The organism is Brucella daejeonensis (assembly GCF_014199265.1).
GTDB classification, from domain to species: domain Bacteria; phylum Pseudomonadota; class Alphaproteobacteria; order Rhizobiales; family Rhizobiaceae; genus Brucella; species Brucella daejeonensis.
Genome location: NZ_JACIJG010000007.1, coordinates 56,379 through 170,948 on the forward strand (window position 1 = coordinate 56,379; position 114,570 = coordinate 170,948).

Consider the following 114,570-nt stretch of genomic DNA (forward strand, 5'->3'; position numbering starts at 1 on the left):
CGAAAAAGACTGGGATCACATTTCGTTTTGCCAGATTACCGAGCCGGTGACACGCGAGGGCGATGTGCTGACCGGCGTGAACACGGTTGCGATCCGCCCCGCCAAGCTGGACCGTTCACCGACCGGCACCGGCTGTTCGGCGCGCATGGCCGTGCTGCACGCCAAGGGCCAGATGCAGGCGGGCGAGCGCTATATCGGCAAGTCCGTGCTTGGCACCGAGTTTCACTGCAAACTCGATCATGTGCTGGAACTTGGCGGCAGGCCCGCGATCAGCCCGATCATTTCCGGTCGCGCATGGGTGACCGGCACCGCGCAACTCATGCTCGATCCGGGCGATCCGTTTCCACATGGTTACCGCCTCTCCGACACCTGGCCCCGGGGCAATTGATATTCAGACGCTGACGGCCTGCAAATGGCGCTTTTCTACGCTTCCGGTGCTCATGTACCCAAAAGTACATTCCGCTCCGGTTCTCAAAAAACACCATTTTCGGCTCGTCATCACCAGAATCTCAATCACCCCGCACAGCCTGTCTTACTACCGCTCTTCTGACCTCTTTATCGAGCACCACACCCCTCACCCTGAGGTGCGTAGCGAAGCGGAGCCTCGAAGGGCGAGGTCCAGATGGAACTGGAAATACAACGCCGGTCGTCACACCCGCGATCCTTCGATCCTTCGAGACGGCCCTACGGGCCTCCTCAGGATGAGGATCGAAAAGCAATACGCGCATTAAAAAACCCGCCGAAGCGGGTTTTTTTCATGTCTCTTTTGCCGCGTTTACGCGAAATCGAGCGGACGGTCGCCGTCCTCATCCTTGATGCGTGACGGCAGGCCGATATGGTTGAGGATGTGGAGGAAAGGCTTCGGATTGAGCTCTTCCACATTGACCATCTTCTTCACGTCCCACTCGCCCGAAGCGATCAGGATCGCGGCCGCAACCGGCGGCACGCCAGCCGTATAGGAAATGCCCTGCGAACCGACCTCGTTATAGGCTTCCTTGTGGTCGGCAACGTTATAGATGAAGACTTCCTTTTCCTTGCCGTCCCTGGTGCCCTTGACGAAATCGCCAATGCAGGTCTTGCCGGTATAGTCAGGCGCAAGCGACGACGGATCGGGCAGCACGGCCTTGACCACCTTCAGCGGCACGACTTCCAGACCTTCCGCGGTCTTGACCGGCTGTTCGGACAGGAGGCCGAGATTGTTCAGGACGGTGAAGACGTTGATATAGTGATCGCCAAAGCCCATCCAGAAACGCACGTCGGCATTGGGGTAGTTCTTGGACAGCGAATGCACTTCGTCATGGCCCGTCATATAGGCCTTGCTCGGACCAACGACCGGCAGGTCAAATGTCTGGCCGACCTCGAACATCCTGTTCGACTGCCATGCGCCCTGCTGCCACGAATAGACCGTGCCGGTAAATTCGCGGAAATTGATTTCCGGGTCGAAATTGGTCGAGAACCAGCGGCCATGCGAGCCAGCATTGATGTCAACGATGTCGATGGATTTGACGTCATCGAGATAATCGTCGGCGGCCAGACGCGCATAGGCATTGACCACGCCCGGATCGAAGCCAATGCCGAGAATGGCGGTGATGCCCTTCTCTTCGCATTCCTTCAGGTGCTTCCATTCGTAATTGCCATACCATGGCGGCGTCTCGCAGATCTTCTTCGGATCTTCGTGGATAGCGGTGTCCATATAGGCCACGCCCGTATCGATTGAGGCGCGGAGGACCGACATATTGAGGAAGGCCGAGCCGACATTGATGACGATCTGAACACCCGTTTTCTGGATAAGGGCCTTGGTGGCCTCCACATCCATTGCATCCAGCGCATGCGCTTCCAGCTTCACCTCGGTCTTGAGGCTCTTCTTCTCGCGCACGCTATCGATAATCCTGCGGCATTTCTCAACCGTGCGGGACGCAATGTGGATATCCCCCAATACGTCAGAGTTCTGGGCACATTTATGCGCCACAACCTGTGCTACGCCCCCGGCGCCGATAATGAGAACGTTCTTCTTCATTTTCTGTCGATGCTTCCTCTTCCAGCGGTTTCCCGCCATCTGTTGTGCGTCCCTGGCGCTCTCAGCCAATCGGAACGGGTTCAGTTTCGCGTCGCGGATCAATTGCGACGCAGGGTTCAGGAGAGCGAACCCTCGAAATCCGCGTAATCGAATTCGCGGACAAGTTTGACCGTGCCGTCGAGTTCGCGTACGGCAATGGCAGGCATTTTCACGCCATTAAACCAGTTTTTCTTGACCATCGTATAACCGGCGGCATCCTCGAAGGAGAGGCGGTCGCCAACCTTCAATTCCTGTTCGAATTTGAACTCGCCGAAAATATCGCCCGCAAGGCAGGACTTGCCGCAAACCATATAGCTGTGCTGGCCATTGTTCGGCGCCATTTTCGCCTTTTCGCGATAGATCAGCAGATCGAGCATATGCGCCTCGATGGAACTATCGACAATGGCGAGATTCTTGCCGTTATAGAGCGTATCGAGAACGGTCACTTCGAGCGTGGTCGTTTTGGTGATCGAGGCCTCACCCGGCTCCAGATAGACCTGAACGCCGAATTTTTCCGAGAATGCCTTCAGGCGCGCGCAGAAATCATCGACCGGATAGTCGTCACCGGTGAAATGGATGCCGCCGCCAAGGCTCACCCATTCGACGCGATGCAACAACGAACCGAACTTTTCCTCAATATCGGTCAGCATCTTGTCGAAAAGACCGAAATCGGAATTTTCGCAATTGTTATGGATCATGAAGCCGGTGACGCGATCCATGATCTTCTCGACCTTGGCCACATCCCATTCGCCAAGGCGGCTGAACGGGCGCGCCGGATCGGCCAGATCGAAGCTTGATGACGACACACCCGGATTAAGCCGCAGACCACGCTTGATATGCGCCGCCTTATCGGCAAAGCGCTCCAACTGGCCTATCGAATTGAAGATGATCTTGTCGGCATGGGAAACGACGTCATCGATCTCGTGATCGGCATAGGCCACGCTATAGGCATGGGTTTCACCGCCGAATTTTTCGCGGCCCAGACGCACCTCATTGAGCGAGGACGAGGTGGTGCCGTCCATATATTCGCTCATGAAATCGAACACCGACCATGTGGCGAAGCATTTCAGCGCCAAAAGCGCCTTGGCGCCGGATTTCTCGCGCACATAGGCGATCTTTTCCATGTTGCGCTTCAGCTTGGTCTTGTCGATCAGGTAATAGGGCGTCTGGATCATGAGAGTTCCGAGTTGTTTGGCCGGGCCGTCCGATGGGGAAATCTGGCCTCGCCAGCAAGGCTGGTTTGCCAAGTGGAGGAAACAGGCAAGTAGTTTCCCAAATTATTCGAAGGCTTATAGGAAGCTTGTGACAGAAACACAAATCCGCCACAGCATTATCGGGAAAAAATTTCCCCACAAGCTGTCGCGGATCGCTTCCCATCTCCGGCCACCTCCGGTGGTTCGGGCTTCATATAAGGCTTTTCCCCGGAATTTGAACCCCTTCCATACGTCTCCACTGTTTTCGGTGAAGCTCCTTGTTTCGAAGCGCCGCTATCCTGCCCTTATAGTGGCCAGTCGGACCATCAAAATAATTAAACAAGCATTTGCTTGACAAATTATAAGGCCGGGCGTAGCCATTGGCATTATCTGGAAAGGCGAAGCCGTCGCGGCTTCCGCTCATGCAAATGCATCAAGGGAAAATCCAATGCAGGATCAGAAGTCGACCGCAGGATGGGGAGACCTGTTCGCAGGCAAGAATGCCATAGTCTCGCTGACGCTGGTGGGCGGCGTAGCGCTTCATGCAATAAATGTGTTCATCGCCACGACCATTCTGCCGACCGTTGTCGCCGATATTGGCGGCATCGATTATTATGCATGGAATACCGCGCTGTTCGTGACCGCATCCATCCTCGGCTCCGCGCTCGTTCCCCGGCTTCTTTCGCAGGCAGGACCGCGAAGCGCCTATCTGGTCGCCGCAATCGTCTTTGCAGCGGGAACACTTGCCTGCGGCCTTGCGCCGTCCATGCCCGTTATGCTGGCGGGGCGCGCGATACAGGGGCTCGGCGGCGGCATGATGCTCGCCCTTTCCTATTCCATGATCCGTATCGTCTTCGACGAAACCCTTTGGCCCCGTGCCATCGGACTGGTTTCGGGCATGTGGGGCGTGGCGACGCTTGTCGGCCCGGCTATCGGCGGCGTCTTTGCAGAACTGGGCATGTGGCGCGCCGCCTTCTGGTCGCTCGCCCCCGTTATTGCCGTCTTCACCGTCATGGCCATAACCGTATTGCCGCGCGAGTCCGGTTCGGCGGCCAGCGAGGACCGCCTGGCCTGGCCGCAACTCGTCCTTCTCACCGCTGCGGTTCTTTCGGTTTCGGCCGGGAGCATATCGTCCGATCTGGCGTGGAATGCTTCCGGCGTGTTGCTCGCCATCATTCTGCTGCTTCTGCTTGCGGCGATCGAGAACAAGGCCAGCAGGCGCATTCTTCCGAAAGGCTCGTTCAGCATCCAGCGGCTCGGCGCGCTCTATCTCACCCTCGCCTTTCTGAGCGCATCCGTCACCAGTTCGGAAGTCTTCGTGCCGCTGTTCTTCCAGGTGCTGCACAACCAGTCGCCGCTGGTGGCCGGATATCTCGCCGCCATCATGGGCGGCAGCTGGACGCTCGGCTCCATCGGCTCGTCAGGCGTTCCCGACGGGCGCACCGACAGGGTCATCCTCGCCGCTCCCGTCATGGGCGTCGCGGGCATGGTGACCCTGGCCATTCTCATTCCGACCGGAAGCGAAGGACATTGGTACGATCTTCTGCCGATCTGTCTCGCGCTGGCGGTCATCGGCTTCGGCGTCGGCCTGACATGGCCGCATCTGCTGACCCGTATCTTCAAGCGGGCCGACACGGAAGACCAGAATCTGGCGTCCGCTTCCGTGACCATGGTCCAGCTTTTCACGACTGCGCTTGGCGCTGCGCTGGCCGGCATGGTTGCCAATATGGCGGGCCTCAGCAATCCCGGTGGTTTTGCGGGCACGGCCCATGCCGCGCTCTGGCTCTTCTCCGGCTTCGCAATATTGTCCGGACTGGCTTTCCTGTCGGCGCTGGCGCTGGTTCGCAGCGCAAGACAGCCGCAGCCCGCATCATGCTGAGTTCAATCAGGATGCCGTTCACCGGTCGCTGCGATGATATAAGCGCAGCGCCGTGCGCCGGCCAGAATATGCTCGGTGCGCCTTACCGAAACACCGGGACCGAGAACGGCGATGAATATCTCAAGCTCCGCCCGGCAAAAACCCTGACACGCATCGGCGGCGGCGCAGATCGGGCAGTGGTTTTCGATAAACAGCCACGACCCATCTTCCTGCTGCTCGACATCGGCCATATATCCTTCCGCCGAGCGGATGGCCGCCAGTTCCTTCACCCGTTCGCCAAGCGGCAAGTCCTTCAGGCGGGCCTGATACTGTCGGCGTGTCTCCGTCTCACGATGGGTGATCAGCACATCGAGCGCATCCTGACCGAGAATGGCGCGCACGGAATGCAGAAGCTGAACTGTCAGGTCGGCGTGGGTGTCGGGAAAGCGCTTGTTGCCGGTCTCGGTCAGGTCCCAGAACTGAGAGGGACGCCCGACGCCCTGCGATACCGAATGCGGAGCGACGAGACCTTCCTCGGCAAGACGCACCAATTGCTGGCGCACGGCCTCGCCGGTCGTTCCCAGATGTTCGCCGATCACGGCAGCGGTCTGCGCACCCCGCATCTTGAGCGAGAGCATGATCCGCTCGGCGGGAGAACGTGCTACCGAAACGTCTGCATTTAGAAAGTCATTTCTTGACATATTGCCGATTTTCTATTTAAAGAAGGATTATCTTGTTAAATAAGCCATTGGCACAATTTTAGCAAGATCGTTATCAAACGACGGCACTCAACCGGCGACCAGTAAAGACAGATGAATGGGCCTGACGGGTCCGGGCCGCGACGGCGTACGTAATACCAAGGCGCTAAGATGCTTATGCATCACGCCTTGAAAAGTTCAATCGCCACTCAGGCCTAACCGGGTCTCGATGAGACTTGGTATAACAAGGAGTTTTAAAATGAGCTTCACCCTGCCTCCGCTTCCCTATGCAACCAACGCCCTCGAAGGCGCAGGCATGGGAACGGAAACGCTTGAGTTGCACCATGGCAAGCATCATCAGGCCTATGTAACCGCGCTGAACGGCTTCGTCGAAAAGAACGACGCGCTCAAGGGCAAATCCCTTGAAGAAATCGTGCTGTTTGCGAAAGACAAGGCTGACCTGGCCCCCGTTTTCAACAATGCCGGCCAGCACTGGAACCACAATCTTTTCTGGCAGAACCTCTCGCCGAACGGCGGTCGCCTGCCCGGCGCGCTGGAAAAGAAGATCGTTGAGGATTTCGGCGGCGTGGACCAGTTCAAGGAAGCCTTCAAGGCTGCGGCTGTCGGCCAGTTCGGCTCAGGCTGGGCATGGCTGGTTCTGGCCGATGACGGCAAGCTGAAAGTTGCCAAGACGCCAAACGGCTCCAATCCGCTCGCAACGGGCGAAGGCAAGGCGCTGTTGGGGCTTGATGTCTGGGAGCATAGCTATTATCTCGATTTCCGTAATCGTCGGCCTGACTATGTGACGAACTTCCTCGACAAGCTGGCCAATTACGAATTCGCGGAAGCCACCCTGAAGGCAGCATGACGCGTTGAATTGATTGCAATCAAAGCATTTTGCCTGCGGAAGATGCAAGCTCCATGGAGCTGCGTGGCTGCGGGCGAAATGCAGCAATGACCGATAAAGACCGAACCAACCGATCCATTCCGCAGGCGCCGTCCTCCCAAGCGGTGCAGGAGCAAGACAGAGACAGTTCCGAAGATGAGCAGTAATTTTAATCAGGAAACCGTCACCGACATCCATCACTGGACCGATACGCTGTTTTCCTTCCGCACGACACGTGACCCCGGCTTCCGCTTCCAGAGCGGCCAGTTCATCATGATGGGTCTGGAAGTGAACGGAAAGCCGCTGACCCGCGCCTATTCCATTGCGTCGAGCCTTTATGAAGACGGTCTGGAATTCTTCTCGATCAAGGTGCCGAACGGTCCGCTGACCTCGAAGCTTCAGCATCTGAAGAAGGGCGACCAGATCATCCTCTCCAAGAAGCCCGTCGGCACGCTGCTCTACGACAATCTGAAGCCGGGCAAGAATCTCTGGTTGCTTTCGACCGGCACCGGCCTTGCGCCATTCCTGTCGATCATCCGCGACCTCGAAGCCTATGAGCGCTTCGAGAAGATCATTCTCGTGCATGGCGTGCGTCAGGTCGCCGAGCTTGCCTATACGGATTTCATCTCCAAGGAACTGCCGCAGGACGAATTCCTCGGCGAAATGGTACAAAAGCAGCTCATCTATTATCCGACCGTCACCCGTGAGCCTTACAAGAACCGCGGACGCCTGACCGATCTCATCCGTTCGGGACAGATTTTCAAGGATATCGGCCTGCCGGAATTCAACCATGAAGACGACCGCATGATGCTGTGCGGCAGCCCGGAAATGCTGGCGGAAACGAAGCAGATTCTGGAAGAGCGCGGTTTTAAGGAAGGTAGCCAGAGCGAAGCTGGCGAATACGTCATCGAAAAGGCCTTCGTTGAAAAATAAGCTCCGCCGCGATGCGGATAAGGAAAAGGGAGGCTTCGGCCTCCCTTTTTTCGTCAAGCCTCGAAGTCGAGCCCGATATCGAGATTGGGCGCGCTGTGCGTGGTCCAGCCAACCGAAATCAGATCGACGCCGCTGGCCGCGACTGCCGCCACCGTTTCCGGTGTGATGCCGCCGGACGCTTCCGAAATGGCGCGGCCTCCGATGATGGCCACCGCCTCGCGCAACCGTTCCGGCGACATATTGTCGAGAAGCACGGCATCGACGCCGGTCGCCATGGCTTCATCAAGCTGTTGCAGCGTATCCACTTCCACCTCGATCTTGACCATATGGCCCGCACCGGCCCTGGCGCGTTCAATGGCCTCGCGCACACCGCCCGCAACGGCAATATGATTGTCCTTGATCAGCACGGCATCATAAAGCGCGAAACGGTGATTCATGCCGCCACCGGCCCTGACCGCGTATTTCTGCACGGCGCGCAGGCCGGGGGTGGTCTTGCGGGTGCAGACGATGGATGCCTTCGTCCCTTGAGCGGCCTTCACCAGACCGGCTGTCGCGGTGGCGATGCCGGAAAGGTGGCCGAGAAAATTGAGCGCGGTGCGCTCGCCCGCCAGAATGGAGCGCGATGGGCCGGAAACGCGGGCGATATTCGCACCCTTTTCCAGCGCATCGCCGTCACGCGCCATGCGTTCGAACTTCACTTCCGGGTCGACCAGGCGGAATGCCATTTCGGCCACATCGAGACCGGCCGCGACGCCAGGCTGGCGCAGGCTGAACAGCATGGCCGAGCGGTGATCTTCCGGCACCACGGCGTTGCTGGTGATATCGCCTGCAAGCCCCAGATCTTCCAGAAGGGTTGCCCGCACCAGAGGTTCGATGACAAGTGGAGAAAGACGCGGGAGGTTCATCAGGCGGTCCTTGTAACGGGTTGGGTAACAGGCCGGGCAACGGGTTCGGTAACGGGTTGGGGCGTGGCAATTTCGCGAGCGAACGCGAAAGCTGCCTGAAAAGTGTAAAAGCTGCGGGCCGAAGCCGCGTTCTTGGCGGGAAAATCGGTGCGGGCATGGCTGCCGCGCGTTTCGCGTCGTTCGAAGGCGGCAACCGCAACCACGAGCGCCACAGCCGCAGCATCGCCGTCCTGCGCCAGCGGAAGAAGCGCGGCAATGGCAGAGCGCAGACCTTCCTCATCCCGCAACAGGCCGAGATACCGGGAAACCGTCGACCGCACGGCGGCCGGGTCTGTCATGTGCGGCAGGCTGACCGGTGAAAGATGCGTCACGGGCACGAAGGGTTCGTCCGCGATGGAGCGACCGGCGCGAAGCCCCATGACAGCCGCTTCCAGCAGCGAATTGCTGGCAAGGCGGTTTGCGCCATGCAGGCCGGTGCAGGCGGCTTCGCCCACGGCCCAAAGGCCGGACAGGCTCGTGCGCCCGTCCCCATCCGTCGCCACACCGCCCATGTGGTAATGCGTGGCGGGCCGCACCGGAATGAGATCGTGCGACGGATCGATACCGTGCTGCCTGCAAAGCCCGTCGATGCCGGGGAAGCGGCTGGCAAAACGCGGTCCCAGCGCGGCGCGCGCATCGAGAAAGACCTGCCTCCCGCGCGCTATTTCCGCGCCTATGGCGCGCGCTACCACATCGCGTGACGCAAGTTCCCGCCCCGGAATGTCGGCCATGAAACGCTCGCCGCAATCGTTCACCAGAATGGCGCCTTCGCCGCGGACCGCCTCGCTGACCAGCGGCAGACGCGGCGCGGACACGGCAAGCGCGGTCGGATGGAACTGTACGAATTCCATGTCGGCCAGCACCGCGCCCGCCCGTCCGGCGAGCGCAGCACCCTGTCCCAGATTGCCGAGCGGCGTGGTCGTTGCCGTATAAAGCCCGCCGATCCCGCCGGTCGCAAGCACAACGGCGCGGGCGGCAACCGGGCCATAATTTTCGAGAACCGCCCCAACGACGCGGCCATCCCTGTTCATCAGCCGAAGGGCGCGAGTATTTTCCATAACGGTTATGGAAGGCGTCGCCCGGACCTTCGCCGTCAGCGCCCGCATGATGCCGGCGCCCGTCGCGTCGCCATCGACATGCGCGATACGGTGGCGGCTGTGTGCGGCTTCCAGGCCAAGCGCATAGGAGCCATCCGCCTTGCGATCGAAACGGACGCCATGCGCCTCAAGAGCGGCAATGATTTCAGGCCCCGCCTCGATAATTCCCGCCGCAACGCCTGCGTCACACAGACCGTCACCGGCGGCGAGCGTGTCGGCAAGATGCAGGACTGCATTATCGTCGGCCGCGATGCTTGCGGCGATGCCGCCCTGCGCCAGTTCGCTGGAACCGGACAGGCCGAGCCCGCCCGCCGTCACGAGCAGAACCGGCAGAGGCGCCAGCGTCAGCGCCGTCATCAGCCCGGCAAGGCCGCTGCCCACCACCATGACGGGATTGTCGCTCATACTGCCAGCATCCGCTCGACGGCGCGCCGGGCCGGTTCCATCAATGCGGCATCGACCGTCACTTCGTGGCGGTTCTGTTCCAGTGCCTCACGGATATTGGCGAGCGTGATCCGCTTCATATGCGGGCAGAGATTACAGGGACGAATGAATTCGACGTCCGGGTGATCAACGGCAACATTGTCGCTCATCGAGCATTCGGTCAGGAGCACGACGCGCTGCGGCTTCTTTTCTCCGACATAGTCGGACATGACGGCGGTGGACCCGGCGAAATCGGCAGCCGCCACCACTTCCGGCGGGCATTCGGGATGCGCCAGCACCATGACGCCCGGATGGCTGTCGCGCAATTCGCGAATATCGTCCGGCGTGAAGCGCTCATGCACCTCGCAATGGCCGTGCCAGCTCAGAATTTCCACATCGGTTTCGCGGGCGACGTTTTGAGCCAGATACTCATCCGGGATCATCAGCACGCGCGGCACGCCAAGCGATTCCACAACCTTTTTCGCATTGCCGGAGGTGCAGCAGATATCCGAGGCGGCCTTCACCGCGGCGGACGTATTGACATAGGTGACGATCGGCACACCCGGATGCGCCTCACGCAAGAGCGCCACGTCCTGCGGCGTGATGGAATCCGCCAGCGAGCAGCCAGCCCCCAGATCGGGGATCAGCACCGTCTTGGACGGGTTGAGCAATTTTGCCGTCTCGGCCATGAAATGCACACCGGCCAGCACGATCACATCGGCATCGACTTCCGCAGCCTTGCGCGCCAAGGCAAGGCTGTCGCCGACGATATCGGCCACGCAATGGAAGATTTCCGGGGTCTGGTAATTATGCGCCAGAATGACGGCATTGCGCTTTTTCTTCAATTCGAGGATCGCCGCCACATCGCTCTCGAAACCCAGCCACTCCGCCTTCGGCATTATCTTCGCTACCCGGTCATAGAGTTGCGAGACGGAAACATGGTCGTTCATGGCGAACCTCCCCGGTGCATGAATGTTGGCGCACGGATTTTCAGCGCATCGATTATACTCATTATGAGTATTTCATGTTTATGCACTTATACTCGATTCGAGCATATTGTCAATCGCGGGAGAGAGGCAGCTTTGCTCCGGCCAGATAGCGTTCGGAAAGGGCGCGTTCCTCGACAATCGAGTAGCGGAAGCGGAACAGTTTTGCCGGGCGCCCGCCGGTTTCGCTGTCGGTTTCTCCGGTTTCCTCAACGAGGTCCTGCTGCTCGATCAGGCGGCGGAAATTCTGCTTGTGCAGGCGCAGTCCGGCCAGCGCCTCGACGGTACGCTGCAATTGCAGCAGCGTGAAGCTTTCCGGCATTAGCTCGAAGACCACCGGACGATACTTGATCTTGGCGCGCAGCCGCGCAATCGCCGTGGCAAGGATACGACGGTGATCGGCGAACATGGCGCGCCCGTTTTCGTCTTCCTTCATCCCGGCCTCGGCCACGAGACCGGCTTCGTAAAGCAGTTCGTAGCGCTGGAGCACCAGATCCTCGTTCCAGCGCCCGCTCCATTCACCATTGGCAAAACCGAAAGTGAAGGAAATGCGCCGCATCCGCTGCGCGACCAGTTCGGGCGTCTCGGCGCGATAGGCCCAGACCAGAAGGGCGTTATGCAGATGCTCCATGATGGGAGGCTCGCCCTGACGATGGTCCTCCCATGGCAGATATTCGTACCAGCCGCGCCAGCCCGCCTGCCCCGCCGCGGCATCGCTTTCGCGTACCAGGCCAAGATAGCTGATCGAAATGATGCGCTCCCCTTCGGGGTGCCGGTCACGGTCCGCGAATGTGTAGAGCTGTTCGAGATAGCCGACCGGGTGCGCGGTTTCCGCCTGCACCCAGGCACGCAGTCCCGACTGAAGCGAACGGTGCCCGGTTTCAAACGGGCCGGAGGGCAGAGCCTGCACCTGGGTCTGGCCCGGCCGCACGGTCATGACACGCGGCTGTTCGCCGGTCACGGCCACAAGTACGGCGATCAGTTCGGTATGGGCAATATCGTCGGTCAAAACAGCTCCATTCAGATCGGAACCATTGAACGCGATCGTCAAACGATTACAAGGCGCTGTACGGCATCAGCCACAGTTTTCGCCGTTACGCCTTCGGCTTTGCCCCGAAAACATGCTCAGGGCCGGGAAAGCTGCGCGCCCGCACCTCCTCGGCATAGGCTTTGGCCGCATCGGAGACCTGCGGCGCGAGATTGGCGAAACGCTTCACGAAGCGCGGCGTGAAATCCTGAAACAGGCCCAGCATGTCGTCCGAAACCAGAATCTGTCCGTCACAGGCAGCCGAAGCGCCGATGCCGACGGTCGGAATGGCAAGCGACGCGGTGATCTCGCGCGCCAGCGGTTCCACCGTGCCTTCGATGACGAGCGCAAAGGCGCCCGCATCGGCAATGGCCTGAGCGTCGCAGCGTATCCGGTCGGCTTCCTCGTCGCCGCGTCCAAGCGAACGGAAGCCGCCGACCGTATTGACCTGCTGCGGCATCAGTCCGACATGGCCGAACACCGGAATGCCGCGTTTCACCAGAAAGGCCACCGTTTCGGCCATTTCCTCGCCGCCTTCGAGCTTCACCCCGTCGCAGCCGGTTTCCTGCATGATCCGGGCTGCGTTTCGAAACGCCTGTTCCCTCGATTCCTGATAGGAGCCGAAAGGCATATCGACGATGACGCAGGCTGTCTCGACACCGCGCATGACCGCCTGCCCATGCGCAATCATCATGTCGAGCGTGACGGCAAGCGTGGAATCCATGCCATAGAGCACCATGCCGAGCGAGTCGCCCACGAGCAGCAATTCACAATGCGGATCGAGCAGGCGCGCAACCGGCGTCGTATAGGCAGTGAGGCTGACGATCGGACGTTCACCCTTCATGGCCTGGATCGATTTCGGCGTCAGCCGCTTCTGCTTGACGGGAGCACTCATTTCAGGCCGCCTTTTCCTGCGCGACGTGCGCGATGACACGATTGTCGAGAAGCCGCGTCGCGCCAAGACGCACGAAAAGCGCGACAAGGATCGGCCTTCCCTGCACGGCGCTCAGCCGTTCCAGCGTTTCCGGGTCGCGGATCGCCACCACCTCGGGCGTCGCCAGAGATTCCGCCGCTATGAACGCACGGATCGCTGCTTCGAGCGCGTCGGGATCGTCCATGCCGGAGCGATAGAGTCGCTCCGCCTCATCCAGCGCTTTCGGGACGATGATCGCGGCGGCACGCTGCTCGGGCGACAGGTAGACATTGCGCGACGAGCAGGCGAGACCGTCGTCTTCCCGAACGGTTTCGACGCCGACAACGCGCACCGGAATGGCCATGTCCTCGACCATGCGGCGAATGATGACCAGTTGCTGAAAATCCTTCTCGCCGAAATAGGCGGCATCCGGTAGCACGATATTGAAAAGCTTGCTCACCACGGTCGCGACACCGGCAAAATGGCCGGGGCGCGCCTCACCTTCCATCTGATTGCCGAGCGTGGGCACGTCCACCACCGTCTGCATCGGGCAGGGATACATATCGCCGACAGTCGGCGCAAAGAGATAATCGACCCCCGCATCACGCAGCAGGGCGGCGTCGCGTTCCAGATCGCGCGGATATTTGTCGAGGTCTTCGTTCGCGCCGAACTGCAACGGATTGACGAAGATCGACACGACGATGACGTCGTTTTCGTCGCGCGCCCTGCGCACCAGTTCAAGATGGCCTTTGTGAAGATAGCCCATCGTCGGCACGAAACCGATCTTCCGGCCCGTTTTTCGCTTCGGCGCCAGAGCCTGACGCAATTCCTCGATGGTGCGGATAATCTGCATGGGCTTCTCCTCGCAGCCAAGCATTCATAACAGCATTTATGCCAAGCCAAATGTTTCCATCTGGCTGCAAAATGCCGGTGGCCGCGAGTTCTACAGCCTCAGCTGAAATATGACAACAACCAAGACGGAGGGCTCGATGCGTTCCGCTCATCGAGCCTTGGTATTATTTATTGGGAATGGTTACCACGCCGACCGTATTGCCGACAGCGCGACCGAAGCGGTCGATCTGCTCGTCATAGGTCTTGCGCGTGTTCGGATCGAACACGGCAATCGGCGCCGTCACCACCAGCGATGCAGCCGTGCCGACGCCTTGCGCCGTTCCCATGGCCACGGCACCCAGACGATCTCCGAGCCCCACCTGCGAATCCGTGATGGTCTGGCCTGCGACAAGGCGCTGGCCTATGAGCTGTACGACTTCGGGACTCGACGCAAACTTGCCGTGATTGAGACGGTCCCCGGCCTTCAGCTGCGTCAGGTCGATAACGGTGATGCCCGCCTTTTCAAGCTCGGAGCGGTAAGGTTCAATGGACGGATCGATCTGGCCCAGACGATCGATATTGCCGGAAATGCGCCGCGACAGCGCGAGCGCCCTGTCATCGCGGGACGTGAACAGCGTGAAACGCGGGTGCTCCTTGCCCATCGCCAGGAATTGCTTGGAGAACACATCGACGTCGAGGTCGGGCGACGCAAGAATGACGTCGGTGACCTTGGCGTTCACACGGCCATCCCGGATCGCCATCTGGCGCAGCGCCTCCACCGTCAGCCAGCTGCCCATCGAGTGAGCCATGACGGTAATGTCCTTGACCGCAGGCTCGCGAGCGATGGCGCGCAGGATCTGCTCCAGCGCGTCACGGGAATAATTGGTGCTTTCCTTGTCGTAATTATAGTCGAACACGCTGGCGCGCGACGGCCAGGTGAAGATCACCGGCGCAACATCCGCGCCTGAATCGTGCACGATCTGGGCAAAGCGGTAGACGGAATCCTCGAACGTGTTGTTAAAGCCGTGCACGAAAACCATCACCCGGCGGCTCCCGGTGAGATGTGGGCGCACCCAGCCCGCCATTTCGACATCGGTCTTGAGCGGCGTCACGCTGACGGTGGCGAAATCCGTCTGCGGATTGGGCGGAAGCTTTTTCGGCCACTGCACCTCGCCCACCTTGCGGTTCTTTTCGGGCGGAATGGACACGACGATATCGTTGAGCGACACGAGTTTGTCGCGCTCGCCGGAGAAAAGAATACCGGGATTGTCAGATGGCCGACGCGTGGTCGCGACCACGAGATTGACCTTGGTCGTACCGGGAGACGTTACCTCTCCGACCGGGAGAAGCACACCCTCGGGTCGGCCGGCGCAACCCGCCACGAGGGTAAACAGGACGAGCAACACAGGTGTTGTCCAAGAAAAAATGCGCCGCAAAACCAGACTCTCCCAACACCACGCCAACAAGGCCTGTTACACCGGAACTTTGAAGGTTAGTATATTCTTGACGCAAAACGTTCTGCCAAGTCCCAATTATCCACCGGCTGTCGAACGCGATGCTATTGCGGCTTATCGGTTACACACTGTTCAGCAAGCTGATCTTCCCGTCCCTGCCCCCATAGCCAATATAAGCCCCAACACAAACTCAACGCGGAATTTGCGAAGGAGGCACAATCATGGCTTTGGAACTGACCGGGCTGCACCATCTGACAGCCATCACCGCCGACGCGCCCGGCAACCGGCGCTTTTATACCGATACGCTTGGACTGAGGCTCGTCAAGAAGACCGTCAACCAGGACGATACGAGCGCATATCACCTCTTCTATGCCGACGGGCTTGCATCGCCCGGTACCGACATCACCTTTTTCGACTGGCCGGTGCAGCGGGAACAGCGCGGCACGAACAGCGTCGCCCGTACGGGCCTGCGCGTCAACGGCGTGGAGAGCCTGGAATGGTGGCGGAACCATCTGAAGGAAAAGGGCGTCGAGACGAGCGATATTTTCGAGGTCGCCGGTCGCGCCGTCATCGATCTGGAAGACCCTGAAGGGCAGCGGCTCCGGCTGACCGACGATGGCGGCGCGGGCGAAGCCCATGACTGGGACAAAAGTCCCGTCCCGGCGGAACGGCAGATTCGCGGCCTCGGCCCGATCACGCTCAGCGTTCCCGAACTGGCGCCGACCCAGATCGTGCTGGAAAAGGTCATGAACATGCGCCAGACCGGCGATTATGCGTCACCGGATGGTGAAGGTCATGTCCATGTCTTTTCCATGGGCGCAGGCGGCGCCGCAGCGGAATTGCATGTCGCCGTCCAGCCGAAACTGCCCACCGCCTGGCAGGGAGCAGGTGCTGTGCACCACGTCGCTTTCCGCACGCCGGACCAGGAAACCATGCAGGAATGGGTGGACCGCCTGCGGTCGCTCCGTATGCCGTCGAGCGGTGAAGTCGAGCGCTACTATTTCCGCTCGCTTTATTTCCGCGAGCCGAACGGCATCCTGTTCGAAATCGCGACGGACGGTCCAGGCTTTGCCGTGGACGAGCCGCTTGAAAGTCTCGGTGAGCGCCTGTCGCTTCCGCCTTTCCTCGAAGGCAGGCGCGAGGCCATCGAAAACGGCCTGAAGCCGCTCGACTGACGGCTTCGACAAACGAAAGGCTGTCGGGCATATCCGACAGCCTTTCTTTTATTCAAACTTGCCTTCCAGCCACTCACGCACCAGACGAATATCTTCACCGATCAGCGCATGTCCGGCATTGACGGCATGGGCATCGACTTGCGCGCCGCCCTCGCGCAGGGCCTTTTCAAGAATGCCGGTCTCGTCTCCGAACGGGTCGGCCGCGCCTCTCAGCAACAATATCGAAACGTCCGAAAGATCGGCCGCTGGCGCGTCTTCCAGCACCTCGGTCGCCCGCAGCAGAACCGCCCTGCGCACAATATGCGGGTGCAGCCGCATGAAGGCGGCAAGCATGTTGGCGCCGTTCGAATTGCCGATGAACGCCGTCCGGGCCGGGTCTATGTCATAGGAGGCGAGCGCCCCTTCGACGAAAGCCTCGAAGGCATCCGACTCGAACCGGATATCCGCCTGATCGAAGCGCTTCAGATCGTAGCGACGGAACCAGCGCTGGATGCCCTCCTCCGTGCTGCGCCCCCTGATGCCGAGAAGCGTCGCGCGCGGCGCGGCCTTGCGGGCAAGCGGCATGAGGTCGTTTTCGTTGCCGCCCGTTCCGTGCAGCAATATCAGCGTGCTGCCGTCCGGGTTCTCCGGCAGGGCGATGCGATGCACGAACGGCAGGTCGCGATAGATCACCCGCTCCTCACCCGGCAATGCGAATTGCGGCATACGGGCGCGAACGGCATCCGCCTTTTCTTCATTGCCGGGCGGCACGAAGAGCTGCCGGCCCAGCGTCTCTACCGACTCGTCAACCGCAAAGCCCGGCGCATCGGTGGCGAACTCGAACAAAGTCCCGCCCGGTTCGCGGACATAAAGCGACGTGAAATATTTGCGGTCATGCACGTTGACCTCGCTGGAATTGAGCCTGGAAAGCTCCTTTTCCGCTGCTGTCACGGCATCCACGTCGGCAGCGCGAAAGGCTACATGATCGGCAATGCCCGTTCCGGGAACACCCGGCCAGAAACCACCCGCATCGCGAACGTCGATAGCATCGCCGGAATCGGAAACGAGCCTATCTATGACGCCTACCCTTGCGCGGGGCCTGAAGCCGAAATGGCGCTCGATGAAGCTGGCCGTCTGCTCCGGCGTTTCCGACAGGACCGTCGTCGCACGCAGGCGGCGAACCGCGAACTGCGCCGGAATGCCTTCGCCGACCCATAGGTCATTGGCGCGAAGATCGCTTCCGACAAGCTTGACAATCACCCCGTCGGGGTCTTTCAGCCGTAGAACGGGTTCGCCAAACTCCTGAACCGGACCTTCGGACGGCACATGGTAGCGCAAGGCGCGTTCCAGCCAGAAACCGATGGCGGTGCGATCGATGGCCAGCGCGATTTCACTGACCTGACCATGGCCGACGCGCCCTTTCGAGCCGTCTTCCCAGACCAGAAACGTGATCAGCGATCCCGGTGTCCCCGACCGGTCGCCATAAAACAGGTGGAGCTGTTCGGCATCCTCGAACCCTCCCGTCTGCTTGACGATGCGCATCCCGAGAAAACCGGCATAGAAATCGACATTGGCCTGAACCTTGCGCGTGATGAGGGTGACGTGATGGATGCCGCTTGTCATTGACGCTGTTTCCCCGGTTTGCACAGGATAAGACAGATAGAGCAATTGGCGGACCTTGCCTATGGGCAAGCGCGGCGACGCATTGTCAAGGCAGGGCGGCGGATCGGGAAAATGAAACCGGAGACAAAAAAGAAAAAGGCCGCGCGGGAGGAGGATGCGCGGCCTGATCTTGAATACGGCTTGGGAGGAGGAGTGCCGTATTCCGTATCGAGTTCTGGGAGGAGGAGTGAACTCGATGACCAAATATCTACAGGGCCTCGCCCCGTGCAGCAACGGCCATTAATGCATATCAGTTATGCAAAGACGACAGCGCTCGAAAAAAAGGCAGCAGCCCGTAAAAAGAAAGCGCCCCAAAAGGCGCTTTCATAACAAACTCAACATTTTAAAGGATATGCGCAATTAATGGCGCCGCCAGCACGTTCACCAGCCCGACCAGCACCATGACAAGGCCGGCAATCGAACCTTCCTCACGCCCGATCTGATGCGCCTTGGCGACGCCCGCGCCATGCGCGCCCATGCCGAACAGGGCTCCTCTGGCCAGAGCCGAGCGAAGGGGCAGCCAGTTCAGCATCACTTCACCGAGCGCTGCGCCGAAAACACCGGTCAGCACCACGAAGATCGCGGTCAGGTCGGGCGTTCCGCCGATATCGCCCGAAACGGTCATGGCGAAGGGCGTGCTCATCGAACGCGGCAGGAGGCTCAGGCTGATCGCTTCGTTGAGACCGAGCAGATGGGCAAGCCCCCATGCCGACAACATGGCCGACGAACTGCCGACGACCACGCCTGCAAGCAGCACCGGCCAGTAACGGCGGATGGTTGCGCGTTGCTGATAGATCGGAATGGCGAAGGCAACGGTTGCCGGACCGAGCAGCGCAACCAGCCAGTGGGTCGCGCTGAAATAGCCGCGATAGTCTTCGTTGAGCCCAATGACCAACGCCATCAGAAGAAGCGGCGTAATGGCCAGGGGCGTGAGCCACCACATGGGAAAACGGCGATAGACGCGCTTTGCGGCAAGATAGAACAGGATCGTGGCCGCAGACCAGAAAAGCGTCGCGACAAGAGGATTACTTGACAACATGGCGGAGGCTCCACCGGTAGCAAAGATCGACCGTAAGCGCGGTAATGCTCATCACCGTCAGCGTGCCAAGCAGGATGACGGCCATGATCTTCAGGCCCAGCATACCGACCAGTTCGCGGTGTTCGAGAATTGCCAGAACCGCCGGAACGAAGAAGAGCAGCATTTCGGCCAGGAACCATTCCGCGCCGCGCTTCATGCTGAACAGGCTGACACGGCCGCTCAGAAGCAGGGCCAGCACCAGAACCATGCCGACAATGCCGCCGGGCAGAGGCAGACCGACCAGACGGACAAAGAGTTCGCCTGCCAGCCAGAAACCGACAAGCGTCGCAATCTGCATCACACGACTATGATGCAGCGCGTAGCGAAACCGGATCAAAAGGCCATGAGCGTTCATTTCAGTGTTCCGTTGCGGAATGAGTGCGTTTTCAAGAGTGAATATAGGCGCTGACAGACTATTCTAGAAATGAATTGATTTCATTGCAGCTATTCCGATATAGAATAGCTCATGAACTTGCGCAGCTTTCAGGCATTCATCGAGGTGGTGCGTCAGGGCGGATTTTCCGCCGCTGCGAAAACCATCAATGCAACCCAGTCGACCGTCAGCAAGGCGGTGAAACAGCTTGAGGACGAACTGGGGATCACCCTGCTCGACCGCGAGGCTTCGCCCTCCCGCCTGACGGCGGCGGGGGAGATCGTCTATCGCCGCGCCCTCGCCATGCTGACCGAGAGGGACGACATGCTGGCCGAGATCGAGGAATTGCGCGGCCTGAAGCGCGGTCTTCTGAGGCTCGGCCTGCCGCCCATCGGGTCCAGCGTGCTGTTCGCGCCGGTTTTCGCGGCCTATACCAAGCTTTATCCCGAGATCGACATACAGCTCGTGGAGCATGGCAGCAAAAGGCTGGAGGAGCTTCTCCTCGCGGGCGAAGTGGAGCTTGCCGCTTCGCTGCTGCCGGTAGCGGACAGTTTCGAATGGCAGGACGTCCTTTGCGAACCCGTGGTCGCCCTCATGCCCGCCAGTCACCCGGTCAACGGTGATAACGGCGTCAGCCTGCGGGAAATATCGGGCCTGCCCTTCATTCTTTTCGAGAGCGGCTTTGCGCTCAATCACATCATCCTCGATGCGTGTCGGCTGCACGGATATTCCCCTAATGTCGCGGTGCGCTCAAGCCAGATCGATTTCATCGTCGAGCTTGTGGCCGCCGGAATGGGCATTGGCTTCCTGCCAGGAATGATCGCCGAACAGCGCCAGCATCCAGGCGTGCGGATACACAGGATAAAGGACGCAGACGTCAGCTGGCATATGGCGCTGATCTGGCGGAAAGGTGCGTTCCTTTCTCACGCCGCGCGCGCCTGGCTCGCGCTCAGCGCCCGTCAGGCACACCACCGGACATCTTGAAACACGGACCGCTTCGCCTATCTCCAGAGAATAAACCGACTGAAGAAGCATCTGTTCGACGCCATTTCAGCCACAGGCCCGTCCATATAAAAGGAGGCTATGATGGAAGGTCAGGTTATTTTCTATAAAGGCGAAAGAATCCTCTACCGGCATCATATCGATGTGCAGGAGGACGACTATTCAAAGGGCGTAAACGATGCCCTCATCGCCTTCCAGCGCAACTATGCCGGTTTCGACCTGGCAAGCGACGACATCCATATACGCTTCAGGAAGCCCGGCGAGGTATAAACCGGGCTGCGAAAGCGATATCGGGCGGTTGTCAGGCTGATGTCCAATATGTCAGCGCCTGTCTCAGGCGAAAGCCGCTTCGCGCGCCACGCGCGGGATGTCCGCGCGGGAAAGACCGAGATCACCAAGTTCGCGATCGGTGCAACCGTTCAGCTCGCGCAGGTTTTCACGATACTGCATCCAACGGTGGAAGTGGGTACGAAGTGTCATGGCGGTATCCCCTTTTTTATCTTCCTCCCGACGTGAAGCTTCCGCCTTTTCTCTCCCCGTGAGAAGTGCATATCCCGCATGGCTGCGTTGCCTTCACGGAAATCCTACTGAACAAGTTGCAATATAGCTTCTCTGGGACAGCCAATACTTTCCAATAAGAGAAATTCCGGTTAGACCCGATTGAGACAATCCTCAGTCGAGACGAACCGGTAGCAATGAAGAAAACCCTCATCATCGTTGGCAATGCTCCCCTGCCCCGAGACCTTTCGAAGGAAGTCGATGCGGCTGATTTCGTCGTTCGCTTCAACGAACCGAAGCAATCGATCGGCATGAGCGGCACCCGAACCGATCTTCTGATGCTGGCGACGTCCAGCAAGCCGATGCAGCGCCGTCTCCGCGATCCCGGTTTCATCCGGACCCCGACCTTCAGGGCGGCGAAAGAGGTCATGCTCGCCTATCATCCGAGCATTATCCGCATGTATCACCCCAAGCCCAACATTCTTTCCCGCCTCAAGGGGCGACGCAGCGACTGGACAATGGAAACCGTCGAGGTCGTCGGCGCGGCCGGCAAGGAAATACGAATCATGCCGCCGCAATTTTACGTTGCCGGCTGCAGGGAGCTGGGCGTGACCGAGGATAATATGAGCAAAGCCTTTCCAAGCACTGGCTTTTTTGGCATCTGGTACATGCTTGGAAAATGCCCAGTTGAAAGCTGGGATGTAAAAATCTGCGGTTTCACCTGGGAAGGATGGAAGCGCCACACGTGGGGCGACGAACGTTCCTGGATTGAGAAACAGGTAGAGGCAGGCCGCATCAGCCTGCTCCAGTAATTGCCAGCCGCCACATTATTTCCGGCGGCGAAGTGGAACGATCACGGCGAAATCTCTCTAAAGGAGTATCTGAATGAGTGAACCGTTACGCATTTTCATCGGCTGGGATTCCCGCGAACCCATCGCATATGAAGTCGCGAAGGCATCCGCCCTGAAACATTCGTCCATCCCCCTGGAGATCGTGCCGATCAAATTGCAGGATCTGGTCGGTCAGGGTGCCTATACCCGCGACATCGACCCGCTCGCATCGACGGAGTTCACTTATTCGCGGTTCTTCACGCCATGGCTGGCGGGCTATAAGGGCTGGGCTCTTTTTTGCGATTGCGATTTTCTTTTCCTCGGCGATATTGCTGGCCTTCAATCCTATAACGATCCATCGAAGGCGGTTTATTGCGTGCAGCACGACTATCAGCCCAAGGACAGCGTGAAGATGGACGGCAAGGTCCAGACGAGCTATCCGCGCAAGAACTGGTCATCGTGCATGTTGTTCAACTGCGGTCACCCTTCGACCCGCCAGCTTACGCCGGAGCTGGTCAATCGCGAGACGGGTGCTTATCTGCACCGTATGCAATGGGCGGCGGACGATGAAATCGGTGCGCTCCCGACGGAATATAACTGGCTGGAAGGCTGGAACGAAAAGCCGGCAAGCGGTCTGCCGAAAGTCGTCCACTATACGCGCGGCGGCCCCTGGTTCAAGGATTGGCAGAATGTCGACTATGCCGATTTGTGGCGCGCGGAAGCGGATGCGATCGAGCCGGGCTGGAAACCTGCCTGACCTCGAAAAAGCTGAAGCTTTTTCCCGCGCTTGAAGGTAAATGGGGATCATGATCGAAAAGCGACCCGACATAATCCCCGCTGACGGCCCGGCCAGGGCCGTCAAGGCGTTCATCATCCATCTGGAGCGCGCCGGAGACCGGCGGCCCCAGGTCGAGAAACTTATCGAAAAGCTGCCTGTCGAAGCCGAGGTCGTGGATGCCGTTGACGGGCGCAGCCTCGATGCTGCAACGATTGCACGGGTTTATCGGCGGTCGGTGCACAAGCCCCGGTATCCGTTCCAGCTCAGCACAAACGAAATCGCCTGCTTTCTTTCACACCGCAAGGCATGGCAGGCGATTGTCGATCAGGAGCTGGAAGCCGGTTTCGTTATCGAAGACGACATCGAACTGACCTCACAATTCCAAACGGCATATGCGGCTGCATGTGAGGTGCTGAGCGTAGACAGTTTCATCCGCTTTCCGTTTCGCGAGCGCGAAACCGGCCGCGAGGTGCTGAGCGAGCGGGATGTGCGGATCATAGAACCCGCGCCCGTCGGCCTCGGCATGGTTGCCCAACTTGTCGGCCGTGAGGCGGCGCGAAACCTGCTTGCGGCCACCGAAATCTTCGACCGGCCTGTCGATACGACCGCGCAGATGAACTGGATCACCGGACTGAGGCCGCTTTCCGTATTGCCGGGCGGCGTTACCGAGGTTTCAGCCCGCCTTGGCGGCAGCACCATCCAGAAATCGCGCTCGCTGCCCGACAAGCTGAAGCGGGAGATATTGCGCCCGCTCTACCGCTGGAAGATCAAATCGCGCTCACGCGCCGCGCAATGAGGTTCCACGTGCTAATACCGGTCCTTCTCTATCATCAGATCGACATCCCGCCGAAGCGTCGCGCGCCCTTTCGCAGCATGACCGTGCATCCGGATCGCTTCCGCAATCAGATGGCGTGGCTGAAACGGCTGGGCTATCGCGGATTGTCGCTCAGGGACGCCATTCCCTATATTTACGGGGGCAAGCAGGGCAAGGTCGCGGTCATTACCTTCGATGACGGGTTCGAGAATGTACTGCGAAACGCCGCGCCCGTTCTGGAGGAGTACGGCTTCACCGCCACGAATTATTTCGTGGCCAACCAGATCGGCGGCTTCAACCTCTGGGACCAGCCGGTCGGCGTCGCCCGTGCGAACTGCATGAGCCAGACGGAAATGCGAGAATGGGCAGGTCTGGGCCATGAAGTCGGATCGCATACGCTGGACCACGTCTTTCTGCCGGATACCAATGCGCAGGAGGCCACGGCCCAGATCAGCCAATCTCGCGCCAGAATCGAGGATATGCTGGGCGAGGAAGTCGTGTCCTTTGCTTATCCCTATGGCGGAGAGAATGGCGCGACGCGCGAGATTGTCGAAGCTGCGGGCTATAAATATGCCGTGACGACAGAAAGGCGCCGGGCCCGGCCCACCGACGATCCGTTCGGCATCCCGCGCCTGACCATCAGGCGCAACGATATCTGGCTGCAGTTCCTGGCGAAAACGCTTATGCGGTAATGTGCGCCTTCAGCGGGACCGGCCGTCAATTTCCGCGATATCCGCCATGAAGCCGCGCTTAACAAGACATTCCGGTCCGGTATAGTGTACGGACCCCTCATAGAGGAGTGACAGTTCACTGGAAAATCGTTCGTTCTCGACGATCGCCCGGTAATGTTCGGACCCGCCGGCGTGTCCCTTTTCGAGCGCGATCCGCCTGAACTCCTCGAGCGATAGCGAGGAAAAGCGGTAATGCAGCAGCGCACCGGTCGCAGGCAGGAAATTGCGGACGCAAGGTCCGGGCCCGTGGATGCTGCCGCGACGATAATCCGTGTCCCTGTCGACCCAGATGAGAGGGAACTTCGACAGACGCATACTGCGGCCGAACAGCCGCTGGCGCGGCCCGCCACGGAAAGCCACGCCGAAACGCTCTGCCTTCGCCGTATAGCCGTCTCCGTCAAAATGCGACGAAATCTCGAAGGGGTATTTCGTCCCGTCATCGGTGAAGACGCCGTCGCGCAGAAGGCCTGCCGGATACATATCGATCATCGGCGCAAGGCAGCGGTAAATGCCTTTCTCTTCCAGTTCGTCGATGAAACCGAAAATGTTGCGCTGTTCCATGCGCGGAAAGACGAAAAACTCATCGGCATCCACCGAGAGATACCAGCGCCCGCGTCCGTAGAGCGTGAACAATGCATCCCGCCATACGCGACCGCGATCGGCTTCGGAATATCGCAGCCCTGAAGCGAAAAGATCGACATCGCCGGCTTCCGTCAGAATATCGAGCGTGCCGTCATCGGACCTGTCATCGACGACGATGAAACGGGTTACACCCAATCCACGATAATATCGAAGAAACGACCTTAGATAAGGGGCAGCGTTACGAACCACGCAGACCAGAGGCAGATCGTTCGGCCGCAAGGCTTCCGGCTCTCCTTTCACGGAGGCGAGCACGGCCTCATGTTTCCTGTTCAAGGCTGACAGGCGCAAATGGCGTAGTTTCAACCTAAGGTATCGCGTCGGCGAAGCGTGCCAGTATGCGGTCCAGTCTTCCGGCCTGGAAACTGGATAATTCATCACCGTATGCCTTGATTTCATGTAAGCGCCAAGCTGTCAGAGGATTGCCTGAAATAGCTGGCGTTTTCTATGCTTTCGTTCAAGCGCCTCCATGACGAAACCGATCACTTCGCGCAATATCCCGATATGCTTCGTGAACGCCCACAAGGAGAGCTCCCGAAGCCGGAATGACCCCATCTAGAGCGGTTCCTGTTTAAATGGAATCGTTGGAACCGCTCAATCTATTTGTTTTTACGCATTTCCGGACGCAAAACCGGTTCCCACTTTTGCTGGAAATGCTCTAGTTGATTTCAATCAAGGCTGCTTCATCAAAACGTGGCAAATTGCCCACCATTGCGCCATGGACGGCTGGAGCCAAAAGCGCTAGTAAGACACAGATTAAGGAGCGCATTATGGACTATCGCCGTTTTTTCGAAGAAGCGATCGACCAGCTGCACGCCGAGAAACGTTACCGCGTTTTTGCCGATCTTGAGCGTATCGTCGGACGTTTCCCCCGCGCTATCTGGCGTAACAATGGCACCGCACGCGAGATCACCGTGTGGTGTTCCAACGATTATCTCGGCATGGGCCACCATTCCGATGTGATCGACGCCATGTGCGGCACGGCCAGCGTGGCAGGTTCCGGTTCCGGTGGCACACGCAATATTTCGGGCAACAATCACCCGCTGGTCGAACTGGAAACGGAACTCGCCGATCTGCACGGCAAGGAAGCCGGTCTCGTTTTCACCTCGGGTTTCGTATCCAACGAAGCTTCGATCTCGACGATTGCCCGCCTGTTGCCAAACTGCCTGATTCTGTCCGACGAGCTGAACCACGCTTCCATGATTGAAGGCGTACGCCGCTCCGGTGCGGAAAAGAAGATTTTCCGTCATAACGATGTCGAACATCTCGAACAGCTTCTGAAGACGGCTGACCGTTCCCGCGCCAAGCTGATCGTGTTCGAATCGGTCTACTCCATGGATGGCGACATCGCGCCCATCGAGAAGATTGCCGATCTGGCCGACAAATATAACGCCATGACCTATATCGACGAGGTCCATGCGGTCGGCATGTATGGCGCACGCGGCGGCGGTATCACCGAACGCGACGGCCTCGCACATCGCATCGATATCATCGAGGGCACCCTGGCCAAGGCATTCGGCGCTCTTGGCGGCTACATTACCGGCTCACGCGCGATTATCGACGCCGTGCGCTCCTATGCGCCGGGTTTCATCTTCACGACGTCCCTGCCGCCGGCGGTTGCCGCAGCCGCAACCGCGGCCATCCGGCATCTGAAGACGTCGCAGGTGGAACGCGACGGCCAGCAGCGTCAGGCGCAGCGCGCCAAGGATGTGCTGTCCGCGGCAGGTTTCCCGGTCATGCCGTCGGAAACGCATATCGTACCCATTCTGGTCGGTGACCCCGAGCTTTGCAAGAAGGCAAGCGACCGCCTGCTCGACGTTCACGGCATCTATATCCAGCCGATCAACTATCCCACCGTCCCGCGCGGAACCGAGCGCCTTCGCATCACGCCGTCGCCGCTGCACGACGATGCGCTGATCGACGGTCTCAAGGATGCACTGGTGGAAGTGTGGGACACGCTTGGCATCCCCTATGCGGAACCTGCCATTTCCCAGCCCGCAAGCTCCGAGCGGATTATTCCGCTGATGGTGTCGAAGGCGGGTGGTTAGAGCACCGATCTGATTGGGTAAAAGGCCGGCTTGACCGGCCTTTTTCATGACCTCAGAAGATTAATCCGGCCACGAGAGCCGCGAGGTACAGACCCGCGCCAAACCAGAGATGCGTCACGACGCTCCATCCCCTGCTGACCCAGGGCTTCGGCGTCTTTCGCGCCGCGATCCCCGCGCCCATTCCCGGCTGCATGATGAAAAATGGAGCAGCAACGGTTGTCAGTCCGAAGACGAGCGCTGGCAGAAGCCGTGGCGACTGCATCCACTCCAATCCGCAAGTCGCGACCAGAATGGCCGCGAACAGCACGCCGATAGCGTAATGAACGCTCCAGCCCAGAATTTTCTCGCCCTGAACCGGCGGGCTGGCTCCAATGCGCTCATGCATGAAGCGCCCGCGCAGCATATGCCCGAACCAGCGCCCCACCAGCCCATAATCCATGTTTGCAACGCCAAACAGCCACCCTCTGGCCACCGTCCAGATATCCGTGACGAGTGTTGCTCCCGCACCGATGAAAACGACCTGAAAAACAAGCATTTACCTTCCCTTTCCACTTGCGCGGATATTCGAAAGGGCTAATCCTACAAGTTAAAGCCGACTTGAGGTCAATATGAAAGATATGGACATTGCGGAGGTTGCCAGGATGACGGGTTTTCCCGCGTCGACCCTGCGCTATTATGAAGAAAGGGGGCTTATCGCCTCACACAGCCGCCGGGGCCTGCGCCGCGTTTTCGATCCCGGCGTTGTGACTAAACTGTCCCTGATCGCCCTCGGTCAGGCTGCGGGTTTTTCGCTCGACGATATTGCGGGCATGTTCGGGCCTGACGGCCGTGTATCGATCAGCCGGGAAACCCTTTCAGCGAAGGCCGACGATCTTGACCGCACAATCGCACATCTGGCAGCGCTCCGGGACGGGCTGCGCCACGCAGCCACGTGTCCGGCTGAAAGTCATATGGAATGTCCGACATTCCAGCGTCTTATGAAGGTCGCCGCAAACCGTTCGCCTCGCGCCAGTTCAACGCGAACGCGGTGAAGTCAGAGCTTTTCGATCCAGCGTACGAGCCGTTCGGCGGCTTCGTCTACCTGTTCCGGGTCGCGGCAGAAGCACAGGCGGAAGAAACCTTCTCCGCCAAGTCCGAAGGCGCTGCCCGGAGCGAGACCGACATTGGCTTTGTCCACCATGTCGATGGCCGCTTCGACCGAATTCGTGACCCCATCGACACCGAAAAAGAGATAAAAAGCACCCTGCGGCGGCGCCAGGCGCACCTTACCCGTCGATTGCAGGGCCGCGAACAGGCTGTCGCGCGTGGACCTGGCCCGCTCGACCTGCATGGAGATGAAGCCGTCCCCCTCATCGAGCGCGGCAACGGCTCCGCGCTGCATGAACTGCGCCACCCCGGAATTCGAATACTGGATCAGGTTTTCGATAACCGGGCCGAGCGATGGATGCACCGTCATCCAGCCCAGCCGCCAGCCGGTCATTGCCCAGTTCTTGGAGAAGGAGTTGACGAAGATGATACGGTCGTCCGGCTCCATGATATCCATGAAGGACGGCGCGCGACCGCCGCCATAATGAAAATGGGTATAAATCTCGTCGGCAATGATCCAGAGGCCGTGTTTGCGGGCAAGATCGAGGATGAATTGCAGCGTCTCGCGATCCGCCGTCCAGCCGGTGGGATTGGACGGCGTATTGATGAAGAGTGCCCGCGTGCGCGGCGTAACGGCGGCGGCGATCTTTTCAGGATCGAGCACCCAGCCATTGGCGCCAAATTCCAGTTCGACCGGCACGGGCACGGCCCCCGCAAGTCCTGCCGCGCCGACGAAGTTGGGCCAGGCGGGCGACAGGTAGATCGTTTCCTCGCCCGCGCCCATGGTGGCCGTGATCGCCATGTCGATCGCGTGCATCCCCGACCCGGTGACGTAAAAATTCTCAGGCTTCAACGGCAGTGGGAAATGGCGCGAATGATAATGGGCCAGAGCCTGACGCAGTTCAGGAATACCGGCCTGCCAGGTGTAGAATGTCTCGCCGTCGACAATGCCCTTCTGGGCCGCGTCGCGGATGAAATCCGGCGTAGACAGGTCGCCCTCGCCCACCCAGAGCGGAATGAGACCTTCGCGTCCGCGTCCGTGATTGGCAACCGCCACGATACCACTTTCCGGCGATCGGGCAGCTTCCCGACGAAGATTGGCGATGAGCGTCATGATTTCCCCGTTAAGGATTATGATTTAGAGCCTGAATCAAAAAGCGGCATGTGTGTGCGAAAATGGTGATTTTCGAGTAGCGGAGCTTGAATAGTACTGGACGTACATGAGCACCGGAACGCAGAAAATTGCCATTTGCAGCCGCTCATGACGCCTTTTCGAACGGACTCCTGGACCTCGTGCTTACCAAGGCAGACAGCCGAAATCACGCGGCATTTTGTGATGATCCGATCAAGCGAATTTATGGATCAAAAGAAAACGGAGCCAAAAGGCTCCGTTCCATTCGATTATACGAAACGATCAGGCTTTCTTTGCAAGAAGATCGCGGATCTCCGCCAGCAGCACTTCTTCACGCGGCGCTTCCGGCTCCGGCTGCGGCTTTTCTTCTTCCTTCTTCTTCAGACGGTTCATGGCCTTGACGACAAGGAACAGAACCCAGGCGATGATCAGGAAGTTGATGAGAAGCGTGACGAAATTGCCATATGCGAGCGTTGCGCCAGCTTCACGGGCTGCGGCCAGCGTGGACTTCGGTTCGCCCGCCAGCTGAATGAACATATTCGAGAAATCCATACCGCCGGTAATCAGACCGATGATCGGCATGATAATATCGTTGACGACGGAATTGACGAGGCCACCGAATGCCCCGCCGATGATGACACCGATGGCCAGATCGACCATATTGCCCTTCAGAGCGAATTCCCTGAATTCCTTTAGCATTAGCCTGTCTCCCTCACGAACGCGAACCGCTATAATGGGCCGTCTATGCGACCGGCGTTCGCCAAATCAACTGGGCACCAGATGAACTGGCGGCGGACAGCAGAACGTTTTCCCGAACGAAAGCCGGTCTGCCTGTTTTCGTGCGAACCTGACGGAAAAACGACGTTCTTTTCCCAGGCTGCATTTCCAGTGTGTAGGCGAAAATTATCAAAGAAAAGATAAAGCAGCGGGAATGCACTGTTTTTTCGCCAATAATCTTGCGTGAAACCTTCGAAAGTGCTTGCGTCATTTCGTGCCTGAGTGAGCGAGGGAAGGAACGAACCGGCTATGCAGGGCTGGGGAATTATCGGTGTCGCCTTTTTCTATCTGCTGCTGCTGTTCGCCGTTGCCAGTATCGGTGACCGGCGCACTTCGCACTGGAACATCGCCCCGCGTCCTTACATCTACGCGCTCAGCCTCGCCGTCTATTGCACGTCCTGGACGTTTTTCGGTTCCGTGGGGCTTTCCGCGCAACGCGGCCTCGAATTCCTCGGAATCTATATAGGCCCGATCCTCGTCTTCACGCTCGGCAACAGGTTGCTGCGGCATATCGTGCGGCTGGCCAAATCGGAACACATCACGTCGATTGCCGATTTTCTCGCGGCTCGCTACGGGAAAAGCTTCGGCGTGGCCTCACTTGCGACCTGCATCGCCGCCGTCGGTTCGATTCCCTATATCGCGCTCCAGCTCAAGGCCGTTTCCGGAAGCGTCGGCCTTGTCATGGAACATTACGGCGCGGCGGTCGGACCATCGGTGTTTCTCTTCGGCGACATCTCGCTGCCGGTCGCGGCCGTCCTGGCCGTGTTCGCCATTCTTTTCGGCACGCGCCACACCGACGCGACGGAACACCAGAACGGTCTCATTCTCGCCGTGGCGCTGGAATCCGTCATAAAGCTCTGCGCCTTCCTGACCGTTGGTTTTGCCTGCACCTTCTTTTTGTTCGGCGCCCCCTCGCAGCTCATCGACCAGATATCGCAATCGTCCGCCGCACTGGAAGCGTTTCACTACGAAACCTCCATCGGAACATGGATCGTCCAGACGGCGCTGAGCGCCGCAGCCATCATCATGCTGCCGCGACAGTTCCATGTGGCGGTCGTAGAGAGCCGCAGCGAAAAGGAGTTGCGCACAGCTTCCTGGCTTTTCCCGCTCTATCTGGTCCTCATCAACATCTTTGTGTTTCCGATTGCGCTGATCGGTGCGATGACGCTCGGCAACAGTGTCAGCGGCGACCTTTACGTTCTGGCATTGCCGTTGTCAGCCGGTGCGCACTGGCTCGCACTCGTCGCGTTTCTCGGCGGGCTTTCGGCAGCGACCGCCATGGTGATCGTCGCGTGCGTCGCGCTTTCGATCATGATTTCCAACCATCTTGTGCTGCCGCTTTTCATCCGCAGGCTGGCCAAACGCCACGCCGCCGAACAACGCGACCTGACCAAGATCATCCTGAATACGCGCCGCCTCACCATCATCGGCATTCTGGCGCTGGCATTCGCCTATTATCGCTTCACGTCGAACAATATCCATCTCGCATCCATCGGCTTCGTTTCCTTTGCCGCCATCGCGCAATTCGTGCCTGCCTTCATCGGCGGACTGTTCTGGCGCAACGCCAATGGGCGCGGCGCGATGCTGGGGCTCTCGGCAGGTTTTCTCATCTGGGCCTATACGCTCCTGCTTCCGACCATCGCGCCGGAAGGGGCGGCCATATTGCGTGACGGCTTTCTTGGTTTCACGGCGCTTCGTCCCGAAGCGCTCTTCGGGACGAACGCACTGCCGCTGACCAATGGCGTGGCGTGGAGCCTGGCGGCAAATACACTGTTCTACGTGCTCGGCTCCCTGTCGCGCGCCTCCACACCGCTCGAACGCATTCAGGCGAGCATCTTTTTGCCGCGCTATTTCATCGCCACGCCGACGCTCAAGCGCTTTCGGACGACCGTGACCGTTTCGGAACTCAAAACGACCATGGGGCGATACCTTGGCGCCGAACGCGTCGAACGCGCATTTCTGCGCTTCGAAGGGCGGGAGCAACGCCGGCTCGATCCGGGCATGACCGTCGACACCCCCCTGATTCGTTATGCCGAACAGCTTCTCGGCACGGCGGTCGGCTCCGCATCGGCACGGCTCGTTCTGTCGCTGCTTTTGCAGAAGAGCGACGCCTCCGGGCGCGATGCGCGACAGCTTCTCGACGACGCATCCACCGCATTGCAGCAAAACCGCGACCTTTTGCAGACCGCTCTCGACCAGATGGAACAGGGGATCACCGTTTTCGACAAAGACCTGCGGCTGACCTGCTGGAACCGGCAATTTCGCAAGCTTTTCGACCTGCCGGACGAAGTGATGCAAGTCGGGATTCCCGTGTCGGAAATCGTGGAATATCTGCGCCGCCGCGGAGACATCGCCTTCAATGCCCAGAACGGCGTCATTCGCTCCCTGGCCGCAGTGCGCCAGCCTTTGCGCATGACCATGAAGTCCACCGGAAAAGTACTGGAAGCTCAGTCGAACCCGATGCCGGATGGTGGCATCGTGGCGACCTACACGGATATAACGGCGGCTGTCGAAGCGGATGTGGCGCGCCAGAAAGCCGCCGAACTTCTGGAACAGCGTGTGGCTGACCGCACGGCGGAACTGACCAGCGTCAACCAGAAGCTTGCCAAGGCGCAAACCGCAGCGGAAGAAGCCAATCAGGGCAAGACCCGCTTCCTCGCAGCAGCAGGCCACGACATCCTCCAGCCGCTCAACGCCGCGCGACTTTACAGCACCGCCCTTGCCGAAAAACTCGGGCGCTCCGAAATGAGCGAATTCGCCCGCAATATCGACTCGTCGCTGGAGGCCGTCGAGGCCATTCTGGGCATGGTGCTGGATATTTCCCGTCTCGATACCGGCTCGCTGAAACCGGAGCTGTCCACATTTCGCCTCGACAAGCTGATGAGCCAGATCGCCACGGACTTCACGCCTCTTGCCGCCAGGAAAGGGCTGAAACTGCGCGTCGTACCGTCCAGCGTGATCGTCAGGACCGACCGCAACATGCTGCGGCGCCTGATCCAGAATCTCGTCTCGAACTCGATCAAATACAGCCGCAATGGCGGCATATTGCTGGGTGTCCGGCGGCGGGGAACCTTTGTGGAACTACAGGTTCTCGATACGGGGATCGGCATACCGCCGCAGAAGTTGAAACTCGTTTTCCGCGAATTCACACGGCTGGACGAAGGGATGCAGGAAGCCGAGGGGCTTGGCCTCGGTCTTTCCATCGTCGACCGTATCGCCCGCCTGCTTTCGCTGCCGCTTTCGCTGTCATCCTCGCCCGGCAAGGGCACGACGTTCACATTGCGCATTCCGGTCTCAAACGAAAAAGTACCGGCTGACGATGTGAAGAGCCGACGCGGGCTTCAACGCGCCTCGGAACTGACGGGGCTGAACGTGCTTTGCATCGACAACGATGCCAGCATCCTTTCGGGAATGGAGACCCTGCTTCACGGATGGGGCTGCCGGGTCACGACCCTGCGCAACGGCGCCGCCCTGAAAGATTACTGTTCCGGGCAATCCGTTCCGCCCGACGCGATTGTCGCGGATTATCATCTGACGCATGAAAACGGGCTGGATATGATCGGCTTCACGCGCGAGACCTTCAGGATAGAGATTCCGGCCGTGCTGCTGACTGCCGACCGGTCGAAGGAGGTGCGCCAGCGCGCCGAAGACGAAAACGTCACCGTCCTGCACAAGCCGCTGCGACCGGCGGCGCTCCGTTCGCTGCTGTCGCTTTTTCACCATGCGAGACAGGACATCGCCTCGGCACAGAGCGCCGCACAATAGCGCGTCGATCTGATCCAGTCAGTCTGCGTTCAGCATGTCGTTGCCGATCCGCGACAGCAGGATGACGGCCTGGGTACGGCTATCGACACCGAGTTTTTGCAGCACCGCCGAGACATGCGCCTTGACCGTTGCTTCCGAAACGCCGAGTTCATAGGCGATCTGCTTGTTCAGCAAGCCTTCCGCAAGCATGGTCAACACGCGCGTCTGCTGCGGCGTCAATGTGCGCAACCGGACAATGAGCGCTTCGATTTCCGGGTCCTGCGGATGATCCAGTTCGATATCGTCGGGCGTCCACACCTCGCCTGCCAGCACGGCCCGGACCGCCTCGCCAATGGTTTCCATGCTCGCGGACTTGGAAATAAAGCCGGAAGCGCCAAGCTCGACCGCATGGCGAATGGTCGTAGCATCGTCGGTTGCCGAAACGATGATGATGGGGAGAGCCGGCTGGAGGGCCTTCAGCGTCACCAGACCGGAAAGGCCGCTTCCTCCCGGCATCGTCAGGTCCAGTAGAAGAAGATCGATATCTTCCTTCTCGCCGACCAGTTTCTTGACAGCGTTGAAATCACCGGCCTCGATAATTTCCACATCTTGCGACTGCCCCGACAGGACCTGCCGGAGTGCGCCCCGGAAAAGCGGGTGATCGTCAGCGATAATGAAATGCATGTGCCTCGCGCGCCATTGTTACAGGTCTCCTCCCCTCGCGGTGCAGGCTGTTCAGCCAATTATTTCGTTTTATGCCGATTTTCGGGCCGGGCAACCAAAAATAACGTTGCTAACCTTTTTCGCGAATTCCATTGCCGCCATCTGGCCGCATTCTATGCTAGGGTCAAAAACAACATAAGAGCACCTCCACCATCGAGTTGGAAGGGAGACAAAGGCATTTCATGACGCGCAACACGCTTTACCCAGAAATCGAACCGTTCAAGGAAGAGATGCTGCAGGTTTCTCCGCTGCATCGCATCCATGTCGAACAGTGCGGCAATCCCGACGGCAAGCCGGTCATCATGATTCACGGCGGACCGGGCGGCGGCATCACGCCGACGATGCGCCGCCTGCACGACCCGGAACGCTACCGCATCATCCTGTTCGATCAGCGCGGTTGCGGACGCTCGACCCCTCACGCGGAACTGCGCGAAAATACCACGTGGGACCTTGTTGCCGATATGGAGCATATCCGCACGCATCTCGGTATCGAGAAGTGGCAGGTGTTCGGCGGCTCCTGGGGTTCGACGCTGGGCCTCGCCTATGCCGAAACACACCCCGACCACGTGGCCGAACTCATCCTGCGCGGCATTTTCATGGTGCGTCGCTTCGAAGTCGACTGGATGTATTCCAACGGGGCGAGCATTATTTTCCCCGATCATTTCGAGGCTTATCAGGAACACATTCCGGAAGCCGAACGCAGCGACATGATTGCAGCCTATTACAAGCGGTTGACCGATCGCGATCCGCAAATCCAGCTCGAAGCCGCCCGCCGCTGGGCGCGCTGGGAAGGCTCCGTGATTTCGCTTCTTCCCGATCCCTCCCGTGTCGATGCGTTTGGCGAAGACCAATATGCCATCGCCTTCGCGCGTATCGAATGCCACTATTTCCAGAATCGCGGCTTCCTCGAAAGCGACGACCAGCTTTTGCGCAATGTCGAGCGCATCCGGCATATTCCCGGCGTGATCGTCCATGGCCGCTACGATATCTGCACACCGTTCATCAATGCGTGGCAGTTGAAGAAAATGTGGCCGGAAGCCGATCTGAAAATCGTTGAAGACAGCGGACATGCCGTTACCGAACCGGGCATTACCCATGAGCTGATCGAAGCCACGAAACGTTTCGCCCATTAGAAAAAGGCGCCCAAGGGCGCCTTTTTCTAATCCAGACTACATCTTCCCGCCCGGCTCGGCCCCGTCAGCCGGGCTTTCGGGTTCGCTGTCGAAGCTTTTGGCTATATCCATGAAACGCCGCATGAAGCGTTCCATATAACTCATGGATTGTTCGAATTCCTGTTCGGTCGGCAAGCCGGACGCGGTGCTTCCGCCCTTGCCTTCCAGCACGGCGACCTGGTCTTCGAGCTTCTTCACCCTGTCCTGCAAATCCGCGAGGTCGTTCTCGTAGGCCTCGCGATCCTCGGTAGCCATCTTGCAGACAAACTGTCCCTGCTGTTCGGTGCAAGTCGAGATCGCGCCCGTCCGCGTATCCAGACGCACATAGCCGGTCTCGGTTCCTTCGAGACGATAGCGGCCATTCTCCTGCGCCAACGCGCCGGTTGCGGCAAAGGCCGCGCCGAAGAAAACAATTGCTGCCAGACTGCGGACCGCAAGTGTGTTTGTGCTCAACATGACTTCGTTTCCTTCGGCTTCCATTTTCATCCTCCCCATCATATGGGAGCTTTGCGACGAAAATCGAACGCCGGATGTTTATATTGATGCACGTCTTTATCCCGAAACCGGTTCCTGCTTTCGGAGACATGCTTCAGGGACTTTGATTTCCCAAGGAATTCAGTCTAGAGGTCAACCATGACCAACACGATCATCTACAAGATCGCTCCACGCGAACTGTGGACGCAAGCGGAAGAAGCTGGAACCTTTACTGGCGCGCCCGTGGATATTGCCGATGGCTTCATCCACTTCTCGACGGCGGAACAGGTACGGGAAACGGCGGCGAAGCATTTTGCAGGTCAGTCAGACCTGTTCCTTGTCAGTGTCGATGCAGCCGTTCTCGGCGCAGCGCTGAAATTTGAGGTCTCGCGTGGCGGGGCGCTCTTTCCTCATCTCTATGGCGAATTGCCGCTTGCCGCGGTTCTCAAAGTCGAGCCATTACCGCTCGGCAACGATGGTCTCCATGTTTTTCCGGAGCTGAAAGATAAATGAGCGGGCTTTTTGAAACTCTCGGCCGGCGCGCGCTTTTCGCATTCGATGCGGAACAGGCCCATGGTTTTTCCATCACCGCGCTGAAGACGGGCATGGTGACCTGCAATCGTCCCGACGATCCCGCGCTTTCCGTCAAGGTTGCCGGTTTGCAGTTCCCCAATCCGGTCGGCATGGCCGCCGGCTACGACAAGAATGCCGAAGTGCCGGACGCCCTGCTGAAAATCGGCTTCGGCTTCACGGAAGTCGGTACGATCACACCGCGACCGCAGAGCGGAAATCCGCGCCCGCGTATCTTTCGCCTCATCGAAGACAACGCGGTGATCAACCGCCTGGGCTTCAACAATGAAGGTCACGACGCGGCGTTCAAGCGCCTGTCGCAGCGCGCGGGCAAGAGCGGCATCGTCGGTGTCAATATCGGCGCCAACAAGGATGCAGAAGACCGCATCGCGGACTATGTAGCGGGTATTCGGCGCTTTTATCAGCTTGCGCGTTATTTCACGGTCAACATCTCGTCGCCCAATACGCCGGGCCTACGCAACCTTCAGGCTCGCGACAGCCTGCACGAATTGCTCAGCCGTGTATTGGAAGCCCGCGACGAAGAAGGCCGGATGTGCACGCTCAAGCGGCCCGTTTTCCTCAAGATCGCCCCCGATCTGTCCGATGAGGAGCTGGACGATATTGCGGCAGAGGCCACCGAGCAGAAGCTCGACGGCATCATCGTGTCCAATACGACGCTGTCGCGTACCGGTTTGAAAAACGCAGACAACCGGGACGAAGCGGGCGGACTGTCCGGGGCACCGCTTTTCGAACGCTCGACCATCGTTCTGGCGCGAATGCGCGAACGCGTCGGCCCGGACACGCCGCTGATCGGCGTGGGCGGGATCGATAGTGCCGAAACCGCTTTGACCAAGATCAGGGCCGGTGCCGATCTGGTGCAACTCTATACCGGCATGATCTATCGCGGACCGGGACTGGCTACGGAAATCCTGCGCGGACTGTCCGCTACCGTCAAACGCGAAGGCGTTTCCAGCATTGCAGAACTGCGCGACCGTGACACACGGGATTGGGCGACACGCACACTTCCAGCCTGACGCGCCGTAGCCTGTCAGGCAAATTCCATGCGATAACGCCGCGGCAGGATTGCCAGAAGCGTGATGCCGCGGATCGACAGGAACAGGTTGATCGCAAGCCAAAGCCCGTGGTTGCCCATCGCGGGCTTTGCCGCATAAAGTACGGTCAGAAAGAAGGCCAGCGACAGGAACATCATGTTGCGCATGTCGCGGGACCAGGTCGCGCCGATATAGACGCCATCCATATGGAAGGCCAGCAGCCCGGTAATACCCGTCAGCGCGGCCCAGGGCAGATATTTCAAAGCCTCGGCGTGGACATCTTCGGCCTTCGACAGAAGACCGATAATCGCGTCACCGAAAACCAGCAGGCAGAAGGCGACGATGCCCGCCATCACCAGCCCCCACATGAAAGTAAGTTTCGTTCCCCGCAGGAAGGCGGGGCTGTAGCGCGCGCCGATCGACCGCCCGACGATCTGTTCGGCCGCCGCCGCCATGCCGTCGAGGAAAAAGCCGGCGACAAGGAAGAAATTCATCAGAACGGCATTGGCGGCGAGCGTTACCGCCCCAAGATCCGAGCCTGCGCGCGTGAAGAACGCGAAAGCCGTCAGAAGCAAAAACGAGCGGATCATGATATCGCGGTTGACCGCGAACATCCGCAAAATTCCTTCCTTCTGGAATATGCGCGCGCGGTCGGGACGGATGGTCGCATCCTTGCGGAAATGTCGCAGCACCACGAACATGCCGACAAGGGCCGCGACCGTCTCGCCGGTCACGGTCGCCCAGGCGACACCGGTGACACCCCAGCCAAGCTCCAGCCCCAGAATGATGCAAAGAACGATATTGATACCGTTCAACAGCACTTGCAGGCCAAGACCGACAATGCCCTGCCCGCGCCCGAGAACCAGCCCGAGGATGGAATAGTTGACGAGTGCAACCGGAGCCGACAGCATTCGGATCGAAACATAGGTCGCCAGCGCTTCCTGCGTGGCCGATGTCGGATGCATGAAACCCGACGAAACAGCAATGATGAGCGGCAGCCCCAGGATCATCAGGCCGCCTGCGATCACGGCGATGGTGATCGCTCGCCAGAAAATGGCCTGTTCTTCGACGGCATCTTCCGCGCCCACCGCCTGCGCGACGAGACCGGTCGTTCCCGAACGCAGGAAATTGAACATCGACAGCAGGAAGTCAAAGACCAACGCTCCGATGGCCAGACCGCCGATCAGCTCGGCCTGTCCCATCTGGCCGACGACGCCCATATCGACAAGCCCCAGAAGCGGAGTGGTAATCGCTGCAAGCGTCATCGGTATGGCGATCAGCATCACCATGCGATGCGTCACATCGAACGGCCTTACTGCGCCCCCGGCACGATGCAGCGACTGATCCATTTGCAATTTTCCTGAACGATCATCTTATCAAACCAAAATGATCTACTCTGGAATCAATCGAAACGACAGAGAATTCGGCCACCGCATTGCCGCAATTCCTGACAGCCAACCGTCAGGAGAAGCCGCTACCGAGTTCACAGGCCCAGCATCATCGCCCAATAGATATAGGTTGGCTTGCTCTCCGGTGTCGCCCAGGCAAGACCATAGTGTTCGAAGGTCGGGTCGAGCATGTTCCCGCGGTGACCGGGGGATTTCATCCAGGCGTCGAAAACCGCCTGCGTATCTTTTTGACCCGAGGCCACATTTTCTGCCGCAGGTCCCCGGATGCCCGCCTTGCGCAAGCGCGCCACGAAACCGTTGCCCCAGCCGACGCTGTGCCCGATCTTTCCATGACTGGCCATGCGCTTCGCCTGATAGAGCGCGGCCTGTTCCAGCCTTGTATCGGTCGCCATCATCGGCAGGCCGTGGGCCTTGCGAATGGCGTTGAATATATCGGTGGGGTCGTTACTTCCCGCGGCAAAAGCCATATCCGGCCCCATCGCCGATATTGCCACGGCTCCCCCGGCGAAAATCAGGAAACCCCGCCGGGAAAGCGTAAACCCATGTTTGTGCTGCATTGCCTGCCTGAGCTGTCTGACTGTCTGCTTCGATTATCGCGTTACGGTCATTTCCGGTAGCTGAGAATACGGAGCAAAATAAAGGCGGGAATGACGACAGCCGCACCGAGAATGAGGTAATCGACAAAGCCGGCAATCGCCGAGAAACCCATGTTCCACAGGCGCAGAACGAAATCGCGGATGCCGTAAACAATGTCATAAGGCGTCCAGTGAAAGGCGCTCATCACAACGCCCACGACCAGCGAGATCAGCACCAGCTTGATCAGGACACGAGCGGGCGTATCGCCAAGAAAACGGTTCACACCATCCGACATGCAAATCTCCTGCATCTAAAGCGTGTCGCGTCCAATCATACTCAGGCGACACGCTTTAAGTTTTTGTTTTGACGCATGTCTTTATCCCGAAACCGGTTCCCACTTTCGGGAGACATGCTTTAGAGCGGTTCCAGTTAGAACGGGGACATTGAAACCGCTTCATAACTTTGCCGAGAAAGCTCTCGATCCCGTCAAAGCGGCAGATTCATCGCGCAAGAAATAGGCTGTCTCCGTGGTCTTCGCAAGTTCCGCTACCGCTGCTTGCGATATTCCCTCGGGGGCTTCTGCTTTTGGCGCGAGAACGACCGGTTCATGCTGCGCGTGTCCGTGAAGCCGCTTGCGACAGCGACTTCCAGCAATGACAGGCCGGTTTCGGAGAGAAGTTCCTTTGCCTTTTTAACGCGCAGTTCCTCACGAACCTCGAACGCAGTGCGTTCCAGCGCAAGTTTGAAGCCCCGCTCCATCTGCCGGACGGAAATCCCCAGCCTGCGCGCAACGTCGATCATCGGCAGCGGGTCTTCCAGCGTTTCCTCGAAAATGCGGATTGCCTTGCGGATCATGGGCGAACGGACGCCGTTGAAGCTCAGGGCCGGCTGCTCTGACCGCACGAGTTCATAAGGGATCATGAGGATGGATGCGCTCTTGCGCGCCAGTTCCTCTGAAATCTCGTTCTGGATGATGGAAAGCGCCAGCGACGCCGCGCCAAGCCCCCCTGCACAGGTATAATGACGCCCGCTGCGGTGAAAGAGACTGGTCGTATCCGCCCTGTAACCATCGAACAGGTCGATAAAATCGTCGCGATGGAACCAGCTTACGCAGCAATTGCGGTCTTCGAGTATCCTGGCTTCAGCCAGCAGAAAAGCGGCGGTGCACAGCCCCACCACTGTCTTGCCGCGCTTGTCCGCGCGCTTGATGAGATCGACCAGGGCCTGCTGGCGGGGGCGATACTGCGCAAGCAGACCGCCGACCACCGCCACATAATCGCAGTCGTCAAGCTCGCCCATAGGGGCTGTCGGCTCGATGACCATGCCTGAGCTGGATGTTACGGGGTCACCGGAAAGCGTGCAGATTTTCCACGCACAGCGTATCTGGCGGCTCTTGTCACGGTCGTCGGCTGCGAGACGAAACGGGTCGAGGAACAGGCTAAGCGCCGTCAGGGTAAAGCCTGGCAGCGCAACGATGCCCACCGAAAGACGGCGCGGCGGCACGTCGGATTCCGCATCCGTTTTTTTAATCAGGTCCTGTCGCTGTCCATTCGTCACCGATACCGCCTCCTCCGTTGGCATTATATGTTTGGGGGAGCGGTTATTACAATCAGCGGAAATGCTTGGAAAGCTTGAGTTGCTGCGCCTGATAATTGGAGCCGAGATCGAGCCCGTAAAGCGCCTTCGGACGGTGCAGCATATGCTCATATACGAGGCGTCCAACGATCTGGCCGTGCTCCAGAATGAACGGAACTTCGTGGCTGCGCACTTCCAGAACGGCGCGGCTACCGGTACCGCCAGCCGCGCTGTGGCCGAAACCCGGATCGAAGAAACCGGCATAATGAACGCGGAATTCACCGACCAGCGGATCGAATGGCGTCATTTCGGCGGCATAGAGCGGCGGCACGTGCACCGCCTCGCGCGAGACGAGGATATAAAATTCATCCGGATCGAGCACCAGTTCGCGCGCGCCGCGATCATAAATCGGCTCCCAGAAGTCGAGGACGTCATGCGCGGCCCGCTTGTCCACATCGACGACAGCCGTATGATGCTTGCCGCGATAACCCACCAGCCGGTCGGGCCCGCCGGTCAAATCCACGGAAAGCGCAATGCCGCCGCCCGAAATATTCGGCATTTCGGCAGCGACCAGCGTTTCGTCCTTGTGCAGCGCGGCAAGCTCGGCTTCGTCAAGCTGGGCACGGCCCTTGCGGAAACGTATCTGCGACAGGCGCGAGCCAGTGCGCACCACAATCGGGAACGTCCTCGGGCTTACCTCCAGATAGAGCGGACCGTTATAGCCGGCAGGCACCTTGTCGAATTCCTGCGCCCCATCGGCAATCACCCGCGTGAAGATGTCGAGACGGCCCGTCGAGCTTTTCGGATTGGCCGAGGCGGACAGATCGGGCGAAAGTGCCAGGCTTTCGAGCAACGGCACGATATAGACGCAGCCTGTCTCCAGAACCGCACCGGCCGTCAGGTCGATTTCATGCAGTTTCAGCCGCTCCAGCTTGTCGATGACCGGCGTTCCGGGGCCGGGCATGAACGAAGCGCGGACACGATAGGCTTTTGCGCCCAGCCGAAGGTCGAGGCTCGCAGGCTGAATCTGATCGGGGTCCAGCGATCTGGGCGAGGCAAGCAAACCGCTTTCGAACAGCGCGGCAATATCCGCATCTGCCAGAATTCCCGCATCTCTTTTCACCATCAACCCGATACTCCATAGCCTAGGCGTTACTTGACAAAGACCATTGACCACTCCCGGCCCCAATGCCAAGCCTTGCAGGTGTCGAAAGCCATGTTTTCCGCAAGAATCGCAGTTCCGAGCGCCCTGCTGGAACGCGCTTTTCCCAAAAACTGGTTATTCCGGCATTGACGGCCCTGCTTAACAGGCATAATGGAAAAAGTGTCCCGTGGTGATTTGGCCGGCCGGCTTGCAGCCACGTTAAAGAATTCGCTAAAAAAGGCCGCGGTTCGTTACCGGCCTTTTGCGTCTTCGCAAGGCCGGTTTTTTATTGGCCGCCGAGGCTTTGCTTCCGCCCCGGCCGACCAGCTTTCGACAGGTTGGAAAAATGACGACTGAGAATAATCGCAAGTTTCGCCCCGCAACCGAACTCGTGCACGCCGGATCGCTCCGGTCGGGTTTTGCCGAAATGTCGGAAGCGATGTTTTTGACGCAAGGCTTCCTCTACCCCAGCGCGGAAGCCGCCGAAGCACGCTTCAAGGGCGAAGATCCGGGTTTCATCTATTCGCGTTACGCCAACCCGACGACCGATATGTTTGAAAAGCGCATGTGTGCGCTGGAAGGCGCGGAAGAAGCGCGCGCCACGGCTTCCGGCATGGCTGCGGTTGCCGCTGCCATCCTGTGCCAGGTACAGGCGGGCGATCATGTGATTTCCGCTCGCGCGGTCTTCGGCTCGTGCCGTTACATCGTCGAGACCATCCTGCCGAAATACGGCGTCGAAATCTCGATCATCGACGGCTCCGATATCGCCAACTGGAAGGCTGCGGTTCGTCCGAACACCAAGGTCTTGTTCCTTGAAAGCCCGTCGAACCCGACGCTGGAAATCATCGACATTGCCGCCGTGGCCGAGGTCGCCAATGAAGCGGGCGCCAAGCTGATCGTGGATAATGTCTTCGCCACGCCGCTTTTCCAGAAGCCGCTGGAACTGGGCGCGCATATCGTCGTCTATTCCGCGACCAAGCATATTGACGGCCAGGGGCGCTGCCTCGGTGGCGTGGTGCTTTCGGACCGCGAGTGGATCGAAAACACGCTGCAGGATTATTTCCGCCACACAGGCCCCGGTCTCAGCCCCTTCAATGCATGGATCATGCTGAAGGGGCTCGAAACGCTTGCCGTGCGCGTGCGCCAGCAGACCTTGTCCGCAACTGCGGTAGCCGATTTCCTCGCTGGCAGGGCGGGCGTAAAACGCGTGATCTATCCGGGCCGGGCCGATCACCCGCAGGCGGACATCATAGCCAGACAGATGACAGGCGGCTCAACGCTCATCGCCCTTGAACTGGAGGGCGGCAAGGACGCTGCGTTCAGGTTCCAGAATGCGCTGCGTGTCTTCAGCATTTCCAACAATCTGGGTGACGCAAAAAGCCTCATTACGCATCCGGCCACGACCACACACAAGAACCTTTCCGATGAAGCAAAGGCCGAACTTGGCATATCGGACGGCCTGCTGCGCATCTCGCTCGGTCTCGAAGACACGGACGATCTTGTAGAGGACATGGAAGAGGCCTTGAAGGCCGCGCGTTAGGATCGGATTATACTCTGAAGCAATTCCGTCGATCCCGCAGGATAGACGGATTAGCGATGCTCAAAGGCCGCAATTGCCGGAACATTTCGGCAATTGCCTTATATTTGCTGCCCCAATTATTGACCTGCCTCGCAACTTTCGCGATAGGTGAGTGACGGAGGTTTCGGTAATGCAAGCGCCGAAGCCGCCTGACTACAAGAGAAACAGGCGCTGTGGCGGGCGACTTCGCCTGATTGCGCAGCGTGTCAGGGCCGATGCGATTTTCGAAAGCGGGTATGCATGTATAGAGCGGTAACGCGAGGGATCGAAATCACGGTTGAGCCCTTTTACCTGGAAGACCAGTCCGAGCCCGAAGAAAACCGTTATGTCTGGGGCTATCGTATAACCATTGCGAATAATTCTGCGGAGATCGTGCAGCTTCGTTCGCGCTACTGGCAGATCACCGATGGAAACGGCTATGTCGAGGAAGTGCGCGGCACCGGAGTGGTGGGCGAACAGCCGACGCTGGAACCGGGCGATTCATTCCAGTATTCCTCCGGCTGCCCGCTCACGACAACGTCGGGCGTCATGGTGGGACGCTATGAGATGCAAGGCGCGGGCGGAAACCTGTTCGAAGTGGACATTCCCGCCTTTTCGCTCGATATTCCCGAGCAGAGACGGACGCTGAATTAACTCTACAGTTACATTCTTCTCGCCGCAGCCTGACGAATCTGCAACTGTAGTGTTAGGGTCGAAACCTGATCAGGTTTCGACACCGGAGCATTGCGCATCAAAGCAGCTCTCACGGAGCCTTAACGATCAGGACTTGCGGCCAAATTCGGCGGGATCGAACTCATAGGTCTTTGAGCAGAACTCGCAGGTTACGGCAATCTTGCCGTTCTCGATGCTGTCCTCGATCTCTTCGGCCGTGAAGCCTGACAGAACGCCGGAAATCTTCTCGCGGGAACACGAACATTCGTCCAGTACAGGTACCGGATCATAGACGCGCACGCCGCGTTCATGGAAAAGGCGATAGAGCAGTCGTTCCGACCCGACCTGCGGGTCGGTCAGTTCCGAGCTTTCAATGGTTCCGACCAGCGAACGGGCCTCGTCCCAGGCGTCATCCTCGGGGTGGAAGACCACCTCGCTGTCACCGTCGCCGCCCGGCAGATCGGGCAGACGTGCGCGCAGCTCGGATTCAGGCAGGAACTGGATGATCAACCCGCCGGCACGCCATTGTTCGACAGGCTTGCCGTCCTCGCCGCGCTCGATCAGCTTGGCGACGCTGAGTTTAAGGTCGGTCGGAATCTGTTCAGACTGACGGAAATAGGTCGCGGCAATTTCTTCCAGCGTCGATCCGTCGAGCGCAACGATACCCTGATAGCGCTGGGTGTAGGCACCCTGATCCACGGTCAGGGCAAGCGTTCCCCGTCCAAGCAGTTCCTCCGGCCTGGTCTTGTGCGCTGCAATTGCGTCCTTCAAACGCTCCCCGTCAAAGCGGGCATAGGCGCGCACCGACCGGGGCGTACGGAAATCCACGACCAGCATGTCGACCGGGCCATCAGACTGGGTCTGAAGAATGAACTTGCCGTCGAACTTGAGCGAAGTACCGAGCAGGACAGTCAGAACCGCCGCCTCGCCGAGAAGGCGGGCGACTTCATCCGGATAGTCATGCCGTTTTAGAATGGCGTCGATGCTCGCGCCAAGCTGAACGGCACGGCCGCGCACGTCCAGCCCCTCCACCTGGAAGGGCAGGACGGCATCGTCGCCTGCGAAATCGAAGTCACCCAGATTGACCGGTATGTTTCCGACTTCGGTATGCTCATTGCTGGTCTTGTCAGCCAATTTATGCTCCAGAATTGCGGCCTTGCAGACACCACGCCAGAATGGCTTTCTGGGCATGGAGCCTGTTTTCCGCTTCATCGAATACGACCGACTGCGGTCCATCGATCACTTCGTCCGTCACTTCCTCGCCGCGATGCGCGGGCAGGCAGTGCATGAAAAGCGCCCTGGGATCAGCTTTCGCCATCAGCCGCGCATTGACCTGATAAGGCATGAAAACGTTGTGGCCGCGGGCATGGTCTTCCTGCCCCATGGAAACCCAGGTGTCGGTCACGATGCAATCCGCACCCTGCGCCGCCTTTTCCGGGTCCACGGTGGACATGATGCCAGCGCCGTTCGCTTTCGCCCAATCGATATATTGCGACTTGGGTTCGCTGCCTTCCGGCGTTGCGATATTGACGTTGAAGTCAAAACGCGCCGCAGCCTCGACCAGCGAATGGAGAACGTTGTTGCCGTCCCCCATCCAGGCGAAAGTCTTGCCCTGGATCGAGCCGCGATGTTCCTCATATGTAAGAACGTCGGCCATGATCTGACAAGGGTGCGTGTCGTCCGTCAGCGCATTGATGACCGGAACGGTCGCATATTCGGCCAGTTCCAGCATACGGTCATGCGATGTGGTGCGGATCATGATCGCATCGACATAGCGCGAGAGGACCTTGGCCGTATCGGCAATGGTCTCGCTGCGCCCAAGCTGCATTTCCGAACCCGTCAGCATGATGGTCTCGCCGCCGAGCTGACGCATCCCGACATCGAAGGAAACCCGCGTACGCGTGGACGGTTTCTCGAAGATCATTGCCAGCACCTTGCCGGCGTATGGCTTCTCGATCTCCCCGGCCTTCAGGCGCGCCTTGCGCGCTTTCGCATCGTCCAGAATGGAGCGAAGCTCGGAAGCCGGGACGGTGGACAGGTCGATGAAGTGTTTGATGCCGTTATCGTTCGCCATGATATTATGCCGTCTTGCTGATCGGATTTGCTACGGAAAGCCGCTCAACGGCCGTTTCGATACGCTTCAGCGCCTCACGCGCCTCATCGGGCGTCGTAACCAATGGCGGCAGAAGGCGCACGACATTGTCGCCCGCTCCCACGCTGAGCAAATGCTCATCGCGCAGGGCCTGGATCAGGCTCGTATTTGGCACAACGCATTTGATCCCCATCAAAAGGCCGCGTCCGCGAATTTCGGAAACCACATCCGGGAAACGATCTATGATGGATGCGAGGCCCTGCTTCAGGACGAGCGCGGTCGCCTGAACGTTTTCGATGAAACCGTCAGCGAGAACGACGTCCAGGACTGCGTTGCCCACGGCCATGCCGAGCGGGTTGCCGCCGTAGGTCGTACCGTGCACGCCCGCCGTCATGCCCTTGGCCGCTTCCGCCGTGGCAAGACACGCGCCGATGGGGAAACCACCGCCGATACCCTTGGCGACAGCCATGATGTCCGGCTCGATAGCGGCCCATTCATGGGCGAACAGCTTGCCTGTGCGACCGACACCGGTCTGAACTTCATCAAGAATGAGCAGCAGGCCTTTTTCATCGCAGATCTGGCGGAGAAGACGAAGGAACTCTTCGGGGAAGGCACGCAAACCGCCTTCGCCCTGAATGGGCTCCAGAAGGAAACCTGCCGTTTCATCGGTAATAGCGGCGCGCAGCGCGGCCTCATCGCCAAACGGCACCTGATCGAAACCCTCGACCTTGGGGCCGAAACCTTCCAGATATTTGGCCTGGCCACCGGCGGCAATCGTCGCCAGCGTACGGCCATGGAAGGCGCCTTCGAAGGTGACGATACGGAAACGTTCGGGATGACCGTTCACATAATGATAGCGGCGCGCGGTCTTGATCGCGCATTCCAGAGCCTCGGCGCCGGAATTGGTGAAGAACACCTTGTCGGCAAAGGTATTCTCGACCAGACGGCGCCCCAGCTTTTCCTGGACCGGAATTTCATAGACGTTGGAAAGATGCCAGAGCTTTTCCGCTTGGCTTTTCAGCGTTTCCACCAGATGCGGATGCGAATGGCCAAGCGAATTCACGGCAATGCCGGCAGCGAAGTCAAGGTAGCGTTCACCGGTTTCGGTAATAAGCCAGATCCCCTCACCTCGCTCGAAGCGCAGAGCCGCACGATTGTAGGTGTCGTAAAGCGGTTGCACGGTCGTCGCGTCGGTCATTGCAGTCAGGCCTCCAAAGCCCCTTAAATCCAGCCGCCCGGCCAAGCCGGTCATGCTGCGTTTCCCATATTGTTTGCCGGAGCGTCCGAAATGGTTCCCACGTTTCGGAATGCGCTTCGGTTCCAGGCTTCCCTTTGCCGCCAGGTAAAGCAGCCCGGTAGAAATAAAAAACCGCCCTCGGGGCGGCACATTTATCACCGGCGTATATTGGCGTTCACAGAAAAAATGTCAATCAAAGCAGATGCGGTTTGTCGCCCCTGTTTCCGCATGGGTTCATGCATTTTGGCACCGGATCGGAACCTGTCGTCCAGAGATGGCTTTACCTCGACGCCAATACTATATAGAGAAAGCCCGTTCCCCGACAGGGAGCGCCTATGGTTCCCCTTATCGGTTTGCCGGCAATTATATCCTGACTGAAAACAATCCGGTTTTATCGACCGGGATATTATTGCGACCAAAACCGGGTCCCAGACCAAAGAAAAACCGTCTTTGGTGCCCAAGTTGGGGAAAACCATAAAAATGGAATCCGCCTGACAAAGCTATCCCTTGTCATGGAGTCGCTGGTTATTGTAGTTTCCCTTTAAAGAAAAAAGCTACATTTCGTACGACGGACCTAGTCACCCGGATAGATATGGTGTTCGTGCTTGGAGTAATCCGAGAGCGCCGATGGATTCCGGATAACGAAAATGATTGGAGCCCAGGGCGATGAACTGGACAGACGAACGCGTTGAACTACTGAAGAAACTGTGGAGCGAAGGCTTGAGCGCAAGCCAGATCGCCGCGCAGCTTGGTGGTGTCAGCCGCAATGCAGTTATCGGCAAAGTGCACCGTTTGAAGCTTTCTGGCCGTGGCAAGACCACGACGGCTGCGCCTCGCAGCAAGAAGGTCAACACGGTAGCCGCAGCGCCGCGTCCCGCGGCACAGCATTCGACTGGCGCACATACGACGACCATACGCACGGCCAACGTCACGAAGACCGTGGGCGCAACCGCGCTCCAGGTGGATTACGCCGTGGATGTCGTGGCGGAAACGGTGGTCAAGCCCGCTTCCGACGTGGTGGTGCCGATTTCCCGCAGGCTATCGCTGCTGCAACTGAGCGAGCGCACCTGCAAATGGCCGATCGGCGATCCGCTGAACGAAGACTTCCATTTCTGCGGCAATGAATCGGGTGAATCGAGCCCATATTGCAGCTACCATTCGCGTCTGGCTTTCCAGCCCACGGCAGAACGTCGTCGCGCGCGCTGATACGCGGATAAGAATTTTACAGAGGCCCTGGAACGTCCACGTTCCGGGGTCTTTTGTTTGGCAGCATCTATTTCAGCACAGATTGATATACAGCAAGCGTACGGTCAGCGATCCCGCTCCAGCTATAATCCCGTGCAATCCGGTCGATCAGGTCCTGCGACTGGTCAGGAGACAGCGGCCTGTCAATCTTCCCGCGCATGGCATCCTTGAGAGCCTCAATATCGCCGAGGGGAAAATAACTGTCCTTCGAAAGACCGACCTCGATATTGGCCGTGATGTCGCTCGCAAGCACGTTCAACCCGTACCCCATCGCCTCCAGAAGCGCGATGGGCATACCTTCGTGGCTGGAAGGCAGGACAAACAGCGCCGCCTGACTGAACACGGCAGAAAGTTCCTCGCCCCGGAGCGCGCCGGTCAACACCACACCCGGCACGGCTTCCGCCCGTGCCCTGACCGTGGCGGCGTATTCGGCCGTATATTCCGCCGACCCGATCAAGGCGAGTTTCAGGGATGGATCGGAGAGTTTTGCAAAAGCCTCGATCAGATCGAGCTGGCGCTTTTCAGGAACGATCCGCGCCACAAGGGCAATATAGCGTCCGGGGGAGAGATCGTATTTTTCAAGCCACACCCGGTCATGCGATGCGGGGCGCAATGTGACCCCGTTCGGAATGAATGTGACCGGCACATCGTAGCGTTGCTGCATGGTCTGCGCGATGTCGTTGGAAACGGCGATACGCGCATTTGCAAAACGCATCCCGCACCATTCTCCCAGTTTGAGCATCGTCCGCGCCAGACGGCCCCATTTCTGGCGGTTATAATCGAAACCATGGTGGGTCACGACCGTCGGCAATCCGAAAAGACGGGCCAATGGGGTTGCCAGTGCCGGTCCGATCGCGTGGATATGCAGAACATCCGGTCTTTTTATTCCCGCGCGCAGGATGCCGATGACCGTATGGATGATCGCCTCGAATTTCATCGATGTAGGGGCCCAGACCGGCGTTACCTGAATGCCTTCCCAGACATAGGGCTGCTTCCTGTCCAGATAGGGACTACGTCCGACAACCTCGACGTCCCAGCCCTTCGCGATATAGAGCCGGGCCAGTTCCTCGACGTGTTTTTCCACTCCGCCCTGAACGTTGGGCACACCGCGCAGGCCGAGCATCATGACGCGGGGTCGCTTGCCTTTGTCGGCCATCATAGCGCTCCCAGTTCGGCGTAGAGTTCCAGCGTCCGGTTTCTATAGGCCTGAGGCGAAAATTCGCTCGCGGCCCACAGGCGTCCGGCGCTTCCCAATTTGCGCCGCGCCTGCGGCGTCAATCCGGCCAGTTCACTGAGGACACGTGCAAGATCGGCCGCATCCGCGCTGCGCGCCACCGCCCCGGTTTCACCTTCGATGATCATTTCAGGAATACCGCCTATATCCGCTCCGATTACTGGCACTCCAAGCGCATAGGCTTCCAATATGCTGATCGGTGCGTTTTCGTACCATTCGGATGGCAGAACGAGCGCCCTGGCCTCCCCGATGAGCCGGTGCAGCCGCTCCCCGGAAACATAGCCCGCAAAGGTAACATCGCCACCGGTTTCGGCGGCAATGGCCCTCAGCGTCTCTTCTTCCGGTCCGGTGCCGGCGATAACCAGTTTCTGGCCCGCGATAGCCGCCGCGCGAATGAGCGTGCCGATACCCTTTTCAGGCGCTAGCCTTCCGACATAGGCGAAATAATCGCCTTCATCGTCATAGGGTTTCAGATCGTCGGTATGGGCGAAGTTCGGAATATAAACCAGCTTTTCCTCGGGCCAGCCCCATTCGACAAGCTTGGCAATATAAAAGCGGCTCGGCACGACAACACGGTCCAGCGTATTGCGGTAAAGACCCAGAGTGCGGTGAATGGCCGTCTCGACGAAGACCAGACCGCTCAAGGCAGCAGAATCCTTGATGCATTTGCGGACAGCCACATTGTAAATGCGGCCGCCTTTGCAGCGCTCGCATATCTGGTCGTGCGACAGCATCTTGTAAGCCGGACAGGCGAGTTTCAGGTCATGGGCCGTCATCACCGTCGGGACACCCGCTTCCTTCAGGACCGGGAAAATCGACGGCGACAGGTGATGGTAGATATTATGCGCGTGGGCGATGTTGGGCCGGAAGCGTTCGATCAGCGCCTTGATCCGGTTCCGTGCTTCCCATGAATAGATGATCTTTCCCGCCTGCACGACCTTCGTCAGCGGGCTGCTCTCGCGACCATATTCGATTTCCGACACGAAATAGGAAGACCAGTCGGAGGCGAAATTATCCGGGTGCTGCATGGCGAACGGCGCCGTCTGCCAGCCGATTTCAGAAAAAAGCCTGATATGATCGAGAAAGACCGCCTCGGCGCCGCCTCGGCGATAAAAGTAATTGTTGATCGCCAGAAGGCGATGCTCCCTGTTGTCTGCGGATGTCAAGCGGCACCTCGCTGCGCGCCAAGATGGGCCAGCGCCTCGCGAATGGAAAGGACCATCGCGCCACTTTCCACCGCGCGCGATACGAGATGCTCGAATGTCTCGGGCTTGCAGCCGAACTCAGTCGGCGTGTTGCTGACATCATGCGTGTAGAAAACAAGCCAACCGGGATTGGCTTGCAGGTCCTCGATCCACCGTGTCTGACCTGCCGCCAGCTCATCAGGCTGCCTGATTTCGACCGCCTGCAAAAAAGCAAGGTCGATCATGCCGCGATTGACGCGGTTGCCACCGCCGCGGCAGGTCGCGAAGCGATCCGCGAAGAGCCGCCGCGTCGCGACCGACGAAGCGCAATAGGGATAGGCAAAGTTGCGCTGTGCGACGCGATCTGTCTCCAGTGTGTCGAGGTAACCTGTGTTGCGATCGAGATCGGAAACGATCCGCTGCGCGCCTGTGTAAGGCACTTTCAGATGGTCGTAGGTATGGCATCCCAGCTCGTGGCCTTGTTCGACCAGCCTCCGGCAGCCGTCCTCCGTGATCAGATTGCGATTATCTTCTTTCGTGCCGACGAGACTGCCGGAAATATAGAAGGTTCCGTGCAGGCCATGTTTATCGAGAATTGCCGCTCCGGCGCTTTCTGCCGTATCCGGCACGTCATCGAATGTAAAACTGATGATGCGGTCGCTCTTCGGCAGGCTGAAAGGACGCAGCGGAAATCTCCGGCTGATACTGTCGTTCAGTCGGGTCGCATACCATTCCAGACGCCGGCGCGCCCTGTCTAGACTACCTGTTTCCACCAATGCCCCAGCCCCCCAAAAGCTGTTTCAGACAAGCTTTGCCTTTGCCTGCAATCGCAGCCCAAAGACGGCGACCATTATACAGAACCACAATGGACTACCGTTCTGGAAGAAACTGCTTTCCATACAAGACGTATATAATCCGTAAAGCCAAAGCCGAATATAAAGTAGCGTCAATATAGGATCGTTATCTGTGTTTTCTGCTTCCCTGATATACCGAAGCGGCAAGATCATTATCCAGACGAGTGTCAGAATTAATCCCGGAACGCCAGCATTGATCATCATATCCAGAAACGAATTATGCGCGTTAAACGCCGCAACCGCCCAGCTTGCTCCGCCCCCTCCGGCATAAACCATCTCCGGCGTCTTCCAGAACGAGTCGAGCCCGTATCCAAAGAACGGTTTCGCCCCGATGGCAGAGAATGCCAGTTTCCAGATATCGGACCGATTCGTGAAACTCGCGTCGATGCCGAAGCTCTCGACAAGCTCTCGCAATGGATCGACCACCGCGGAACCGACGGTGATGATATTGAAAGCCGCGATACCGGCAATCGCAATAAATGGCCGAGTCCATCGCAACCGCACGAAAACGAGCGATACTATCGCAATGAAGGGCAACATGGCCGTTGACGTCTTGCCGCCCGTATGGAGAACGAAGAACACGCACAGCCCCACGATGAGCAGCCCGGTTTTGGGTAATCCAGCCTTCCGTATGTAAAGACCGACGAAGGCGAGCAGCACGAGTGAAGCGGCAGCGGCGTTCTTATGCGGATAATGCCCGCGCCAGGCACCTGCAAGCATCGGCTCGATGACTTCGGTGGCCTGATGAATGCCGCGCTGCGGCATGAAAATCACGCCGAAATAGGCGAAGCCCAGCGTCAATAGCGATCCGATCGCCAACAGCCGCGCCATTTGACGTTCTGACTGCGGGAGCATCAGAAAAACGCTCGCATTGAAGGCGGTCAGGATGGACAGAACAACCTTTTTCTCCGCGATCATGGGATGAGCGGACAGAAGCGCGGTCGCGAAGAGCCAGAAGAAGATCAGGCAGATCAGAACGCGCGGCTGCATGATCCCACTGCGCAACGAACCGTTGAACGCACAGACCAGAAAGCCACCTGTCAGGAAAAGCGTGACCAGTTGGTTCAAGGCGTTGGAAACGCCCGCTTGCGGCGCCACGCCGGTCACGGCACCGACATTCGGATAAGGATTGGTCCCTATCCAGACAAACAGGAACATGCCCAGAAAAAGAAGCGCGCCTACAGCGGACGATACCTGCTGCTGCGTCTGTTCACGGTAATATGCCGATATTTCAGCCACAGTCTGACCAGTATCCCACTATCGCACGGTTTCGGCATCATCTATCCGATAATTCCTGCGCCAGGCGCCAAGATAGCCAAACCCAAGCGCCAGGGCCATACCCAACCCCATGCCCGCAATACCGCCTGCGGCACCAAGAACGATAGTTTTCGGCGGCCAGCTTCGGCCGATCGGCGGGATAGCGGTCGATATGATCCGGATATTGGTTGCGTCGAGCTGCTGCCGCTGGCTCGTCTCGGAACTGCGCGTCAGGAACGTATTATAGATCGCCACTTTCGCGGTCATATCGCGCTCCAGATCGGAGAGCTGTACCTGCGCGTCATTGTCGAGCGCAACCGCGGAGCGCGCCGAAGCGGCCTGAGCGTTGAGCGCGGCCACCACGGCGTTGGCCTGGTCCAGATCGACCTTCGCGGCCTGCAGAATACGCGCCCGCTCCTGAACGATCTGCTGCTCAAGACCGGCAAGCTGGCGTTCCGTATTGATGAGTTCGGGATAGCGCGGGCCATAAGTCATGGCGAGCGCATCATATCGTTGCTTCAGCGATGCATACTGGCCGCGCAGATTGGTCATGGTCGGCGATTGCAGGGTGCTCGCCGGACTGATCGCATTGCCCGTATCCCTTGTCAGTTCTTCGTAACGTGTGCGCGCATCGGCCACCCGCGCCTTCGCATCGACAAGCTTGGCGTTGATCTGCGTCATGGACTGCGTGCTGACGAGTTCTCCTCCCGCTATTTGCAGGCCATGCGCCCTGCGGAAAGCGGCAACCTTTTCTTCCGCCCCGGTCGCGGCCTTCTGCAGCGACGTCAGGCGTTCGGACAAAGCAGCGGCCGCACGGCCTGCCCCGTCGGCGTCGGCCTGTGCGACTTCTTCCTGGAAGGAGTTTGCCAGAGCATCGGCAACTCTCACCGATTTTTCGGGATTGTCCGTCCAGACGGCAATCGTGACCAGATAGGAGCGCTCCGGCCTTGTAACGTTGATGCGCTGCGAAAGCGCCCGGATCGCCGTCAGCGTATCGTCCCGCAAGCCCGCAGGTTTGCTCAATCCCAGCATAGCCCTCAGATCGAAGCTCGGCGGAGGCGGAACGAATTCCTCGTCATTGCTCAGCTTGAGTTCCGTCACGACCCGCCGGAGCACATTGCCGGACGTCAGAACGCGCATCTTGCTTTCGATATCGAGAATCTGGCTGTCTGCCTGCAAGCTTTGCGCATAGACGTCGTTCGGCAGCAATTGCAGCCCGGATGGCGGGACCAGCAGATCCGTATAAGCGGTATATCGCGGTTTCGCCGTCATCCCGTAAGCAAGACCTGTGAGCGCGCCGACGACGGCAAGCGCTGCAATCGAAATCCAGCGGGCGCGTATCCACGCAATCGCCTCGAACAGATCGAGTTCGGGAAGCATCAGGCCCCGGCTCTCCGAAGCCCCCTCACCGGCTTCTAGCCGTTCTTTACGTACACCGCCCGCCTCATGCGTCACCGCATGCAGTCGGTCATCGACGGCCACCGGTGTTTCACTCCCGGCCTCCGTCAACCGTGCTTTCGAAGCGAGATCGCGCAAGGTGTACATTAGTCATCCTTAAAGTTTTCTCGGCAGCGCAACTATGACGCTACTTTCTCCATAGGGCGAAAGACTAAAAAAAATGGTTAATGAAAGGCAATGCCATACAAAGGATTCAATAAATCGCCTATGAAGGGCAATCCACTAATGGTTGTTCACCAAATTGTGGCACGCCTGCTTGGCAGAAGAGGTTTTTCGAGGTTAAGAGAGTGGAGAGGATAATGCACGTCAGCGGAATCTTCTCTTGAGGTTTCGCGTGCGCTACGGACTTTCCCGGAAGTGGGCCGAACATTCGGTATGAAAATTTGAAACGCCATTGGTCGACATTATTATCCTACGCAGCTTCCAGCGGCAGCCTTTTCACGGCAAACATCGCTCAGCTTTTCACCTTTGCGATACTGGCACGATATCTCGGCTCGCATGAGTTCGGCCTGTTCGTCACGGTGATGGCCGTAACCAGCATAGCCACTTTCATTTGCGGACTTGGCGGCGCGGAATGCCTCGTTCGTCGCGTGGCGCAGGACAAGACGATCTATCCGGCGATGCTGGGCCACAACCTCATCCTCATCGCAATCACAGGTGTGATACTCGTTGCAGCGGGGATGTTCATATTGCCTTTCTGGCTGAGCGGTTCTCCCGAATTCGCCAATAGCCATTTGGGGATTTTCCTGCTGCTCGTCACCAATATCGTTCTCGTGCGCCTCATCCTGCTGGCCGAACAGATTTATATCGCGCACACGGATTTCGTTTCGGCCAATCTTTCGGTTGTCGGTTTCGCGGTGGCCCGGACGATCGCCGCGGCAATCGCCTGCCTCGTCTTCGACGTTTCCACCGTGGTTGGATGGGCCTATTGGCAATTCGGCGTCCACGTTCTGGTCGCTATCGTCTACGCCCTGTTTCTGCGTCGGCTCGGAATGCCGCGATATGAGATCGTGCGGGACGAACTGAAACTCGGCGTGATGTTTGCCTCGCAATTCATCTTCAGGGCCGTGCGCCAGAATGCCGACCTTCTGCTGCTGGGCACGCTGATGTCACCAAGCATCGTGGGCAGCTACGGTGTAACCCGCCGCATCATCGACAGCAGCACGTTGACCGTGGAAGCGATGAACCGCCTCGTCTATCCGCATCTGGCGCGCGCCAGCGCAAACGGCATTCATCATGCGTTGCCGATCACCCTGCGACTTCTGGGGGCAGCTTTCGCGATCGGCGTTCTAACCTCGCTTGCCGTGTTCGTCATCGCACCTTATCTGCCCTATCTCTTCGGCCAGGAATACGACACGCTGGTTTCCTTCTGCCGCACACTGTGCTGGATCACGATCTTCGTTGCCTTGTGGTCGATAGCCGTCGACCTTCTGGGGGCTGCAAGCCAGCATAGCTACCGTACGGCTGTTCTCAACACGGGAAATCTTCTCGGCGCGCCATTTCTGGCGCTGGCGACATGGTACGCGCCGATCACGGGCACTTTCGCAGCCATCTACGTCATCGAAATCGGAATCGTACTCGCATCATGGAGCTGTGTCGTCTATCTTGTCCGGCGAAGCCGGGACGCAGAGGCAAACAAGGGCGGCTTGAAACAAACTGGCTCGAAAAAGCTCGATGGTCGCAAGGACTTATCCGAAACGCGATGAATTCCACTCATTGAGCTTTGGCTCTAACCGGCGAGCTTGCGTTCCAGAAGGAAAAAGGTCGTTGGGCCATTGGAGCCTGCGCCGTTATCCAGCCGGAATTTGACCGCCCCCGCACCGGCGGCAATCTTTTCATGAACCCTGCCGTCCAGCCCGACCGGCGACAGCGTCCAGGATACGGCCTGCCCTGCCAGACTGACATCGATGCGATTGCGTAGCAGTGTGACCGGCAATTGCCCCCAGTCTTCGACAATCGTTTCTGCATCGTCGCGGAAACGCATATCGGTATTGCGTGCATCGCTGGCAAAGATGATGAGCAGTTTTTCGCTTTTATCCAGCGGCCTGCCGTCTATTGCCGAAGCGGCGAACAGCCCGCGTTCCTCCGCATTGCCGATGGTGACGCCGTTCAAGGTCACGCTGTCCCGCAATTGCGCGAAAGCCATGGCTTCCGTCCTTGGCGTGACAAGCTGCATCCGCAGCCTGTTCCGGTCGAGAAGTATCTCGCACGTTGCACTCTCGAACAGTCCCTGCGAGGCATCCGTAAGATTTTCACCGGACAGCAGCCGCGCCTGTTTCAGACGAAGCAGGATATTATCCAGCGAGGCGTTCCGGTACGCTATGGCGACCTCTTTCTGGAGCCCTTCCGGCCGTTTCGGTTGAGCATCCGCGAGGCCTATTCTTCCGACAAGCGCGAGGGGTTTAAGCCGCGCGGGCTCACGCGCCTCAAGCGAGTCGCCAAGGCTTTTTTCGCCCTGCATCATGAACGGCACCGTGAAGGGCGCCTCTTTCACGTCGCCCCGGCGAAACAGGAGCGACATCAGTGTTTCACCCGCTCTGGCCACGGGGTCTTCGGCAAAAGTATAGGGAACGATACGCTGACGAAACGGCGTTGCTTCGTCGAAAGCCAGCGTCAACGGTCCCTGGCCGTGGCGGCAGATACCGTCCCAGCCCTGCAAGGCAGCGTAGGCCGGAAACAGCAATCCGGCTTCGTAACGATAACGATTCCAGAAAAGGTGCTCATATTCCGTCACGAAAAACGGACGGCCGATCCAGCGACCGGCAGCAATTTCGCTTACATAGGCAGCGGCATCTGCGATCGAACTGCCGTCCTTGATCTCGGTTCCGGGAGCAAGGGTTCCGATCCAGTCGTGATAGGTATTGGCAACCACCGCCTGTTGCGGTTGCCGCGAAAGGGCAGTCTGCGTTGTGAACCAGTTGTTGTACGGCGCCACCAGCCCGCGATAACCGAGGCCGCGCAGCGCATTCTCCATCCGCCGGGCAAGCGAACGTTCCTTTTCCACGGCGAAAGCCTGGAAATCATGAAGCCGTTTGCCTCCGCCATGACGGCTGGAGGGCAGGTCGATGGTCTGCCGCTCCAGGCTTTCTCCCGATGCCAGTCCGCCCCATGCGCGCGAAAGGGCGGCCGTGTCCGCATAGCGTTCTTTCAGGAACGCGTTGAAAGCGGGACGAAAACCGGGCCAGAACGTCTGCCCGTCTGCGTGCTCATGCACGAAGCTCGTAAATTCGATACTGTTCTCGTTAAAGGGAATAATCAGGGCAAGCGCCGGGTCCTGCAACGGAGCCAGACCCGTGTAGGGATTGACCGTAGCGTAGACCACTTTTTGGAAGCGCAGCCAATGCTCGAAGGCTTCATCCTCCACATAGGCGCGACGCTTGAGATTGCCCGTTGGTCCCCAGCGATCGGTTTCCGCACCGCCCAATGCCCCGCTTTCGGAAGTCAGCCCGTCTATAACCCAATAGATCCCCTCCCGTTTCAGCGCCGCCATCAGGTAGCGCATACGGTCCAGCGCTTCAGGGCGGAAATCGAAGTCGCCTCCCTGCCTGATCATCAGATCGGCATCGACAAAATGGAACCGCGCTATGTTGTAGCCATTGAGGCGAAGCTGCCTGACATATCGGTCGATGAAGGCATGGTCGACGATCCCGGCCGACGGCGGTCCCCAGGCGATAGCCGCACATTGCAGCCGCATCGCCTTTTCCGGCGCATCCGCCCGGGCAAAACGCCCGGCTGGATTTGCAATCAGACGGCTTTGTTCGCCAATCGGCGGATTGGGCAGAAAGCCCGAAAAATCCAGCGGACTCCCGGCTGAAATCTCAAGATTGTTTTCAGTGACCGGAAGCCATTCCTCCGCCTCGGCCACTGATCCGGCAAGGCTGACGATCGAAGCAAGAAGGGCCAGTCGCAGCTTTTTCATCAGGGTTCTCTTATGACCCTGCTTTCGATCCAGTCCGTTGGCTTGCGGCGAGACTGGAAGAAACCCAGCGGCAGAGCCGCAGCATGGAATATCCAGGCCACCACCGCATAAACACCGAGTTCGACGCTACGCGAGCGGATCGACATGGCCACGAACGGGAGTGCTGCAAGAATCGCTGCCGTGCCGATAGCCAGCGGCCAGCCGGGCAGGAAAACAAGTGCGGCGATAATCGCCAGCCACCAGAGATATACCGCGCCCCACAGCCGCAACTCCGGCAGTTCCCTCAAAAGACTATTCTGATGCGGCTGCCCGATGGCTGCTCGCAGCACCTCGCCCGTGCCCCGCAGATATTTGCTTTTCCATCGCCGCGCCAGAAGCTTATAGGCATTCATGGCATATCCGAAATGCTGCACGAACGGGCGATCGAGACGATGAAGTTTCCAGCCATGGCTACGCAGGCGTACACCGGCGTCGAACTCCTCATGGCCATGGAGATTGCGATCCGAAAAATATCCGGCCTGCTCGATGGCGCTGCGCCTGTAAAGCCCACCGCCATTCATGCGATCAATATCGCCGGTGCGCGCTTCCGGCGAATGACGTCTGGCGCGCCGCTGAAACTCCAGGCTTTCCAGAATCTGATCCACGACGTGGCCGGTCACGCCGCCAGTATCGGGATGCCTGTCGAGATATTCGAGCGCAACCGGCAGAAAATCCGGTTCGAGGATCATGTCGCCGTCGATCAGGCAGACGAATGGCTGTGTCGAATACTGGAATCCGAGTTGGGGGCCGAGACCGCAGCTTGCCTGCGCGGGAGATTCGATCTGCACCACCCTGACCGGATAGGAGCTTGCGACTTCTATCGTGCGGTCTGTCGAGCCGCTGTCGGCGACAATCACCTCGACCTTGCCGCCCGGCAAGGCTTTCAGCGAACTCTCAATGGCCGCAGCGATGCGCTTTTCTTCATTCAATGTCTTGATGATAATCGAAACAGCCATTCGCGCCCACCCGAGAGGAAATACCCGGTCCGCAACTTGTCGAGTCAGGAACCGGTAGCCAGCATTTCATAGTTCCCTTTGGTTTCAAATCCACTAAACAGTGCAACCATAATAAGAGATTCGGTGCCATGCGTCCGAAGGGTCTTCGATGTTGATCGACGGTTTTCAAATTCAGGTGCATACCAGCACCAGACAATTATCGGACGATTGGCCGGAAGCCGACGACAGGACGGGCTGTGCGTTATTCGTTTTCCAATCCAGAACGTTCCTGCAGGCATGGGAGGCCAGCTACGGGCGAAAACGCAATGTCCGGCTATGCCTTGTCGAAGTTCGACGGCAAGATGGCGACCCGGTTATTTTCCTGCCGCTTTATCTCAGCAGGCATTATGGCGCGCGCGTTCTTTCCTTCATTGACGGCGGCGTGGTTGATTACGGCGCTCCCGTCATTTTCCCGGCGGCCGCGCAGCTTTCGCACATTACCATAACGGCTATCCTCGAGCGGGTTCTGTCTGCGGTCCCGCCGCATGACATCGTGGCATTCACCAAACTTCCAGAACGGGTGGAGACCTGCCCCAATCCATTGTGGCCGTTCACGAACCGGTCGTCCGTGGCCTCGGCCCATGCGATTTCCCTGACGCGCCCGCTCGATGAAATCGAGGCGTCCATACAAAGCATCCGCAATATCAGAAAGCGTGACCGCGCGTTGCAGCGGATGGGAGAACTCCGCTTTTTCCTTCCTGAAGCGGAACGAAAAGCCGTTCTCACAACCATGCTGCGCCAGAAGCAGCGGCGTTTTGAGGAAACCATGGTTCCCGGCTTCGATGCGCACCCGGAAAAGCAGCGCTTTTTCGAAGAAGCGACAGAGCGTCTGGTGAGAAGGGGAGCGCTCCATTTCTCCGCGTTGGCGCTGGACGGCACCATACTGGCTACGATGTGGAGCCTTGTCCGCAAGGACCGGTATTGCGCGATGATCACCACTTTCGAGGACGGTGTCTGGAGCAGATATTCGCCCGGCAAGGTGCTTATGCTGCACCTTGTTCGCGCGCTTAAATCAGATGGTTACGCCTGTCTCGATCTGGGCTTCGGCGACGAACCATGGAAGCAGGAACTTTGTGACCGGACAATAGCGCTACGCGATTATATCCGCGTCGTCACGCATCGCGGACGCATGGCCCTGTACCTTGAAAACGGCGTCGCATCCCTGCGCGCTTCGCCGCTTTACAGGAAGCTGCGGCCGCTGAAATGGCGGCTGCTGCGCGGGATTCGGTAAATGCTCATGCGGCGCGCTTCGGCAACCGTACGGTAAAGGTGGACCCTTCCCCGACCTGCGACCGGACGACGAGCCGTCCGCGATGGCGGGCAAGAATGTGTTTGACGATCGCGAGCCCCAGGCCTGTTCCTTTTTGCGCGCGGCTTGTTTCAACGTCGATACGATAGAAGCGTTCCGTCAGGCGCGGGAGATGTTCGGCTGCGATACCCGGCCCGAAATCCTGCACGGAAGCGACGATCTCCGGCGCGCTGCCGCTCTTGTCTTCTTCCAGCTTTACGATGACTTTCTTGCCCGCCTGACCATATTTGCACGCATTCTCCACCAGATTCTGGAAAACCTGTATCAGTTCGTCGCGAGCGCCGGTAATCAGCACGGGGTGGTCCGGCAGGCCGCGCTCGATGGTGAGATCGAGGCCTGCCGCAAGCGGCGTGAGTGTATCGGCGACGTGGTTGAGGACGGCAGTCAGGTCGACGGTTTCATTGACGGCCAGATGCGCGCGCATTTCCAGCCGCGACAGGGACAGAAGATCATCGATGAGGCGGGACATGCGTTCCGCCTGTTTCTGCATGATATCCAGAAAGCGGTCACGCGCCGCCGCATCGTTGCGGGCAGGTCCCTGAAGGGTTTCGATGAAACCGCGAAGCGAAGCAAGCGGCGTGCGCAATTCGTGACTTGCATTGGCAATGAAATCCGACCGCATCCGGTCGATACGGCGCGTTTCGCTCTGGTCGCGGAAGAGCAAAACGAAGAGTTCTGGTGTGCCGTCCCGACCCGGCAGGGCCTTGACCATCGCCCTGAACCAACGATCGATGGGAACACGTTCGAAATAATCGATGCTTCGCGGCTCACCATCGGCAACGACGCCTTGTATGAGGGCGTGCATTTCGGGTGCGCGAAAGCGCAGATAAAGTGCCGTTCCCGCTTCGAGCGATTGGAACGCTTCGAGTGCCGCGACATTGGCGAACAGAACCGTGCCGGTGTGGTCGAACACCACCATCGGATCGGTCAACAGATCGGCCAGCCGTTCACCCGACACCCCAGCCATGTCGTTTGGCACGATATCCTTCACGGGCGCCTCGACAGGTTCGCTACCCGCCACTTCGCTCGCAAGCCACACCGCCCCCAACACAACGACCGCAAGCAGAGCGGCGCTGAACCAGAAGGGGAGATCGAGCGCGAGCACGCAAATCGCAAGAACCATGCTGGCGATGACCACGCCTTTCACGCGGAGAAGCGGTTCGAAAATCGACGCCTCCGGTTGCTGGTCGTTGTTGGTGCGATTGCCAGTATCGCTCATTCCGCTTTCCCTCTGCTGTTGCGTTGCCGACTTTTTCCAGAAATGCTCGGACATGCTTTATTTGGCTTCCAGACAGCCATTATCATGCTTTGATATAAACGAAAGGGAATTGCCGTGGGTGACAGTTCGAAGACAGCTAACAAAAAGAAAGATAAAAAAAGCACTCGGAAAGCCGGTAACAAGCCGATAAAGCTCGATATCGCCGGAAAGACGCGAAAGTTCGACATAGACGATCCGAAGCTGCCCGACTGGATTGACGACAATGCGCTGCAATCCGGCGGCTATCCCTATCCCGAAAAGATGAAGTCGGATGAGTATGAGGAGACGCTCGAACGCCTGCAGGTCGAGCTCGTCAAGCTGCAATACTGGCTCCAGGACACCGGGAGCCGCGTGATCAGCGTTTTCGAAGGGCGCGATGCCGCCGGTAAAGGCGGAACGATCTTCACCATCCGCCAGTTCATGAATCCCAGAACAGCCCGTAACGTGGCTTTGCCGAAACCCACCGAAACCGAACGGGGCCAGTGGTATTTCCAGCGATATGTCGCTCATTTTCCCACGGCGGGGGAATTCGTTACATTCGACCGCTCATGGTATAATCGGGCCGGCGTCGAGCGTGTCATGGATTTCTGCACTCCCGCCCAATTGGAAACCTTTCTTACGGAAACACCCGATTTCGAACGCATGATCGTGACCGATGGCATTCATCTGTTCAAGTTCTGGCTCGATATCGGGCAGGAAATGCAGCTCAAGCGGTTTCACGAACGCCGTCACAGCCTGCTTAAAATGTGGAAGTTCTCGCCAATGGACGTCGCGGGCATTTCGCGCTGGGACGATTATTCCACAGCACTACATGCGATGCTCGAACAAACCGATACCGGCTTCGCGCCATGGACGATCATCCGCTCCAACGACAAGAGACGCGCCAGACTGGCAGCAATCCGGCGCATCCTGCTCTCTCTCGATTATGAGGGACGTGATCTGGAGGCAATCGGTGCGGAAGATCAGTCCATCATCGGTCGCGGTTCTGCCCTTCTTACCTCATCCTCCAGCGAGATATAGAAAAGGCTTGGCTGGTGCGGGGTCTTCTCCCACAGATGGGGCTTGTGCACCAGCTGCCCCAATGCTCTCCACGCAGATATCGAAATCAGCACCCAATAGACAGGGATCGACAGGAAATAGGTATATCCGCCGATTTCGGTCGGCTCCATAGTCCTTGCCCCCAGCAGATAGAAGCTGAGATAGGCCAGCACGATATTGTTCACATCCAGCGCAAGAAGCCAGATACGATAGGACGTCAGCGGCTCGAATGCGGTGCTCACCAGCAATATCAGGAACATGAGCAGCATGAAGGGATGGAGCAGTGCCGATCCGATAATGCCGAGCGTGTATATCTGATTGATCGTGAACCGAAACCAGCCAAGCTGCTGCCACGTGCTGTAGGGCCGGCGTCCGTGCACAAGCCAGGTTTGCATCCAGCCTTTCAGCCAGCGCGTGCGCTGCTTTCGCCAGACATGGTAATCGGCCGGAGCATCCTCTATGGTTCCTCGCGCAATGACGCCGATACGGTATCCGAACCGGGCAAGCCTTACGCCGAGATCGGCATCTTCGGTCACGTTATAGGCGTCCCATCCCCCGACTTCCTCGATGCAGCGACGACGGAAATGATTGGACGTGCCTCCAAGCGGAATGACAAGTCCGTGAGAAGCGAGCCAGGGCAGAAGACCGCGAAACAAGGCCGCATATTCAAACGCAAACATACGGGTCAGAAAATTCTGCCGGAAATTGCCGATGATGAGCGGCGCCTGCACGCAGGCCAGTCCGTCCCCTCCCTCCTCGAAAGTCTGCCATGCTTCGAGCAACTGATCGGGATGCGGCCTGTCTTCGGCGTCGAATACGGCCACGATCTCCCCACGTGCGAATTGCAGCGCGTAGTTCAGCGCCTTCGGCTTCGTGCGAGGTCCGCCCGAAGGAACCAGCACCAGTTCGAAATTCGACGGAAGCTTTTCACGCCGTATCGCTGCCAGCGTATCGAAATCGTCCTTCTCGCAAATCAGTTTGATATCGAGCTTGCTTTTCGGCCAGTTCAGCCGCCCGAGAGCCACTATCAGCTGGCCCACCACATCCTGTTCGCGATAGAGCGGCACGAGAACCGAGTAAACGGGTAGATTCCGCGGCTGACATTGCCTGATTTCGGGAAACTGCAAGCGCTTGCCGCCAACCGCGGCGAACAGCCTTATCAATACGCAGCCGAAGAAAAACAGCGTCAGAAACACATGGATGACCAAAAGCGTCGTTGTCGGCCAGTTGAACATGCTCGCTATGAACGCATAAAGCGTCATCGCTATGAAAAATGCCTGCGGCGTGTCCAGAATGCGCGCAGCCGAAAACCTGTTCGGGGTCATTTCATGTGCCCGCGCTATCAGCTCTTTCTGATGCCTCTGACGCATGATCTGCTTGAGAAAACCCGGCGTGCAGATGCGGATTCGCTTTCTCAGCCTGGGCGAACGCCCGAGGTGATCGAGCAAGGTTTTGATCCGGTTTTCCGTCGGCGCGATATAGAGACAGGTTTCGCCATCGCTGCCAAGGACAGTGATCTGGCCAACATCGATAAAGAGAGACGGCTTTTCTTCGCCGGACACAAAAATACGTGACGGATGGACCTCCTCCGCGAATTCCACCGCCAGAAAATCGGCTATTGCCTGGTAAACAAGCTTTTCCGGCACGCCGCGCTGCTGCACCAGTTCGTCGCAAAAAGATGTTCCGTGAAGCATTGCCGCGCTGTAGGCCTGCAGCAACGCATCGCGAGATACGCCGCGCTTTTCCAGTCTCGCCGATATGGCGCTGCATACGCCAAGATCGAACGCAGTCGATACACTACTCATAGCACCCCCGCACTATTACAATATTAGTAATTTTCATTTTAGGAAGTATTGTGATTACTTATTGACATCTCCCGTGTTTTTTAGATATTTCTTACGGAAGAAGTAACACCTATGGTAATTATTTGTTAACGAAATTCAACCCTGATTTTATCTCTTGTCGGGGCAGCACTACCGCCTCTCATTCGCGCAAAGTCAGGATCAGGCCCTATACTTGATTATGGGAAACAGGGTACAAGCCACCCATGAGACGCTTTTCCTTGAGCCTGCTTCTAGCAATCGCGCCTTTGTGCGGCGCGGCGGACGTGTGCGCCGAAACGGGGCCGGAGGCTCCCTCTTTCTTCAATCAGAAAGAGCGTCTTCCGTTACCCTCCCTACAGGGGATCGCCCGCTTGCGGTTCGTCACGACCGTCGATTTCGCGCCTTTCAGCATACTCGGCCCCCAAGGCCAGCTTTCCGGCTACAATATCGACCTTGCGAAGGCATTGTGTCAGCAACTCGGCATTGACGACATCTGCCAGATCGAAGCCGTTCCCTGGAACGAACTTGAAGAGCGCCTGCTCAGCGAACAGGCGGATGCGATCATTGCCGGCTGGCGTCCGACAGCGGAGAACCGTGAGAAATTTTCATTTTCCCGTTCCTATATGCGGCTTCCGGCGCGTTTCGTTACGACCAATGCCGGAAGCTTCAGGAAAACCGCTGCGGTCGCCACAAAAGGGATGACGGTCGGGGTGCTGGACGGGACAGCACATGCACAGTTGCTCAAGACCTATTTCCCTCAGGCGAGAGCCAAACCCTATCCAGACAGGGCTGTCATGCTGGACGACCTGAAAGCCGGGAAGCTGGGAGCCGTTTTCGATGACGGCATGTCCCTTTCATTGTGGCTGAACGGCCCGGAAGGCAGCACGTGCTGTTCCTTTACCGACGGACCCTATATGGCGCCGCAATATCTCGGTTCCGGATTGAGCATCGCCGTTACCCGGCAGAACGCAACGCTGGTGGCCGCATTCAACAATGCCTTGCAGGCATTGCAGCAAAACGGCGTCCTGACCGAGCTGTATCTGAGATATTTTCCGAACAGTTTTTATTGATCCCGGACAGCACGCGCAAAACGAGATAACGCCCGGGATTTTCCGCGTGCCATTTTGACGCAGAATTCCTTTCGTTCATAACGATATTTCAGATAATTTTGAAAATTCAGATTAAACAGTACTTACTGTATCAAAGTAAAAATATTTCATTTCAAGATGATAAGGATCATTAAAGGCATGAAAATCGCAACAATAAGCGGATCATGAACTTCTTTCGCAGTGCCTTTAGCACAGTTCGAGCGATAAATACATGGATTTAATTTGACTTGAATAAATTACCACCTGGCCAATAATCGAACATAGGGAGAAGGAGGATTTATACAATGTTCGATGGCGTTCCTGCTCAATGGCACAAGGCCCCGGAACAGACAAAGCGCTCGCCTAACGAAGCCGCTTATGTGTTTCTCGGCATCATGCTGGCCGCACTCAGCGTTCCCGCGACATTTCTGGCCTGGGCGCTCATCAAGAGCGTCGCTTCGCTGTTCTAGTGGATTGAATTTGACGTTTGAATCCCGACTGAATGAGATGCTGTTTCAAACGTCAAATTCGAAAAATCCACTAGATACATAAACTCACTAGTGGTCTTTTCGATTCCGGCATTTGCTCAACGCTTGTATCGAGGGGATGCAAATGTCGGAATCAGACCACTAGGTCCTGTCTGCTATACGCAGTCGATGATCTTCGTTCATCGGGACCGGAAGGCTTCCAGCAAAAAGCCCCGCTCGCAGGCGGGGCTTTTTCCATTCGTGGAACCGATCAGACCTCGGTTTCCCCTTGCACGGGGGGCGTTCCGCGCGGCACATCGGACGTCTCGATCACCGCATCCTCGTCGCCCGGACGCTTTGGCGCCTGACGTGCGATCAGGCGATAGAACATCGGAATGAAGAAGGTTGCGATGAAGGTCGCCGCCAACATGCCGCCGATAACGCCCGTGCCGATGGAGTGACGGCTTGCGGAACCCGCGCCCGTGCTGATTGCCAGAGGCACCACGCCGAGGATGAAGGCCAGCGAGGTCATGACAATCGGACGGAAGCGCAGGCGGGCCGCCGAAGCCGCAGCCTCGATCGCCGATTTGCCCGTCTCCCTCTCCAGCACGGCGAACTCCACGATCAGGATCGCATTCTTCGCCGCGAGACCTATGAGCGTTACCAGACCGATCTGGAAATAGACGTCGTTCGTCAGACCGCGCAGATCCGTCGCCAAGAGAGCCCCGAAAATGGCGAAAGGCACCGCCGTGATGACGGCAAGCGGCAGGCTCCAGCGTTCATATTGCGCGGCAAGGATCAGGAACACCATGACGAGGCCGAAGATCATGGCCTGCGTGCCCGTGCCACTGGTCGTCACTTCCTGATATGCCGAGCCGGTCCATGCGATCTGGTAGCCTTGCGGGAGCACTTCCGCCGCCACTTCCTGCATCGCCTTGATCGCATCGCCCGACGTGAAGCCGGGAGCCGGATTGCCGGTGACCTTGGCTGCATTGAAGGCGTTGAAACGTTCGAGCTGGTCGGGACCGACGATACGCTTGACGGTCACGAGCGCGTCAAGCGGGATCATGCTGCCGGAATTGGCGCGCACGAACACATGCTTGAGATCGCTCGGATCGCGGCGGAACTCGGCCTCCGACTGCAGATTGACCTGATAGTTGCGGCCGAACAGCGTGAAGTCGTTCACGTAGAGGCTGCCGAAGGTCGCCTGCATGGCGGTGAACACGGAGTTGATAGGCACGCCCAGCGCCTTCGCCTTCTCGCGATCCAGCCGGATATCGTATTGCGGAACGTTCGGGTCGAATGTCGTGCGGACACCCTGAAGCTCCGGCCGCTTCGCCGCCGCATCCGTGATGAGCTTGGTGGCGCGCGTCAGCGACTCCACGCCACCGCCGGTGCGATCCTGAACATAGAGTTCGAAACCGCCCGTCGTGCTGAGGCCCATGATCGGCGGCGGGTTGAAAGCCAGCACCATCCCGTCCTTGATGCCCGCGTTCATACCCATGATCGCACCGGGAAGATTGCGCGCGTCGGTTTCGGGCGTCGTGCGTTCCTTCCAGTCCTTGAGCATGATGAACATCGTGCCGGCACTGGTCTTCAGACCGCCGGACAGGAGGTCGAAGCCGGACACGGCAAACACGCTTTCCACGGCCGGGCTTTTGCGGATGTTGGCGCTCGCCTGGTCGAGGACTGCCGTCGTGCGTTCAAGCGAAGCCGCCGGAGGAAGCACGGCGACGCTGAACAGGAAGCCCTGGTCTTCATCCGGCAACAGCGATCCCGGCACCTTGTCGAACAGATAATATGTACCGCCAAGAAGGCCGGCAAACAGAACGAGGCCGATTGCCGCCCGCTTCAGGAAAAAGCGCACACCCCGGGTATAACCGTCCGTCACCCGCTCGAAGAAGCGGTTGAAGATGCGGAACGGCAGCATCGGTTCACGATGCCCCGGCTTCAGGATCAGCGCGCAGAGCGCCGGTGTCAGCGTCAAAGCCACAAGGCCGGACAGCGTCACGGAGATCGCGATGGTAACGGCGAACTGTTTGTACATTTCGCCGACGAGACCGCCCATGAAGGCCACCGGGATAAACACCGCGCAGAGCACGAGAACAATTGCGACGACCGGTCCGGTCACTTCGCTCATGGCCTTGATGGCGGCCTTGCGCGGCGACAGTTTCTCGGTCGTCATGATGCGTTCGACGTTTTCCAGCACCACGATGGCGTCATCCACCACGATACCGATTGCCAGAACCAGACCGAACAAGGTCAGGAGGTTGATGGAGAAACCAAGCACATACATGCCCGCGAACGTACCGATGATGGAGATCGGCACTGCGATGATCGGGATGAGCGTGGCGCGCCAGTTCTGCAGGAAGATGAACACCACCAGAACCACGAGGATGATTGCCTCGATGAAGGTATGAACCACTTCCTCGATGGAAACCTTGATGAACTTCGTCGTGTCGAAGGGGATCGAATAGTCGATACCCGCCGGGAAACTCGCCTTCAGCTCGTCCATACGGCTCTGGATGAGTTCCATCGTGTTGAGCGCGTTCGCGCCCGGCTGGAGATAGATCGCGATCGGCACAGCGGATGTGCCGTTGAGGTTACTGTCGACGAGATAGCTCTCCGTACCGAGTTCTACGCGTGCAACGTCCTTGAGGCGGAGCGTCGCCGCATTCGAGCTCGAACGAAGAATGATGTTCTCGAAGGCCGCAGCATCCGGCAGACGTCCCTGCGTCGTGGCCGTGTAGGTGAACGGTCCCGCCTGCGGGTCCGGCTGGTCGCCGAAACGACCGGCGGCGAACTGGGCGTTCTGTTCCTGGATCGCCGCGGATACGTCGCTTGGCGTCAGGTTGTACTGGGCGAGCTTGTCGGGGCGCAGCCAGACACGCATCGAATATTCGATATTGCCGAGAAGCTGCACGTCGCCGACGCCTTGCAGGCGCTTGAGATCGTCCACCACGTTCAGGAGCGCATAGTTACCGACATAGGTGCGGTCGTAGCGATCGCTGTCGGAGAACATGGCAACCATGCCGAGGATGGTCGTCGACCGTTTGTCGACGGTCACGCCGAGGCGCTGCACTTCCTGAGGCAGTGACGAGGTCGCGCGCTGCGCGCGGTTGTTGACGTTGATCGTGGCCTGATCGGGATCGGTGCCCAAAGCGAAGGTCACGGTGAGCTGCATCGTGCCGCTGCCGAGGCTCGAGGACTGCATGTAAAGCATGTTCTCGACGCCGTTGATCTGCTGTTCCAGGGGAGCGGCGACCGTCTGCGCCACGGTTTCCGCGCTCGCACCCGGATAGGTGGCGCTGACAACCACCTGCGGCGGCGTCAGTTCGGGATACTGTGCGATCGGCAGAATCCGGATACAGATCAGGCCTGCCAGAACGAGCACAATGGATATGACCGCCGCGAAAACGGGGCGGTCGACGAAAAACCTGTTCATTGTTTGCCTGCCGCCTGTTCTTTGCCAGCTTCAGCACCGGCCTTTCCGGAGGATGCCTGATCGCCTGTTTCGCCCGCTGCTTCGGTCGCCGCTTCCGTCGCCGCTTCCGTCGCATTGACCGGACGTCCGGGGGCTGCCTTGATCAGCCCTTCGGTTATCACCCGGTCGCCCGGATTGAGACCTTCGGAGACCAGCCATGCGTCGCTGAGTTCGCGCGCCACCGTTATGGGGCGCACTTCGACCATATTGTCCTTGTTGACCACATAGACGAACTCGGTCTGCGGGCCCTGAAGAAGCGCGGCCTTCGGAATCGTGATCGCATTCTTGACCTCGATACCCAGAATGACGGCGCGCACGAACTGGCCCGGAATGAGACGGCGCTCCGGGTTTTCCACGACGGCGCGAGCGCCGAGCGTTCCCGTCTCGGTGTCGAGCGAGGAAGACGTGAAGTCGATGGTGCCTTCATGATCGTAGGCACGCCCGTCGCCGAACAGGATCTTGATCTTGAGACGGTCGGCATCTTCGCCCGTTGCACCGCGTTCAGCGCGCAGCCGATCGATCTCGGCGGCTTCCGTATCGGTGAAGGAGAAGTTCACATAAACCGGATCGAGCTGCATGATCGAGGTCAGCAAGCTGGAGGACGCGTCCGTGCCGATGAGGCTGCCTTCGTTCACCTGCTCAAGACTGGTGATGCCGCTGATGGGAGCCGTGACCCTGGTATAGCTCAGATTGAGTTCCGCCGTGCGTAGCTGCGCCTTGGCGGCCGCCACCGATGCCTTGTTCAGATCGCGCGTCGCGAAGGCGGAATCGCGTACAGCCGTGCTCTGCACCTTCTGCTGGACCAGTTGCTCGGCGCGCTCCGCATCGCGGATCGACTGCTGATACTGGGCTTGTGCCTGCGCGACCTGGGCCTGCGCCTTTTCAAGCTCGGCTTCATAAGGCGCGGGGTCGATCTCGAACAGGACATCGCCAGCCTTCACCTCGGTACCTTCGGTGAAGTTGCGGTGCAGGAGGATGCCGCCGACGCGGGCACGCACCTGCACATCGCGATAGGCGCTTATGCGGGCCGCATATTCGTAGGTGACGGGCACGTCGTGCGGCTTGATAACCGTCACGGAAACCTGAGGCGGGGGCGGTGTTGCTCCGCCCGGCGCCTGCGCCAGAACGGGTTGCCCCGCAAAAACAAGAAATGCGGCCCCTGCCGCAAAAAGCCTGATCGAACGGTTCATGGTCATCGTGGGAGTTGCCCTTGCTGTCGCGCGGTGCCGCCAATTTAACATACACGTATGTTTGTAAATACGAACTACCGTGGTATAGTCAATCATCGAATGTTAGCGATCACGTATGAGTTATCCGAAGTGCGGGTAAAAAGAACCTGGGGTCAGGACCTGTTAATTTGACGGAAATGGCACCTGAAATGACAAGATATGCCTGCGTATTTCCATTGAGTTTCGCCGAAGCAGCAGATCGCCAGTTTCCGGCCTTGGCATTTCGGTGTCCGAAGGATGTGGTCTATCCGCCCGGCTATCATGTTGAAAAGTCTCGAAAATGAACCACATTTCCTTCGCCTTTTCTCCTCGTATCCAGACGGATGGCCTCACACCATTTTCATCAAACTAACAGGTCCTGACCCCAACACAATTCACCCATTCGAGAAGAAACATGCGAAGAACGAAAGCGGAGGCCGCTGAAACCAGGGAAGCCATCCTGATAGCCGCCGAGCAGGTTTTCCTGGAGCGCGGCGTCAGTCAGTCTACACTGGCGCAGATCGCCTGTCATGCCGGAGTGACCCGAGGCGCCATTTATTTCCATTTCCATGACAAGTCTGAAATCATCAAGACGATCATTGGCAGCGTCCGCTTTCCGCAGGAAGAAATCATGCTTCAGGCGGCGGCCTGCGATCACCCCAACCCGATGCAGATACTGGAACAGTCGATCATCTCGGCACTTCAGCTTTTTGCGACCGATGAACGGCAGCAGAATATCTTCATCATCATAAACCAGCGCTGTGAGTTCGTCGGTGAGATGGCGTCGATCATCGATCGCCTGCGGGAAGCCCGCGACAATGCGCTTGGACTTTTTTCGGGTCTGCTCGATGTTGCGGCACGCCGTGGCGAGCTTGCGAAAGAATGGACGTCGGATACGGCGGCACAGGTGCTGCTCGCCGTGCTGAGTGGACTTCTCAACGAATGGCTCCAGGGAGACAAGCGCTTCGACCTTGTAACCTATGGTGGAAAAGCCATTACGACGCTGGTTCGCTCGCTCAGGAGCCAGCGCCCCGCGCCGGGCGAAAACGCCGCCACATAAGGTTGCACGGAACATTCAAACAATTTTGATTGCGACCCGCCAAAATTGGGAAAGCCTTCAGTCATTTTTTAATTTACGCTTACGTCAATGTAACTCTTGCGAACAGAATGAAACTCGACCACATTGACAACCGAGGAGACGGTCTGGAAACGGACCATCCGGGAGAGACAGCGAGGGGCTGTCGCCCATGAGGACGGAGCGATCCGGGGAGAAGAAATGGCGAAGAAAACAACTGGACACAGCGCACCCGCAACCAGGTCGGCAACCGAACAACCGGGAGACGGCGCAGCGCCTGCACCCGAAAAAATCTGGCTGAAGTCCTATCCCGCGGGCGTACCGCACGAAATCGATATCAGCGCGACGACATCGATCGGCGACATGATTGCTGGCGCTTGCAGGCAATATCCCGCAAATCCGGCATTCACCTGCATGGGCAAGGATCTCTCCTATCGGGAACTGGACGCGCATTCCCGCGCGCTTGCGGCATGGCTTCAGTCGCGCGGTCTCGTCAAAGGCGACCGTGTTGCGGTGATGATGCCGAATATCTTGCAATATCCGATTGCTTTTACCGCGATACTGCGCGCCGGTTTTGTCGTGGTGAATGTCAATCCCCTCTATACGCCGCGCGAACTGGCGCATCAGTTGAACGATTCGGGAGCGAAGGCGCTGATCGTTCTGGAAAATTTCGCCGCGACAGTGGAAAAAACGCTCCCCTCCCTCAACGTGCCCAATATCGTCGTCGCCTCGATGGGAGACATGCACGGTTTCAAGGGCAACATAATCAATCTCGTGGTGCGCCGCGTGAAGAAGATGGTGCCTGCCTGGAACATTCCGGGGCATGTTCGCTTCAAGGATGCGCTGGCGCAGGGGCGCTCGCGGTCGTTCGATCCCGTGCCCGTACAGGGGTCCGATCTTGCCTTTCTGCAATATACAGGCGGCACGACAGGCATTTCCAAGGGGGCCATGCTCACCCACAGCAACATTCTCGCCAATGTCGAGCAGATGAATATCTGGATGGAAGTGGCTTTCCGAAACAAGGGCAGGCCGAAGGCCATGAACTTTGTCTGCGCACTGCCGCTCTATCATATTTTCGCGCTCACCGTGAACGCGATGATCGGCATCAAGCTTGGCGCGCGGAACATTCTCATTCCCAATCCGCGCGATATTCCCGGTTTCGTCAAGGAACTGAAGAAATATCCGTTCCACATCTTTCCGGGCCTCAACACCCTGTTCAACGGCCTGATGAACAATCCCGATTTCCAGAAACTCGATTTCAAACCGCTTATCCTGACGCTTGGCGGCGGCATGGCCGTGCAGCGTCCCGTTGCCGAGCGCTGGCAGCAGATGACCGGCTGTCATGTCACGGAAGGCTACGGTCTTTCGGAAACCTCCCCGGTTGCCTGCGCCAATGCGCTCGACGCGACGGAGTTTTCCGGCACAATCGGCCTGCCAATGCCCTCGACCGACGTCGCCATCCGCGATGACGACGGCAACAACCTGCCATTGGGTGAAGTCGGCGAGATTTGCGTCCGGGGTCCGCAGGTCATGAAGGGCTACTGGAACCGCCCGGAGGAAACCGCATACGCAATCATGCCGGACGGCTTCTTTCGCACAGGCGACATGGGGTTCATGGATGAACGCGGCTATACGAAGATCGTGGACCGCAAGAAGGACATGATCCTGGTTTCAGGCTTCAACGTCTATCCGAACGAAATCGAGGAAGTTGCGGCCAGCCATCCCGGCGTTGTGGAATCGGCCGCCATCGGCATTCCCAATGAGCATTCGGGCGAGGTCGTAAAGCTCTTCGTCGTTCGCCGGGATGAAAACCTCACGGAGGAAGACGTGAAGGCATTCTGTGCCGGGCGCCTTACGAACTACAAGCGCCCGCGTGAGGTCGAATTCCGCGAATCCCTGCCGAAGAGCAATGTGGGCAAGATTCTGCGACGCGAACTGCGCGATTGAAATCGGTCTCGCAGCACCGGTCCGGTTGAACAGGACCGGTGCTTCAAATCCTGACCGGTTTACCCCTTAAAGCCTGTTGCGTTCAGCAGGTCCGGTAAACCGGCGACCGTATCGAAAACGATATCCGCGCGCGGCTCCAGCGCTTCACGCGGGCTGTTGCCGGACAGAACCCCTATCGCCAGTCCCGCCCCGGCGGCATGGGCCGTTTCGAGATCGTGCAGGTTGTCGCCCACCATCGCGATCTCGTGCGGCTGAAGTTGCAGCTTCCCGGCGAAATAGAGCAGCGGATCGGGATAAGGCTTCGGACGCGCTGCCGTATCATAGCCGATCACCACGTCGAACAGGCTGTCCATGCCGAGCGCCCTGGCGGTGGCGTGGGCGCCCGCTTCCGAATCGTTGGTGGCAATCCCCAGCCCAAGACCCATGGCGCGCAACCGTTCCAGCGTTTCGTGCACGGCTTCGATGGCGACCGCGGACCGGGCACCCTCGGTGACGCAATAGGCGTCATACTCCTCGATCAGTTCACGCAATTGCGCGTCGCCGAGATCGGGATGCCAAAGCGAAACGATGTCCTCGACAGTACCGGCGGCGATGACGGAATTGGCGCGGAAGCGCTCGCTCAGCCAGTCGTAACCGCCGGCGTCGAGCAGGGCGCGCGCCCTCGCCTCGTCGCCTTCGGCCGACCGCTGCGCCAGTTGCCACGAAATGGAGAACCAGGTGCGATCGAAATCGATCAGCGTGCCGTCCTTGTCGAAAAGGACGGCACGGATCGCTTTCAAGCGGCCAGCGGAAAGCCGATCGCTCATGCTTCCAGCGCACCGGCGCGCTTTTTGACGGCGGACGGTTTTGCCCCAAGCAGCTTGAGCAGATCGTCGCCGCGCCGCACGTAACGCAGGGAACGGCGCGTCAGGATGCGCCCGTCCTGCGGCGCGGTGAGCGTAATATCGCCCTCCGGCTCGCCCGGTCGCGTGACGATCGTCACAAGTGCCGCGCCTGCCTTGACCTCATCGCCCGGCGCTGCATGGTAAAGCACCATGCCGCCTTCCGGCGCACGGAGCATCTCCACATGCGACAGCGGGGTCACCAGACCCTTGTATTCACTGTCGAGCCTGACATTTTCGTCACGGACGACACCGCGATGGACGAGAAACCTGTACAGTCCCTCCGCATCGCCCTTGCCCATATCTGCATAGACATCGCTCAATCCACGGAATTCCACCGTGGTCACGGCGCGGCGCTTCATATCGCGCTTGTCGGCGGGCAATTGCAGGACCGGATACGCACAGGCTTCCTCGAAAGCCGCGTCCGCCGTCGTATCCCATGCCAGGATCGCTGCGGAGTCGAGCGCGATGGCCAGATCCTTCATGTCCTCGGCAAAGTCCTCGGCGATATAAACGTAGCTCTCGCTTTCGTCGTCGCAATGAAGATCGAGCACGATGTCGTTCGGCAGGGCGAGCTTGACCAGCGTGGCCTTGAGGCGCTGCGCCAGCGCAACCGGCGCATCGGGCCCGGGAAGCTCCGACGTGTCGAAATCCGGCAGGAGCGGGAAAGCACGGTTGAAATTGGTCAGGGAAAACGCCTCGAAACGGCCAAGATGCTGATGCGCCTGCCACTGGTTCGAGCCGATGGGATTGGCCTGCGGGACAATCGTGATATTGCCAAGGACGCGCCCCTCTTCGGCAGCCTTCTTCAGCATGGGAACCAGGAAATGAAGCGCCGCCTGCCCCGGAAGCTCGGCCCCGTGAAGCGAGGACTGAAGATAGGCGCCGGGTGCATCCTTGTCCTTGCCGTCAAAGCGCAACACGCGCAGCTCGATGGCATTGCCCGGCACATCGCCGGCGAATTTTATGATCTCGGTCTTCATTTCATTTCCCATTCTATTCCTCATGAAGAGAGCCGGGTTACAAACCCGGCTCCCTTTCATTTCTAGCTTTCCAGAAAATGCGGTCAAGCTTTCCTTCGCGCATGCAGATGCGCCACGAGCCCCTGCGTCGATGCATCACGACCGCCGCTGGTTTCCTTGCCCGAGACGACCAGCAGAAGTTCGGTCGCCAGTTCCTTGCCAAGCTCGACGCCCCATTGATCGAACGCGTTGATGCCGAAAATCTGTGCCTCGACGAAAACACGATGCTCGTAGAGCGCGACCAGTCGCCCGAACGCGAACGGATCGAGCTTGTCGTGGATGAGGGTCAGCGACGGGCGATTGCCGGAGAAGACCCGGTGAGGCGCGATGCGCTCCACTTCTGTTTCGGGCATCTTCTTGGCCCGCAGCTGCGTCCTCGCCTCATCCAGGGTGCGGCCTTTCATCAAGGCTTCCGACTGCGCGAGACAGTTGGCGAGCAGCATTTCGTGCTGATGATCGAGAGGCTTTTCATGGCCCTTTGCCGCCACGATGAATTCCAGCGGGATCGTGTCGGTGCCCTGATGCAGAAGCTGGAAGAAGGCGTGCTGGCCGTTGGTGCCCGGCTCGCCCCAGACAACCGGACCCGTCGGACCGGAAACAGGACTGCCGTCAACGGTCACGCTCTTGCCGTTCGATTCCATGTCGAGTTGCTGCAGATAGGCTGGAAGACGCGCCAGACGCTGATCGTAAGGAATGATCGCGCGGCTGCCATGGCCGCAGATCGCGCGGTGCCAGTAACCGATGAGGCCGAGCCATATGGGGAGGTTTCGTTCCAGCGGCGCATCGCGAAAATGCACGTCCATGGAATGCGCCCCTGCCAGGAACTTGCGGAAATCATCCGGACCGACGGCGATCATCACCGGCAGGCCGATGGCCGACCAGACCGAATAACGTCCGCCGACCCAGTCCCAGAAACCAAAGACCCGCTCTTCGCCGATGCCGAAAGCCGCCACCTTGTCGAGCGCGGTCGAGACAGCGGCGAAATGCGCGCCCACAGCCGCCTCACCCAGTGCATCGGCAACCCATTTGCGCGCCGTCTGCGCGTTCGTCATGGTCTCGATGGTGGTGAAGGTCTTGGAAGCGATGATGACGAGCGTCGTGGCGGGATCGAGAGCGCCAAGCGTATCGGCGATATGCGCCCCGTCGATATTGGAGACGAAATGCGCTTTCGGACCGTCATGGTAGGGAGAAAGAGCCAGCGTCGCCATGACGGGACCAAGATCGGAACCGCCGATACCTATATTGACGATATCGGTGATTTTCCGGCCCGTCGCGCCGGTGATCGCACCTGAGCGGATGCCGTCGGAGAAAGCCGCCATCCGGTCCAGGACTTCCTTCACATCCGGCAGGACATTATGCCCATCGACAAGAACCTCGCTGGAAGTCGTATCGCGAAGGGCTACGTGGAGAACGGCGCGGTCCTCCGTATTGTTGATGTGCTCGCCCGCGAACATGGCAGCGCGGCGGCCTTCGACGTCGGCAGCAACGGCCAGTTCCTTGAGGAGCCCGATGGTCTCGTCGTTGACGCGGCATTTCGACCAGTCGAACAGGAGATCGTCCAGGGATAGCGAATACCGCTCAAACCGGCCGGGATCCGTTTCGAACGCCGCGCGCATATCGCGCGGGGCCGATTCCGCCCAATGCGTTTTCAGCTTTGCAACCGTCGCCTCAAGCTTCGTTGCGTCTCTTGCCATGATGCTGCTCCCGAATCAAATCGATTTAAATGCGGATATTAAGCGCTCTAGCGAAAATTTGCGGCAAATAAATTACCGAACTTCCTTTTTGGACAGAGTGTCATATACACCATATCGATCAATTTAGGATGACCACTTCGGAGTGAAGAATGGACCTGACCGGAGACGAGCGGATTGCGGCCCCGCGGCAAGCGGTGTGGGATGCGTTGAACGACATCGAAACGCTGAAATCCTGCATTCCCGGTTGCGAGGATATCGAGCGTATCTCGGAAACGGAAATACGCGCCGCCCTCAAGGTGAGCTTCGGAATCCTGAAAGTCCGCTTTCACGGCATACTCGAACTTTCGAACATGGTTCCGCCGGTATCCTATACGATTTCCGGCCATGGCGAGGGTTCCATTGCCGGCTTTGCACAGGGTGTAACCGATGTGCGTCTGGATGAGGACGGCGGTCACACGATCCTGTTCTACGTGATCCGGGGCGATGCCGGTGGCAAGGTCGCGCAGATCGGCACGAAACTGCTCGGCTCGGTCGCCCGGAAACTCGCCGACCGCTTCTTTGCCAATATTGCGGAAGCGGCGTCGAATGCCGCTGCAAAAACGGCATAATTTCATTCCAATATTCCATAGAGTGGACAGCGAGACGGCATTTCCTTTTCGCGGATATTCCAATACTTGATGAAGCAGCAACCAATATTGGGCTATCGGCATGAAACCGAGAGATATCGCGACCTATATTTTCCTCGCCGTGGCCTGGGGGCTTTCGTTCCTCGTGGTCTTGCGGGTGGTAGGGGCGTTCGGCTGGGCTGGCGCGGTGGCCTTCCGTTGCTTCATCGCAGCCGGGACCCTTTTCGCAATAGCGAAGCTGTCCCGGAGAAAACTCGATTTTCATGCGGGCTGGAAGCCGTTCGCCATTGTCGGCGCGACCACCGTTGCAGGCCAGCTCATCGGTCTCTCCTACGGCACGCCGCTGATCGGAACGGCGATGGCGGCGATCTGCGTGGCCTCCATTCCGCTTTTCTCCATGGTGATCAGCCAGCTCTGGGGTCTTGAACGCATCACTTCGCGCGGGCTCGTCGGACTTCTGCTCGGCGTGACGGGTATCGTGTGCCTCGTCGGCTTTCCCGCAGTTGCGGTTACTCCCGCCTTCGTGATGGGCTGCATCGCCGTTCTCTTTTCCTGCTTCTCAGCAGCCTTCGGCAGCAATTATGCGAGCCGCCGCCTGTCCGGAACCGGATCGTGGGAAACGACCATCGGCGCTTTTGTCTTCGGCGGCGTTCTGACCTTGCCCTTGATCCTTGCCGTTCCCGTTCCAGCCATGCCCGGATCGGGTGACTTCGCGTTTCTTCTCATTTCCGCCTGCATCATGAGCGCCCTCACCTATGTGCTCTATTTCAGGCTGGTGGGTAATGTCGGCCCGACGAAAGCCATCAGCGTCGAATTTGTCGTGACGGTCATAGCCGTTCTGGTCGGGGCGGTTTTCCTCAAGGAACAGTTGTCGGTCATACAGTTCGCCGGAGCGGCCATCATCATTACCGGCTGTGCACTGGTCCTGAGCGCGCGTCCCGCGCTGCCAGACATACTCCCCGAGCCTGAAGTTGCGGCGGAGCCGACGACGGGCGCTCTCAAATCCGATCCGCTTTGATCTTTTCCCTACTCTGATCTTTCATGCGGCCAAAGGCTCTCTCACAAGAGGCTTGCGCTCCATAATTGACCAGATGATAAAAAATTTGACCTTCTGTGAAAATCTGTCATCCTGTCATGAACGGGTGTCACGCGACGGCAAGATCGCAGCCCGGAACATAGTTGCGGCGCGCAAAGGGAACCCGCGCCGAAACGCAAGCAAAAATGGGAGATGCGATCGATGAGATCAGCAGAGAATCCGCCTATTGATGCAGTCGACAATCCGGGACACGCAAACGGACCCGATATCCGTGGGGCACGGCTTGAGAAGGCCGATTATGCCCATGTTTTCGACGATCTGCATCCGCCGCTTACCAGACATGAAGCCCTTGTCGAATCCGACCGCTGCTATTTCTGTTATGACGCGCCATGCATGAATGCCTGCCCGACGGGCATCGACATTCCGATGTTCATCCGGCAGATCAATGCGGGCAATCCGGTCGGAGCCGCGAAGACCATCCTTTCGGAAAACATTCTCGGCGGCATGTGCGCGCGCGTCTGTCCAACGGAAACGCTCTGCGAGGAAGTATGCGTTCGCGAAACCGCGGAAGGCAAACCGGTCAAGATCGGTGAATTGCAGCGCTATGCCACCGACGTGCTGATGGAAACGGGCAATCACCCGTTCAGGCGCGCACCTGAAACGGGAAAGCATATCGCCATCGTCGGCGCAGGCCCGGCAGGCATATCCGCCGCGCATCGCCTTGCGATGCTCGGCCATCAAGTGACGATTTTTGAAGCCCGCGCAAAGGGCGGCGGCCTCAACGAATACGGGATCGCGGCCTATAAGACGGTCGACGATTTTGCGCAGCGCGAACTGGAATTCGTGCTGAAAATCGGCGCGATCAATATCGAATACAACCAGACGCTCGGTCAGGACATCACCATCGAAGCGCTGAAAGCCGGCTACGATGCCGTTTTCCTCGGCATGGGTATGCCGGGCGTGAACGGTCTGGGGCTTGAAGGCGAAGAAGCTCCGAATGTGATCGATGCGGTCGATTATATTGCCGGTCTCCGGCAGGCGAAGGACCTCTCCGCCCTTCCGGTCGGACGCAACGTCATCGTCATCGGCGGCGGCATGACGGCGGTGGACGTCGCCATCCAGACCAAGAAACTCGGCGCTGAAAACGTCACCATCGTCTATCGTCGCGGGCAGGAAAGCATGAATGCCAGCCTGTATGAACAGGAACTGGCGCAAGTCCACGGAGTCGTCATCCGTCATTGGCTGCAACCCCACGCGCTTCAGGAAAATGCTGACGGAACGGTCGGTTCTGTGGTCTTCGAATATACCGCGACGGACGGCGGCAAACTGTCCGGCACCGGCGAATATCTGTCGCTGGAGGCCGATCAGCTGTTCAAGGCCATCGGGCAGAAGTTCGAGCCGGAACCGCTCGCAGGGTCGGGTATCGGCCTTTCAAGAGGGCGCATCAGCGTTGACGCGGACCGTCGCACATCCGTTGAGGGCATATGGGCGGGGGGCGACTGCGTTACGGGCGGCAAGGATCTGACCGTCGCATCGGTGGAAGACGGCAAGATTGCCGCGAAATCCATTCATGCGACACTGACCGGTCGCCCCGAAGCAATCGAGGGCTTTGCCGATGCGGTGCTTTCAGGCGGCGCTCTCCACGCACCCGCTTCGCGTGACCGCAGCGTTCATCTGGGGCAGGAACAGGGTTGAGGAGATTTAAAAATGGCTGATCTTTCGACGAATTTCCTCGGCATCAAATCGCCTAATCCCTTCTGGCTGGCATCCGCTCCGCCAACCGACAAGGCCTATAATGTCGAGCGGGCCTTCAAGGCCGGCTGGGGCGGCGTGGTCTGGAAGACGCTCGGCGCGGAAGGCCCGCCGGTGGTCAATGTCAACGGTCCGCGCTATGGCGCGATCCATGGCGCAGACCGGCGGCTGCTCGGCCTCAACAATATCGAGCTGATCACCGACCGGCCGCTGGAAGTGAACCTGCGCGAAATGAAGGAAGTGAAGATGCGCTGGCCCGACCGCGCATTGATCGCTTCGATCATGGTGCCATGCGAAGAAGAAGCGTGGAAAGCGATCCTGCCTCTGGTGGAAGAAACCGGCGCCGACGGCATCGAACTGAACTTCGGCTGTCCGCATGGCATGAGCGAACGCGGCATGGGCGCGGCGGTGGGCCAAGTGCCGGAATATGTCGGCATGGTCGTCAAATGGTGCAAGCAATATAGCCGTATGCCGGTCATCACCAAGCTGACGCCGAACATCACCGATATCCGCAAGCCCGCTCGCGCGGCTTTTGCCAACGGCACCGACGCAGTGTCATTGATCAATACGATCAATTCCATCGTGTCGGTCGATCTCGACAATATGTCGCCGGTTCCGTCCATCGACGGGCGCGGCAGTCATGGTGGCTATTGCGGTCCGGCGGTCAAGCCGATTGCGCTCAACATGGCCGCGGAAATCGCCCGCGACCCCGAAACGCCGGGCCTGCCGATTTCAGGCATCGGCGGCATCACCACATGGCGGGACGCGGCGGAGTTTATCGCACTCGGCTGCGGCACGGTTCAGGTCTGCACGGCTGCCATGACCTATGGCTTCAAGGTCGTGCAGGAAATGATCGACGGCCTGTCCGACTGGATGGACAGCAAGGGCTATCGCACCCTGGACGACTTTCAGGGCCGCGCAGTCGGTCAGGTCAGCGACTGGCAGTATCTCAACCTCAATTATGTCACCAAGGCGCGCATCGATCAGGATCTCTGCATCAAATGCGGACGCTGCCACATCGCCTGCGAGGACACCTCGCACCAGGCAATCACCAATCTGGTCAATGGCGCGCGGCATTTCGAGGTGATCGACGAGGAATGCGTCGGCTGCAATCTCTGCGTCAATGTCTGCCCTGTCGAGGACTGCATCACCATGGAGCAGATCGTCGGCTTCGATCCTCGCACCAAGTCGCCGATCCCGGACGAATATGCCAATTGGACAACCCACCCGAACAATCCGATGGCCGTGAAGGAAGCGGCGGAATGAGAGCAAACGCCGGGCAGTGCCCGGCGTTTTCATATGGTGACGCGGAGATTCTGGACGTCAAGATGACGAAACAAGGCCCTCGGAGCGCAGGGCCTGCCAGAATTCATCGGGGATCGCCTGTTCGAACCAGGTCACATTCTGCCTGATCTGCTCCGGCGAGCGGACACCGATCAGAACGGAACTGACCGCCGGGTGCATCATCGGAAACTGCATGGCGGCAGCGGCAAGCCGCACATCGAACTGATCGCAAATATCATGCAGGCGATTGGTGCGCTCGATGATTTCGGCGGGCGCGTCGGCATAGTCGAATTTCTGCTCGCTGCCTCTTGGCGCCGCCAGAATGCCGGAATTGAACACACCTGCGATGACAAGCGCCATGCCGCGCTTCTGTGCAAGCGGCAGGAACTCCCTTTCGGAAACCTGATCGAGCAGCGAATAGCGGCCCGCGAGAAGCGAGCAATCGAGATCGGCTTCATCGAGCGCATCGCGAATGACCTGCCATTCGTTCACGCCAAGGCCGAACCCCTTGATGTTTCCGGCCTCGCGCAGTTCGGTCAAAGCCCGAAAGCCGCCGCCCTTCGTCAGGGCATCCCAGTGATGGTCGTGTCTTTCGGCATGGGTCACGCGGCCAATGTCGTGCACATAGAGCAGATCGATTTCCGGAAAGCCGAGCCGCTGCTGGCTGTCGTCGAAACTGCGCATGATGCCGTCATAGCTGTAATCGAAAACCTCACGGAAATTGAGGCCATTGTGCCAGCCCGAATCGAGCGGGTTTTTCGGCGGCGCGGGCGGCAGCTTGCGCCCGGCCCGCTCATTCGTCATCAGGCGCCCCACCTTGGTGGAAACGACGGCGCGTTCGGTCTTTTCGCGCAGCATGTCGCCCAGAAGATGCTCGCTGCGGCCATAGCCGTACATGGGAGCGCTGTCGAAATAGCGGATACCGCTTTCCCATGCGACATCCAGCAATGCGGTCGCGTCGGCGCGCGAAACGGGAACGTAAAGCCCGCCCAGCGGCGCGGTCCCCAAACCGAGCGCCGTCACGGCCAGACCGGTACGGCCAAGCGTCCGTTTTTCGGAAGCCTTCAATTGCATGGGTCTCTCCTCCTTGCCGGTGCCAGACACCGTATTCCTCATCGGGCGATTGATAGGAGGAAGATCACCGAAGCGCAATCGGAAATGCCTGCACATGCGAACAGATCATTCATGTGCGAATAGAATAATCCTCGACGCAGGCTGAATGCGCGGCCAGCCAGATCAGTCGTCTTTCGCGAAACGCGCCTGAATGCCTTGCGACAGGAGGGCCACGGGTCGTGTCGTTTCACCCGGCCGGTTCCATAACAATTCCTCGATCTCGCTGGATGCCACCGGCACCTGGCCGTCCTTCAGTGTGAGATGGAACAGGTCCGCCTCGACGGTCGCGCCAACCTCGTTGGCTGCGGGCGCCGACATCCTTGCCGCGTAACGCAGCTGATCGCGGTCGATGCGAAGTCCCAGCTCTTCCTCGATCTCGCGTTCGAGACAGGTCGCCGGGTCCTCATCGTCATCGATCTTGCCGCCGGGCTGGTAAAATATCTCGCTGCCGCGCTTGCGCACGAGCAGAAAGCGTCCCGCTTCATCGCGGATGATGGCTGCTGAAATTCGAATCGTTTTCATGATGCCGGAGTCTCGCCGCGCGGGCGGATACCGTCAAGAATGATGGTGCTGATCGCCGCAGCCGTTTCTTCGTAGAAGCCCGGAGCCTCTGCCCTTGCGCCCATGACGGCCGAGACCTGCACGGAAAAATCCGAGTAATGCTGCGTCACCGCCCAGATCGTGAAAATCAGGTGATAAGGATCGACCGGCGCGATGCGCTTTTCCGCGATCCAGCGATGAATGACTGCTGCCTTTTCATCGACAAGCTGCTTCAGATGCCCTTTCAGGAAATTCGAAATCGCCGGAGCGCCGTGCAGGATTTCATTGGCGAACAGCCGGGAGGCCTCCGGTTTCTTCGCCGACATTTCCAGTTTCACCGCAATATAGCGCCGCAGTTCTTCAAGCGGATCGCCGTGCGGATCGATATGCTCGAAAGGTTCAAGCCAGGTGGCGAGCGTGTCTTCCAGCACCGTCACGTAGATGTTCTGCTTGCGCGGAAAATAATAGAGCAGGTTCGGTTTCGACATGCCCGCCTTCCCGGCGATCTGGTCCACCGTCGAGCCCCGGAAGCCGTAAGCCGAGAAAACCTCCAGCGCAGCATCCAGAATAAGCCGGCGATTGATGCCCTGAATCCGGGTTCCGCCTTCCGGCCTTTCGGTCTGCGTCTTCTCGTTTTCAGAATGATCGGCCCGTGTGTCTGAAGGGGCTGTGGTCATTTGACACCTTTCGGCAGTGTAGAATTCTCCAAAAGCGCTTGACCATATTCAAACGCTCTTCTAGCCTGCAATTTGACCAACTAGTCAAGTTTTTGTCCGCAAGGCAAGAATATTGTGGCCAGAGAGCCGGGTCACGGGAACATTATTAGCGGGTGGATACGGGCTGAAGATATACTGGCCCGGATCTGGAAACGCGTACAGAATGCGGAGGCAGAGTGCATGGTGCTCACCAGCAATCTCAGAGTCAATGGCGACCGTTTGTGGGACAGCCTTATGGACATGGCCCGGATCGGTCCCGGCGTGCGCGGCGGCAATAACCGCCAGACCCTGACCGACGAGGACGGTGAAGGTCGCAAACTGTTTCAGAGCTGGTGCGAAAAAGCCGGTCTCTCCATGGGTGTGGACACCATGGGCAATATGTTTTTCACCCGCCCCGGCGAAGATGCGGATGCCGATCCCGTCTATATGGGCAGCCATCTCGACACGCAGCCGACCGGCGGCAAGTTCGACGGTGTGCTGGGCGTGCTGGGCGGGCTGGAAGTCATGCGTTCGCTGAACGACATGAACATCAGGACCAAACGCCCCATCGTCGTGGTCAACTGGACCAATGAGGAAGGTACGCGCTTCGCGCCCGCCATGCTGGCATCCGGCGTATTCGCGGGCGTGCTGGAGCAGGAATGGGCTTACGAGCGCACCGACGCCAAGGGCAAAAAGTTCGGCGACGAGCTGGAACGCATCGGCTGGAAGGGCGACGAGCCGGTCGGCAAACGCAAAATCCATGCGATGTTCGAGCTTCATATCGAACAGGGTCCGATCCTCGAAGCGGAACACAAGGATATCGGTGTCGTCACCCATGGGCAGGGCCTCTGGTGGCTACAGGTGACACTGACCGGCAAGGAAGCCCATACGGGCTCCACGCCGATGAAGATGCGCAAGAACGCAAGCCTCGGCCTCGGCAGGATGCTGCAACTTGTCAACGGGATCGCCATGGCGCACCAGCCCGACGCAGTCGGCGGCGTGGGCCATATCGACGTCTCGCCCAATTCACGCAACGTACTTCCGGGCCAGATCGTGTTCACGGTCGATTTCCGCTCGCCCAGTCAGGCAACGCTCGACGGCATGAAGGCGCGTTTCGAGGCGGAAGCGCCGAAAATCGCGGAGGAACTGGGGATTGGCATCGAGATCGAGGTGGCCGGTCATTTTGATCCCGTGACCTTCGATACGGGCTGCGTGGAAGCGATCAGCAATGCGGCGGAACGGCTCGGCTACAGCCACCGCAACATCGTTTCGGGCGCCGGGCACGATGCGTGCTGGGTCAATCGCGTGGCGCCGACCGCGATGATCATGTGCCCCTGCGTGGACGGGCTGAGCCACAATGAAGACGAAGACATTTCGAAGGAATGGGCGTCGGCGGGAACCGACGTGCTTCTACATGCAGTATTGGAGACCGCTGAAATTGTAAGTTGATTTCGGACCTTTCCAATACTGCTACTGTTCGCAACAAAACCAAAAGGGGAACGACGAACAATGGCAAAGGTCATCAAAGGCGGAACCGTCATCACGGCTGACCGCACCTTTAAAGCCGATGTTCTCATCGAAGGCGAAAAGATTGTTGCCGTCGGCGACAATCTCTCCGGCGATGAAGTGATCGATGCATCCGGCTGCTATGTCATGCCCGGCGGCATCGACCCGCACACCCATTTGCAGATGCCCTTCATGGGCACCTATTCCTCAGACGATTTCGATACCGGCACCTCGGCAGCGCTTGCAGGCGGCACGACGATGGTGGTCGATTTCGTCCTTCCCGGCTCCGAAGGCAATCTTCTGGAGGCGCTACAGGAATGGTTCCAGAAAGCGGGCAAGGCGCGCACCGACTATTCGTTCCACATGGCCATCACCGGCTGGAACGAGCGCACCTTCAACGAAATGGCCGAGGTGGTGAAGCGCGGCATCAACACCTTCAAGCATTTCATGGCCTACAAGGGCGCGCTGATGGTGAACGACGACGAGATGTTCGCCTCGTTCCAGCGCTGCGCGGAACTGGGTGCAATGCCGCTCGTCCATGCCGAAAACGGCGATATCGTCGCACATTTGCAGGAAAAGCTGCTGGCCGAGGGCAATGACGGGCCGGAGGCCCATGCCTATTCCCGCCCACCGGAAGTAGAAGGCGAAGCCACCAATCGCGCCATCATGATCGCCGATCAGGCGGGCGTGCCGCTTTACGTGGTGCATGTTTCCTGCGAGCAGAGCCACGAAGCTATCCGCCGCGCGCGCCAGAAAGGGATGCGGGTTTTCGGCGAACCGCTGATCCAGCATCTGACGCTCGACGAAAGCGAATATCACAATCGCGACTGGGACTATGCCGCGCGGCGCGTGATGTCGCCGCCATTTCGCGACCAGCGCAATCAGGACAGCCTTTGGGCCGGGCTGGCAGCCGGAAGCCTGCAATGCGTCGCAACGGACCACTGCGCCTTCACGACCGAACAGAAACGCCACGGCATGGGCAATTTCACCAAAATCCCGAACGGAACCGGAGGGCTTGAAGAGCGGATGCCGGTATTGTGGTCGCGCGGTGTGCGAACGGGACGTCTCACGCCGAACGAATTCGTGGCGGTCACGTCCACCAACATCGCCAAGATTCTCAACATCTATCCGCAAAAGGGGGCGATACTGCCCGGCGCCGACGCGGACCTCGTCATATGGGACCCGGAAGCGACCAAAAAGGTTTCGGCCAAAACCCAGCATTCCTCCATCGATTACAATGTGTTCGAGGGGTTCGAGCTGAAGGGGCTTCCGGTCATGACGCTTTCACGCGGGCGGGTCGCCTTCAAGGAAGGCCATGTCACAGCGGAACCGGGCGACGGGCGCTTCGTCGAGCGCGAGCCGAACGGCGCGGTCAACCGTGCGCTGTCGCAATGGAAGGAAGTCGTCGCGCCTCGCAAGGTGGAGCGCAGCGCCGAACATATGCCGATAGGAGTCTGACGAAATGGCCATGGCGCAGCTTCGGGAAGTGCATATGATGAACGTCAACAGCATGGCCCCGGAGCGGGGCCAGAAAGCAGATGGAACCGTCATCGACATCAACGATCTTTCGCTGGTGTTCGAGACCAATGACGGCCCGGTCCACGCGCTTTCGAATATAAATCTCGCCGTCAAGCGCGGCGAGTTCATCTCCTTTATCGGCCCTTCGGGCTGCGGCAAGACCACGCTGATGCGTGTCATTGCCGATCTTGAACAGCCGACATCCGGCCTGGTGACGGTCAATGGAAAAACGCCGGAACAGGCCCGCCTCGACCGCTCCTACGGCTATGTGTTTCAGGCGGCGGCGCTTTTCCCGTGGCGCACCATTGAAGACAATATCAGCCTGCCACTCGAAATCATGAGCTTTTCCAGGGCGGAACGGCGCGAGCGGATCGAGAGCAATCTCGCACTCGTCAATCTAGCGGGCTTCGGCAAGAAATATCCATGGCAGCTTTCGGGCGGGATGCAGCAGCGCGCATCGATTGCCCGTGCGCTTTCCTTCGATCCCGACATGCTCCTGATGGACGAACCTTTCGGCGCGCTGGACGAGATCGTGCGCGACCACCTCAACGAACAGCTTCTGAAATTATGGGCGGCGACGAAAAAGACCGTCATTTTCGTTACCCACTCCATTCCGGAAGCGGTCTTCCTCTCCACCAAGATTGTCGTCATGAGTCCACGTCCCGGCCGCATTCACGAGATCATCGATTGCGATCTGGGGCCGAATCGTTCGCTGGAAATCCGGGAATCGGAAGCCTTTCTCAAAATCGCCCACCGCGTTCGCGAAGGGCTTCGGCTGGGGCATATCCATGACTGAGGCCTCGTTTCTGCGCGACAAACTGATCCCAGTGACGACAGTCCTCATCGTCATCGTTGCGCTGTGGTACGCACTGGCGGTGTTTCTCAATGCGCCTTTCGAACGCGACCAGGCGACACGCGCGGGAACGGAAATCCCGTTCTCGACGCTTGTTGCCAATACGATGCATCAGGACCGCCCGGTCCTGCCCGCCCCGCATCAGGTGGCGCAGGAAATCTGGAAAAGCGTGTTCGGCGTAAAACCAAGCTCCAAGCGCAGCCTCGTCTATCATGGCTGGGTGACGCTTTCCTCCACCCTGCTCGGCTTCGTCATGGGGTCGGCGCTCGGCGTCCTGCTGGCGGTCGGCATCGTCCATTCGCGCACGCTCGACAAAAGCCTGATGCCGTGGATCATCACCTCGCAGACGATCCCCATCCTCGCCATAGCGCCCATGGTGATCGTGGTCCTGAACGCCATCGGCATAGCGGGCCTGCTGCCCAAGGCGATCATATCGACCTATCTCTCCTTCTTCCCCGTAGCCGTCGGCATGGTGAAAGGTTTGCGCTCGCCGGATGTGATGCATCTCGACCTCATGCGCACCTATAATGCCTCGCGGTCGCAGGTGTTCTGGAAACTGCGTTTTCCCGCCGCCATGCCGTTCCTGTTCACATCGATGCAGATCGCAGTCGCGATCAGCCTTGTCGGCGCGATTGTCGGCGAATTGCCGACAGGGGCGGTCGCTGGCCTTGGCGCACGATTGCTGGCAGGCTCCTATTACGGGCAGACCGTGCAGATATGGGCCGCACTGGTCGCGGCCGCATTGATGGCGGCTGTGCTCGTTGCGTTGATCGGCATCGCCGCACAGATCGTGAACCGGCGCATGGGCGCAAAACCGGAAAGGGCCGCAGCATGATGACCGGCATTCTCTCCGTACTGGCGCTCATGGCGCTGTCATGGTGTCTCATCAGTTGGGTGGCGAGTTTCAGGACCCGAAATCCGGTGGGACAAAAGCTTCTCGATATCGCCGTCCCGGCACTGTTCGGCATCGCGATGCTGGCCCTGTGGGAGACGGCTGTCCGTCTTTTCGCCATCCCGCCGGTCCTCTTGCCCGCGCCGTCCGCCATATGGGCGCGCATCGTCGTGTCCGTGCCGATCCTGCTGGCGGATTTCCGCCAGACTTTCCTCAAGGCCGTCATCATCGGCTATGTGGCCGGCTGCGGACTGGGCTTCGTGACGGCCATCGTCGCCGACCGGGTTCCGTTTCTGCGCAAGGGCCTGCTGCCGCTCGGCAATCTGGCGGCCGCACTCCCCATCGTCGGCGTCGCGCCCATCATGGTGATGTGGTTCGGTTTCGACTGGCAGTCGAAGGCTGCGGTCGTCGTCATCATGACATTCTTCCCGATGCTCGTGAACACGGTCGCCGGGCTTGCCAGCACCGGATCGATGGAACGCGACCTGATGGAAACCTATGGCTCCGGCTATTGGCAGACGCTTTTCAAGCTGCGCCTGCCCGCAGCCCAGCCCTTCATCTTCAATGCGCTCAAGATCAACTCCACCCTCGCGCTGATCGGCGCCATCGTGGCCGAATTCTTCGGCACGCCCATCGTCGGCATGGGCTTCCGCATCTCGGCGGAGATCGGGCGCATGAATGTGGACATGGTCTGGGCCGAAATCTTCGTCGCCGCGCTCGCCGGATCGCTTTCCTACGGACTGATCGCGCTGATAGAGCGTCGCATGACATTCTGGCACCCTTCCTACAGAAGGGCCTGAGCCTGAATACCGGTATCCGCAAGAATAAGGCGGGACCGGCAACCAGAGGAGAACTGAAATGAAGAAGGCATTATCGCTCTGCCTTGGAACCGCCGGGCTTGCGCTGGCACTCATGACGAGTACCGCAATGTCGGCGGACAAGCTGACCTTGCAGCTCAAATGGGTAACGCAGGGACAGTTCGCCGGTTACTATGTGGCAAAGGACAAGGGCTATTACGAAGAGGAAAATCTCGACGTCGAAATCAAGCCGGGCGGGCCGGATGTAGCGCCGCCGCAGGTGATCGCGGGCGGTGGGGCCGACGTCGTGGTGGACTGGATGCCGTCGGCGCTCGCCACCCGTGAAAAGGGCGTGCCGCTGGTCAATATCGCCCAGCCGTTCAAGAAGTCCGGCATGATGCTGACCTGCCGCAAGGATACCGACATCACCAAGCCGGAGGACTTCAGGGGGCGCACGCTGGGCGTCTGGTTCGGCGGCAACGAATATCCGTTCCTGTCCTGGATGAACCATCTCAAGATTCCGACGCAGGGCGGCAAGGACGGCGTGACCGTTCTGAAGCAGGGCTTCAATGTCGATCCGCTGATCCAGAAGCAGGCCGACTGCATTTCCACCATGACCTATAATGAATACTGGCAGGTAATCGACGCCGGAATCCCGGCCGACCAGCTCGTCGTTTTCCCCTATGAGGAACAGGGCGTGGCCACGCTGGAAGACGGGCTTTATGTGCTGGAAAAGAGCCTCGACGACCCGGCCATGGTCGACAAGCTGGCGCGCTTCGTCCGCGCTTCGATGAAGGGGTGGCAATATGCTTCCGAACATGCGGACGAAGCCGCCGAAATCATCCTCGACAACGATTCCTCCGGCGCACAAACGAGGCAAGTTCAGGAGCGCATGATCAAGGAGATCGGCAAGCTGATCGACGGTTCCGACGGTACGCTGGATGTGGCCGCCGCCGACCGCACCGTGGAAACGCTTCTCGGCGGCGGCTCCGATCCCGTCATAACCAAGAAGCCTGAAGGGGCATGGACGACGAAAATCACCGATGCCATGAAGAAATAATCCCGGACATTCAACCGGACATTCAAAAAGCAAACCCCGGAAGCCTGCTTCCGGGGTTTGCTTTTTTACCTACTTCAGCTTTTCCTCCAGCGCCACGGCGCTGACCAACTCGCGTTCGAGCTGCGCTTCTTCCTCTGCCTTCGGCTTCGTGAAGCGCCCGAGAAGCAGGTAGGCGACCGGCGTGACATAAAGGGTGGCGACGGTTGCCAGCCCAAGACCGCCGACGATAACCCATCCGAGCGCCACACGCGCTTCGGCGCCCGCGCCGCTTGCAAGCACAAGGGGCACACCGCCCAGCACGGCGCAGATCATCGTCATGCAAACGGGGCGCAGGCGGATATTGGATGCTTCCTCAATCGCCTCGCGTACGCTCAGCCCCCTGTCGCGCAACTGGTCCGCGAACTCGACGATCAGAATACCGTTCTTGGCCATGATGCCGACCAGCAGCACAAGCCCGATCTGGCTGTAGACGTTCAGGCTCGTGCCCGTCAGCAACATTGCAAAGACTGCGCAGCCAAGCCCAAGAGGAACGGTTGCCATCACGATGAGCGCGCTGACAAAGCTTTCAAACTGCGCCGCCAGCACGAGAAGAATGATGATGATGGCGAAGCCGAACACCATGGCGAGGCCGCTCGAGGTTTCGCTGAGCGTGGAAGCCTCGGCAAGCGGAATGATGTGGCTGCCGGGCGGCAGAAGCGGCGCGGCGATCTCCTGCGCGGCCGCATAGGCATCGCCCAGCGCAAAATCGCTGCGCAGGTTGGTGGTTATCGACACCGAACGTTGCCGCGTTTCGCGATTGAGCTGCGGGGGAACCGCCTTCTCGACGACCGTGGCGATGGAAGACATCGGCACATAGCGGCCATCCGACGTCTTGATGAATATGTTTTCAAGATCGGTCGGATCGTTGATCGGATTGGTGGTCGAGACCAGCTTCACGTCGAAACTGCGGTCCCCGACATAAACCGATCCGATCTTGCGGCCGTCGAGCACCGACTGCACGGCATTTGCCAGGCCGGTAATGTCGATACCCAGATCGGAAGCGCGCTCACGATTGATCTCGACGGAGAGCTGCGGCTGCGTCGGTTCCACCGAAAGGCGCGGCTGCACGAAACGCGGATCTTTTTCCAGTGCCGCAACCACCTCCTGCGCGGCGGGCTGGAGCTTGGCATAGTCGCTGCCGACAATGGCGAACTGCAACCCGTTGCCTGCGCCGCGAATACCGAGGCTGTTCGGCTGGGTCGTGAAGATACGCACCGCCGTTATGCCGCGTATACGCTGCGTGATGTCGGCCATGATCTCCTGCTGGCTGCGGGCACGCTCCTTCCACGGCGCCAGCGTCAGGACGACGAAGCCGTTGCTGGACGATCCGCCCGAACCGGCGATGGCATAGGTGGTGGTGATTTCTCCGCTATCGCGCAACGGCTGGACGGCCTCCTCGATCCTGTCGAGTTGCGACTGGAGGAATTCCACGCTGATGCCCTGCGGCCCGTTGATGCGCAACAGCGCGACAGCGCGGTCTTCCGATGGCGTCAGTTCCTGACGGATCAGGCCGTAACCCACATAGGACGCACCGGCGAAAAGCAGGGCGACGAGCACCACCACGAACGGGGCGGACAGGCAGACATGGAGGCTCTTGCGATAGAAGTTTGCAAGTCCCGCGCCAATGCGGCGCAGGAACAGGGGACCGTGACCGCCTTCCGCCGCTTCGCCACTCCCTTCCTTGAGGAAGCGCGAGGCGAGCATCGGGCAGAGGGTCAGCGCGACGACCGCCGAAAGAAGCACTGCAATCGCCAGCACGAAGCCGAACTCGCGGAAAAGACCGCCCGCCTGCCCCGGCAGAAAGGAAATCGGCACGAACACCGCCACGAGCGTCAGCGTGGTGGCGATGACGGCGAAGAACACTTCCTGCGTGCCGAGCACCGCCGCGGCCCGCGGCCCCATGCCCTGATTTCGCCTGCGGACGACGTTTTCCAGCACCACGATGGCATCATCGACCACCAGCCCGGTGGCGAGCACCAGCGCCAGAAGAGTAAGGATATTGACCGAGAAACCCGCAAGATAGATCGCCGCGATCGTGCCGATCAGCGCGACCGGCATCGACAGGGCGGGAATGAGCGTGGCGCGGATATCCCACAGGAACATGAAGATGATGGCGACCACGATGATCACCGAAGCGACCAGCGCGATCTCCACTTCATGGATGGCGCCGTTGATGAAACTTGCATCGTCACTCGTGACGGCGATGTTGACGCCTTCCGGCAAGGTCTTCTGCAGGTTGGCGACGGCGGCGCGGATTCCATCCGAAATGTCGAGCGTGTTCGACTGCGCCTGACGGACGATGCCGAGGCCAATGGCGGTCTTTCCATTCGAACGGACCGCGGAGCTTTCGATATCCGGGCCGAGCGTGACGGTCGCGACGTCGCGAATCTGCGTGCGCTGGTTGATATAGACGTTCTCGAAATCTTCCGGCTTTTCCAGATTGGCGGTGGCGCGCACCACGATGGACTGGTCGGCGCTGCGCAACGAACCCGCCGGCGCATCCAGTCCCATGGAAGAGAGCGCATTGGCCAGATCGGCAATGGTGAGACCGTAGCTCGCGAGCCGCGCCTGAATGATGTCGATGCGGAAAATCTTGTCGCGCTCACCGTTGATCTGCACATCGGCGACGCCCGGCACCGCCGACAGCACGTCCTCGATCTGGTCTTCCACCAGAACCGTCATATCGTCGACGGACATGGTGTCGGATGTGACCGCCAGGCGAAGCACCGGATCGGCGTTCGAATCCGCCTTGATGATACGCGACGGATCGGCCTCTTCCGGCAAGGTGTTCGAAACACGGGAAATCGCGTCGCGCATATCCGCGGCCGCTACGTTGAGGTCCACGCCATCGTTGAATTCCACCGTGACGCGGCTGCGTTCGAACGACGATGTGGAAGAGATGGATTTCACCCCCGAAACGCGCGCGACGGCATTTTCGAGGACCTGCGTCACCTGCCTGTCGATGGTTTCAGCGGATGCGCCGCTGAAATCGGTGCTGATCGTGACCACAGGCCGGTCGACATCCGGCAATTCGCGAATGTCGACGCCTGTGAAGGCCGCCAGTCCGGCAACCACGATCAGGACATTGATGACGAAGGCAAAAACCGGGCGGCGGATGAAAAGCGCCGTGGACCCGCCATTCTTGCCGGATGAGGAATTCTGACCGCTCACGCTCACGCCCTCACCCTGCAACGCGTTTTGCGGCGGCGGGGTCGGCCTGCACCGTCCCCTGTTCTCCCTTGATGCGCACCGGTGCATTGTCGCGCACCGTCTGCACGCCCTGCGTGACGATCATGTCGCCCTGCTTCACCGGCCCATCGATGAGAATGTTGGTGGAATTGCGCTGGACGATGCGCGCGGCAACCTTTTTGGCGATACCGTTCTCGATACGCCAGACATAGGAGCCGTCGGCGCCCCATTGAATGGCCAGCGGATCGACGGAGGGATAGCTGTCGCCCGGAAACAGAACCGTGACGGAGAACGACATGCCCGCGCGCAGACGGTCCTGCTCGTTCGGCACTTCCGCCCGGATGTGCAGGGTGCGGCTCGCCTCATCCAGCATGTTGTCCACGGCGTTGATCTGTCCGCTATAAGTCTCTCCGGGGAAAGCGGTCGATTCCGCGATCAGCGGCTGCCCGACCTTGATCTGCGGCGCGAAACGTTCCGGAACCCATATATCGATGAGCACCTTCGACCGGTCGTCGATCCGGCCGATGGAGGTCTGCGCGGTAACATAATTGCCGACATTGACGGGCAGGATGCCGACAATGCCGGAAATCGGCGCGCGAACCGTGCGGCGGCCGAGCGCAAGCTGGGCGTCCTGCTGGGCAAGCTGGGCATTGGCAACGGCCAGTTCCGCCTCGACCACCTGGACCTGCGTGGCTGTGTTGGTCGCCCGCAGCTTCGCAATGCGCTGGCGCGTCGTCTGAGCGTCCTTCAATGCGGCTTCCGCCTTGGCGACCGCTATTTTCTCGGTTTCGGCATCCATCTCGGCGACCGGATCGCCTTCCTTCACATTATCGCCCGCCTTGACATAAAGCTTTGTCATATAGCCGCTGGAATAAGGCGTCACGGATACGGTGCTGAGCGCACGCGCCGAGCCGATGGCGGTGAGCCGGTTGTTGATGGTTTCCTCGCCCGCCGGCGCCACGACGACCAGCGGCGCTGCCCGGCCCGCCTGACCTCCGGGGGCAGATCCTTCCGTCGCAGCCGTTTTGACAGCGCCGTTCTCGTTCTTGTAGACATACCAACCGCCTATCGCGGCAGCGGCGATCAGCAGGCTCAGCAGGATCTGTTTCCAGGATTTCATTCAACTCTCCGGCGAGGTCCGACGCATTGCTTCTGACGCACCTCATATTCAAAATCAGTCATGTTGGACGCGGAAAATGCCAACAGATAGTATCAGAACGATGATAGCCTTCACATTGCACAAATCATGCAACCTGAAGGCGACAAAGAATTTTGGTCAGGTTCTCGCACACGTAGATTCAAGACGTCGAGTTAAATTTCGGTAATGCAGGGCGGATTTCCTCTTAACCGGCCGATTTTGTAAAGCCGGTTGGAATTATCCGTCGGCTCCATATATAGAGGCTGCATTTATATATCGAACTTTGACGCCTGCCTGTCCGGGCACGAGGATAGCCGGGCCGGTATTACCAAAGTTCGATGAGTGGAACTCAGAGTGTATTGAATAAGCCTGCGCGGCGATTGAGCATTTCCAGGGCGCGGATGGGGTTAGCACCCGGACGCGCCGGTATAAAGTGGCCTTGAATCGGATGAAGATTATGGCGGTTCTTGAAAAGTCGATGGATTCGGGCATCCCCGGTGGCAAAGCGGCGCCAGCGGATGCGACTGTCGAACGCCTGTCTCCCACGCAGTTCACGCGGCTGCCCTGGCGCAACAGGCTTTCCAGCAAGCTGCTTCTTCTCACCGCGCTTGCCGTTCTCATTGCCGAAGTCCTCATCTTCGTCCCCTCCGTGGCGAATATGCGCGTGCGCTGGCTGAGTTCGCGCCTCGATACTGTCGGGGCCGTCAGCGAGGTCCTTCTTGCAAGCGGTGACATGGAGGTGCCGCGCAATATCCAGGACAAGGTTCTGCTGGCGACGGGCACGAAAGCAATCGCCATGCGTGAGGCGGGGGCGTCCCGGCTGCTCGCCATGACGGAGATGCCCGGCCGGATCGATCAGGTCATCGATCTCGACAATATCAGCGAAGCCGCCGCCATCTGGGACGGTTTCGACACGCTTTTCAACGGCGGCAACCGAACATTACGCATATATGGTTCCGTTTCAGCCTCCGGCACGCCCGGCAGGGTCATCGAGATCGTGACGTCCGACGCACCGCTTCGCCACGCCTTGCTGGTTTATGCGCGCAATGTGACTTTCATCTCGCTCATCATATCGGTGATCGCAGCGAGCCTCATCTATCTCATTATTCACGAGATGCTGCTGAGACCCGTGCGTATCATGCATCGCAACATGATCGATTTCGCGTCGTCGCCGGATAATCCGGCGCTCATCCTCGTTCCGGAGAATCGCCGCGACGAATTCGGAATCGCCCAACGGCAGATTTCCCACATCCAGAGCGATCTCCAGCGAACGCTCAAGGAACAGAAACACCTGGCCGATCTCGGCCTCGCCGTTTCGAAAATCAATCACGACATGCGCAATATCCTCGCTTCCGCGCAGCTGATGTCCGACAGGCTTGCCGATACCGAGGACCCGATGGTGCAGAGATTTGCGCCGAAACTGATCCGCACGCTCAGCCGCGCGATCAGTTATTCGGAAAGCGTCATGGCCTATGGCCGCTCGCAGGAAGCGCCCCCCCGGCCCCGCCGTGTCCTGCTGCATACGATCATTGCCGACGTGCAGGAAACGCTCAATCTCAGGCCCGACAGCAGCGTGGAGTTCGAAAACCTCGTGTCGCGGGAATTCGAGCTAAATGTCGATTCGGAGCAGATTTTCCGCGTGCTGAGCAATCTTTGCCGTAATTCCGTGCAGGCGATGGAGCGCGACCAGACGGGCGACGACGCGACCGTCAAACGGCTCACGATTTCGGCGGGCCGAATCGGCGCGACCACAATCATCGGGGTCGAGGATACTGGGCCGGGCCTGCCGCAGAAGGCGCGCGACAATCTCTTTACCGCTTTCAAGGGGTCGACACGCAGCGACGGCACCGGGCTTGGCCTTGCCATCGCGCAGGAACTGATCCGGGCCCATGGCGGGACGATAGAGCTGCGCGAGGACCGCCCCGTGGGGGCGCATTTCGAGATTCGAATCCCCGATTTGCCGGCACAGCGCGACGGAAATAACAATCGGCGCGCAGGGGAAAGTGTCCAGGATCTAAAGCGCGTTTCAATCTGACTGAATCAGATCGGCGCTCCAGGCAATCAGCAGTTGCCGCGCCTTTGCGAGCAGAACCCCGCAAATGTGAGGATCGACAAGAAATATTCACAGAACTGATTTTTTTTCTAAAAAGACGCTTGCATTTGGCAGTCTGTCCGATTATCAACCGCCCATCGCCGCAGCGAGCGGCACACAAGGCAAGCACCCGTAGCTCAGCTGGATAGAGCACCAGACTACGAATCTGGGGGTCAGAGGTTCGAATCCTTTCGGGTGCGCCATTTCAGAACAGAACTATGAACGCCGAACGCCGCCGTTTCTACGCTTGAAGCGGCGACCAACGTTCGCAGCAGTTCCGACTTCGATCCCATGATGCGAACCTCGTCGTCGGCAACCTCGACACGCTGCGCCAGCGCGCGTAGATGGTCGCGGCGGTAGCCGCCATCGTTGAGCCTGATCCGTTCACGGGCTTTGCGGGCAAACCCCTTGAGCATATCGGGGGTGACGCCCTGATTGCCTGAACTATCGAGCGCGAGCTGCGTGCGCTCCGCGTCGGCGGCGGCTTGATCCCGCAATGCCTTGAGGCTCACCATGCGTTCCTTTGCCATGGCGTCGTCCTTGTCCACCATGCCGGCTTCGATGGCGTCAAAGAGACGGCCGAGCCGCTGGTCGGCTTCCGTGATTCGCCTTTGAAGCTCGGCAAGATGCTCGCGGCGGCGTTCGGTGCGTTCCTGTCGGCGGTCGATGACGCTGGCAAGGACGGTTTCCAACCGCTTGGGCAGGAGCAGGCGGTCCCCGATATAATCGGCGACCGTATGGTCCAGCTTGTCCATGGGGATTGTGCGACCCTTGCAGCCGGTCTTGCCCTGCCGGGCCTTGGTCGAGCAGGTATAGTAGCGGTATGTCGCGCCCGTGCTGCCTTGGCCGGTGCGAAGGGTCATCGCTCCCCCGCACTTGGCGCAGAAGCAAATGCCGGTCAGGAGCGTCGGGCCGCTGGAGACACGTGCAGGCGTCACCATGGGATTGCGGGACTTGAGGCGGGCTTGCACCGCGTCGAACGTCTCGCGCTCGATTAGGGGCGGCACCGCCATGATGGCGACCTCGCTCTCCGGCTTCTTCTGGCGGTCCTTGTGCGACCGCGTGTTGAACCTGTGCTCGCCGATATAGGTGGTGCGGGTCAGGATGGCGTGGATTTGCGCCAGCCCCCACCGGCCGCCGTCGCGGGTAAAGAAACGGCGCTCGTTGAGATAGGTGGCGATGGCCTTGACACCCATCGCGCCGCGCGTGCCGTCGCCCTCAAGGAACAGGCGATAGATCATCCGCACGGTGTCGGCGTGCAGCGGGTCGATCTCCAGCTTCTTCTTGGTCTTCGATCCCCGCTGTTCGGCCGCAACGATGCGATAGCCAATAGGCGGCCGCGCGCCATTCCAGAAGCCTTGCCGGGCGTTCTCGTTCATGGCGCGCAGGACGTGCTTGGCGTTCTCCTTCGACTGGTATTCGTCGAAAAGGGCCATGATCTGCCGCATCATCTGGTGCATGGGATCGTCGCCCATCTCCTGCGTGATCGACACCAGCTTGACGCCGTTTTTCGCCAGCTTCCTGACGTAGAACTCCATCTCGAAGTGATCGCGGAAGAAACGAGAGAAGCTATGCACCACGACAATATCGAAAGGCGCAGGCTTGGACGTGCCCGCCTCGATCATGCGCTGGAACTCGGGGCGCTTGTCGTTGGTGGCGGTTGCGCCCGGTTCAACGTAAGTCTCAACGAGCTGGTAGCCGCGTTGCTCGCAATAGGCTTCGCCCTGCCGCTTCTGGTCAGGAATAGAAATGTCATGCTCGGCCTGCCGGGCGGTCGAGACGCGCAGGTAGAGGGCGGCGCGGGCGGTAACGGTTGGGCTGTGCATGTTCATGCTTGGCCTCCCATAGCTTTCTTCACTTTGGGGCGGTCGATAAGGGGCAACGCCAGTTCCACGCGATCATGCACTACCTTGGGTGCGAGCTTGCGCCCATGCCCCGGCTCAAGCCGCACAAGACCGTAGCTCTCCATGGTTTTCAGGGTGCGTGACAGATTGGAGCCGGCCCGGCCGGTGATTTCCGCCAGTTCCTCCAGTGAGGCCGGGGCTTTCTCGGCGATGATGCGCAGCAGTTCGCGGTTACCGGCCGACAGCACCTTGGCAAAGGATTCGGTCGAGGTGAACCACACCTTCGGATCGCTGGGCGCAGGTTTTTCCTCGCCGCGCGCGATCCGCATGGTGCGGGCCTTCATTTCTTCATAGTCGGCAATCCCGACTTTCAATGTGGTCATAGGGCACCTCGTTCCTTCAACACCGCGTCCACCGCCTGCCAGAAGTCGGCCAGCAGCGTGGCCGCATCCTCGTAGGCGTAAGGCTTCACGGTCTGGAGGCGGTGCCGATGGTCCATCGGCTCGCCGCGTCTGCCCCGGCCGACCGGGTGGGCGTTGTCAAAGCCGACCAGCCGTTCGCCCGAAGGCCCGTGAAGCGTGAGCGAATAATCGAGGCCATGCGGCTTTTCCGGCGAGGCCGGAACGCGGGTGACGATGAACTTCACCCAATGGCCGCCCTCGGGGTCGACAAAGAGCATCTGTCCGTCGAGGTCCAGAAGCGTATCGAGGCCCGGATCACGATGCCCGCTCAAGTCTTTTTCCTATCAGTTTGAGATAGGAAATGCAAGCCATCATCCGGCTTTCTCGGGTTCAGGAGTTCGTCGAACACATCGCCGAACCAACGCTCGAACACGTCAATCTCAGCCTCGGTGACGGGAATGTTCTCCGGCCAATCGTCGATAACGCGCATCCTCTGTCCGTCCGGGCCGAGAAGCGGCGCGTCGCTGGCTCGCGTTCGGCCGTCCGGCGTGGGATCGTCGGCATAGTCGAAAAGATCGTCGGGAAGTGGTTCGGGGATCGACTGTCGCGGTCGCCCTTTGCGGGCACGGCGGCGCTCTGCGCACATGGAATCCTCCTTGGTTCTGGTGGATTCCGGGGCGCTATAGGCCCCGGAATTAGGCGAACCATGGAGGGCAGTCGGCGGCCTGTAGCGTGCCGCATTTGCGCCTATGCGCTGGCGGCACCCCTGCCGGGATGGGACTCAGTTGGCGGCTCGCCGTGCCTTGGCGAAGCCGCGATCCGTAGCGATGAACCGCTCCAGCATGGGCACGATGAGCTTGATGGGATCGGTGACGGGCCTGCCGGTTTCACGGGTCAGCACCTCGGCATAGTCGATCAGATCGCGGTGAAGCGGCGCGGGCAGTTCCACCGTCACCTTGACAGGCTTGTCGTCGGGCAGCGGGCCGAGTTTCAGTTTCGTCATGGTCAACCTCCTGCCGGCTCGAACACAAGATCGCGGGTGACGATGATCCTGACCGGGAAGCCGGGCCGGATGGTGAGCGTCGGCGCAACCTGCAACTGGCGCTGGACGATCTGCTGGCCCGCCTGATTGACGGTATCCTGCGCGCCGTCGCGGATAGCCCGGATAAGCCGGTCCTCGTCGCTCGTCGCCAGCTCCGTGCCGACTGCGAGCAGCGTGGATAGCCCTGCGGCCTTCATCAGATCCCACCAATGATAATCGACGCCATCCTCAAGGCCGGCATAGCCGCTGGCATCCGCGCCCGGCAGGCGCTCCAGAACTATGGAACGGCCGCCCGGCAGGATCAGGCGATTCCACACCAAGAGCACCCTGCGCTGGCCGAAGGTCACGCCGTCATCGTATTGACCGATGATGCGCGTTCCCTGCGGGATCAGGAGCAGCGAGCCGGTTGGGCTGTCATAGACGTTCTCTGTCACCTGCGCGGTGATCTGGCCGGGCAGATCGGAACGGATGCCGGTGATGAGCGCGGCCGGGATCACGGCCCCGGCCTGAAGGATGTAGGGCGAGGCCGGCGGCGTGACGCGATCCGGCGCGACGGTCTGCCGATCCACCGGCCCGTTGAGAAACGCCGCGTGGCGATCCTGTGTCGCGGGCTGCCCGCCGAGGCCAAGCCCGGCAAGGCCGGGCATGGCCGTTCCTGCCGGCGCACCTGTGCGCGGGCCGGACTGGAAGAACACATTGCTCAAGCGCGCGGCTTCTTCCTCGGCGCGGCGGCGTTCTTCCTCTGGATCGACGGCGGGCGTCGCCATAACGGGCGGCGCGACTGGTTGTCCCCGGTTCTGCGCGTCGAGAATGGGGCGGCCCAAATCTCCGGGCAGCGCGGGGCCGAGCACCGGCCCGCTATAGTCGCTCGGCAGGCCCGCCAGCCCATCGGCAGTTTGCCGGTTGTTGGTCGAATAGAGTTCTTCGTCGCCCGGTCCTGCGTCGCGGGTCTGGAGCGCGTAGATCAGTGCGCCGCCGATGCCGAGCAAGGCGACCGCGCCGACGCCTGCCAGCATCTTGCGCGACAGGCGGGTGACGCGGGGCGATTCAGCGCGCAGGCGCATGGGGGCTGCGATATTGGTATCGCTCATTAGGACGATCCTCCCGTGGTCGTGCTGGCTGGTTCTGCTGCGGCCTGCGTCGGGTTGGTGCGGACGATCCTGACGACCTGCTGGCGGTTGCCGCTGCCAAGGCGCAGCTCGGCCGCGCCGAACAGACGGTCCACGATCAGGACGTTCTGGTGGATGCGGGAATTGACGATTTGCGGCTCGCCGTTCGCGCCAAGCACGAAGATCGGCGGCATTTCGCCCTGCACGATCCCGGCCGGGAAGACGACATAGACGCGGCGGCCATCGTCGAAGACGGAGACGGGCCGCCACGGCGGGCTGTCGCCCTGCACCTGCAATCCGTAGCGATAGTTCCGCGCCGCCTCGGCCGGGATGATCGGCGCGGCCGGAACGGTCTGGCGCTGGCCCGGCGTTGCGGGATAGGCCCATGCCACGGCGGGCATGTAGAGCGATTCCCGCGCGCGCAGTTCGAGCATGTAGGTGCGCCGGTCGGTGGTGACGACAAGGTTGGTCGAAATGTCCGGCCGCGTCGGCTTCACGAGAATATGGACACGGCGGTTTGCGCCGCTGCCGCTCTCGGTGTCGCCGATGATCCAGCGGGCGGTGTCGCCCGCCGCAATCGGCCCCGCGCCTGTCAGGCTCTCGCCCGGCTCCAGCGCGATCGTCGTGATCTGCCCGACTGCGGCATAGACCTGATAGAGCGCGCCTTCCGACCACGGATAAATCTGGATGGCGTTGTAGTAACCTTCGCGGCGCGGCTCGACGCGAGCGGCTGCATTGGCGTTCTCGACGCGGCCGGTCGGCGTGCCGGCAGCCGTGCCGCCGCGTGCGACGGTCCATGCCGGGGGCACATGCAACGGCCGGGGCGTGTTGTCGGCTGCTGCCGCCTGCACGGTCGGCAGCGGCGGCACGCTTGCATCGTAGCTGAATTGCGGCGTCCGGTTGGTGGCGCAGCCCGCCAAAGTAATTGCAAACGCCGTCGCAAAAATCGCATAGGTTAGCGACTTCAGGATCAGTAAGGAGGAATCGACAGAATGGATTCTGTGCCGACGATTGTTGCCCGGTATATCGACGCCTACAACAGGATGAATGTTCAGGCGATGCTCGACTGCCTGTCGGGCGAGGTTCGGTTTATCAACAGATCGAACGGAGAGACGACGAACGAAACGCACGGGATCGAGGCATTCCGCGCGCTGGCGGAACAGGGCGTCCAGTTGTTTGCTGAAAGAGAACAGACGATCCTCGACTGTATCGCGATAGACGACCGTGCAGCCGTGCGCATCGGCTATCGCGCCAAGGTCAAGACCGACCTGCCCAATGGCTGGAAGGCCGGGCAGGAGATCGAGATGACGGGCACCTCGTTTTTCATGATCTCCGAGGGAAAGATCAGCGAGGTGATTGATGCAAGCTGAAGTTTTCATTGGCTCATCTCCCGCGACCACGAAATTGCATTGACGTAGATGCCAAGAGGATTGGCGCGCAGTCGCTCGGCATCGCGCGGGGTCTGGATCACGATGGTCAGGATGGCGGTCCATCGTTCGGTCGTGGAGAGCTGGCTGTTCTCGTAGTGCCGCTCCACCCACGACACGCGGAAGGAATCCGGCGATGCCCGGATGACCGATGACACTTCGATGGCGACCTGTTGGCGGCCAACCTTGGTGAAGGGGTCATTGGCGCGGGCGTAGTCGTTCAATGCCGCCGCGCCGCGATCCGTGGTCCACTCATAGGCGCGAAGCCAGTTCTGGCGGACAATGATCGCGTCGGCCGGGATCGCGCGGACCTGCTCGATGAATCGGCCGAGATGGAAAGCAATCTGCGGATCGGTCGGCCGATAGTCGGCATTGGCGGGCGCGACGGTCTGCGCCTGACCGAGATCATCGACTTGCACTACCCACGGCACCACGGTCCCGCGTGCAGACTGCCAGACCAGCGCCGAGGCGAAGCCCGCCGACAGGATCAGGGAACCAAAGGCCATGAGCCGCCAGTTTCTCGCCTGCACGCGGGCCGAGCCGATACGCTCGTCCCACGCCTGCGCGGCCTTCTGATAGGGCGTCTCGGGTTCTGGCGATTTGCCGTAATGGGTGGCTGGTCGTTTGAATATGCTCATGTGCGGTCACTTTCGGAAAGGTTGATGGAAGAACCGGAGCCGTGGCTGTCGCCGGAGCGCACCGCATGGGCGGCCATGGTGGTGCCGTGGTTCATGGCCTGCGAGCGCCGCATCTGTTGCGCCCACGCGGGAGCGGTGCCGGCCGATGCGGATGATGTGGCGGGGGCGGTGCTCCCGCCGCTGACCGTGCCTGCGGTGGATGAGCCGCCGGTCACACCGAAGGCGGCGCGTGCGCCACCGGAAAAGCTGGATTTGACGCTTTCGGTGGCTTTCGAGACGGCGCGCTTCAAGGGAGAGACGGCGGCCGAGCCTGCGGCGCGGGCAACACCGCCAAGGCCGGAAGCGACACCGGCCGCGCCGGACTGGCCGAGCGCGCCGACGCTATAGGCTGCGGTTGCCGCGCCCGCGGCCGTCGCCCCGCCGCGGACGGCAGCGGCCCCGCCGGACAGCGCAGCAGCACCACCCTTGGCGGCGAGCATGGCCCCGCCGCCAGCGGCGACGCCTGCACCTGCGACCGCAAGCCCGGTTCCCACGGCTGCGCCCGCGCCGAGCTGCGGGCCGCCCGAGACGATGCCGTTTGCTATGCCGGGGCCGAAAATGCCGAGGCCGAGCAGCGACAGAGCGGCGAGCACAATCGCCATGGCGTCGTCGATGGTCGGCGTCGCCCCGCCGAAACCGGCCGTGAATTGCGAGAACAGGGTGCTGCCGATGCCGATGATGACGGCGAGCACCAGAACCTTGATGCCGGACGACACCACGTTGCCGAGCACCTTTTCGGCCATGAAGGCGGTCTTGCCGAAAAGGCCGAAGGGGATCAGCACGAACCCCGCTAAGGTGGTCAGCTTGAACTCGATCAGCGTCACGAAAAGCTGGATGGCGAGGATGAAGAAGGCCAGCACCACCAGCGCCCATGCGAACAGCAGGCACGCGATCTGGATGAAGTTCTCGAAGAACGCGATCCAGCCCATCAGGTCGGAAATGGAGTCGAGCAGCGGACGGCCGGCGTCGAGGCCGGTCTGCGCCACGCGACCCGGCCGCATAAGGTCGGCAACGGAAAAGCTCGTCCCCGATGCCATGAGGCCGAGGCCGGCGAAACTCTCGAAGACGATGCGGGCGAGGTTGTTCCAATTGCCGATGATGTAGGCGAAGACGCCGATGAACAGCGTCTTTTTGACCAGCCGCGCGATAATGTCGTCATCCGCGCCCCATGCCCAAAAGAGCGCGGCGAGCGTCACGTCGATGACGATCAGCGTTGTGGCGATGAAGGCGACCTCGCCGCCGAGCAGCCCAAAACCACTGTCGATGTAGGAGGTGAAGACTCCGAGGAAATTGTCGATGACGCCCGTGTTGCCCATGGTCAGCGCGCCTCGCTGCGGTCACGGCCGAGGAAGCGGTCGCGGGATTCAGCCCAAGCGGCGAGGCAGTCGGCATCGCTTGCGGCGGCCTCGCCGAGCTGCTGGCAACGGCGCAGGCTGTCGCGCAGGGGATCGGGCGGCGGCTGGAGGGCCGAGGCCGGGGGCGGCGCGGAAGGTTCATCCTTCCGCGCCATGTCGATTGCGGTCGCCGTGACGGCGATAGCGATGAACACAACGGCCGCAAGCCGCGCCAGCATCTTGCCGTCCATGGCGAGCCTCCCGGTCAGTTGTTGCCGTTGTTGAACATCTGCGCATTGCCCGGCTGATAACCGCTGCCCGGCGTCAGGAACCGTTCGCGCTGGATGCGGCCCTGCTCGGCGGCGGTCGCGCGCTCCGCTTCTGTCAGCGCATCGGCGCGGCCGTTCGCCGAGATGACCGCGATCAGGTCGGAAAGCTGCTGCGACTGGAGGGCAAGAAGCTGGTTGCCGGCCTGCGTGGCTTGCAGCGCCCCGGTCGCGCCCTGACTCTGGCCGACCAGCGCGGCCATCTCGGCGCGGTTGGTGTCGATATTGCCGACCGCGCCCGCCTGCACGCGCATAGCGTCCTGCAAACCGCCGACCGTGTTCTCCCAGCGGCCGCGCGCGTCGGCGACAAGCTGAGCGTCGGTCGCCGATAGCGAGACATTGCCATATTGCTGCTGGAACGCTTGGTCGATCTGCCCGACCTCGAAAGCGATGTTCTGCGCTTGGCCGAGAAGCTGCTGCGTGCGCTGGACGTTCTGCTGGAGCTGCTGGAGCGACGAATACGGCAGGCTCGCCAGATTACGGGCCTGATTGATGAGCATCTGCGCCTCATTCTGGAGGCTGGTGATCTGGTTATTGATCTGTTCGAGCGTGCGCGCTGCCGTGAGCACGTTCTGCGCATAGTTGCTCGGGTCATAGACGATGCGGCCGAAGCCGAATTGCGCATGGGCCGGGCTTGCCAGCATGGGCGAAAGCGCGACGGGCACGGCGAGCGCCAGCGCGAGGGCCGAGGCCCCGACGATTTTTGGATAGGTCATGGAAGAATCTCCTGTGTGGGGTCGGTATCGAGCCGGGCCGGCACGGCGGATTCCGGCCGGTCGGCAAGATTGGTGAGGTTGGGGATCAGTTCGGCAGCCCAATCGACGCCGCGCTCACGCAGCCATGCGGCGAGGAAGCCGTCGCGACCGTGTTCGGCGACGATCTGCGCAATGAGCGTCTGGTCGGATTTGGCGGATGCGGCGCAGAGGGCGAGGCCGACTTCGGACAGGCCAAGCTCGAACAGGCGATTGCCCCTGCGGCTTTGGCAGTAGTAATCCCGCTTGGGCGTGGCCCGTGCGAGGATTTCGATCTGCCTGTCATTGAGTCCGAAACGGCGATAAATGGCCGTGATCTGCGGCTCGATGGCCCGCTCGTTCGGCAGCAGGAGCCGCGTCGGGCAGCTCTCGATAATCGCGGGCGCGATGTTACTGCCGTCGATGTCGGAAAGGCTTTGCGTGGCGAAGATGACGCTGGCGTTTTTCTTGCGCAGCGTTTTCAGCCATTCGCGGAGCTGGCCGGCGAAACCCTCGTCGTCCAGCGCAAGCCAACCCTCGTCGATGATGAGCAGCGTCGGCCGCCCGTCGAGTCGGTCGCCGATGCGATGGAACAGATAGGCGAGCACGGCCGGGGCCGCGCCGGTCCCGACAAGGCCCTCGATCTCGAACGCCTGCACGTCCGCCGATCCCAAATGCTCTGTCTCGGCGTCGAGCAGCCGGCCATAGGCACCGCCGACGCAGAACGGCCGGAGCGCCTGTTTCAGATCGTTGGATTGCAGCAGCACCGCAAGGCCGGTGATGGTGCGTTCCTCGACCGGGGCCGAGGCGAGCGAAGTCAGCGCCGTCCAAAGATATTCCTTGACCTCGGGCGTGATGGCGATGCCTTCGCGCATGAGGATGGCGGCAATCCAGTCCGCCGCCCATGCGCGCTCATAGGTGTCGTGGATGCGGGCAAGCGGCTGGAGCGAAACGGACGCCTCGTCCCCTTCTGTCAGCCCGCCGCCAAGGTCGTGCCAGTCACCGCCCATGGCGAGCGCGGCGGCGCGGATGCTGCCGCCGAAGTCGAAGGCGAAGACCTGCGATCTCGCATAGCGCCGGAACTGCAAGGCCATGAGGGCAAGCAACACGGATTTGCCCGCGCCCGTGGGGCCGACGACAAGGGTGTGGCCTACGTCGCCGACATGGAGACTTAGCCGGAACGGGGTTGAGCCTTCGGTCTTTCCAAAGAGCAAAGGGGGCGCACCGAAATGCTCGTCCCGTTCCGGCCCCGCCCACACCGCCGAAAGCGGGATCATGTGGGCGAGATTCAAAGTGCTGATAGGCGGCTGGCGGACATTCGCGTAGGCGTGTCCGGGGAGGCTGCCGAGCCATGCGTCAACCGCGTTGACGCTCTCGGGCATGGCGGTGAAGTCGCGGCCCTGAATGATCTTCTCGACCAGGCGCAGCTTCTCTTGCGCCACGCGCGGGTCGGCATCCCATACGGTGACGGTCGCCGTGACGTAGGCCATGCCCGCCACGTCCGCCCCAAGCTCCTGCAACGCCATGTCGGCGTCGAGCGCCTTGTTCGCGGCATCGGTGTCCACAAGGGCGGACGCCTCGTTGGTCATCACCTCTTTCAGAATCGCGGCGACGCTCTTGCGCTTGGCGAACCATTGGCGACGGATGCGGGTCAGCAGCCGGGTCGCATCGGTCTTGTCGAGCAGGATCGCGCGCGTGCTCCACCTGTAGGGGAACGGCAGCCGGTTCATTTCATCGAGCAGGCCGGGCGTCGTCGCGGTCGGAAATCCCACGATGGTCAGAACGCGCAGATGCGCGTCGCCAAGGCGCGGCTCCAGCCCGCCGGTCAACGGCTGGTCGGCGAGCAGCGCGTCGAGGTGCATGGGCACCTCGGGCACGCGCACACGATGCCGGTTCGTCGAGATGGTGGAATGGAGATAGGTCAGCGTCGCGCCGTCATCCATCCAACGGCACTCGGGCATGAAGCCGTCGAGCAAGGCCAGCACGCGGTCGGTGCGGTCGATGAAGCCGCGCAGGACTTCCCACGGGTCCATACCCGTTTTCTCTCGGCCCTCGTAGAGCCAGCTTTCCGCCCGCGCCGCTTCCTCGGCGGGTGGTAGCCAGAGGAAGGTGAGGAAATAGCCGGACACGAAATGCGCGTCCGCTTCCTCGAAACCGGCCTTGCGCTCGGCATCGACCAGCGCCGACGCGGGATCGGGAAACATGCTGTCGGGATAGGTCGCCGCCTCGCTGCGCTGCGCCTCGACGAAGATGCTCCAGCCGGAGCCGAGGCGGCGCACGGCGTTGTTGATGCGGCCGGCGACGGCGACCAGCTCGGCCGCGACGGCGGAATCCAGATCAGGACCGCGAAACTTCGCCGTTCTCTGAAAACTCCCGTCCTTGTTCAAGACGACGCCGGAGCCGACCAATGCGGCCCATGGCAGATAATCGGCGAGCCGGGTGGCGGTGCGGCGGTATTCGGCAAGGTTCATCATGGCCGCGCCCTCACACCGCCAGAAAAGCCGGGATGCGCAGATGCCGCCTCCCGACCTCGACGAATTGGGGATCGCGCTTCGCCGCCCACACGGCCGCGAAATGGCCGATGGCCCATATGGCGAGGCCGACCAGCCAAAGACGCAGGCCAAGGCCCACGGCCCCGGCCAGCGTCCCGTTCATGATGGCGATGGCGCGCGGAGCGCCGCCGAGCAGGATATGCTCGGTCAGCGCCCGATGGACCGGGACCGTGAATCCCGGCACCGCGTCGAGCTGTTCGAGGCCGCCCGCCATCAGATGAGCGCCCCGCCGCCGAACGAGAAGAACGACAGGAAAAAGCTCGACGCCGCGAAGGCGATGGACAGGCCGAATACGATCTGGATCAGACGACGGAAGCCACCGCTGGTATCGCCGAACGCAAGGGTCAGGCCGGTCACGATGATGATGATGACGGCGATGATCTTGGCGACCGGCCCCTCGATGGACTGGAGGATTTGCTGCAAGGGCTGTTCCCATGGCATCGACGAACCGGACGCATGGGCGGCCGGGGCGAGCATGAGACTGATGGCAAGGGCGGATGCGGCGGTCGCCATAGTGCGATAGCCGCGCGAAATCGTGCGGATCATGAAGATTCTCCTGTGCTGGTGGGGATTGCCAAAGGGATGGGATGCGTGATGCGATAGTCGCCGTCCGGCCCCAGCCCTTCGACGCGGGCAAGCTCGGCAAGCCGGCGCGCGGAACCGCGCCCGGAAAGGACGGCAACAAGGTCGATAGTCTCGGCGATCAGGGCGCGCGGGACGGTAACGACAGCCTCTTGGATGAGCTGTTCAAGACGGCGCAGCGCGCCGATGCCGGTGCCGGCGTGAATGGTGCCGATCCCGCCCGGATGGCCGGTGCCCCACGCTTTGAGCAGGTCGAGGGCTTCGGAGCCGCGCACCTCGCCGATGGGGATGCGGTCGGGGCGCAGGCGCAGCGAGGACCGCACAAGGTCCGACAGGCTGGCGACGCCATCCTTCGTCCGCATGGCGACAAGGTTGGGCGCGGCGCATTGCAGCTCGCGCGTGTCCTCGATGATGACGACGCGATCCGCCGTCTTCGCCACCTCGGCGAGCAGCGCATTGGTCAGCGTGGTCTTGCCGGTGCTGGTGCCGCCCGCCACGAGGATGTTTGCGCGGGAGGAAACGGCCGCGCGTAACGTCGCGGCCTGATCGGTGGACATGATCCCCGCCGCCACATAGTCGTCGAGGCTGAACACGGCGACGGCGGGCTTGCGGATTGCGAAGGTCGGGGCGGCGACCACGGGTGGCAGCAGGCCCTCGAATCTTTCGCCAGACTCCGGCAACTCGGCCGAGACGCGCGGGCTGCGGGTATGAACCTCCGCGCCGACATGATGCGCGACCAGCCGAACGATGCGTTCGCCATCGGCGGCGGACAGGCGCTCGCCCGTGTCGGAAAGCCCTTCGGACAGGCGGTCGATCCACAACCGCCCGTCCGGGTTCAACATCACCTCGACCACGGCCGGGTCTTCGAGCAGCCGGGCAATGGCGGGGCCGAGCGCGGTGCGCAACATGCGTGCGCCGCGCGCAATGGCTTCCGGTCTTTGGTGGTTGGTGGTCATGTCGGCCCCGGCTTCTTGCGGGGACGCGACAGGCCATCCCCGGATCGGGGTCGATTAAGAGAGGCCGAAATCTGGCCGGTTCAACAAGTATCTAGCTGCGTGCGGTGATCGGCGGCGAACGGCGGTAAATAGGATGGGTCCGAATACTTACTCTTGATCGCCGTTGCTCTCGGACTCGTCCGGCAACGGATCGTCGGGAAGTGAGTCGAGGTCACGCGACAGCTCTTTGAGGAACCTGTCGCCCGTCGCCAGACGCCGGCCGAGATTCTGCATGAAGCCCTCAAACCGCTCCGCGCCTTTGGCGCGGGCAGCGGATTGTGCGGCTCCCGTAAGCGGCGGCGTGAGGGTCATCCAGAAATGGATGAACTGCGCGACCGCCTCGCCAAGGACGGCGAGGTCTAGGTCGAGCGTGTCGATCTGGCGGCCGAGCTTGTCCAAGCGGCGCGACATGGCGGCTTCAAGCTGGTCGGCGGAATCGCCGGACAGGTAGGACATGACCGCCGCCTCAACGATGGCGGATTTCGAGACATTGCGGCGCAGCGCCACCGAGCGGCGCAGCGCCATCGCCTCGATCTGTGGAATGAGCGCGGGGTCGAAATAGAGATTCAGGCGGGTTCTGGTTGCCATGGGCGTATCCTCAAAGGTCGATTCCATCATCGGGGTTCATCGCCACCTGCCGCGCCACCATCCTCATGCGCTGGCGCATGGCGCGGGCCTTGGCCGCGTCAACGTCCGGCTCGTCGTCCAGAAACTCGAACTCCTGTTCGGGGGATGGCGGCGGGGCGACGATTTCCTCATGCTCGGGCAATTCCGGCTCGCGGCGGATGCCCGCATTGGCCGGATCACCTTCGGCCTCGCTTCCGCACGTCGCGGAACGGCTTTCCGCCGCGACCACGCGGCCGGACCAATCATCGGCGGATGGGCTGGGCGCCAGCGGAGCGGCGACCAGATCGGGCGGGGTCAGGATGCGTTCCTGCAATCGCGCATCCTCGAAATAGCGCGCCTTGATGGCGCGGATCGGCGGCGTGCCCGCGACCATGACGATTTCGTCGGTGGGTGGAAGCTGCATGATTTCGCCCGGCGTGAGCAGCGGCCGGGCCGTCTCCTGCCGCGACACCATCAAGTGACCTAACCACGGGGCTAGGCGGTGCCCTGCGTAGTTGGTGGAGTCGCGCAGCTCGGTCGCCGTGCCTAATGCGTCTGAAACACGCTTCGCCGTCCTTTCGTCGTTCGTGGCGAAGCTGACGCGGACGTGGCAGTTGTCGAGGATCGCGTTGTTCGGGCCATAGGCGCGCTCGATTTGATTGAGGCTCTGCGCAATCAGAAAGCCTTTGATGCCGTAACCCGCCATGAAGGCGAGCGCCGATTCAAAGAAGTCGAGCCGGCCAAGCGCCGGAAACTCGTCCAGCATCAACAGCAACCGATGCCGCTTGCCGGAGGTGGTCAATTCCTCCGTTAACCGCCTGCCGATCTGGTTGAGGATCAGGCGGATAAGCGGCTTGGTGCGGTTTATGTCGGACGGCGGCACGACCAGATAGAGCGTGACGGGCTGGCGGCTGCCGACCAGATCGGCAATGCGCCAATCGCATCGCGCCGTCACCCGCGCCACCACGGGATCGCGGTAGAGGCCGAGAAACGACATGGCGGTGCTCAATACGCCCGACCGTTCGTTCTCGGATTTGTTCAGCAGTTCGCGGGCCGACGACGCGATGACGGGATGAACGCCTGCTTCGCCGAGATGCGGCGTATCCATCATGGCACGCAAGGTCGCCTCGACCGGACGGCGGGGATCGGACAGGAAGTTGGCGACGCCCGCCAAGGTCTTGTCCTTCTCCGCATAGAGAACATGCAGGATCGCGCCGACCAGCAGCGAATGGCTGGTCTTTTCCCAATGGTTGCGCTTGTCGAGACTGCCTTCGGGATCGACCAGAATATCCGCGATGTTCTGCACGTCGCGGACTTCCCATTCCCCCTGCCGCACTTCGAGCAGCGGATTGTAGGCGGACGATCTGGCGTTCGTGGGATCGAACAGCAGCACACGGCCATGCTTCGCGCGAAAGCCCGCTGTCAGCGTCCAGTTCTCCCCTTTTATGTCATGGACGATGGCGGATGCCGGCCATGTCAGCAGCGTCGGCACCACCAGCCCGACGCCTTTGCCGCTGCGCGTCGGGGCGAAGCATAGGACATGCTCGGGACCGTCATGGCGCAGATAGTCCCGGTCGTATCGGCCGAGCAGGACACCATCGGGGCCGAGCAATCCGGCGGCGCGGATTTCCTTGTCCTCGGCCCATCGCGCGGAGCCGTATGTGGCGACGTTGCGCGCTTCCCGCGCCCGGATAATCGACATGAAGATGGCAGCGACGATGGCGAGGAAACCGCCCGATACCGCGATGATGCCGCCCTCGACGAAGATCGTGGGCGCGTAGGCGTCGAACGAAAACCACCACCAGAAGAAGGCCGGCGGGTAGTAGATCGGCAGGCCCGCCAGCTCGAACCATGGATTGCCAAGCTGGGGCTGGAAGCCAAGGCGGAACGCTACCCATTGCGTCGCCGCCCACGTCATCACCAGAACGATGGTGAAGACGACAGCGATCTGACCCCAAAGGATTCGGCCTCCGCGCAATGCAGGCTCCAGTCGGCAAAAGAGACGGAGCCGATCAGAGAGTAGGCAAAATCGGGACGGGCAACAGGAAAGACGCTGCCGGAGGGCTGCCGGATACTATCGGCGGCAAATAGGACGGGTTGCCTTCACCGACACCCGGCCGGGTGATCGCCGCTGCGCAACTGGCCGGGCGAATCGCCGAAACGCCTTATATTGTTTGCAAGGTTGAGCAGGTTTTTCAACGCGGCGCTGCGGCTGAATGGCGACCAGACGGCGGTAAAGGCGACCGGCTCTGGCTCATCGGCAAAGGGCAGGAAGACGATGCCGGTTGTTGGCAATAGCGCCGTGGCCGCTCCGGCGAGGGTAATGCCAAAGCCCTGTCCAATCATGGATAACAGAGTGCCGCGCCCCACATCGAAACGCTGGATTGACGGCGAAGGCCAGCGCCCGGCAAAGCGCATCACGATATGATCGTGAAC

At 59.8% G+C, this 114,570-nt stretch carries 105 protein-coding genes, 1 tRNA gene, 1 pseudogene and 1 riboswitch (2 of these 108 running past the window's edge); of the genes and pseudogenes, 41 read left to right on the forward strand and 66 right to left on the reverse strand.

The window, feature by feature from the left end; translation table 11 throughout:
• Positions 1-388 carry the final stretch of a trans-3-hydroxy-L-proline dehydratase gene (locus FHS76_RS10635; RefSeq protein WP_183651896.1) on the forward strand. Its footprint begins 641 nt before the window's first position, so only the last 388 of its 1,029 coding nucleotides appear in the window; its start codon lies off the left edge, out of view; the stop codon is at positions 386-388.
• 387 nt (positions 389-775) lie between these two features.
• Here the strand turns inward: FHS76_RS10635 and FHS76_RS10640 are convergent, their stop codons facing one another.
• Both FHS76_RS10640 and nspC read right to left on the reverse strand, forming a co-directional pair.
• Positions 776-2,017: a saccharopine dehydrogenase family protein gene (locus FHS76_RS10640; protein WP_183651899.1), complete on the reverse strand. Its 1,242-nt coding sequence runs from the start codon at positions 2,015-2,017 to the stop codon at positions 776-778.
• A gap of 116 nt (positions 2,018-2,133) precedes the next feature.
• On the reverse strand, positions 2,134-3,231 hold the full coding sequence (nspC, locus tag FHS76_RS10645) for a carboxynorspermidine decarboxylase (RefSeq protein WP_183651902.1): 1,098 nt from the start codon (positions 3,229-3,231) through the stop codon (positions 2,134-2,136).
• Positions 3,232-3,697: 466 nt separating this feature from the next.
• On the opposite strand from nspC, the gene FHS76_RS10650 reads away from it, so the two are divergent.
• A complete protein-coding gene (locus FHS76_RS10650) occupies positions 3,698-5,128 on the forward strand; it encodes an MFS transporter (protein WP_183651905.1) in 1,431 nt (476 codons plus the stop codon).
• Between the two features lie 2 nt (positions 5,129-5,130).
• Here FHS76_RS10650 and FHS76_RS10655 read toward each other — a convergent pair whose 3' ends face one another.
• Positions 5,131-5,745: a helix-turn-helix transcriptional regulator gene (locus tag FHS76_RS10655; protein ID WP_210306076.1), complete on the reverse strand. Its 615-nt coding sequence runs from the start codon at positions 5,743-5,745 to the stop codon at positions 5,131-5,133.
• Positions 5,746-6,064: 319 nt separating this feature from the next.
• Between FHS76_RS10655 and FHS76_RS10660 the strand changes: the two genes are divergently transcribed.
• Together FHS76_RS10660 and FHS76_RS10665 are read left to right on the forward strand one after the other, a co-directional pair.
• Positions 6,065-6,673, forward strand: coding sequence for a superoxide dismutase (locus tag FHS76_RS10660; RefSeq protein WP_183651911.1), 609 nt, complete (start codon positions 6,065-6,067; stop codon positions 6,671-6,673).
• Positions 6,674-6,847: 174 nt separating this feature from the next.
• The gene (locus FHS76_RS10665) at positions 6,848-7,624 is read left to right on the forward strand and encodes a ferredoxin--NADP reductase (protein WP_183651914.1); all 777 of its coding nucleotides are present in this window, start codon (positions 6,848-6,850) and stop codon (positions 7,622-7,624) included.
• 53 nt (positions 7,625-7,677) lie between these two features.
• Here FHS76_RS10665 and nadC read toward each other — a convergent pair whose 3' ends face one another.
• The 7 genes from nadC to FHS76_RS10700 form a co-directional block, all read right to left on the reverse strand.
• The gene (gene nadC, locus FHS76_RS10670) at positions 7,678-8,529 is read right to left on the reverse strand and encodes a carboxylating nicotinate-nucleotide diphosphorylase (RefSeq protein ID WP_183651917.1); all 852 of its coding nucleotides are present in this window, start codon (positions 8,527-8,529) and stop codon (positions 7,678-7,680) included.
• On the reverse strand, positions 8,529-10,070 hold the full coding sequence (locus FHS76_RS10675) for an L-aspartate oxidase (protein WP_183651920.1): 1,542 nt from the start codon (positions 10,068-10,070) through the stop codon (positions 8,529-8,531). Before FHS76_RS10675 ends, nadC begins: the two co-directional genes overlap by 1 nt.
• On the reverse strand, positions 10,067-11,038 hold the full coding sequence (gene nadA, locus FHS76_RS10680) for a quinolinate synthase NadA (RefSeq protein WP_183651923.1): 972 nt from the start codon (positions 11,036-11,038) through the stop codon (positions 10,067-10,069). Before nadA ends, FHS76_RS10675 begins: the two co-directional genes overlap by 4 nt.
• Before the next feature lie 109 nt (positions 11,039-11,147).
• A complete protein-coding gene (locus FHS76_RS10685) occupies positions 11,148-12,083 on the reverse strand; it encodes an NUDIX hydrolase (RefSeq protein WP_183651926.1) in 936 nt (311 codons plus the stop codon).
• A gap of 85 nt (positions 12,084-12,168) precedes the next feature.
• Complete coding sequence (panB, locus tag FHS76_RS10690; RefSeq protein WP_183651929.1) at positions 12,169-12,996, reverse strand: 3-methyl-2-oxobutanoate hydroxymethyltransferase; 828 nt, start codon at positions 12,994-12,996, stop codon at positions 12,169-12,171.
• Between the two features lies 1 nt (position 12,997).
• The gene (panC, locus tag FHS76_RS10695; protein ID WP_183651932.1) at positions 12,998-13,867 is read right to left on the reverse strand and encodes a pantoate--beta-alanine ligase; all 870 of its coding nucleotides are present in this window, start codon (positions 13,865-13,867) and stop codon (positions 12,998-13,000) included.
• A 163-nt stretch (positions 13,868-14,030) separates the two neighbouring features.
• The gene (locus FHS76_RS10700; protein ID WP_374828586.1) at positions 14,031-15,287 is read right to left on the reverse strand and encodes an alpha/beta hydrolase; all 1,257 of its coding nucleotides are present in this window, start codon (positions 15,285-15,287) and stop codon (positions 14,031-14,033) included.
• A gap of 233 nt (positions 15,288-15,520) precedes the next feature.
• On the opposite strand from FHS76_RS10700, the gene FHS76_RS10705 reads away from it, so the two are divergent.
• A complete protein-coding gene (locus tag FHS76_RS10705; RefSeq protein WP_183651938.1) occupies positions 15,521-16,474 on the forward strand; it encodes a ring-cleaving dioxygenase in 954 nt (317 codons plus the stop codon).
• Positions 16,475-16,522: 48 nt separating this feature from the next.
• On the opposite strand, the gene FHS76_RS10710 is transcribed toward FHS76_RS10705, so the two are convergent.
• Positions 16,523-18,076: a VOC family protein gene (locus FHS76_RS10710; RefSeq protein WP_183651941.1), complete on the reverse strand. Its 1,554-nt coding sequence runs from the start codon at positions 18,074-18,076 to the stop codon at positions 16,523-16,525.
• 111 nt (positions 18,077-18,187) lie between these two features.
• On the opposite strand from FHS76_RS10710, the gene FHS76_RS10715 reads away from it, so the two are divergent.
• Positions 18,188-18,445: a hypothetical protein gene (locus FHS76_RS10715; protein WP_183651944.1), complete on the forward strand. Its 258-nt coding sequence runs from the start codon at positions 18,188-18,190 to the stop codon at positions 18,443-18,445.
• A gap of 13 nt (positions 18,446-18,458) precedes the next feature.
• Here the strand turns inward: FHS76_RS10715 and FHS76_RS10720 are convergent, their stop codons facing one another.
• Positions 18,459-19,154, reverse strand: a complete 696-nt coding sequence (locus FHS76_RS10720; RefSeq protein ID WP_183651947.1) for an LrgB family protein — start codon at positions 19,152-19,154, stop codon at positions 18,459-18,461.
• Positions 19,141-19,548, reverse strand: a complete 408-nt coding sequence (locus FHS76_RS10725) for a CidA/LrgA family protein (RefSeq protein ID WP_183651950.1) — start codon at positions 19,546-19,548, stop codon at positions 19,141-19,143. The genes FHS76_RS10720 and FHS76_RS10725 overlap by 14 nt, the downstream gene beginning before the upstream one ends.
• Positions 19,549-19,659: 111 nt before the next feature.
• Between FHS76_RS10725 and FHS76_RS10730 the strand changes: the two genes are divergently transcribed.
• Both FHS76_RS10730 and FHS76_RS10735 read left to right on the forward strand, forming a co-directional pair.
• Positions 19,660-20,550 (forward strand): LysR family transcriptional regulator, encoded by an 891-nt coding sequence (locus FHS76_RS10730; protein WP_183651953.1) that lies wholly within the window; start codon positions 19,660-19,662, stop codon positions 20,548-20,550.
• Positions 20,551-20,652: 102 nt separating this feature from the next.
• The gene (locus tag FHS76_RS10735) at positions 20,653-20,838 is read left to right on the forward strand and encodes a hypothetical protein (RefSeq protein WP_183651956.1); all 186 of its coding nucleotides are present in this window, start codon (positions 20,653-20,655) and stop codon (positions 20,836-20,838) included.
• A gap of 63 nt (positions 20,839-20,901) precedes the next feature.
• On the opposite strand, the gene FHS76_RS10740 is transcribed toward FHS76_RS10735, so the two are convergent.
• Positions 20,902-21,048, reverse strand: a complete 147-nt coding sequence (locus tag FHS76_RS10740) for a DUF1127 domain-containing protein (protein WP_183651959.1) — start codon at positions 21,046-21,048, stop codon at positions 20,902-20,904.
• Between the two features lie 215 nt (positions 21,049-21,263).
• Here FHS76_RS10740 and FHS76_RS10745 point away from each other — a divergent pair, with 215 nt between their 5' ends.
• From FHS76_RS10745 to FHS76_RS10760, 4 genes are all read left to right on the forward strand, one after another.
• Positions 21,264-21,878, forward strand: a complete 615-nt coding sequence (locus FHS76_RS10745) for a glycosyltransferase family 29 protein (protein WP_183651962.1) — start codon at positions 21,264-21,266, stop codon at positions 21,876-21,878.
• Positions 21,879-21,951: 73 nt separating this feature from the next.
• Entirely contained in the window at positions 21,952-22,653 is a 702-nt protein-coding gene (locus tag FHS76_RS10750; protein WP_183651965.1) for a glycosyltransferase, read from the forward strand.
• A 49-nt stretch (positions 22,654-22,702) separates the two neighbouring features.
• Entirely contained in the window at positions 22,703-23,470 is a 768-nt protein-coding gene (locus FHS76_RS10755) for a glycosyltransferase family 25 protein (protein ID WP_183651968.1), read from the forward strand.
• Positions 23,467-24,180, forward strand: a complete 714-nt coding sequence (locus FHS76_RS10760) for a polysaccharide deacetylase family protein (protein ID WP_210306071.1) — start codon at positions 23,467-23,469, stop codon at positions 24,178-24,180. Before FHS76_RS10755 ends, FHS76_RS10760 begins: the two co-directional genes overlap by 4 nt.
• Before the next feature lie 9 nt (positions 24,181-24,189).
• Here the strand turns inward: FHS76_RS10760 and FHS76_RS10765 are convergent, their stop codons facing one another.
• On the reverse strand, positions 24,190-25,113 hold the full coding sequence (locus tag FHS76_RS10765; RefSeq protein ID WP_328700471.1) for a glycosyltransferase family 2 protein: 924 nt from the start codon (positions 25,111-25,113) through the stop codon (positions 24,190-24,192).
• Positions 25,114-25,628: 515 nt separating this feature from the next.
• Here FHS76_RS10765 and hemA point away from each other — a divergent pair.
• A complete protein-coding gene (gene hemA, locus FHS76_RS10770) occupies positions 25,629-26,906 on the forward strand; it encodes a 5-aminolevulinate synthase (RefSeq protein ID WP_183651977.1) in 1,278 nt (425 codons plus the stop codon).
• 52 nt (positions 26,907-26,958) lie between these two features.
• On the opposite strand, the gene FHS76_RS10775 is transcribed toward hemA, so the two are convergent.
• Positions 26,959-27,441 carry a DUF2938 domain-containing protein gene (locus tag FHS76_RS10775; protein ID WP_183651980.1) on the reverse strand — a complete coding sequence of 161 codons (483 nt, stop codon included), beginning with the start codon at positions 27,439-27,441 and terminating at the stop codon, positions 26,959-26,961.
• A 73-nt stretch (positions 27,442-27,514) separates the two neighbouring features.
• On the opposite strand from FHS76_RS10775, the gene FHS76_RS10780 reads away from it, so the two are divergent.
• Positions 27,515-27,937, forward strand: coding sequence for a helix-turn-helix domain-containing protein (locus FHS76_RS10780; protein WP_183651983.1), 423 nt, complete (start codon positions 27,515-27,517; stop codon positions 27,935-27,937).
• Positions 27,938-27,939: 2 nt separating this feature from the next.
• On the opposite strand, the gene FHS76_RS10785 is transcribed toward FHS76_RS10780, so the two are convergent.
• The 3 genes and pseudogenes from FHS76_RS10785 to mscL all read right to left on the reverse strand — a co-directional run bounded on the left by FHS76_RS10785 (position 27,940) and on the right by mscL (position 29,823).
• Positions 27,940-29,106 (reverse strand): pyridoxal phosphate-dependent aminotransferase, encoded by a 1,167-nt coding sequence (locus tag FHS76_RS10785; protein WP_183651986.1) that lies wholly within the window; start codon positions 29,104-29,106, stop codon positions 27,940-27,942.
• A 25-nt stretch (positions 29,107-29,131) separates the two neighbouring features.
• A pseudogene (locus FHS76_RS10790) lies at positions 29,132-29,241 on the reverse strand (flagellar basal body P-ring protein FlgI); the annotation flags it as partial.
• A gap of 165 nt (positions 29,242-29,406) precedes the next feature.
• Positions 29,407-29,823 carry a large conductance mechanosensitive channel protein MscL gene (gene mscL, locus FHS76_RS10795; RefSeq protein ID WP_183651989.1) on the reverse strand — a complete coding sequence of 139 codons (417 nt, stop codon included), beginning with the start codon at positions 29,821-29,823 and terminating at the stop codon, positions 29,407-29,409.
• Between the two features lie 327 nt (positions 29,824-30,150).
• Here mscL and FHS76_RS10800 point away from each other — a divergent pair, with 327 nt between their 5' ends.
• Complete coding sequence (locus FHS76_RS10800) at positions 30,151-33,666, forward strand: PAS domain-containing hybrid sensor histidine kinase/response regulator (protein WP_183651992.1); 3,516 nt, start codon at positions 30,151-30,153, stop codon at positions 33,664-33,666.
• Positions 33,667-33,684: 18 nt separating this feature from the next.
• Here FHS76_RS10800 and FHS76_RS10805 read toward each other — a convergent pair whose 3' ends face one another.
• Positions 33,685-34,329, reverse strand: a complete 645-nt coding sequence (locus tag FHS76_RS10805; RefSeq protein ID WP_183651995.1) for a response regulator transcription factor — start codon at positions 34,327-34,329, stop codon at positions 33,685-33,687.
• Positions 34,330-34,550: 221 nt separating this feature from the next.
• Between FHS76_RS10805 and pip the strand changes: the two genes are divergently transcribed.
• Positions 34,551-35,501: a prolyl aminopeptidase gene (gene pip, locus FHS76_RS10810; protein WP_183651998.1), complete on the forward strand. Its 951-nt coding sequence runs from the start codon at positions 34,551-34,553 to the stop codon at positions 35,499-35,501.
• A 36-nt stretch (positions 35,502-35,537) separates the two neighbouring features.
• Here the strand turns inward: pip and FHS76_RS10815 are convergent, their stop codons facing one another.
• Positions 35,538-35,996 carry a hypothetical protein gene (locus FHS76_RS10815; protein WP_183652001.1) on the reverse strand — a complete coding sequence of 153 codons (459 nt, stop codon included), beginning with the start codon at positions 35,994-35,996 and terminating at the stop codon, positions 35,538-35,540.
• Positions 35,997-36,173: 177 nt separating this feature from the next.
• Between FHS76_RS10815 and FHS76_RS10820 the strand changes: the two genes are divergently transcribed.
• Both FHS76_RS10820 and FHS76_RS10825 read left to right on the forward strand, forming a co-directional pair.
• The gene (locus FHS76_RS10820; protein ID WP_183652004.1) at positions 36,174-36,527 is read left to right on the forward strand and encodes a DUF952 domain-containing protein; all 354 of its coding nucleotides are present in this window, start codon (positions 36,174-36,176) and stop codon (positions 36,525-36,527) included.
• Positions 36,524-37,618 (forward strand): quinone-dependent dihydroorotate dehydrogenase, encoded by a 1,095-nt coding sequence (locus FHS76_RS10825; protein ID WP_183652007.1) that lies wholly within the window; start codon positions 36,524-36,526, stop codon positions 37,616-37,618. The genes FHS76_RS10820 and FHS76_RS10825 overlap by 4 nt, the downstream gene beginning before the upstream one ends.
• 14 nt (positions 37,619-37,632) lie before the next feature.
• Here the strand turns inward: FHS76_RS10825 and FHS76_RS10830 are convergent, their stop codons facing one another.
• The 5 genes from FHS76_RS10830 to FHS76_RS10850 all read right to left on the reverse strand — a co-directional run bounded on the left by FHS76_RS10830 (position 37,633) and on the right by FHS76_RS10850 (position 42,322).
• The gene (locus FHS76_RS10830) at positions 37,633-38,985 is read right to left on the reverse strand and encodes an MATE family efflux transporter (protein WP_183652010.1); all 1,353 of its coding nucleotides are present in this window, start codon (positions 38,983-38,985) and stop codon (positions 37,633-37,635) included.
• A 134-nt stretch (positions 38,986-39,119) separates the two neighbouring features.
• Positions 39,120-39,602 (reverse strand): CAP domain-containing protein, encoded by a 483-nt coding sequence (locus FHS76_RS10835; RefSeq protein ID WP_183652013.1) that lies wholly within the window; start codon positions 39,600-39,602, stop codon positions 39,120-39,122.
• A gap of 47 nt (positions 39,603-39,649) precedes the next feature.
• Positions 39,650-39,916 carry a DUF6460 domain-containing protein gene (locus tag FHS76_RS10840; RefSeq protein WP_183652017.1) on the reverse strand — a complete coding sequence of 89 codons (267 nt, stop codon included), beginning with the start codon at positions 39,914-39,916 and terminating at the stop codon, positions 39,650-39,652.
• A 251-nt stretch (positions 39,917-40,167) separates the two neighbouring features.
• A complete protein-coding gene (locus FHS76_RS10845) occupies positions 40,168-41,178 on the reverse strand; it encodes a GlxA family transcriptional regulator (RefSeq protein ID WP_183652019.1) in 1,011 nt (336 codons plus the stop codon).
• 52 nt (positions 41,179-41,230) lie between these two features.
• Positions 41,231-42,322: a 2'-deoxycytidine 5'-triphosphate deaminase gene (locus tag FHS76_RS10850; RefSeq protein WP_183652022.1), complete on the reverse strand. Its 1,092-nt coding sequence runs from the start codon at positions 42,320-42,322 to the stop codon at positions 41,231-41,233.
• A 195-nt stretch (positions 42,323-42,517) separates the two neighbouring features.
• Positions 42,518-42,597: riboswitch (SAM riboswitch) on the forward strand.
• An 89-nt stretch (positions 42,598-42,686) separates the two neighbouring features.
• On the opposite strand from FHS76_RS10850, the gene FHS76_RS10855 reads away from it, so the two are divergent.
• Both FHS76_RS10855 and apaG read left to right on the forward strand, forming a co-directional pair.
• Positions 42,687-43,880, forward strand: coding sequence for an O-succinylhomoserine sulfhydrylase (locus FHS76_RS10855; RefSeq protein ID WP_183652025.1), 1,194 nt, complete (start codon positions 42,687-42,689; stop codon positions 43,878-43,880).
• A 279-nt stretch (positions 43,881-44,159) separates the two neighbouring features.
• Positions 44,160-44,552: a Co2+/Mg2+ efflux protein ApaG gene (gene apaG / locus FHS76_RS10860; protein ID WP_183652028.1), complete on the forward strand. Its 393-nt coding sequence runs from the start codon at positions 44,160-44,162 to the stop codon at positions 44,550-44,552.
• A gap of 126 nt (positions 44,553-44,678) precedes the next feature.
• On the opposite strand, the gene FHS76_RS10865 is transcribed toward apaG, so the two are convergent.
• The 3 genes from FHS76_RS10865 to FHS76_RS10875 are packed head-to-tail and all read right to left on the reverse strand — an operon-like array spanning position 44,679 to position 47,860.
• Positions 44,679-45,704, reverse strand: coding sequence for an Hsp33 family molecular chaperone (locus FHS76_RS10865; protein WP_183652031.1), 1,026 nt, complete (start codon positions 45,702-45,704; stop codon positions 44,679-44,681).
• A 1-nt stretch (position 45,705) separates the two neighbouring features.
• Positions 45,706-46,644, reverse strand: a complete 939-nt coding sequence (gene argF / locus FHS76_RS10870; protein WP_183652034.1) for an ornithine carbamoyltransferase — start codon at positions 46,642-46,644, stop codon at positions 45,706-45,708.
• 4 nt (positions 46,645-46,648) lie between these two features.
• Complete coding sequence (locus FHS76_RS10875) at positions 46,649-47,860, reverse strand: aspartate aminotransferase family protein (RefSeq protein WP_183652359.1); 1,212 nt, start codon at positions 47,858-47,860, stop codon at positions 46,649-46,651.
• 705 nt (positions 47,861-48,565) lie between these two features.
• Here FHS76_RS10875 and FHS76_RS10880 point away from each other — a divergent pair.
• Entirely contained in the window at positions 48,566-49,105 is a 540-nt protein-coding gene (locus FHS76_RS10880) for a GcrA family cell cycle regulator (protein ID WP_183652037.1), read from the forward strand.
• A 67-nt stretch (positions 49,106-49,172) separates the two neighbouring features.
• Here FHS76_RS10880 and FHS76_RS10885 read toward each other — a convergent pair whose 3' ends face one another.
• Genes FHS76_RS10885 through FHS76_RS10905 form a run of 5 tightly spaced genes read right to left on the reverse strand, consistent with a single transcriptional unit; the run spans position 49,173 to position 55,218 of the window.
• Positions 49,173-50,300: a glycosyltransferase family 4 protein gene (locus tag FHS76_RS10885; protein WP_183652040.1), complete on the reverse strand. Its 1,128-nt coding sequence runs from the start codon at positions 50,298-50,300 to the stop codon at positions 49,173-49,175.
• Positions 50,300-51,544, reverse strand: a complete 1,245-nt coding sequence (locus FHS76_RS10890) for a glycosyltransferase family 4 protein (RefSeq protein WP_183652043.1) — start codon at positions 51,542-51,544, stop codon at positions 50,300-50,302. Before FHS76_RS10890 ends, FHS76_RS10885 begins: the two co-directional genes overlap by 1 nt.
• Positions 51,541-52,335 carry a polysaccharide deacetylase family protein gene (locus FHS76_RS10895; protein ID WP_328700474.1) on the reverse strand — a complete coding sequence of 265 codons (795 nt, stop codon included), beginning with the start codon at positions 52,333-52,335 and terminating at the stop codon, positions 51,541-51,543. The genes FHS76_RS10890 and FHS76_RS10895 overlap by 4 nt, the downstream gene beginning before the upstream one ends.
• 27 nt (positions 52,336-52,362) lie before the next feature.
• The gene (locus FHS76_RS10900; protein WP_328700475.1) at positions 52,363-53,655 is read right to left on the reverse strand and encodes an O-antigen ligase family protein; all 1,293 of its coding nucleotides are present in this window, start codon (positions 53,653-53,655) and stop codon (positions 52,363-52,365) included.
• 18 nt (positions 53,656-53,673) lie between these two features.
• Positions 53,674-55,218 carry a GumC family protein gene (locus FHS76_RS10905; protein ID WP_183652050.1) on the reverse strand — a complete coding sequence of 515 codons (1,545 nt, stop codon included), beginning with the start codon at positions 55,216-55,218 and terminating at the stop codon, positions 53,674-53,676.
• Between the two features lie 296 nt (positions 55,219-55,514).
• On the opposite strand from FHS76_RS10905, the gene FHS76_RS10910 reads away from it, so the two are divergent.
• Positions 55,515-56,837 (forward strand): lipopolysaccharide biosynthesis protein, encoded by a 1,323-nt coding sequence (locus FHS76_RS10910; RefSeq protein WP_183652053.1) that lies wholly within the window; start codon positions 55,515-55,517, stop codon positions 56,835-56,837.
• Between the two features lie 23 nt (positions 56,838-56,860).
• Here FHS76_RS10910 and FHS76_RS10915 read toward each other — a convergent pair whose 3' ends face one another.
• The gene (locus tag FHS76_RS10915; protein WP_183652056.1) at positions 56,861-59,050 is read right to left on the reverse strand and encodes a glycoside hydrolase; all 2,190 of its coding nucleotides are present in this window, start codon (positions 59,048-59,050) and stop codon (positions 56,861-56,863) included.
• Entirely contained in the window at positions 59,050-60,045 is a 996-nt protein-coding gene (locus FHS76_RS10920) for a glycosyltransferase (protein ID WP_183652059.1), read from the reverse strand. Before FHS76_RS10920 ends, FHS76_RS10915 begins: the two co-directional genes overlap by 1 nt.
• A 148-nt stretch (positions 60,046-60,193) precedes the next feature.
• On the opposite strand from FHS76_RS10920, the gene FHS76_RS10925 reads away from it, so the two are divergent.
• Positions 60,194-61,315, forward strand: a complete 1,122-nt coding sequence (locus FHS76_RS10925) for a GNAT family N-acetyltransferase (protein WP_183652062.1) — start codon at positions 60,194-60,196, stop codon at positions 61,313-61,315.
• A gap of 4 nt (positions 61,316-61,319) precedes the next feature.
• On the opposite strand, the gene FHS76_RS10930 is transcribed toward FHS76_RS10925, so the two are convergent.
• Positions 61,320-62,612: an ATP-binding protein gene (locus FHS76_RS10930; RefSeq protein WP_183652065.1), complete on the reverse strand. Its 1,293-nt coding sequence runs from the start codon at positions 62,610-62,612 to the stop codon at positions 61,320-61,322.
• A gap of 114 nt (positions 62,613-62,726) precedes the next feature.
• Here FHS76_RS10930 and ppk2 point away from each other — a divergent pair, with 114 nt between their 5' ends.
• Entirely contained in the window at positions 62,727-63,671 is a 945-nt protein-coding gene (gene ppk2 / locus FHS76_RS10935) for a polyphosphate kinase 2 (protein ID WP_183652068.1), read from the forward strand.
• Here ppk2 and FHS76_RS10940 read toward each other — a convergent pair.
• Positions 63,614-65,494 carry a glycosyltransferase family 2 protein gene (locus FHS76_RS10940; protein ID WP_183652071.1) on the reverse strand — a complete coding sequence of 627 codons (1,881 nt, stop codon included), beginning with the start codon at positions 65,492-65,494 and terminating at the stop codon, positions 63,614-63,616. The genes ppk2 and FHS76_RS10940 overlap by 58 nt on opposite strands.
• Before the next feature lie 242 nt (positions 65,495-65,736).
• On the opposite strand from FHS76_RS10940, the gene FHS76_RS10945 reads away from it, so the two are divergent.
• Positions 65,737-66,582 carry a transporter substrate-binding domain-containing protein gene (locus FHS76_RS10945; protein WP_183652074.1) on the forward strand — a complete coding sequence of 282 codons (846 nt, stop codon included), beginning with the start codon at positions 65,737-65,739 and terminating at the stop codon, positions 66,580-66,582.
• A gap of 323 nt (positions 66,583-66,905) precedes the next feature.
• A complete protein-coding gene (locus FHS76_RS10950) occupies positions 66,906-67,070 on the forward strand; it encodes a hypothetical protein (RefSeq protein ID WP_183652077.1) in 165 nt (54 codons plus the stop codon).
• A gap of 268 nt (positions 67,071-67,338) precedes the next feature.
• On the opposite strand, the gene FHS76_RS10955 is transcribed toward FHS76_RS10950, so the two are convergent.
• Both FHS76_RS10955 and FHS76_RS10960 read right to left on the reverse strand, forming a co-directional pair.
• Positions 67,339-70,512: an efflux RND transporter permease subunit gene (locus FHS76_RS10955; RefSeq protein ID WP_183652079.1), complete on the reverse strand. Its 3,174-nt coding sequence runs from the start codon at positions 70,510-70,512 to the stop codon at positions 67,339-67,341.
• On the reverse strand, positions 70,509-71,747 hold the full coding sequence (locus FHS76_RS10960; RefSeq protein ID WP_183652082.1) for an efflux RND transporter periplasmic adaptor subunit: 1,239 nt from the start codon (positions 71,745-71,747) through the stop codon (positions 70,509-70,511). Before FHS76_RS10960 ends, FHS76_RS10955 begins: the two co-directional genes overlap by 4 nt.
• A 427-nt stretch (positions 71,748-72,174) precedes the next feature.
• Here FHS76_RS10960 and FHS76_RS10965 point away from each other — a divergent pair, with 427 nt between their 5' ends.
• Both FHS76_RS10965 and FHS76_RS10970 read left to right on the forward strand, forming a co-directional pair.
• Positions 72,175-72,819, forward strand: coding sequence for a TetR family transcriptional regulator (locus tag FHS76_RS10965; protein ID WP_183652085.1), 645 nt, complete (start codon positions 72,175-72,177; stop codon positions 72,817-72,819).
• A 216-nt stretch (positions 72,820-73,035) separates the two neighbouring features.
• The gene (locus FHS76_RS10970; RefSeq protein ID WP_183652088.1) at positions 73,036-74,781 is read left to right on the forward strand and encodes a long-chain fatty acid--CoA ligase; all 1,746 of its coding nucleotides are present in this window, start codon (positions 73,036-73,038) and stop codon (positions 74,779-74,781) included.
• A 59-nt stretch (positions 74,782-74,840) separates the two neighbouring features.
• Here the strand turns inward: FHS76_RS10970 and FHS76_RS10975 are convergent, their stop codons facing one another.
• From FHS76_RS10975 to pgi, 3 genes are all read right to left on the reverse strand, one after another.
• Entirely contained in the window at positions 74,841-75,587 is a 747-nt protein-coding gene (locus tag FHS76_RS10975; RefSeq protein ID WP_183652091.1) for an HAD family hydrolase, read from the reverse strand.
• On the reverse strand, positions 75,584-76,645 hold the full coding sequence (locus tag FHS76_RS10980; protein ID WP_183652094.1) for a M14 family metallopeptidase: 1,062 nt from the start codon (positions 76,643-76,645) through the stop codon (positions 75,584-75,586). The genes FHS76_RS10975 and FHS76_RS10980 overlap by 4 nt, the downstream gene beginning before the upstream one ends.
• Before the next feature lie 83 nt (positions 76,646-76,728).
• The gene (pgi, locus tag FHS76_RS10985) at positions 76,729-78,378 is read right to left on the reverse strand and encodes a glucose-6-phosphate isomerase (RefSeq protein ID WP_183652097.1); all 1,650 of its coding nucleotides are present in this window, start codon (positions 78,376-78,378) and stop codon (positions 76,729-76,731) included.
• Between the two features lie 149 nt (positions 78,379-78,527).
• On the opposite strand from pgi, the gene FHS76_RS10990 reads away from it, so the two are divergent.
• The 4 genes from FHS76_RS10990 (at position 78,528) to preA (ending at position 83,058) form a co-directional block, all read left to right on the forward strand.
• Complete coding sequence (locus FHS76_RS10990; RefSeq protein ID WP_183652100.1) at positions 78,528-78,986, forward strand: SRPBCC family protein; 459 nt, start codon at positions 78,528-78,530, stop codon at positions 78,984-78,986.
• A 100-nt stretch (positions 78,987-79,086) separates the two neighbouring features.
• Positions 79,087-80,022 (forward strand): DMT family transporter, encoded by a 936-nt coding sequence (locus tag FHS76_RS10995; RefSeq protein ID WP_183652103.1) that lies wholly within the window; start codon positions 79,087-79,089, stop codon positions 80,020-80,022.
• Between the two features lie 219 nt (positions 80,023-80,241).
• The gene (locus tag FHS76_RS11000; protein ID WP_183652106.1) at positions 80,242-81,735 is read left to right on the forward strand and encodes an NAD(P)-dependent oxidoreductase; all 1,494 of its coding nucleotides are present in this window, start codon (positions 80,242-80,244) and stop codon (positions 81,733-81,735) included.
• A gap of 12 nt (positions 81,736-81,747) precedes the next feature.
• Positions 81,748-83,058, forward strand: a complete 1,311-nt coding sequence (preA, locus tag FHS76_RS11005) for an NAD-dependent dihydropyrimidine dehydrogenase subunit PreA (RefSeq protein WP_183652109.1) — start codon at positions 81,748-81,750, stop codon at positions 83,056-83,058.
• 57 nt (positions 83,059-83,115) lie between these two features.
• Here the strand turns inward: preA and FHS76_RS11010 are convergent, their stop codons facing one another.
• From FHS76_RS11010 to FHS76_RS11020, 3 genes are all read right to left on the reverse strand, one after another.
• Entirely contained in the window at positions 83,116-84,150 is a 1,035-nt protein-coding gene (locus FHS76_RS11010; RefSeq protein ID WP_183652112.1) for an aldo/keto reductase, read from the reverse strand.
• Between the two features lie 162 nt (positions 84,151-84,312).
• The gene (locus FHS76_RS11015; protein ID WP_183652115.1) at positions 84,313-84,711 is read right to left on the reverse strand and encodes an NUDIX hydrolase; all 399 of its coding nucleotides are present in this window, start codon (positions 84,709-84,711) and stop codon (positions 84,313-84,315) included.
• Positions 84,708-85,406: a TetR family transcriptional regulator C-terminal domain-containing protein gene (locus tag FHS76_RS11020; protein ID WP_183652118.1), complete on the reverse strand. Its 699-nt coding sequence runs from the start codon at positions 85,404-85,406 to the stop codon at positions 84,708-84,710. The genes FHS76_RS11015 and FHS76_RS11020 overlap by 4 nt, the downstream gene beginning before the upstream one ends.
• A gap of 219 nt (positions 85,407-85,625) precedes the next feature.
• Here FHS76_RS11020 and FHS76_RS11025 point away from each other — a divergent pair, with 219 nt between their 5' ends.
• Genes FHS76_RS11025 through FHS76_RS11050 form a run of 6 tightly spaced genes read left to right on the forward strand, consistent with a single transcriptional unit; the run spans position 85,626 to position 92,050 of the window.
• The gene (locus FHS76_RS11025; protein WP_183652121.1) at positions 85,626-86,873 is read left to right on the forward strand and encodes a Zn-dependent hydrolase; all 1,248 of its coding nucleotides are present in this window, start codon (positions 85,626-85,628) and stop codon (positions 86,871-86,873) included.
• Positions 86,874-86,933: 60 nt separating this feature from the next.
• Positions 86,934-88,388: a dihydropyrimidinase gene (hydA, locus tag FHS76_RS11030; RefSeq protein ID WP_183652124.1), complete on the forward strand. Its 1,455-nt coding sequence runs from the start codon at positions 86,934-86,936 to the stop codon at positions 88,386-88,388.
• Between the two features lie 37 nt (positions 88,389-88,425).
• Entirely contained in the window at positions 88,426-89,244 is an 819-nt protein-coding gene (locus tag FHS76_RS11035; RefSeq protein ID WP_183652366.1) for an ABC transporter ATP-binding protein, read from the forward strand.
• Positions 89,237-90,136, forward strand: a complete 900-nt coding sequence (locus FHS76_RS11040) for an ABC transporter permease (RefSeq protein ID WP_183652127.1) — start codon at positions 89,237-89,239, stop codon at positions 90,134-90,136. The genes FHS76_RS11035 and FHS76_RS11040 overlap by 8 nt, the downstream gene beginning before the upstream one ends.
• Positions 90,133-90,993, forward strand: coding sequence for an ABC transporter permease (locus FHS76_RS11045; RefSeq protein ID WP_183652130.1), 861 nt, complete (start codon positions 90,133-90,135; stop codon positions 90,991-90,993). Before FHS76_RS11040 ends, FHS76_RS11045 begins: the two co-directional genes overlap by 4 nt.
• Positions 90,994-91,051: 58 nt before the next feature.
• On the forward strand, positions 91,052-92,050 hold the full coding sequence (locus FHS76_RS11050; protein WP_183652133.1) for an ABC transporter substrate-binding protein: 999 nt from the start codon (positions 91,052-91,054) through the stop codon (positions 92,048-92,050).
• Positions 92,051-92,119: 69 nt separating this feature from the next.
• Here FHS76_RS11050 and FHS76_RS11055 read toward each other — a convergent pair whose 3' ends face one another.
• Positions 92,120-95,260 carry an efflux RND transporter permease subunit gene (locus FHS76_RS11055; protein WP_183652136.1) on the reverse strand — a complete coding sequence of 1,047 codons (3,141 nt, stop codon included), beginning with the start codon at positions 95,258-95,260 and terminating at the stop codon, positions 92,120-92,122.
• A gap of 10 nt (positions 95,261-95,270) precedes the next feature.
• On the reverse strand, positions 95,271-96,398 hold the full coding sequence (locus FHS76_RS11060; RefSeq protein WP_183652139.1) for an efflux RND transporter periplasmic adaptor subunit: 1,128 nt from the start codon (positions 96,396-96,398) through the stop codon (positions 95,271-95,273).
• A gap of 475 nt (positions 96,399-96,873) precedes the next feature.
• Here FHS76_RS11060 and FHS76_RS11065 point away from each other — a divergent pair, with 475 nt between their 5' ends.
• Both FHS76_RS11065 and FHS76_RS11070 read left to right on the forward strand, forming a co-directional pair.
• Positions 96,874-98,451 carry a sensor histidine kinase gene (locus FHS76_RS11065; RefSeq protein ID WP_183652142.1) on the forward strand — a complete coding sequence of 526 codons (1,578 nt, stop codon included), beginning with the start codon at positions 96,874-96,876 and terminating at the stop codon, positions 98,449-98,451.
• A 183-nt stretch (positions 98,452-98,634) separates the two neighbouring features.
• A tRNA-Arg gene (locus FHS76_RS11070) sits at positions 98,635-98,711 on the forward strand.
• Here the strand turns inward: FHS76_RS11070 and FHS76_RS11075 are convergent.
• From FHS76_RS11075 to trbG, 7 genes are all read right to left on the reverse strand, one after another.
• On the reverse strand, positions 98,682-100,340 hold the full coding sequence (locus FHS76_RS11075) for a recombinase family protein (RefSeq protein ID WP_183652145.1): 1,659 nt from the start codon (positions 100,338-100,340) through the stop codon (positions 98,682-98,684). The two genes, FHS76_RS11070 and FHS76_RS11075, sit on opposite strands and share 30 nt — an antisense overlap.
• Positions 100,337-100,735 (reverse strand): HVO_A0114 family putative DNA-binding protein, encoded by a 399-nt coding sequence (locus FHS76_RS11080; RefSeq protein WP_018426305.1) that lies wholly within the window; start codon positions 100,733-100,735, stop codon positions 100,337-100,339. The genes FHS76_RS11075 and FHS76_RS11080 overlap by 4 nt, the downstream gene beginning before the upstream one ends.
• Positions 100,732-101,085: a toxin-antitoxin system TumE family protein gene (locus tag FHS76_RS11085; protein ID WP_018426306.1), complete on the reverse strand. Its 354-nt coding sequence runs from the start codon at positions 101,083-101,085 to the stop codon at positions 100,732-100,734. The genes FHS76_RS11080 and FHS76_RS11085 overlap by 4 nt, the downstream gene beginning before the upstream one ends.
• On the reverse strand, positions 101,082-101,399 hold the full coding sequence (locus FHS76_RS11090) for a hypothetical protein (protein WP_018426307.1): 318 nt from the start codon (positions 101,397-101,399) through the stop codon (positions 101,082-101,084). The genes FHS76_RS11085 and FHS76_RS11090 overlap by 4 nt, the downstream gene beginning before the upstream one ends.
• A gap of 135 nt (positions 101,400-101,534) precedes the next feature.
• On the reverse strand, positions 101,535-101,756 hold the full coding sequence (locus tag FHS76_RS11095) for a DUF2274 domain-containing protein (protein ID WP_183652148.1): 222 nt from the start codon (positions 101,754-101,756) through the stop codon (positions 101,535-101,537).
• Positions 101,757-101,758: 2 nt separating this feature from the next.
• Complete coding sequence (locus tag FHS76_RS11100; RefSeq protein WP_112330126.1) at positions 101,759-102,886, reverse strand: TrbI/VirB10 family protein; 1,128 nt, start codon at positions 102,884-102,886, stop codon at positions 101,759-101,761.
• Positions 102,886-103,878 (reverse strand): P-type conjugative transfer protein TrbG, encoded by a 993-nt coding sequence (gene trbG, locus FHS76_RS11105; protein ID WP_205026386.1) that lies wholly within the window; start codon positions 103,876-103,878, stop codon positions 102,886-102,888. The genes FHS76_RS11100 and trbG overlap by 1 nt, the downstream gene beginning before the upstream one ends.
• 18 nt (positions 103,879-103,896) lie before the next feature.
• Between trbG and FHS76_RS11110 the strand changes: the two genes are divergently transcribed.
• Positions 103,897-104,274, forward strand: a complete 378-nt coding sequence (locus tag FHS76_RS11110; protein ID WP_018426311.1) for a nuclear transport factor 2 family protein — start codon at positions 103,897-103,899, stop codon at positions 104,272-104,274.
• A 5-nt stretch (positions 104,275-104,279) separates the two neighbouring features.
• Here the strand turns inward: FHS76_RS11110 and trbF are convergent, their stop codons facing one another.
• The 11 genes from trbF to FHS76_RS11165 all read right to left on the reverse strand — a co-directional run.
• A complete protein-coding gene (trbF, locus tag FHS76_RS11115; protein WP_018426312.1) occupies positions 104,280-104,969 on the reverse strand; it encodes a conjugal transfer protein TrbF in 690 nt (229 codons plus the stop codon).
• Entirely contained in the window at positions 104,966-106,324 is a 1,359-nt protein-coding gene (gene trbL, locus FHS76_RS11120; protein ID WP_112330128.1) for a P-type conjugative transfer protein TrbL, read from the reverse strand. The genes trbF and trbL overlap by 4 nt, the downstream gene beginning before the upstream one ends.
• A gap of 2 nt (positions 106,325-106,326) precedes the next feature.
• A complete protein-coding gene (trbK-alt, locus tag FHS76_RS11125; RefSeq protein WP_034115574.1) occupies positions 106,327-106,593 on the reverse strand; it encodes a putative entry exclusion protein TrbK-alt in 267 nt (88 codons plus the stop codon).
• Positions 106,594-106,607: 14 nt separating this feature from the next.
• Positions 106,608-107,384, reverse strand: coding sequence for a P-type conjugative transfer protein TrbJ (trbJ, locus tag FHS76_RS11130; RefSeq protein WP_034115573.1), 777 nt, complete (start codon positions 107,382-107,384; stop codon positions 106,608-106,610).
• Positions 107,381-109,873: a conjugal transfer protein TrbE gene (gene trbE / locus FHS76_RS11135; protein WP_034115572.1), complete on the reverse strand. Its 2,493-nt coding sequence runs from the start codon at positions 109,871-109,873 to the stop codon at positions 107,381-107,383. The genes trbJ and trbE overlap by 4 nt, the downstream gene beginning before the upstream one ends.
• A 10-nt stretch (positions 109,874-109,883) precedes the next feature.
• Positions 109,884-110,165, reverse strand: a complete 282-nt coding sequence (locus tag FHS76_RS11140; protein WP_150349940.1) for a VirB3 family type IV secretion system protein — start codon at positions 110,163-110,165, stop codon at positions 109,884-109,886.
• Positions 110,165-110,497: a TrbC/VirB2 family protein gene (locus FHS76_RS11145; protein WP_034115570.1), complete on the reverse strand. Its 333-nt coding sequence runs from the start codon at positions 110,495-110,497 to the stop codon at positions 110,165-110,167. The genes FHS76_RS11140 and FHS76_RS11145 overlap by 1 nt, the downstream gene beginning before the upstream one ends.
• Positions 110,494-111,489, reverse strand: a complete 996-nt coding sequence (gene trbB / locus FHS76_RS11150; protein WP_034115569.1) for a P-type conjugative transfer ATPase TrbB — start codon at positions 111,487-111,489, stop codon at positions 110,494-110,496. The genes FHS76_RS11145 and trbB overlap by 4 nt, the downstream gene beginning before the upstream one ends.
• 147 nt (positions 111,490-111,636) lie before the next feature.
• The gene (locus FHS76_RS11155) at positions 111,637-112,116 is read right to left on the reverse strand and encodes a hypothetical protein (RefSeq protein WP_024353496.1); all 480 of its coding nucleotides are present in this window, start codon (positions 112,114-112,116) and stop codon (positions 111,637-111,639) included.
• A 10-nt stretch (positions 112,117-112,126) separates the two neighbouring features.
• Positions 112,127-114,112 carry a conjugal transfer protein TraG gene (locus FHS76_RS11160; RefSeq protein WP_183652152.1) on the reverse strand — a complete coding sequence of 662 codons (1,986 nt, stop codon included), beginning with the start codon at positions 114,110-114,112 and terminating at the stop codon, positions 112,127-112,129.
• Positions 114,113-114,237: 125 nt separating this feature from the next.
• Positions 114,238-114,570, reverse strand: the final stretch of a protein-coding gene (locus FHS76_RS11165; RefSeq protein ID WP_112330130.1) for a LysR family transcriptional regulator. 648 nt of this gene lie beyond the right edge of the window; the window shows 333 of its 981 coding nt (coding positions 649-981); its start codon lies beyond the right edge, outside the window; it ends in the stop codon at positions 114,238-114,240.

Coding starts and splice junctions, on each gene's coding strand:
- FHS76_RS10640 (WP_183651899.1), bottom strand. CDS start 2,017: ATGAAGAAGAACGTTCTCATTATCGGCGCCGGGGGCGTAGCACAGGTT.
- nspC (WP_183651902.1), bottom strand. CDS start 3,231: ATGATCCAGACGCCCTATTACCTGATCGACAAGACCAAGCTGAAGCGC.
- FHS76_RS10650 (WP_183651905.1), top strand. CDS start 3,698: ATGCAGGATCAGAAGTCGACCGCAGGATGGGGAGACCTGTTCGCAGGC.
- FHS76_RS10655 (WP_210306076.1), bottom strand. CDS start 5,745: ATGCTCTCGCTCAAGATGCGGGGTGCGCAGACCGCTGCCGTGATCGGC.
- FHS76_RS10660 (WP_183651911.1), top strand. CDS start 6,065: ATGAGCTTCACCCTGCCTCCGCTTCCCTATGCAACCAACGCCCTCGAA.
- FHS76_RS10665 (WP_183651914.1), top strand. CDS start 6,848: ATGAGCAGTAATTTTAATCAGGAAACCGTCACCGACATCCATCACTGG.
- nadC (WP_183651917.1), bottom strand. CDS start 8,529: ATGAACCTCCCGCGTCTTTCTCCACTTGTCATCGAACCTCTGGTGCGG.
- FHS76_RS10675 (WP_183651920.1), bottom strand. CDS start 10,070: ATGAGCGACAATCCCGTCATGGTGGTGGGCAGCGGCCTTGCCGGGCTG.
- nadA (WP_183651923.1), bottom strand. CDS start 11,038: ATGAACGACCATGTTTCCGTCTCGCAACTCTATGACCGGGTAGCGAAG.
- panB (WP_183651929.1), bottom strand. CDS start 12,996: ATGAGTGCTCCCGTCAAGCAGAAGCGGCTGACGCCGAAATCGATCCAG.
- panC (WP_183651932.1), bottom strand. CDS start 13,867: ATGCAGATTATCCGCACCATCGAGGAATTGCGTCAGGCTCTGGCGCCG.
- FHS76_RS10705 (WP_183651938.1), top strand. CDS start 15,521: ATGGCTTTGGAACTGACCGGGCTGCACCATCTGACAGCCATCACCGCC.
- FHS76_RS10710 (WP_183651941.1), bottom strand. CDS start 18,076: ATGACAAGCGGCATCCATCACGTCACCCTCATCACGCGCAAGGTTCAG.
- FHS76_RS10715 (WP_183651944.1), top strand. CDS start 18,188: ATGAAACCGGAGACAAAAAAGAAAAAGGCCGCGCGGGAGGAGGATGCG.
- FHS76_RS10720 (WP_183651947.1), bottom strand. CDS start 19,154: ATGTTGTCAAGTAATCCTCTTGTCGCGACGCTTTTCTGGTCTGCGGCC.
- FHS76_RS10725 (WP_183651950.1), bottom strand. CDS start 19,548: ATGAACGCTCATGGCCTTTTGATCCGGTTTCGCTACGCGCTGCATCAT.
- FHS76_RS10730 (WP_183651953.1), top strand. CDS start 19,660: ATGAACTTGCGCAGCTTTCAGGCATTCATCGAGGTGGTGCGTCAGGGC.
- FHS76_RS10735 (WP_183651956.1), top strand. CDS start 20,653: ATGGAAGGTCAGGTTATTTTCTATAAAGGCGAAAGAATCCTCTACCGG.
- FHS76_RS10740 (WP_183651959.1), bottom strand. CDS start 21,048: ATGACACTTCGTACCCACTTCCACCGTTGGATGCAGTATCGTGAAAAC.
- FHS76_RS10745 (WP_183651962.1), top strand. CDS start 21,264: ATGAAGAAAACCCTCATCATCGTTGGCAATGCTCCCCTGCCCCGAGAC.
- FHS76_RS10750 (WP_183651965.1), top strand. CDS start 21,952: ATGAGTGAACCGTTACGCATTTTCATCGGCTGGGATTCCCGCGAACCC.
- FHS76_RS10755 (WP_183651968.1), top strand. CDS start 22,703: ATGATCGAAAAGCGACCCGACATAATCCCCGCTGACGGCCCGGCCAGG.
- FHS76_RS10760 (WP_210306071.1), top strand. CDS start 23,467: ATGAGGTTCCACGTGCTAATACCGGTCCTTCTCTATCATCAGATCGAC.
- hemA (WP_183651977.1), top strand. CDS start 25,629: ATGGACTATCGCCGTTTTTTCGAAGAAGCGATCGACCAGCTGCACGCC.
- FHS76_RS10775 (WP_183651980.1), bottom strand. CDS start 27,441: ATGCTTGTTTTTCAGGTCGTTTTCATCGGTGCGGGAGCAACACTCGTC.
- FHS76_RS10780 (WP_183651983.1), top strand. CDS start 27,515: ATGAAAGATATGGACATTGCGGAGGTTGCCAGGATGACGGGTTTTCCC.
- FHS76_RS10785 (WP_183651986.1), bottom strand. CDS start 29,106: ATGACGCTCATCGCCAATCTTCGTCGGGAAGCTGCCCGATCGCCGGAA.
- mscL (WP_183651989.1), bottom strand. CDS start 29,823: ATGCTAAAGGAATTCAGGGAATTCGCTCTGAAGGGCAATATGGTCGAT.
- FHS76_RS10800 (WP_183651992.1), top strand. CDS start 30,151: ATGCAGGGCTGGGGAATTATCGGTGTCGCCTTTTTCTATCTGCTGCTG.
- FHS76_RS10805 (WP_183651995.1), bottom strand. CDS start 34,329: ATGCATTTCATTATCGCTGACGATCACCCGCTTTTCCGGGGCGCACTC.
- pip (WP_183651998.1), top strand. CDS start 34,551: ATGACGCGCAACACGCTTTACCCAGAAATCGAACCGTTCAAGGAAGAG.
- FHS76_RS10815 (WP_183652001.1), bottom strand. CDS start 35,996: ATGTTGAGCACAAACACACTTGCGGTCCGCAGTCTGGCAGCAATTGTT.
- FHS76_RS10820 (WP_183652004.1), top strand. CDS start 36,174: ATGACCAACACGATCATCTACAAGATCGCTCCACGCGAACTGTGGACG.
- FHS76_RS10825 (WP_183652007.1), top strand. CDS start 36,524: ATGAGCGGGCTTTTTGAAACTCTCGGCCGGCGCGCGCTTTTCGCATTC.
- FHS76_RS10830 (WP_183652010.1), bottom strand. CDS start 38,985: ATGGATCAGTCGCTGCATCGTGCCGGGGGCGCAGTAAGGCCGTTCGAT.
- FHS76_RS10835 (WP_183652013.1), bottom strand. CDS start 39,602: ATGCAGCACAAACATGGGTTTACGCTTTCCCGGCGGGGTTTCCTGATT.
- FHS76_RS10840 (WP_183652017.1), bottom strand. CDS start 39,916: ATGTCGGATGGTGTGAACCGTTTTCTTGGCGATACGCCCGCTCGTGTC.
- FHS76_RS10850 (WP_183652022.1), bottom strand. CDS start 42,322: ATGGTGAAAAGAGATGCGGGAATTCTGGCAGATGCGGATATTGCCGCG.
- FHS76_RS10855 (WP_183652025.1), top strand. CDS start 42,687: ATGACGACTGAGAATAATCGCAAGTTTCGCCCCGCAACCGAACTCGTG.
- apaG (WP_183652028.1), top strand. CDS start 44,160: ATGTATAGAGCGGTAACGCGAGGGATCGAAATCACGGTTGAGCCCTTT.
- argF (WP_183652034.1), bottom strand. CDS start 46,644: ATGGCGAACGATAACGGCATCAAACACTTCATCGACCTGTCCACCGTC.
- FHS76_RS10875 (WP_183652359.1), bottom strand. CDS start 47,860: ATGACCGACGCGACGACCGTGCAACCGCTTTACGACACCTACAATCGT.
- FHS76_RS10880 (WP_183652037.1), top strand. CDS start 48,566: ATGAACTGGACAGACGAACGCGTTGAACTACTGAAGAAACTGTGGAGC.
- FHS76_RS10885 (WP_183652040.1), bottom strand. CDS start 50,300: ATGGCCGACAAAGGCAAGCGACCCCGCGTCATGATGCTCGGCCTGCGC.
- FHS76_RS10905 (WP_183652050.1), bottom strand. CDS start 55,218: ATGTACACCTTGCGCGATCTCGCTTCGAAAGCACGGTTGACGGAGGCC.
- FHS76_RS10915 (WP_183652056.1), bottom strand. CDS start 59,050: ATGAAAAAGCTGCGACTGGCCCTTCTTGCTTCGATCGTCAGCCTTGCC.
- FHS76_RS10920 (WP_183652059.1), bottom strand. CDS start 60,045: ATGGCTGTTTCGATTATCATCAAGACATTGAATGAAGAAAAGCGCATC.
- FHS76_RS10925 (WP_183652062.1), top strand. CDS start 60,194: ATGTTGATCGACGGTTTTCAAATTCAGGTGCATACCAGCACCAGACAA.
- FHS76_RS10930 (WP_183652065.1), bottom strand. CDS start 62,612: ATGAGCGATACTGGCAATCGCACCAACAACGACCAGCAACCGGAGGCG.
- FHS76_RS10940 (WP_183652071.1), bottom strand. CDS start 65,494: ATGAGTAGTGTATCGACTGCGTTCGATCTTGGCGTATGCAGCGCCATA.
- FHS76_RS10945 (WP_183652074.1), top strand. CDS start 65,737: ATGAGACGCTTTTCCTTGAGCCTGCTTCTAGCAATCGCGCCTTTGTGC.
- FHS76_RS10950 (WP_183652077.1), top strand. CDS start 66,906: ATGTTCGATGGCGTTCCTGCTCAATGGCACAAGGCCCCGGAACAGACA.
- FHS76_RS10955 (WP_183652079.1), bottom strand. CDS start 70,512: ATGAACAGGTTTTTCGTCGACCGCCCCGTTTTCGCGGCGGTCATATCC.
- FHS76_RS10960 (WP_183652082.1), bottom strand. CDS start 71,747: ATGACCATGAACCGTTCGATCAGGCTTTTTGCGGCAGGGGCCGCATTT.
- FHS76_RS10965 (WP_183652085.1), top strand. CDS start 72,175: ATGCGAAGAACGAAAGCGGAGGCCGCTGAAACCAGGGAAGCCATCCTG.
- FHS76_RS10970 (WP_183652088.1), top strand. CDS start 73,036: ATGGCGAAGAAAACAACTGGACACAGCGCACCCGCAACCAGGTCGGCA.
- FHS76_RS10975 (WP_183652091.1), bottom strand. CDS start 75,587: ATGAGCGATCGGCTTTCCGCTGGCCGCTTGAAAGCGATCCGTGCCGTC.
- FHS76_RS10980 (WP_183652094.1), bottom strand. CDS start 76,645: ATGAAGACCGAGATCATAAAATTCGCCGGCGATGTGCCGGGCAATGCC.
- pgi (WP_183652097.1), bottom strand. CDS start 78,378: ATGGCAAGAGACGCAACGAAGCTTGAGGCGACGGTTGCAAAGCTGAAA.
- FHS76_RS10990 (WP_183652100.1), top strand. CDS start 78,528: ATGGACCTGACCGGAGACGAGCGGATTGCGGCCCCGCGGCAAGCGGTG.
- FHS76_RS10995 (WP_183652103.1), top strand. CDS start 79,087: ATGAAACCGAGAGATATCGCGACCTATATTTTCCTCGCCGTGGCCTGG.
- FHS76_RS11000 (WP_183652106.1), top strand. CDS start 80,242: ATGAGATCAGCAGAGAATCCGCCTATTGATGCAGTCGACAATCCGGGA.
- preA (WP_183652109.1), top strand. CDS start 81,748: ATGGCTGATCTTTCGACGAATTTCCTCGGCATCAAATCGCCTAATCCC.
- FHS76_RS11010 (WP_183652112.1), bottom strand. CDS start 84,150: ATGCAATTGAAGGCTTCCGAAAAACGGACGCTTGGCCGTACCGGTCTG.
- FHS76_RS11015 (WP_183652115.1), bottom strand. CDS start 84,711: ATGAAAACGATTCGAATTTCAGCAGCCATCATCCGCGATGAAGCGGGA.
- FHS76_RS11020 (WP_183652118.1), bottom strand. CDS start 85,406: ATGACCACAGCCCCTTCAGACACACGGGCCGATCATTCTGAAAACGAG.
- FHS76_RS11025 (WP_183652121.1), top strand. CDS start 85,626: ATGGTGCTCACCAGCAATCTCAGAGTCAATGGCGACCGTTTGTGGGAC.
- hydA (WP_183652124.1), top strand. CDS start 86,934: ATGGCAAAGGTCATCAAAGGCGGAACCGTCATCACGGCTGACCGCACC.
- FHS76_RS11035 (WP_183652366.1), top strand. CDS start 88,426: ATGAACGTCAACAGCATGGCCCCGGAGCGGGGCCAGAAAGCAGATGGA.
- FHS76_RS11040 (WP_183652127.1), top strand. CDS start 89,237: ATGACTGAGGCCTCGTTTCTGCGCGACAAACTGATCCCAGTGACGACA.
- FHS76_RS11045 (WP_183652130.1), top strand. CDS start 90,133: ATGATGACCGGCATTCTCTCCGTACTGGCGCTCATGGCGCTGTCATGG.
- FHS76_RS11050 (WP_183652133.1), top strand. CDS start 91,052: ATGAAGAAGGCATTATCGCTCTGCCTTGGAACCGCCGGGCTTGCGCTG.
- FHS76_RS11060 (WP_183652139.1), bottom strand. CDS start 96,398: ATGAAATCCTGGAAACAGATCCTGCTGAGCCTGCTGATCGCCGCTGCC.
- FHS76_RS11065 (WP_183652142.1), top strand. CDS start 96,874: ATGGCGGTTCTTGAAAAGTCGATGGATTCGGGCATCCCCGGTGGCAAA.
- FHS76_RS11075 (WP_183652145.1), bottom strand. CDS start 100,340: ATGAACATGCACAGCCCAACCGTTACCGCCCGCGCCGCCCTCTACCTG.
- FHS76_RS11080 (WP_018426305.1), bottom strand. CDS start 100,735: ATGACCACATTGAAAGTCGGGATTGCCGACTATGAAGAAATGAAGGCC.
- FHS76_RS11090 (WP_018426307.1), bottom strand. CDS start 101,399: ATGTGCGCAGAGCGCCGCCGTGCCCGCAAAGGGCGACCGCGACAGTCG.
- FHS76_RS11095 (WP_183652148.1), bottom strand. CDS start 101,756: ATGACGAAACTGAAACTCGGCCCGCTGCCCGACGACAAGCCTGTCAAG.
- FHS76_RS11100 (WP_112330126.1), bottom strand. CDS start 102,886: ATGAGCGATACCAATATCGCAGCCCCCATGCGCCTGCGCGCTGAATCG.
- FHS76_RS11110 (WP_018426311.1), top strand. CDS start 103,897: ATGGATTCTGTGCCGACGATTGTTGCCCGGTATATCGACGCCTACAAC.
- trbF (WP_018426312.1), bottom strand. CDS start 104,969: ATGAGCATATTCAAACGACCAGCCACCCATTACGGCAAATCGCCAGAA.
- trbL (WP_112330128.1), bottom strand. CDS start 106,324: ATGGGCAACACGGGCGTCATCGACAATTTCCTCGGAGTCTTCACCTCC.
- trbK-alt (WP_034115574.1), bottom strand. CDS start 106,593: ATGGACGGCAAGATGCTGGCGCGGCTTGCGGCCGTTGTGTTCATCGCT.
- trbJ (WP_034115573.1), bottom strand. CDS start 107,384: ATGACCTATCCAAAAATCGTCGGGGCCTCGGCCCTCGCGCTGGCGCTC.
- trbE (WP_034115572.1), bottom strand. CDS start 109,873: ATGATGAACCTTGCCGAATACCGCCGCACCGCCACCCGGCTCGCCGAT.
- FHS76_RS11140 (WP_150349940.1), bottom strand. CDS start 110,165: ATGGCGGGCGGCCTCGAACAGCTCGACGCGGTGCCGGGATTCACGGTC.
- FHS76_RS11145 (WP_034115570.1), bottom strand. CDS start 110,497: ATGATCCGCACGATTTCGCGCGGCTATCGCACTATGGCGACCGCCGCA.
- trbB (WP_034115569.1), bottom strand. CDS start 111,489: ATGACCACCAACCACCAAAGACCGGAAGCCATTGCGCGCGGCGCACGC.
- FHS76_RS11155 (WP_024353496.1), bottom strand. CDS start 112,116: ATGGCAACCAGAACCCGCCTGAATCTCTATTTCGACCCCGCGCTCATT.